The organism is Brachybacterium sp. GCM10030268 (assembly GCF_042666305.1).
GTDB lineage: Bacteria > Actinomycetota > Actinomycetes > Actinomycetales > Dermabacteraceae > Brachybacterium.
The window spans coordinates 1-112,397 of record NZ_JBHTCW010000011.1 but is presented as its reverse complement, the minus strand read 5'-3'; the positions used below and the strand labels follow the sequence as shown (position 1 = coordinate 112,397).

Annotated in this window: 98 protein-coding genes and 2 pseudogenes (1 of these 100 running past the window's edge); 55 read left to right on the top strand and 45 right to left on the bottom strand. The window is 71.1% G+C overall.

The window, feature by feature from the left end; genetic code table 11:
* Positions 1-1,873, bottom strand: the 5' portion of a protein-coding gene (locus tag ACFQRD_RS14265; RefSeq protein WP_377804613.1) for an ATP-binding cassette domain-containing protein. It extends 365 nt beyond the left edge of the window; only the first 1,873 of its 2,238 coding nucleotides appear in the window; it begins with the start codon at positions 1,871-1,873; the stop codon falls past the left edge of the window.
* A gap of 62 nt (positions 1,874-1,935) precedes the next feature.
* Here ACFQRD_RS14265 and ACFQRD_RS14260 point away from each other — a divergent pair, with 62 nt between their 5' ends.
* Together ACFQRD_RS14260 and ACFQRD_RS14255 are read left to right on the top strand one after the other, a co-directional pair.
* Positions 1,936-2,931 (top strand): helix-turn-helix transcriptional regulator, encoded by a 996-nt coding sequence (locus ACFQRD_RS14260; RefSeq protein WP_377804611.1) that lies wholly within the window; start codon positions 1,936-1,938, stop codon positions 2,929-2,931.
* A gap of 11 nt (positions 2,932-2,942) precedes the next feature.
* A pseudogene (locus tag ACFQRD_RS14255) lies at positions 2,943-4,489 on the top strand (BCCT family transporter).
* 69 nt (positions 4,490-4,558) lie between these two features.
* Here the strand turns inward: ACFQRD_RS14255 and ACFQRD_RS14250 are convergent.
* Together ACFQRD_RS14250 and ACFQRD_RS14245 are read right to left on the bottom strand one after the other, a co-directional pair.
* A complete protein-coding gene (locus tag ACFQRD_RS14250; protein ID WP_377804609.1) occupies positions 4,559-6,058 on the bottom strand; it encodes an MDR family MFS transporter in 1,500 nt (499 codons plus the stop codon).
* A gap of 114 nt (positions 6,059-6,172) precedes the next feature.
* Positions 6,173-6,805, bottom strand: coding sequence for a TetR/AcrR family transcriptional regulator (locus ACFQRD_RS14245; protein WP_377804607.1), 633 nt, complete (start codon positions 6,803-6,805; stop codon positions 6,173-6,175).
* A gap of 238 nt (positions 6,806-7,043) precedes the next feature.
* Between ACFQRD_RS14245 and ACFQRD_RS14240 the strand changes: the two genes are divergently transcribed.
* Together ACFQRD_RS14240 and ACFQRD_RS14235 are read left to right on the top strand one after the other, a co-directional pair.
* Positions 7,044-7,709, top strand: coding sequence for a hypothetical protein (locus ACFQRD_RS14240; RefSeq protein WP_377793258.1), 666 nt, complete (start codon positions 7,044-7,046; stop codon positions 7,707-7,709).
* A 26-nt stretch (positions 7,710-7,735) separates the two neighbouring features.
* The gene (locus tag ACFQRD_RS14235) at positions 7,736-8,440 is read left to right on the top strand and encodes a TetR/AcrR family transcriptional regulator (protein ID WP_377793259.1); all 705 of its coding nucleotides are present in this window, start codon (positions 7,736-7,738) and stop codon (positions 8,438-8,440) included.
* A 43-nt stretch (positions 8,441-8,483) separates the two neighbouring features.
* Here the strand turns inward: ACFQRD_RS14235 and ACFQRD_RS14230 are convergent, their stop codons facing one another.
* Positions 8,484-11,078: a lamin tail domain-containing protein gene (locus ACFQRD_RS14230; RefSeq protein WP_377793260.1), complete on the bottom strand. Its 2,595-nt coding sequence runs from the start codon at positions 11,076-11,078 to the stop codon at positions 8,484-8,486.
* A 224-nt stretch (positions 11,079-11,302) separates the two neighbouring features.
* Between ACFQRD_RS14230 and ACFQRD_RS14225 the strand changes: the two genes are divergently transcribed.
* Positions 11,303-12,217, top strand: a complete 915-nt coding sequence (locus ACFQRD_RS14225; protein WP_377019419.1) for an NADP-dependent oxidoreductase — start codon at positions 11,303-11,305, stop codon at positions 12,215-12,217.
* A 13-nt stretch (positions 12,218-12,230) separates the two neighbouring features.
* Here ACFQRD_RS14225 and ACFQRD_RS14220 read toward each other — a convergent pair whose 3' ends face one another.
* From ACFQRD_RS14220 to ACFQRD_RS14210, 3 genes are all read right to left on the bottom strand, one after another.
* Positions 12,231-13,337, bottom strand: a complete 1,107-nt coding sequence (locus ACFQRD_RS14220) for a serine hydrolase domain-containing protein (RefSeq protein ID WP_377804605.1) — start codon at positions 13,335-13,337, stop codon at positions 12,231-12,233.
* A gap of 20 nt (positions 13,338-13,357) precedes the next feature.
* On the bottom strand, positions 13,358-14,197 hold the full coding sequence (locus ACFQRD_RS14215; protein ID WP_377804603.1) for a VOC family protein: 840 nt from the start codon (positions 14,195-14,197) through the stop codon (positions 13,358-13,360).
* Between the two features lie 136 nt (positions 14,198-14,333).
* Entirely contained in the window at positions 14,334-15,080 is a 747-nt protein-coding gene (locus tag ACFQRD_RS14210; protein ID WP_377804601.1) for a helix-turn-helix transcriptional regulator, read from the bottom strand.
* Between the two features lie 293 nt (positions 15,081-15,373).
* Between ACFQRD_RS14210 and ACFQRD_RS14205 the strand changes: the two genes are divergently transcribed.
* Both ACFQRD_RS14205 and betC read left to right on the top strand, forming a co-directional pair.
* A complete protein-coding gene (locus tag ACFQRD_RS14205) occupies positions 15,374-17,353 on the top strand; it encodes a BCCT family transporter (protein WP_377804599.1) in 1,980 nt (659 codons plus the stop codon).
* Positions 17,350-18,924 carry a choline-sulfatase gene (gene betC, locus ACFQRD_RS14200; protein WP_377793265.1) on the top strand — a complete coding sequence of 525 codons (1,575 nt, stop codon included), beginning with the start codon at positions 17,350-17,352 and terminating at the stop codon, positions 18,922-18,924. Before ACFQRD_RS14205 ends, betC begins: the two co-directional genes overlap by 4 nt.
* A 184-nt stretch (positions 18,925-19,108) precedes the next feature.
* Here the strand turns inward: betC and ACFQRD_RS14195 are convergent, their stop codons facing one another.
* From ACFQRD_RS14195 to ACFQRD_RS14180, 4 genes are all read right to left on the bottom strand, one after another.
* Positions 19,109-20,701 carry a GMC family oxidoreductase gene (locus ACFQRD_RS14195; protein ID WP_377019411.1) on the bottom strand — a complete coding sequence of 531 codons (1,593 nt, stop codon included), beginning with the start codon at positions 20,699-20,701 and terminating at the stop codon, positions 19,109-19,111.
* Positions 20,702-20,905: 204 nt separating this feature from the next.
* A complete protein-coding gene (locus ACFQRD_RS14190) occupies positions 20,906-22,390 on the bottom strand; it encodes an aldehyde dehydrogenase family protein (protein WP_377019410.1) in 1,485 nt (494 codons plus the stop codon).
* 5 nt (positions 22,391-22,395) lie between these two features.
* Complete coding sequence (gene betT / locus ACFQRD_RS14185; RefSeq protein WP_377019409.1) at positions 22,396-24,633, bottom strand: choline BCCT transporter BetT; 2,238 nt, start codon at positions 24,631-24,633, stop codon at positions 22,396-22,398.
* A 443-nt stretch (positions 24,634-25,076) separates the two neighbouring features.
* The gene (locus ACFQRD_RS14180) at positions 25,077-25,919 is read right to left on the bottom strand and encodes an alpha/beta fold hydrolase (protein WP_377804596.1); all 843 of its coding nucleotides are present in this window, start codon (positions 25,917-25,919) and stop codon (positions 25,077-25,079) included.
* Between ACFQRD_RS14180 and ACFQRD_RS14175 the strand changes: the two genes are divergently transcribed.
* A complete protein-coding gene (locus ACFQRD_RS14175) occupies positions 25,905-27,677 on the top strand; it encodes a GNAT family N-acetyltransferase (RefSeq protein ID WP_377019407.1) in 1,773 nt (590 codons plus the stop codon). The genes ACFQRD_RS14180 and ACFQRD_RS14175 overlap by 15 nt on opposite strands.
* 92 nt (positions 27,678-27,769) lie before the next feature.
* Positions 27,770-28,396 carry a dihydrofolate reductase family protein gene (locus ACFQRD_RS14170; protein WP_377019406.1) on the top strand — a complete coding sequence of 209 codons (627 nt, stop codon included), beginning with the start codon at positions 27,770-27,772 and terminating at the stop codon, positions 28,394-28,396.
* 12 nt (positions 28,397-28,408) lie between these two features.
* Here the strand turns inward: ACFQRD_RS14170 and ACFQRD_RS14165 are convergent, their stop codons facing one another.
* Positions 28,409-29,254 (bottom strand): SDR family oxidoreductase, encoded by an 846-nt coding sequence (locus tag ACFQRD_RS14165; protein WP_377019405.1) that lies wholly within the window; start codon positions 29,252-29,254, stop codon positions 28,409-28,411.
* Between the two features lie 265 nt (positions 29,255-29,519).
* Here ACFQRD_RS14165 and ACFQRD_RS14160 point away from each other — a divergent pair, with 265 nt between their 5' ends.
* Complete coding sequence (locus ACFQRD_RS14160) at positions 29,520-29,786, top strand: DUF3072 domain-containing protein (RefSeq protein WP_377019404.1); 267 nt, start codon at positions 29,520-29,522, stop codon at positions 29,784-29,786.
* Between the two features lie 81 nt (positions 29,787-29,867).
* On the opposite strand, the gene ACFQRD_RS14155 is transcribed toward ACFQRD_RS14160, so the two are convergent.
* The gene (locus ACFQRD_RS14155; RefSeq protein WP_377019403.1) at positions 29,868-30,188 is read right to left on the bottom strand and encodes a putative quinol monooxygenase; all 321 of its coding nucleotides are present in this window, start codon (positions 30,186-30,188) and stop codon (positions 29,868-29,870) included.
* Positions 30,189-30,304: 116 nt separating this feature from the next.
* Between ACFQRD_RS14155 and ACFQRD_RS14150 the strand changes: the two genes are divergently transcribed.
* The 3 genes from ACFQRD_RS14150 (at position 30,305) to ACFQRD_RS14140 (ending at position 33,356) form a co-directional block, all read left to right on the top strand.
* Entirely contained in the window at positions 30,305-31,096 is a 792-nt protein-coding gene (locus ACFQRD_RS14150; RefSeq protein ID WP_377019401.1) for an IclR family transcriptional regulator, read from the top strand.
* 107 nt (positions 31,097-31,203) lie between these two features.
* The gene (locus ACFQRD_RS14145; protein ID WP_377019400.1) at positions 31,204-31,794 is read left to right on the top strand and encodes a hypothetical protein; all 591 of its coding nucleotides are present in this window, start codon (positions 31,204-31,206) and stop codon (positions 31,792-31,794) included.
* On the top strand, positions 31,791-33,356 hold the full coding sequence (locus ACFQRD_RS14140) for a GMC family oxidoreductase (protein ID WP_377019399.1): 1,566 nt from the start codon (positions 31,791-31,793) through the stop codon (positions 33,354-33,356). The genes ACFQRD_RS14145 and ACFQRD_RS14140 overlap by 4 nt, the downstream gene beginning before the upstream one ends.
* A gap of 16 nt (positions 33,357-33,372) precedes the next feature.
* Here the strand turns inward: ACFQRD_RS14140 and ACFQRD_RS14135 are convergent, their stop codons facing one another.
* Positions 33,373-33,717 carry a universal stress protein gene (locus ACFQRD_RS14135; protein WP_377019398.1) on the bottom strand — a complete coding sequence of 115 codons (345 nt, stop codon included), beginning with the start codon at positions 33,715-33,717 and terminating at the stop codon, positions 33,373-33,375.
* A gap of 117 nt (positions 33,718-33,834) precedes the next feature.
* Here ACFQRD_RS14135 and ACFQRD_RS14130 point away from each other — a divergent pair, with 117 nt between their 5' ends.
* From ACFQRD_RS14130 to ACFQRD_RS14120, 3 genes are read left to right on the top strand one after another with little or no spacing between them, the layout of a single operon-like run.
* A complete protein-coding gene (locus tag ACFQRD_RS14130; RefSeq protein WP_377019396.1) occupies positions 33,835-34,851 on the top strand; it encodes a tripartite tricarboxylate transporter substrate binding protein in 1,017 nt (338 codons plus the stop codon).
* Entirely contained in the window at positions 34,848-35,351 is a 504-nt protein-coding gene (locus ACFQRD_RS14125) for a tripartite tricarboxylate transporter TctB family protein (protein ID WP_377804594.1), read from the top strand. Before ACFQRD_RS14130 ends, ACFQRD_RS14125 begins: the two co-directional genes overlap by 4 nt.
* Complete coding sequence (locus tag ACFQRD_RS14120) at positions 35,351-36,856, top strand: tripartite tricarboxylate transporter permease (RefSeq protein WP_377019394.1); 1,506 nt, start codon at positions 35,351-35,353, stop codon at positions 36,854-36,856. The genes ACFQRD_RS14125 and ACFQRD_RS14120 overlap by 1 nt, the downstream gene beginning before the upstream one ends.
* A gap of 18 nt (positions 36,857-36,874) precedes the next feature.
* On the opposite strand, the gene ACFQRD_RS14115 is transcribed toward ACFQRD_RS14120, so the two are convergent.
* The gene (locus ACFQRD_RS14115) at positions 36,875-37,705 is read right to left on the bottom strand and encodes a SurA N-terminal domain-containing protein (protein WP_377019393.1); all 831 of its coding nucleotides are present in this window, start codon (positions 37,703-37,705) and stop codon (positions 36,875-36,877) included.
* A 194-nt stretch (positions 37,706-37,899) separates the two neighbouring features.
* Positions 37,900-38,670 carry a MerR family transcriptional regulator gene (locus tag ACFQRD_RS14110; protein ID WP_377019392.1) on the bottom strand — a complete coding sequence of 257 codons (771 nt, stop codon included), beginning with the start codon at positions 38,668-38,670 and terminating at the stop codon, positions 37,900-37,902.
* Positions 38,671-38,780: 110 nt separating this feature from the next.
* On the opposite strand from ACFQRD_RS14110, the gene ACFQRD_RS14105 reads away from it, so the two are divergent.
* Positions 38,781-39,146 carry a nuclear transport factor 2 family protein gene (locus ACFQRD_RS14105; RefSeq protein ID WP_377019391.1) on the top strand — a complete coding sequence of 122 codons (366 nt, stop codon included), beginning with the start codon at positions 38,781-38,783 and terminating at the stop codon, positions 39,144-39,146.
* A 1-nt stretch (position 39,147) separates the two neighbouring features.
* On the opposite strand, the gene ACFQRD_RS14100 is transcribed toward ACFQRD_RS14105, so the two are convergent.
* Both ACFQRD_RS14100 and ACFQRD_RS14095 read right to left on the bottom strand, forming a co-directional pair.
* A complete protein-coding gene (locus tag ACFQRD_RS14100; RefSeq protein WP_377019390.1) occupies positions 39,148-40,992 on the bottom strand; it encodes a DNA/RNA non-specific endonuclease in 1,845 nt (614 codons plus the stop codon).
* Between the two features lie 60 nt (positions 40,993-41,052).
* On the bottom strand, positions 41,053-41,640 hold the full coding sequence (locus ACFQRD_RS14095) for a TetR family transcriptional regulator (RefSeq protein ID WP_377019388.1): 588 nt from the start codon (positions 41,638-41,640) through the stop codon (positions 41,053-41,055).
* A gap of 98 nt (positions 41,641-41,738) precedes the next feature.
* On the opposite strand from ACFQRD_RS14095, the gene ACFQRD_RS14090 reads away from it, so the two are divergent.
* A complete protein-coding gene (locus ACFQRD_RS14090) occupies positions 41,739-42,782 on the top strand; it encodes an NAD(P)-dependent alcohol dehydrogenase (protein ID WP_377019387.1) in 1,044 nt (347 codons plus the stop codon).
* Between the two features lie 149 nt (positions 42,783-42,931).
* Here the strand turns inward: ACFQRD_RS14090 and ACFQRD_RS14085 are convergent, their stop codons facing one another.
* From ACFQRD_RS14085 to ACFQRD_RS14070, 4 genes are all read right to left on the bottom strand, one after another.
* Positions 42,932-43,927 carry a transglycosylase family protein gene (locus ACFQRD_RS14085; RefSeq protein ID WP_377019386.1) on the bottom strand — a complete coding sequence of 332 codons (996 nt, stop codon included), beginning with the start codon at positions 43,925-43,927 and terminating at the stop codon, positions 42,932-42,934.
* 590 nt (positions 43,928-44,517) lie between these two features.
* Entirely contained in the window at positions 44,518-45,888 is a 1,371-nt protein-coding gene (locus ACFQRD_RS14080; protein ID WP_377019385.1) for a TerC family protein, read from the bottom strand.
* Between the two features lie 195 nt (positions 45,889-46,083).
* Positions 46,084-48,078: a VWA domain-containing protein gene (locus tag ACFQRD_RS14075; protein WP_377019384.1), complete on the bottom strand. Its 1,995-nt coding sequence runs from the start codon at positions 48,076-48,078 to the stop codon at positions 46,084-46,086.
* A gap of 31 nt (positions 48,079-48,109) precedes the next feature.
* Positions 48,110-49,495: a sigma 54-interacting transcriptional regulator gene (locus ACFQRD_RS14070; RefSeq protein ID WP_377019382.1), complete on the bottom strand. Its 1,386-nt coding sequence runs from the start codon at positions 49,493-49,495 to the stop codon at positions 48,110-48,112.
* A gap of 57 nt (positions 49,496-49,552) precedes the next feature.
* On the opposite strand from ACFQRD_RS14070, the gene ACFQRD_RS14065 reads away from it, so the two are divergent.
* The 3 genes from ACFQRD_RS14065 to ACFQRD_RS14055 are packed head-to-tail and all read left to right on the top strand — an operon-like array spanning position 49,553 to position 51,624.
* Positions 49,553-50,200: a histidine phosphatase family protein gene (locus ACFQRD_RS14065; protein WP_377019381.1), complete on the top strand. Its 648-nt coding sequence runs from the start codon at positions 49,553-49,555 to the stop codon at positions 50,198-50,200.
* The gene (locus tag ACFQRD_RS14060; protein ID WP_377019380.1) at positions 50,197-50,979 is read left to right on the top strand and encodes an SCO1664 family protein; all 783 of its coding nucleotides are present in this window, start codon (positions 50,197-50,199) and stop codon (positions 50,977-50,979) included. Before ACFQRD_RS14065 ends, ACFQRD_RS14060 begins: the two co-directional genes overlap by 4 nt.
* A 30-nt stretch (positions 50,980-51,009) precedes the next feature.
* Positions 51,010-51,624: an endonuclease gene (locus ACFQRD_RS14055; RefSeq protein ID WP_377019379.1), complete on the top strand. Its 615-nt coding sequence runs from the start codon at positions 51,010-51,012 to the stop codon at positions 51,622-51,624.
* A 3-nt stretch (positions 51,625-51,627) separates the two neighbouring features.
* On the opposite strand, the gene ACFQRD_RS14050 is transcribed toward ACFQRD_RS14055, so the two are convergent.
* The 8 genes from ACFQRD_RS14050 to ACFQRD_RS14015 form a co-directional block, all read right to left on the bottom strand.
* On the bottom strand, positions 51,628-51,957 hold the full coding sequence (locus ACFQRD_RS14050) for a plasmid stabilization protein (protein WP_377019378.1): 330 nt from the start codon (positions 51,955-51,957) through the stop codon (positions 51,628-51,630).
* Between the two features lie 86 nt (positions 51,958-52,043).
* On the bottom strand, positions 52,044-53,216 hold the full coding sequence (locus tag ACFQRD_RS14045) for a Vms1/Ankzf1 family peptidyl-tRNA hydrolase (RefSeq protein WP_377019377.1): 1,173 nt from the start codon (positions 53,214-53,216) through the stop codon (positions 52,044-52,046).
* A gap of 128 nt (positions 53,217-53,344) precedes the next feature.
* A complete protein-coding gene (locus ACFQRD_RS14040) occupies positions 53,345-54,307 on the bottom strand; it encodes a RimK family alpha-L-glutamate ligase (protein WP_377019375.1) in 963 nt (320 codons plus the stop codon).
* Positions 54,308-54,342: 35 nt separating this feature from the next.
* Positions 54,343-55,173, bottom strand: coding sequence for an ABC transporter ATP-binding protein (locus ACFQRD_RS14035; RefSeq protein WP_377019374.1), 831 nt, complete (start codon positions 55,171-55,173; stop codon positions 54,343-54,345).
* A complete protein-coding gene (locus tag ACFQRD_RS14030) occupies positions 55,170-56,255 on the bottom strand; it encodes a FecCD family ABC transporter permease (protein WP_377019373.1) in 1,086 nt (361 codons plus the stop codon). The genes ACFQRD_RS14035 and ACFQRD_RS14030 overlap by 4 nt, the downstream gene beginning before the upstream one ends.
* Positions 56,252-57,307: a FecCD family ABC transporter permease gene (locus tag ACFQRD_RS14025; protein WP_377804591.1), complete on the bottom strand. Its 1,056-nt coding sequence runs from the start codon at positions 57,305-57,307 to the stop codon at positions 56,252-56,254. The genes ACFQRD_RS14030 and ACFQRD_RS14025 overlap by 4 nt, the downstream gene beginning before the upstream one ends.
* Entirely contained in the window at positions 57,304-58,326 is a 1,023-nt protein-coding gene (locus tag ACFQRD_RS14020) for an iron-siderophore ABC transporter substrate-binding protein (protein WP_377019371.1), read from the bottom strand. The genes ACFQRD_RS14025 and ACFQRD_RS14020 overlap by 4 nt, the downstream gene beginning before the upstream one ends.
* 126 nt (positions 58,327-58,452) lie before the next feature.
* A complete protein-coding gene (locus ACFQRD_RS14015; protein WP_377019370.1) occupies positions 58,453-59,109 on the bottom strand; it encodes a mismatch-specific DNA-glycosylase in 657 nt (218 codons plus the stop codon).
* Positions 59,110-59,144: 35 nt separating this feature from the next.
* On the opposite strand from ACFQRD_RS14015, the gene ACFQRD_RS14010 reads away from it, so the two are divergent.
* Both ACFQRD_RS14010 and ACFQRD_RS14005 read left to right on the top strand, forming a co-directional pair.
* Positions 59,145-59,660, top strand: a complete 516-nt coding sequence (locus ACFQRD_RS14010) for an O-acetyl-ADP-ribose deacetylase (protein ID WP_377019369.1) — start codon at positions 59,145-59,147, stop codon at positions 59,658-59,660.
* Positions 59,661-59,665: 5 nt separating this feature from the next.
* Positions 59,666-60,259 (top strand): thymidine kinase, encoded by a 594-nt coding sequence (locus ACFQRD_RS14005; protein ID WP_377804589.1) that lies wholly within the window; start codon positions 59,666-59,668, stop codon positions 60,257-60,259.
* On the opposite strand, the gene ACFQRD_RS14000 is transcribed toward ACFQRD_RS14005, so the two are convergent.
* On the bottom strand, positions 60,252-60,728 hold the full coding sequence (locus tag ACFQRD_RS14000; RefSeq protein WP_377019367.1) for a hypothetical protein: 477 nt from the start codon (positions 60,726-60,728) through the stop codon (positions 60,252-60,254). The two genes, ACFQRD_RS14005 and ACFQRD_RS14000, sit on opposite strands and share 8 nt — an antisense overlap.
* 97 nt (positions 60,729-60,825) lie before the next feature.
* On the opposite strand from ACFQRD_RS14000, the gene ACFQRD_RS13995 reads away from it, so the two are divergent.
* Positions 60,826-64,050 (top strand): GH92 family glycosyl hydrolase, encoded by a 3,225-nt coding sequence (locus ACFQRD_RS13995; RefSeq protein WP_377019366.1) that lies wholly within the window; start codon positions 60,826-60,828, stop codon positions 64,048-64,050.
* Here the strand turns inward: ACFQRD_RS13995 and ACFQRD_RS13990 are convergent.
* Complete coding sequence (locus ACFQRD_RS13990) at positions 63,998-64,804, bottom strand: TIGR02206 family membrane protein (RefSeq protein ID WP_377019365.1); 807 nt, start codon at positions 64,802-64,804, stop codon at positions 63,998-64,000. The two genes, ACFQRD_RS13995 and ACFQRD_RS13990, sit on opposite strands and share 53 nt — an antisense overlap.
* Before the next feature lie 247 nt (positions 64,805-65,051).
* Here ACFQRD_RS13990 and ACFQRD_RS13985 point away from each other — a divergent pair, with 247 nt between their 5' ends.
* Positions 65,052-65,564, top strand: coding sequence for a phosphoribosyltransferase (locus ACFQRD_RS13985; RefSeq protein ID WP_377019364.1), 513 nt, complete (start codon positions 65,052-65,054; stop codon positions 65,562-65,564).
* 82 nt (positions 65,565-65,646) lie between these two features.
* On the opposite strand, the gene ACFQRD_RS13980 is transcribed toward ACFQRD_RS13985, so the two are convergent.
* Positions 65,647-66,654: a DUF808 domain-containing protein gene (locus ACFQRD_RS13980; protein ID WP_377019362.1), complete on the bottom strand. Its 1,008-nt coding sequence runs from the start codon at positions 66,652-66,654 to the stop codon at positions 65,647-65,649.
* 140 nt (positions 66,655-66,794) lie between these two features.
* Between ACFQRD_RS13980 and ACFQRD_RS13975 the strand changes: the two genes are divergently transcribed.
* Positions 66,795-67,442, top strand: coding sequence for an SDR family oxidoreductase (locus ACFQRD_RS13975; RefSeq protein ID WP_377019361.1), 648 nt, complete (start codon positions 66,795-66,797; stop codon positions 67,440-67,442).
* Between the two features lie 149 nt (positions 67,443-67,591).
* Positions 67,592-68,740, top strand: a complete 1,149-nt coding sequence (locus ACFQRD_RS13970) for an MFS transporter (RefSeq protein WP_377019360.1) — start codon at positions 67,592-67,594, stop codon at positions 68,738-68,740.
* Here the strand turns inward: ACFQRD_RS13970 and ACFQRD_RS13965 are convergent.
* Positions 68,730-69,014 (bottom strand): acylphosphatase, encoded by a 285-nt coding sequence (locus ACFQRD_RS13965; protein ID WP_377019359.1) that lies wholly within the window; start codon positions 69,012-69,014, stop codon positions 68,730-68,732. The two genes, ACFQRD_RS13970 and ACFQRD_RS13965, sit on opposite strands and share 11 nt — an antisense overlap.
* A complete protein-coding gene (locus tag ACFQRD_RS13960) occupies positions 69,014-71,491 on the bottom strand; it encodes a phosphoketolase (RefSeq protein ID WP_377804586.1) in 2,478 nt (825 codons plus the stop codon). Before ACFQRD_RS13960 ends, ACFQRD_RS13965 begins: the two co-directional genes overlap by 1 nt.
* A 173-nt stretch (positions 71,492-71,664) precedes the next feature.
* On the opposite strand from ACFQRD_RS13960, the gene ACFQRD_RS13955 reads away from it, so the two are divergent.
* From ACFQRD_RS13955 to ACFQRD_RS13940, 4 genes are all read left to right on the top strand, one after another.
* Positions 71,665-72,552 (top strand): glycosyltransferase family 2 protein, encoded by an 888-nt coding sequence (locus ACFQRD_RS13955; RefSeq protein WP_377019357.1) that lies wholly within the window; start codon positions 71,665-71,667, stop codon positions 72,550-72,552.
* Positions 72,549-73,481: a glycosyltransferase family 2 protein gene (locus tag ACFQRD_RS13950; protein ID WP_377019356.1), complete on the top strand. Its 933-nt coding sequence runs from the start codon at positions 72,549-72,551 to the stop codon at positions 73,479-73,481. Before ACFQRD_RS13955 ends, ACFQRD_RS13950 begins: the two co-directional genes overlap by 4 nt.
* A 94-nt stretch (positions 73,482-73,575) precedes the next feature.
* Entirely contained in the window at positions 73,576-74,073 is a 498-nt protein-coding gene (gene tpx / locus ACFQRD_RS13945) for a thiol peroxidase (RefSeq protein ID WP_377019355.1), read from the top strand.
* Between the two features lie 136 nt (positions 74,074-74,209).
* Positions 74,210-75,010: a sulfite exporter TauE/SafE family protein gene (locus ACFQRD_RS13940; RefSeq protein ID WP_377019354.1), complete on the top strand. Its 801-nt coding sequence runs from the start codon at positions 74,210-74,212 to the stop codon at positions 75,008-75,010.
* Here ACFQRD_RS13940 and ACFQRD_RS13935 read toward each other — a convergent pair.
* The 4 genes from ACFQRD_RS13935 to zupT form a co-directional block, all read right to left on the bottom strand.
* Positions 75,000-75,791 carry an alpha/beta fold hydrolase gene (locus ACFQRD_RS13935; protein WP_377019353.1) on the bottom strand — a complete coding sequence of 264 codons (792 nt, stop codon included), beginning with the start codon at positions 75,789-75,791 and terminating at the stop codon, positions 75,000-75,002. The genes ACFQRD_RS13940 and ACFQRD_RS13935 overlap by 11 nt on opposite strands.
* A gap of 137 nt (positions 75,792-75,928) precedes the next feature.
* A complete protein-coding gene (locus ACFQRD_RS13930; protein ID WP_377804584.1) occupies positions 75,929-78,157 on the bottom strand; it encodes an NADP-dependent isocitrate dehydrogenase in 2,229 nt (742 codons plus the stop codon).
* 140 nt (positions 78,158-78,297) lie between these two features.
* Positions 78,298-79,491, bottom strand: a complete 1,194-nt coding sequence (locus ACFQRD_RS13925) for a hypothetical protein (protein WP_377804582.1) — start codon at positions 79,489-79,491, stop codon at positions 78,298-78,300.
* A gap of 61 nt (positions 79,492-79,552) precedes the next feature.
* Positions 79,553-80,392 carry a zinc transporter ZupT gene (gene zupT / locus ACFQRD_RS13920; RefSeq protein WP_377019350.1) on the bottom strand — a complete coding sequence of 280 codons (840 nt, stop codon included), beginning with the start codon at positions 80,390-80,392 and terminating at the stop codon, positions 79,553-79,555.
* A 102-nt stretch (positions 80,393-80,494) separates the two neighbouring features.
* On the opposite strand from zupT, the gene hisD reads away from it, so the two are divergent.
* The gene (hisD, locus tag ACFQRD_RS13915) at positions 80,495-81,832 is read left to right on the top strand and encodes a histidinol dehydrogenase (protein WP_377804580.1); all 1,338 of its coding nucleotides are present in this window, start codon (positions 80,495-80,497) and stop codon (positions 81,830-81,832) included.
* Positions 81,833-81,959: 127 nt separating this feature from the next.
* Here the strand turns inward: hisD and ACFQRD_RS13910 are convergent, their stop codons facing one another.
* The gene (locus tag ACFQRD_RS13910; RefSeq protein WP_377804578.1) at positions 81,960-82,436 is read right to left on the bottom strand and encodes a DUF3054 domain-containing protein; all 477 of its coding nucleotides are present in this window, start codon (positions 82,434-82,436) and stop codon (positions 81,960-81,962) included.
* Positions 82,437-82,565: 129 nt separating this feature from the next.
* Here ACFQRD_RS13910 and ACFQRD_RS13905 point away from each other — a divergent pair, with 129 nt between their 5' ends.
* The 7 genes from ACFQRD_RS13905 to ACFQRD_RS13875 all read left to right on the top strand — a co-directional run bounded on the left by ACFQRD_RS13905 (position 82,566) and on the right by ACFQRD_RS13875 (position 87,440).
* Positions 82,566-83,699 (top strand): histidinol-phosphate transaminase, encoded by a 1,134-nt coding sequence (locus tag ACFQRD_RS13905; protein ID WP_377804576.1) that lies wholly within the window; start codon positions 82,566-82,568, stop codon positions 83,697-83,699.
* A complete protein-coding gene (hisB, locus tag ACFQRD_RS13900) occupies positions 83,696-84,319 on the top strand; it encodes an imidazoleglycerol-phosphate dehydratase HisB (protein ID WP_377019346.1) in 624 nt (207 codons plus the stop codon). The genes ACFQRD_RS13905 and hisB overlap by 4 nt, the downstream gene beginning before the upstream one ends.
* On the top strand, positions 84,316-84,918 hold the full coding sequence (locus ACFQRD_RS13895) for a hypothetical protein (RefSeq protein WP_377019345.1): 603 nt from the start codon (positions 84,316-84,318) through the stop codon (positions 84,916-84,918). The genes hisB and ACFQRD_RS13895 overlap by 4 nt, the downstream gene beginning before the upstream one ends.
* Positions 84,915-85,637, top strand: a complete 723-nt coding sequence (gene hisH / locus ACFQRD_RS13890) for an imidazole glycerol phosphate synthase subunit HisH (RefSeq protein ID WP_377804574.1) — start codon at positions 84,915-84,917, stop codon at positions 85,635-85,637. Before ACFQRD_RS13895 ends, hisH begins: the two co-directional genes overlap by 4 nt.
* Positions 85,634-85,792 carry a hypothetical protein gene (locus ACFQRD_RS13885; RefSeq protein WP_377804572.1) on the top strand — a complete coding sequence of 53 codons (159 nt, stop codon included), beginning with the start codon at positions 85,634-85,636 and terminating at the stop codon, positions 85,790-85,792. The genes hisH and ACFQRD_RS13885 overlap by 4 nt, the downstream gene beginning before the upstream one ends.
* A gap of 83 nt (positions 85,793-85,875) precedes the next feature.
* The gene (gene priA / locus ACFQRD_RS13880; protein ID WP_377019342.1) at positions 85,876-86,610 is read left to right on the top strand and encodes a bifunctional 1-(5-phosphoribosyl)-5-((5-phosphoribosylamino)methylideneamino)imidazole-4-carboxamide isomerase/phosphoribosylanthranilate isomerase PriA; all 735 of its coding nucleotides are present in this window, start codon (positions 85,876-85,878) and stop codon (positions 86,608-86,610) included.
* Entirely contained in the window at positions 86,607-87,440 is an 834-nt protein-coding gene (locus ACFQRD_RS13875) for an SseB family protein (RefSeq protein WP_377804570.1), read from the top strand. The genes priA and ACFQRD_RS13875 overlap by 4 nt, the downstream gene beginning before the upstream one ends.
* Before the next feature lie 62 nt (positions 87,441-87,502).
* Here ACFQRD_RS13875 and ACFQRD_RS13870 read toward each other — a convergent pair whose 3' ends face one another.
* On the bottom strand, positions 87,503-87,820 hold the full coding sequence (locus ACFQRD_RS13870; RefSeq protein ID WP_377804621.1) for a DUF1844 domain-containing protein: 318 nt from the start codon (positions 87,818-87,820) through the stop codon (positions 87,503-87,505).
* 117 nt (positions 87,821-87,937) lie between these two features.
* Positions 87,938-88,954, bottom strand: a complete 1,017-nt coding sequence (locus ACFQRD_RS13865) for a hypothetical protein (RefSeq protein ID WP_377804568.1) — start codon at positions 88,952-88,954, stop codon at positions 87,938-87,940.
* Positions 88,955-89,259: 305 nt separating this feature from the next.
* Between ACFQRD_RS13865 and infC the strand changes: the two genes are divergently transcribed.
* From infC to ACFQRD_RS13840, 5 genes are read left to right on the top strand one after another with little or no spacing between them, the layout of a single operon-like run.
* Complete coding sequence (gene infC, locus ACFQRD_RS13860) at positions 89,260-89,886, top strand: translation initiation factor IF-3 (protein ID WP_377019479.1); 627 nt, start codon at positions 89,260-89,262, stop codon at positions 89,884-89,886.
* Positions 89,887-89,911: 25 nt separating this feature from the next.
* Positions 89,912-90,106 (top strand): 50S ribosomal protein L35, encoded by a 195-nt coding sequence (gene rpmI / locus ACFQRD_RS13855; protein WP_377019339.1) that lies wholly within the window; start codon positions 89,912-89,914, stop codon positions 90,104-90,106.
* Positions 90,107-90,164: 58 nt separating this feature from the next.
* A complete protein-coding gene (gene rplT / locus ACFQRD_RS13850) occupies positions 90,165-90,545 on the top strand; it encodes a 50S ribosomal protein L20 (RefSeq protein WP_377019337.1) in 381 nt (126 codons plus the stop codon).
* A 16-nt stretch (positions 90,546-90,561) separates the two neighbouring features.
* Complete coding sequence (locus ACFQRD_RS13845; protein ID WP_377804566.1) at positions 90,562-91,470, top strand: TrmH family RNA methyltransferase; 909 nt, start codon at positions 90,562-90,564, stop codon at positions 91,468-91,470.
* A complete protein-coding gene (locus ACFQRD_RS13840) occupies positions 91,467-93,575 on the top strand; it encodes a cytochrome c oxidase assembly protein (protein WP_377804564.1) in 2,109 nt (702 codons plus the stop codon). The genes ACFQRD_RS13845 and ACFQRD_RS13840 overlap by 4 nt, the downstream gene beginning before the upstream one ends.
* Before the next feature lie 19 nt (positions 93,576-93,594).
* Here the strand turns inward: ACFQRD_RS13840 and ACFQRD_RS13835 are convergent, their stop codons facing one another.
* From ACFQRD_RS13835 to ACFQRD_RS13825, 3 genes are all read right to left on the bottom strand, one after another.
* Positions 93,595-94,215, bottom strand: a complete 621-nt coding sequence (locus ACFQRD_RS13835; RefSeq protein ID WP_377804562.1) for an MBL fold metallo-hydrolase — start codon at positions 94,213-94,215, stop codon at positions 93,595-93,597.
* Complete coding sequence (locus tag ACFQRD_RS13830; RefSeq protein ID WP_377804560.1) at positions 94,212-95,312, bottom strand: S-(hydroxymethyl)mycothiol dehydrogenase; 1,101 nt, start codon at positions 95,310-95,312, stop codon at positions 94,212-94,214. The genes ACFQRD_RS13835 and ACFQRD_RS13830 overlap by 4 nt, the downstream gene beginning before the upstream one ends.
* Positions 95,313-95,421: 109 nt before the next feature.
* Positions 95,422-97,188: a WXG100 family type VII secretion target gene (locus tag ACFQRD_RS13825; protein ID WP_377804557.1), complete on the bottom strand. Its 1,767-nt coding sequence runs from the start codon at positions 97,186-97,188 to the stop codon at positions 95,422-95,424.
* Positions 97,189-97,458: 270 nt separating this feature from the next.
* Between ACFQRD_RS13825 and pheS the strand changes: the two genes are divergently transcribed.
* The 11 genes and pseudogenes from pheS to tyrS all read left to right on the top strand — a co-directional run bounded on the left by pheS (position 97,459) and on the right by tyrS (position 111,686).
* Entirely contained in the window at positions 97,459-98,565 is a 1,107-nt protein-coding gene (gene pheS / locus ACFQRD_RS13820; protein WP_377804555.1) for a phenylalanine--tRNA ligase subunit alpha, read from the top strand.
* Between the two features lies 1 nt (position 98,566).
* Positions 98,567-101,167: a phenylalanine--tRNA ligase subunit beta gene (pheT, locus tag ACFQRD_RS13815; RefSeq protein WP_377804553.1), complete on the top strand. Its 2,601-nt coding sequence runs from the start codon at positions 98,567-98,569 to the stop codon at positions 101,165-101,167.
* A gap of 185 nt (positions 101,168-101,352) precedes the next feature.
* Positions 101,353-102,483, top strand: coding sequence for an N-acetyl-gamma-glutamyl-phosphate reductase (gene argC / locus ACFQRD_RS13810; protein ID WP_377804551.1), 1,131 nt, complete (start codon positions 101,353-101,355; stop codon positions 102,481-102,483).
* Between the two features lie 75 nt (positions 102,484-102,558).
* Positions 102,559-103,728: a bifunctional glutamate N-acetyltransferase/amino-acid acetyltransferase ArgJ gene (gene argJ, locus ACFQRD_RS13805; RefSeq protein ID WP_377804549.1), complete on the top strand. Its 1,170-nt coding sequence runs from the start codon at positions 102,559-102,561 to the stop codon at positions 103,726-103,728.
* Positions 103,725-104,699 carry an acetylglutamate kinase gene (gene argB / locus ACFQRD_RS13800; RefSeq protein ID WP_377019327.1) on the top strand — a complete coding sequence of 325 codons (975 nt, stop codon included), beginning with the start codon at positions 103,725-103,727 and terminating at the stop codon, positions 104,697-104,699. The genes argJ and argB overlap by 4 nt, the downstream gene beginning before the upstream one ends.
* The gene (locus ACFQRD_RS13795) at positions 104,692-105,984 is read left to right on the top strand and encodes an acetylornithine transaminase (protein WP_377804547.1); all 1,293 of its coding nucleotides are present in this window, start codon (positions 104,692-104,694) and stop codon (positions 105,982-105,984) included. Before argB ends, ACFQRD_RS13795 begins: the two co-directional genes overlap by 8 nt.
* A gap of 1 nt (position 105,985) precedes the next feature.
* Positions 105,986-106,969, top strand: a complete 984-nt coding sequence (gene argF / locus ACFQRD_RS13790; RefSeq protein WP_377804545.1) for an ornithine carbamoyltransferase — start codon at positions 105,986-105,988, stop codon at positions 106,967-106,969.
* Positions 106,966-107,475, top strand: a pseudogene (locus tag ACFQRD_RS13785) (arginine repressor); the annotation flags it as partial. The gene argF and the pseudogene ACFQRD_RS13785, both read left to right, overlap by 4 nt.
* Positions 107,476-107,615: 140 nt before the next feature.
* The gene (locus ACFQRD_RS13780; RefSeq protein ID WP_377804543.1) at positions 107,616-108,854 is read left to right on the top strand and encodes an argininosuccinate synthase; all 1,239 of its coding nucleotides are present in this window, start codon (positions 107,616-107,618) and stop codon (positions 108,852-108,854) included.
* The gene (gene argH, locus ACFQRD_RS13775) at positions 108,851-110,311 is read left to right on the top strand and encodes an argininosuccinate lyase (protein ID WP_377804541.1); all 1,461 of its coding nucleotides are present in this window, start codon (positions 108,851-108,853) and stop codon (positions 110,309-110,311) included. The genes ACFQRD_RS13780 and argH overlap by 4 nt, the downstream gene beginning before the upstream one ends.
* 106 nt (positions 110,312-110,417) lie before the next feature.
* On the top strand, positions 110,418-111,686 hold the full coding sequence (gene tyrS, locus ACFQRD_RS13770) for a tyrosine--tRNA ligase (protein ID WP_377804539.1): 1,269 nt from the start codon (positions 110,418-110,420) through the stop codon (positions 111,684-111,686).
* The last annotated feature ends 711 nt before the right edge of the window (positions 111,687-112,397 follow it).

Here is a 112,397-nt window from a genome sequence, read left to right as displayed (position 1 = left end):
CCACGCGATCAAGATGCTGCAGCTTCGAACGGATGGAGCGGTCCTGGAGACGCTCGAGCGCCTCGGTGATGCTCAGATGCTCGATGTCGGAGATCGTGAGCCCGTCGAGAGTGTGCGAGAGCGCCTCAGCGGTGAATCTGGTGCCGTGGCATGCCGGGCACACGGTCTCCTGGCCGTCCATGAAGGCGAGGTCCGTGTACAGCACGCCGAGCCCGTCGCACTCGGGGCATCCGCCGGTGGAGTTCGCGCTGAACAGGCCTTCCGGGGCTCCGGTCTCACGCGCGAACAGCTTTCTGATCGCAGTCGCGATGCCGGTATAGGTGATCGGCGTGGAACGTCTGTTCGCGGCCACGGGGCGTTGGTCCACGACGATCGCCGGATGCTGGTCGACGAGTTCGGTCGCGAGGCTGGACTTGCCCGATCCTGCCACGCCGGTCAGAACCGTCATGACGCCGGTGGGGATCCGCTCGGTCACATCCTGGAGGTTGTTCCGCCGGGCGCTCTCGACGCGGACCCAGTCCCGAGGTACCCGCGGGGTCTGCACCGTGGGCCGCTGAGCGGCCAGGGCATGTCCTGTGGGGGTGTCGGCCTCGCGCAGCTGCTCGAAGCTGCCCTGGAACACGAGCCGCCCGCCCTGTTCGCCGGCACCGGGCCCGATCTCGACGATCTCGTCGGCCATCGCCATCAGTGCCGGATCGTGCTCGACCACCAGCACCGTGTTGCCCCGGTCGCGCAGCTGCTGCAGCAGTTCCGCCATGTCGGCGACGTCGCTCGGATGCAGGCCGACGGTGGGTTCGTCGACCACGTAGAGCATCTCGATCAGGCTCGAGCCCAGGTGCTTGACCGCCTTGATGCGCTGGGACTCCCCGCCGGAGAGCGTGGTGGTGGCGCGCGCGAGGTGCAGATAGCCCAATCCCACCGTGATCATTGCCTGGAGTCGTTCACGCAGCGCCTGCACGGCGGACCCGACCCCGGGCGCATCGATCCCGCGGAGCACGTCGCGCAGCTCGGGGATCTCCAGGCGGCTCATCTGCCCGATCGTGAGTCCCCGGACGGTGGCGATGCGCGCCGCCTCGTGCAGTCGTTCGCCCTCGCACTCGGGGCACGTCGCTGCGTGTGTGAACTCCTCGATCGTGCGGCGCTTGCGCTCGGAGGGCTCGTCGGAGGTGCGGAGGTAGATGCGCTCGAAGCGCTCGAGGACACCCTCGTAGTCCGACGGGGGCCTGGTCCCGAGCGCGGCGGCATGCTGCCCGCCGTACAGCAGGGCGTCGCGCTCGCGCTGCGTCCATTCCCTCAGCGGCGCCTCCGCGTCGAACGTGCCGATATCGGCATACTGCGCGTACCAGTAGCCGCCCTCGCCGAAACCGGGCAGCCGGATCGCCCCCTCGGAGAGGCTGCGATCCAGATCGAGGACGCGATCGACCGCCGGTGAGAGCACCTCGCCCAGCCCATCGCAGCGCGGGCACATGCCCGAGCGGTCGTTGAAGGAGAAGCAGTTGGACTCGCCGACGAATGGTGTGCTCAGTCGGGAGAACAGCAGCCGCAGATATGTCCAGGTGTCGGTGACGGTCCCGACCGTGGAACGAGCGTTGCCGCCCAGGCGTCGCTGGTCGATGACGATCACCGGCGACAGTCCGTCGATGGAGCCGACCTCCGGTCGGGTCCACTTCGGCAGGCGGTTGCGGGCGAACGGCGGCAACGTCTCGTTCAGTTCGGCGCCCGCTTCTGCGGCGATCGTGTCGAAGACCAGTGACGATTTCCCGGACCCGGAGATCCCGGCGAACACCACCAGCTGATGACGCCCGATGGTCAGATCGAGGTGGTCGAGATTGTTGGTGCGTGCATCCCGGATCCGGATCATGTGCTCGCGCATGAGGTCAACGGTAGAGCCAGATGCGGCCGGATCCTGGCCGCATTCCGTGCGAGGATCGCGGCGTGCCCGATGTGACCCGGCGGATGCTCGACCTGCTGACCCTGCTGCAGACCGGCAGGGAGTACTCCTGCGCCGGCCTGGCCGGCAGTCTGGGGGTCAGCGAGCGCACCGTCCGGCGCGACGTGGACCGGCTGCGCGGTTACGGGTACCCGGTGCGAACCCGCCCCGGTCCCGGTGGGCACTATCGCCTCGCGGCAGGGCGGGCGATGCCGCCTGTGATGCTGGAGGACGACGAGGCAGTAGCGATCCTGCTCGGTCTCGCGGCGTCCTCCGCGGGCAGTCCGGGCGAGCCGGGGAGCATCCGCGAGGCGGCCTCTCGTGCCTATGGCAAGCTCGAGCAGATCCTGCCCTCCCGGCTGACTCCGATGGTGACGTCGCTGCGCACGAGCCTGGAGGCCGATTCGTTGCCGACGGTCGATGCCGGGATAGCTGACATCTCTGCCCTCGCGACGGCTATCCGCGACCGCCGCGTGGTCGAGTTCGAGTATCGGCGGGCGGGTGACGCCGGAGCCTCGGAGCCGCCGAGTCGTCGGCGCGTCGAACCGCACCGGCAGGTCCACCATCTCCTGCGCTGGTATCTCGTGGCCTGGGACCAGGACAAGCAGGACTGGCGCATCTTCCGCCTCGATCGTCTCCGCGCGCTCCGTCAGCGCACGCAGACCTTCGAGCCGCGCTCCCTCCCGACCGGTACTGCGCTGGATCAGGTGCAGGCAGGGGCCAACCGTGACCGCACCAGGGTGGTGCTGACCGTCGAGGCGTCACCTGCCGAGGTCGCGGCAGCGCTGCCCTACGAGGCCCTGGAGCTGCATTCCGCTCAGCACGGATACACGCGCGTGGTGCTCCACAGCGAGAGCTGGCGATGGCTGCTGCTCCAGCTCAGCCACCTGGACCGCCCCGTCGTGGTCCATGAACCTCGGGATTGGGCCGAGCAGATCCGTCGCGTCGCCGGCACGCTGCTCCGGGACACGGGGCATCCCGGGTTCCGCGGCCCGGAATAGACTCCCCGAGGATGAGCGCATCGGACCCCGATACCACGGCTCGAGGACGCCTCGGGCCCGTCTTCTACGCCTCGCTGACCCTGTCGGTCGCCTTCGTGATCGTCGGGATGCTGCTGCCGGTCGCGCTCTCCGACTCTCTGGCAGCGATTCGCGGGGTCGTGGTCGGCACCTTCGGGCCCGTGTACCCGGTGACCGTGACGCTGCTGCTGACCTTCGTCGTCGTCCTCGCGTTCCTGCCCGTCGGGCGGGTGCGGCTGGGCGGGCCGGAGGCGGAGCCGGAGTTCGGCGCGGTGTCCTGGATCGCGATGCTCGTCAGCGCGGGGGTGGGGCTCAGCTTCCTGTTCTGGGGAGCGGCCGAGCCGCTCATCCACCTCGCCGAGCCGCCGCACGGCACCGCCGAGCCTGGCTCGAGGGAGGCCGCCCGCGCGGGGATGCGCTACGCGTTCCTGTTCTGGGGCCCGCACGCGTGGGGAATCTACGCGGCCGTCGCGATCGCCATCGGGTACGCGGGCTTCAACCGCGGCAGCGGCATGCTGGTCAGCTCCGCCTTGCGCCCGCTGCTGGGGCGGCTCGCCGACGGCTGGGCGGGGCACGTGATCGACACTCTCGCCGTGCTCGCGATCCTGTTCGGCGTCGCCACGTCCCTGGGGCTCGGCACCGGTGAACTCAACGCCGGCCTCGCCGACCGGTTCGGTGTGGCCGACTCCTACGGGGTGAAGATCCTGATCATCGCCGCACTGATGACGTTCGCGACCATCTCGTCCATGACAGGGCTCGGGCGTGGGATCCGATGGCTGAGCCTCGCCAACGCCGCCTGTGCGGCGTGCTCCTCGTGCTCGTGCTCCTCAGCGGTCCCACCGCCGCGATCCTGTCGACGCTGAGCACCGGCGTCGCGGACTATGCGCGCGGGTTCGGCGGGATGAGCCTGGCGACCGAGGGCGGGGCGGGCAGCTCGTGGACGGGGGAGTGGATCTACTTCTTCTGGGCGTGGTGGATCGGATGGGCGCCGTTCGTCGGCACGTTCATCGCGCGCATCTCGCGGGGTCGCACCATCCGCGGCATCGTCGTCGGCGTCGTGCTGGCCCCCAGCCTGATCAGCGTGGTGTGGTTCTCGGTCTTCGGAGGCACCTCCCTCGAGCGGGAGCTCAGCGGCGCCGTCTCGGTCTCCGGCATCGCCGGGCAGGCGAAGTCTGTGGCAACGTTCGCGGTGTTCGACACGCTGCCGCTGACGGGATTCGTTCTCGCGCTGCTGGTCCCGGTCCTGGCGCTGCTGTTCATCACCTCAGCGGACTCGGCCTCGTTCATGCTCGGCAGCACCACCACCGGGGGCGGGCTGAAGCCGCCGCGACCGGTGCGCCTGATGTGGTCGTTCGGGGCGGCCTTCGCCGCGGTGCTGCTGCTCAGCGGAGGGCAGGACGATCTGCGCAGCGCCGCGGTCATCGCCGCGGTGCCCTTCACGCTGATCCTGCTCGGCCTCGGGATCTCCCTGGTCATGATGCTGTGGCGTGACCGGAGGCGGCCCGACGGATCGCAGCCGGGGGCAGTGTCGCGCTCGTGAGCGCGGCGCCGTCGGGCCCTCCGCCCCGCGACGGGCCCGACGGATCAGCTGTGGTGCGCTCGGCCGCCTTCAGCTCGCAGCGGGCTCCGCCTCCGCGGGGGACGACGGGCCGGCCTCGGACCTGCGCGAGCGCGCATCCCGGAGGAAGAATGCGCCGACGATGCCGAGGGCGGCGACCACTCCGGCCACGATGAAGGCGACATTGACGCCGTGGACCGCGCCGGCCATGCCGTACTTCTCGGGATCGCGCGCCGCCGCGGACATCACGGTCACCAGCACTGCGGTGCCCACCGAGGCGGCGATCTGTCGCAGCGTGTTGTTCAGTGCTGTGCCGTGCGGGATGAGGTGCGGGGGGAGCTGGTTCAGTGCCGCCGTGGTGACCGGCATGATCACCATGGCCGTGCCCAGCATGCGCACGCTGTTGACGATCGCGATGTAGGCGAACGTGGTCTCCGGGGTCAGCGTGGCGAGCATGAACGTGGAGACCGCAACCAGCGAGAAGCCGGGGATGGCGAGCCACTTCGCCCCGAACCGGTCGAAGATGCGCCCGGTGACCGGGGACATCAGTCCCATCACGACGGCGCCGGGCAGGAGCACGAGGCCGGAGGAGACCGCTGAGTGCCCGGCCATGTTCTGCATGAACAGCGGGATCAGCAGCATGCCGCCGATCATCGCGATGAACACGATCATGCCCAGCGCGGTGCCGAGGGTGAAGATGCGGTAGCGCAGCACCCGGAACTCGAGGAGCGGCTCGTCCAGGCGCAGCTGGCGCCGGATGAACCACGCCAGGGCGAGGGCGCCGACGGCCAGCGGCACGATCGCCTCGGGGCTGGTCCAGCTGGTGTTGCCGGCGTTGCCGAGGCCGAACAGCAGTCCACCGAATCCGACCGTGGACAGGATGACCGAGAGCACGTCGAGGGTCGGGAAGGTGCGCTCGGTGACGTTCTTGAGGATGAAGTGGGCGACGATCATGTCGATGACGGCGATGGGCAGCATCATCAGGAACAGGGTCTGCCAGGGCAGATGATCGACGATCCAGCCGGACAGGCTCGGGCCGATCGCCGGGGCGAAGGCGATCACCAGGCCGAAGGTCCCCATCGCCGTGCCGCGCTTCTCGATCGGGAAGACGACGAACAGGATGTTCTGCATCAGCGGCATGATGATGCCGCCGCCGGCCGCCTGGATCACGCGACCCACCAGCAGGATGCCGAAGGCCGGCGCCACGGCGCACAGCAGGGTGCCCACGGTGAACAGGCCCATCGCGGCGAAGAACAGGGTGCGGGTCGTGTACTTCTGGACCAGGAACGCGGTGACCGGGATCATGATCCCGTTGACCAGCATGAACGTCGTGGTCACCCACTGTGCGGAGACCGCGGTGATGCCGAAGTCGCGCATGAACGCCGGTAGCGCGGTATTCAGCAGCGTCTGGTTCAGGATGACGACGAACGCGCCGGAGACCAGCACCGCCAGGACGGCGTTGCGGTTGACCGTGCTCGGCGTCGCGGATCCGGTGTCCGTGCCCGTCCCTGGCGGGGCCGGCCTGCTGCTCTTCTCTGTCTCAGTGGTCACGCGAAGGTCTCCTCCAGGTCTGGTGCGGTCGGTTCGTGCGCCGGCCGGGATGGTGCAGGGTGTGTCGTCGTCCGTCGTCCGTCGTCCGTCGTCCGTCGTCCGCGGGCTGGGTGCTCAATGGGCGGGGGAGGGCTGTGCTCCCAGCAGATCGCCCTGTTCGAGGAGCGCGAAGCCTTTGTCGATCTGGCGTTCCAGGCTCTGCTCCCCGTCGGTGCTCCAGCGGCGCATCGCCACCCGCAGCGTGCTGACGGCGATCGCCGCGAGCAGGTCCGGGCGGAGGTCGGGCCCGGGGTCGGTCCCGAGCCTCTCGGCGAGGGCCTCGGCAAGGGCTCGTTCGACCCAGGCGTAGTGCGTGAGCTGGCGGGCCATCAGGGGCGGGTGCTCCTGGACCAGCTTCTTGCGCGCCAGCGCCCGTCGGCGACCCATGTGGTTCGTCCCGAAGAAGTCGCACTGGGCGAGCACGACGCGCAGCGCCTGCAGCGGCGACTCCTCGGAGGGGCGCTCCAGCAGCATCCGCTGGATCTCCTCCACGGGCACCGCCGGTTCGGCGACCAGGGCATCCTCCTTGCGGGCGAAGTAGTTGAAGAACGTCCGCGGAGCCACCATGACGGTCGCGCTGATCGCTTCGACCGTCAGCGCCTCGATCCCGTACTCGAGCGCGAGATCCAGGGCGCTGTCCTTGAGCGCCTGACGGGTCTCGAGCTTCTTCTGCTCGCGCCGTCCCACGGCTTCCTGTGCTGCGTCCAAGTTCCTCATTGATTTTTACAGTACGTGCAAGTTTGCACGGCATGCAAGGTTCGTCGTGTGTGCGCCTCATCGCGTCGGGGTTCGGGACGGCGGCGGTGCGGCCGCGTGCGAGGGGTCGGCGGGCGCCGGGCCGTGCCCGCAGCTGAACGCCCCTCAGGCCGTGCTCGACCCTTGACTGGTGTACGGTGTACACCTACGCTCGAGGTGTACGCAGTACACCTCTGATCGGGAGCATGCCATGCGTATCGAACCTCTCGCCCTTCAGGCGGCCGCGGCGATCGCGGCCGTCGCCGCCGGCACTCTGTTCGCCGCGATCCAGTTCATCCATCCGCCCGATGAGCTGGCCAGCGTCACCACGCCGGCCTGGGCCCTCGTGGCCGCGCTGACCCTGGCCATGGCGATTCTCGGGCTCGCCGGTGTCAGCGGCGCCTATCTCCGTCAGGCCCGCCGGTCCGGCGTACCGGGCCTGGCCGGATTCCTGCTGCTGGCCGCCTTCTATCTCCTGACCGCGATGGTCATGTTCGTCGAGGCCCTCGTGCTTCCCGTCACCGCGGAGGAGGCTCCCGGCATCACCATCGACTTCATCGCACTCGCCGGAGGCGGGGAGGTCACCGGGGATCTCGGGGCACTCACGGCACTGGGGCCGCTCTCCGGTGTGCTGTTCATGGGCGGAGGCGTGCTCTTCGGCGTCGGCCTGTGGCGCTCCCGGGTCCAGCCGCGCTGGGTGGCCGTGCTCATCGGGCTCGGCGCGCTGGTTCCGCTGGCGACCTCGTTCCTGCCGCATGAGCTGCATCGATTCGCAGCACTCCCGTTCGCGCTCGCCCTGATCGGCCTCGGCCTCACCTGGCGGCCGCGCCGCGGTCGGACGGACTCGAGCCCGCGCTCGGAAGCCGCCGTAGTCTGACCCTCCGACCCGATTCGAGGAGGGACATGGCACCGGCCGACGGACGTACCCCCGTCACGCGAGGGCGCGCACTGCGCGAAGCGGTGGCACTGGCCGACGAGGACGGGCTCGCAGCGGTGACCATGCGCAAGCTGGCGGCACGTCTCGGCGTGGTCCCGATGGCGCTGTACAAGCACGTCGAGGGCAAGGAGGATCTCCGGGACGGGATGGTCGACGAGCTGGTGTCGAGCATCGCCCCGTCGGATCCGTCCCTGGCGTGGAATGCCCGGGTGCGGCACACGGTGCTCGCCGCGCGGGAGCTGGTCCTCGCCCATCCCTGGCTGCGGACGCTGATCGAGACCCGCACCCGGCGCACCCCCGCCGTGCTCGAGCACATGGAGCGCGTGACCGGAGCGTTCCTCGCCGGAGGGTTCTCCCCGGATCTCACCCACCATGCCATGCACGCCCTGGGGCACCGCATCTGGGGCTTCAGCCCCGAGGCCTTCGACGCTCCAGGCGTCCCGGACGCGGCGACCCCACCGCCGGACCCCGAGGCGCGAGCGCAGATGGTCGATCGGATGGCCCAGCAGTATCCGAGCATCGCAGCGGTGGCCCTGGCCACGGTCGGCGACGACCTCTCCCGGCTGGATGCGGGGTGCGACGAGCAGTTCGAGTTCGAATTCGCCCTCGACCTGCTGCTGGACGCCGTCGAGCGGCTCCGCGACGCCGGATGGTCCTCGCCGCGCCGCTGAGCCGCTCGCCGCAGTCTGCTCTCGCCGGCGACGCCCGGGCCGGTCAGCTCTGGCGGCTGCGGCGCAGCATCCAAAAGCCGGCGCCCAGGGCCGCGAGGGCCAGAGCCGCCACGCCGGCCGCTTCCGTGCCCGTACGGGCGAGCGTTCCCTCTGCCGAGGGGCCGGAGTCGACGGCGACGGCGTCGGAATCCGAGGAGCCCGGGACGGTCACGGTGACCGTGCCGTCACCGGCCGGGTCGCTCTCGCCGCCGGCGGGCTCGCTCTCGCTGCCGGCGGGCTCGCTCTCGCTGCTGGCGGACGGTGCCGGGTCCTGCCCCGCGTCTGCGCCGTCCCCGGTGCCGGTCCCCGCGTCGCCGGTGCCTGCGTCGGTGTCGTCGCCGGTTCCCGGATCCGTGGCTTCGTCGAGTTCCGTACCCGGTTCCGTGCCCGGGTTGGTGGCCTCGCCCGCAGAGCAATCCAGCCCGGTCAGCTCGGCTGCGCGCAGCGAGTGGCCGTCGGTGTCCGCGTCATCGGCGTAGTAGATCGCCAGGGCGCCGTCGGCGCAGGTCTCCAGCGGGGCGAGGGCCACGCCCTCGTTGGCGATGTTGTCCATCCCGGCGGGACGGGCGGTGCGCTCGGAGGCGGTGACCTCACCGGCCGTGAGGTCGTAGCTGACCGATTCGCCCTCGCAGGCCTCGTCGCAGAAGGCGCGCAGCGTCCCGGTCGATTCCTGCAGATCCAGCGCCATCACGCCGTCGAAGGGGGAGGCGAGCGTGGCGACGAGATCGGCGGACCCGTCGGGCATGAGCGCGAGGGCGTACACCTCGCCCGTCGCCTCGAGCGCCACGAAGGCGTAGGCCTCGGCGCCGGCGGGGACCTCGCCGCCGAGGTTGTCCAGGGCACTGGCCGGTGCGACCTCGATCGCCTCGAGGCCTGCGTTCGCCGCCGTCTCCGGCAGCAGTGCGGTGAGGTCCCATTCGGCCTCGGCGACCAGTTCGTCGGCCCCCTCGGCCGCGGCCGGGTCGTAGCGCAGCACGGCGTTGTGGCTGGTGCCGCCGGTGTCGTTGTCGCGCTCGATGGACTGGTAGAGCTTGCCGTCCTCGCCGTAGGAGATGCCCTCGCCGTCCGGCGTGCCGGTGCCGTCCGGGAAGCGCGTGGGGATGCCGCCCGCGGGCCAGCCCTCGGAAGGTGCGAACGTGCCGTCGGCGTTCTCGACGAGCCGGGAGATCTGGCCGGCGTCGTTGTTGGTCGCCCACAGCACCATCTCACCGTCGATCATCGCGGCGTCCAGCCCGGAGAGGTCCTCGCCCCATGCGGCCTCGTCATCCAGCACGGCGACCTCACCGCTGGTGGGCAGCTCCGCGGCAGGCTCGGGCTCGGCGCAGTCGTTCGTCTCGCCCGGGGTCGCGCTCGCCTGGGGGACGTACTCGTCCTCGCACAGGCCGTTGCTGGGGGAGACGTGCTCGCTCCAGGAGGTCTCGCCGAGCTGCGCACCGTCCGGAGCGAACAGGCGCGCCGCGTCCTCTCCTCCCAGCCCGAAGCCCAGTTCGTCGCCGGTGATCAGCAGCAGTCCGCCGGCCTCGAGCGTGGTCCCGGCCGGGATCTCGTAGGTGTGCTCGTCGTCGTCATCGCGGACGACGTATCCGCCGAGGTCTGCCGGCTCGTCACCGGTGTTGCGCAGCTCGACGAAGTCCTCGCCCTGGGAGCCGGTCTCGTTGATGACCACCGGGGCCGCGCAGTTGTTGGCGGCGCCCTTGGTGGGGAGCATGCTGAGCTCGAACGCCCCCGTGCCGTCGGCGCAGCGCTGCAGGGAGGGCTTGGCGTGCGTGTCGTCCGCCCAGTCGGCTGTATCGACCAGGGTGCCGGTAGGGGCGAACAGCCGGGCCATGTCGCCCTTGCCCAGTCCGAATCCCAGTTCGTCGCGGTCGACGACCACGTACTCGCCGGGTTCGATCACGGTGCCGTCGGTGAACACCGAGGGCTCCTTGGCGTCGTCGTCGTCCAGCAGGTACCAGCCGCTGAGATCCACCGGCTCGGAGCCGGTGTTGGTCAGCTCGACCCAGTCGTCGGGATCGCCGCCGTTGGAGACGACCTCGTTGATCACCACGGAATCCTCGCCGGGAACGGGCTCTGCGGGCTCGGTGGGCTCATCCTCGGGCATCGGGCCCGAGTTCTCGGCGCCCTGGGTGACCTCCTCGGCCACGACGAGCTCTCCGTCGATGACGATGTACGTGGTCTCGGCGTGAGAATCCCACGCCACGGAGTCCACCTCGGTCGTGCCGTCGGGCAGGTACAGACGCGCCTGGTCGGACTTCCCCAGCCCGAAGTCGAAGCCTCCGTCGCCGTCGGTCTCCTCGCTCTCGAGCACCAGATGCGCACCAGGGGCGATGGTGGTTCCCTCCGGAACGGTCCAGTCGCGGTCGTCCTTGTCATCGCGCAGGTGCCACCCGGAGAGATCGATGGGCTCGGAGCCGTTGTTGACCAGCTCGACCCAGTCGGGGCCGTCGCCGCTGGACTCGACCTCGCTGATGCGCACGTCGTCTGCCGGGGCGGCGAGCGCCGGGGCGAGGCCGATACCCAGAGCGGCGGGAACCGCAAACAGGGGAGCGGCGAGAGCGAGCGCGGAGAGGCGCAGGACAGGGCGGGGGCAGCGGCGCAAGGGCGCTCCTCGGATCGGGATGTACTGGACGACCTGGACATCCGATCACTGCCAGGTGAACGCGGGGCGTCCTGGGCGTGACCGACAGCGGACGGGCCGACGGGGCCGACGGGGCCGACGGGGCCGGCGGTCCGCGCCGACCGGGGCCGGGCGGCCGTCACGGACCGGGTGGTCGCCACGGGAATGTTCGCGGCGCGTCGCGTGTTGTCCCGGGTATGCGCGCTATGACTTACCCCGAGTACGGAGACCCCAGCACCCTGGAGCTCACCGAGCAGCCCACCCCGAAGGTCAGCCCGGGCACCGTGCTGATCCGGGTCCAGCGGGCCTCGGTCAACCCCGTGGACTGGAAGCTGATGGCCGGCGGGCTCGACCAGATGATGGATGTCTTCTTCCCGGTCATCCCCGGCTGGGACGTGGCCGGCGTGGTCGAAGCCGTCGGCCCGGACACCCCCGAATTCGCCCCCGGTGACCGCGTCGCCTCCTACGGGCGCAAGGACGCCGTCTACGGCGGCACCTACGCCGAGTACGTGACGCTGCCCGCCACCTCGGTGGCCGCGATCCCGGACGAGGTCGACGACGAGGCCGCCGCCGGGCTGCCGCTGGCGGGCCTGACCGCACTGCGCTCGCTGGAGACGCTGGAGCTGACCGCTGAGGACACCCTGCTGATCCATGCCGCCTCCGGCGGGGTCGGCTACTCCGCGGCGCAGCTGGCCCGGGAGATCGGCGCCACCGTGATCGGCACCGCCTCCGAGAAGAACCACGACAAGCTCCGCGCGATCGGCGTGACCCCGGTGACCTACGGGGACGGCCTCGTCGAGCGGGTCCGCGAGGTCGCGCCCGACGGCGTCACCGCTGTCGCCGACTTCGTGGGCGGAGTCCGCGAGGACACCCTCGCCGTGCTGGCCGATGGGGGACGCCATGTCTCGGTCGCCGATCCCTCGGTCGAGGAGAAGGGCGGCCACTGGGTGTGGGTGCGACCGGATGGGCAGCGTCTGCGCACGCTGCTGGAGAAGGTCGCCGCCGGCACCCTCAGCGTCGAGATCGACCGCACCTTCGCGCTCGCCGACGCGGCCGAGGCACTGGAGACCAGCAAGAACGGCTCGGCGAACGGCAAACTCATCATCGACGCCACCCGCTGAGGCTCGGCTGGCCCTACGGCCCGCCGAGCTCCTGCAGCTCGCCCAGCAGCGCGAAGATCTGCTCGTCCATCTCCACCTGGGTCATGAGGATGCAGATCGTGCCGTCGGGATCGGCGAAGAAGTCGGTGCCCATCCCGCCGGACCAGCCGAAGCGGCCCCGGTGCGGGCCGTCGGTCACCACCGAGACCCCATAGCCCCAGCCGTTGCCCTCCCAGAACCCGGGGAAGAAGCTCTCCGGGGTCTTCACCGAGTCGGGCACCTGGTCCCGCCGCAGCTCGCCCAGCAGCTCCGGGCCCAGCAGGTCGCCGTCCAGCAGCGCACGCAGGAACGCGTGGAAGTCAGCGAGGGTCGAGACCAGCTCGGAGTGGCTGACGTCGAACGGTGGCGGGTCGGCATAGAAACCGGCACCGGCGGGCTCGATCTGCTCGAGACCGTGCTCGGTGCGACGGTACGCAGGCAGCAGGCGGTGGGCCTGCTCGCGAGGGACGGCGAAACCCGTGTCGGGCATGCCCGCCGGATCGAGCACCGTCCGCCGCAGCACGTCCTGGGTTCTCTCCCCCGTGAGGCGACCGAGCAGGATCCCGAGCACCCCGAAGGAGACGTGGTAGCGCCAGCCGTCGCCGGGCTGGAACGCGACGGGCAGGGCGGCGAGAGCCTCGAGCCACTCCTGGGCACCGAGCTCGAGCGGCTCGTTGCCCGGCTCGACGCGGGAGGCGACCATGGCGCGCTTCAGCGGCGAGTCGGTGGTCATCATCCCGTAGCCGGACCGGTTTGTCAGCAGGTGACGCAGCGTGATCGGGCGGGAGGCGGGCACCGTGTCCTCGAGCTCCGCGTCAGGGCTGCTGAGCACGCGGGGCTCGGCCAGCTCCGGCATCCACTCGGCGACCGGGTCGTCCAGGCCGAGCACGCCGTCCTGGACGAGGCGCAGCGCCGCCACCGAGGTGACGATCTTCGTCATCGACTGGATGCGGAAGATGGCATCGGTGCGCAACGGTGACCCGCCCGGGGCATCGGTGCCGACGGCGACCGGCTCGTAGTCATGGCCGCACGTGGCGACAGCTCCGGGCATGGTGCCGGACTCGACGTGACGGGACAGCAGCTCGCTCAGGTCAGTGGCCAAGAGGCGACTCGGCAGAGTCATCAGCCCGCGGTCGCCGCGCCGACCTCGGGCTCACCCGCGGCGGCGCTCTCACCGACGGCCTCCGACATGGCGCAGATCTGGAACGTGGCGCCGTCGGGGTCGGCGACGGTGGCGATCCGGCCGAACGGGGAGTCGATCGGACCGTCCAGCACGGAGCCTCCCAGCTCCTGGACCTTCGCGGCCGCCGGGTCCGCGCTCTCGACGGCCAGGTAGGCGCGCCAGCCCGTGGCCTCCTTCGGCATGAAGGCCGTGCTGTCCCCGAGCCCCCAGGTGGCGCTGTCCATGGGGCCGGCGTTGAGGTACCGCATCATTCCGTCGTCCATGGATTCGCCCATCGGCTCCAGCTGGATGTCGAGCAGGGTCGAGTAGAACTCGCGGGCCGCGTCGAACTCGTGGGTCATCAGTTCGAACCACACCGGCGAGCCGGGCGCGCCCGTGAACTCGAAGCCCTCGAACTCGTTCGCCTGCCACAGGCCGACGCGCGCGCCGGTGGGGTCGGTGATCATCGCGCTGCGGCCGAGCGGGCCGATGTCCATGGCGGGGGAGAACACGCTCGCGCCGTGCTCGGTGGCCCGGGCGAGGCGGGCGTCGACGTCGTCGACGGCGAGGTAGACGTCCCAGCCGCTCTCGAGCGGTGTCCCGTCGGGCATCGGCATGCCCGCCACGTCCATGAGGCCGCCGACGGGCGCACCGTCGTTGCTGATCATGTGGTAGTGACCGAACTCCTCGCCGGTGTCCTCGAACATCCAGCCGAAGAGTTCGGAGTAGAAGGTGAGGGTCGCCTCGAGCTTCGTCGTGCCGAGATCGAGCCAGGTCGTGTCTCCGGTGGGGCGGGCCATGATTCCTCCAGGAGTGAGTCGCGGAGTGCGGCGGACAGTGCTGTGGCTCACAGTAGAGGCTCGCGAGGGTCTGGTCTTGTCCGATCCTGCGCACATCCGGCCCTGCGCACCTCTGATGCTGCCGGGCCGGGCGCTGTCACCGCCGGCACAGGCTCGGCAGTGCCGAGAGCAGGGGGATCCCGACCGCGTCCTCCTGGGCCCGGAATCGCAGGGTGACCTCGCCGGCGGCGGTGATCGGATGTGGATGGGCGGCGACGACGGGGGTCGACGGCGTCAGGTGGGCGCGTGGGTCGGCGTCAGGGGCCACCGCGAAGCCGAGCAGGAACGGGGCGCTGTCGCACAGCGGGAGGTCGATGAACTGCTCGCCGGAGGTCAGCGTGCCCGAGCGTGGCAGCCCGATGGGTGCAGGGTGCGCGTACCAGCCCACCCAGATCGAGGCATCTCCGCGGCGGCTCAGCTCCTCCGGCACGTCGAGGTGGATCCGTACGGTCCGCTCGTCGGGGGCAGTCAGCGAGAAAGGGCGCGGCGGGTGGTCGCTGATCCGCTCCGCCAGGCGGCGGAGCTCGGCCGGCGGTACCCCGACGGTCTGGCGGAAGCGCCGGCTGAAGCTGGAGAGGGAGTCGAATCCGACGGCGGCGGCCACGTCGATCACGGGGTGCTCTGCGCCGAGCAGCATCCGTTTGGCGGCGTCGATCCGCATCGCGATGAGGTATTGGCCGGGACCGATGCCCACGTGGGCACTGAAGCGCCGGGCGAAGTGGAAGGGGCTGTAGCCCGCCTCGTCGGCGAGATCTGCGACCTTCAGCGTCGCGGCCTCCCGCCGCGCGAGAGCGAGCACGGAGTCCCACGGCGCGGACGTCTGCCGTTCAGTGGTCTGGGTCACGCGTCGAGTCTAAATCGTTGTACACGGCAGTCGCAGGCGGGAAAAGCGCTTGCGGGGGACGTGGCCGGTGGGTCCTGTCCCTCGGCGCCGGCTCCCGCCCGGCCGGTCTCCGCACGGCGGGATGACGGTGGCAGTACGTGACTGCCCAGCGCATGGTTAGAGTGGCAGAGCCCTACTCCCCGTGGTCCGCGTGATGCTGGACCCGATCACCGGTGCCGGCTGGTCCGATCCGTCGGAGGTCGTGACCGCCCCGGTGCAGGGGAGTCCGCCATCCCGAACGGAGAAGCTCTGTGATGACCGAGGACGAATCTGCCACCGGCAGGAGAGGGCCCGCCGGGTCACGACGTACCGACCGGCGCGGCGGAGACCGGCTGCCCAGCCTGGACTATTCCCGTCCGAAGTATCCCCACGACATCCATCCAGCCCTGGTGCCCGGCATCGGCATCGATGACCAGCGCCGCATCTACCACGTCGACAAGATCGTCTTCGGGGTGGCCGGGATCCTCACCGTCGCCTTCGTGATCTGGGGCATCGTCGATCCGGCGAGCGTCGGCACCGTCGCCAACGCGGCGTACGCGTGGACGATGAGCCACCTGGGGTGGCTGTTCAACGCCGTCGCCACCGTGGTGCTGGTCGCCATGATCATCCTCAGCCTCTCGCGGTACGGGAAGATCCCGCTGGGCAAGGACGGGGAGAAGCCGGAGTTCTCCACCTTCTCCTGGGTGGCGATGCTGTTCGCCGCCGGCCTGGGCATCGGCGTGATGTTCTGGGGCCCGGCCGAGCCGCTGACCTACTTCCTCTCGCCGCCGCCGCTGACGAACGAGTCGGAGTCCGTCGAGGCCATGCACTACGCACTGGCCCAGACGTACTACCACTGGGGCTTCCACGCCTGGGCGATGTACGCGCTGGTCGGCGGAGCCGTCGCCTATGCGGCCTACCGTCGCGGGCGCTCCCTGCTGATGTCCTCGATCTTCCAGCATCTGTTCGGCAAGCGGCGCACCGAGGGCTGGGCCGGTCAGCTGGTGGACACCTTCGCGATCATCGCGACTCTGTTCGGCACCGCCGCGGCCCTCGGTATCGCGGCCCTGCAGATCGGTCAGGGTGTCGTCATCGTCTCCGGCGCCTCGGAGCTGACCAACACCGCCCTGCTCCTGGTCATCGCGGTGCTCGCCGTCGGGTTCGTGATCTCCGCCGTCTCCGGCGTCTCCCGCGGCATCCGCTACCTCTCCAACCTCAACATCGTGCTGACCATCGGCTTCACCGGTCTGGTGTTCCTGCTCGGTCCCACGCTGTTCCTGCTGAACCTGCTGCCCTCGGCCATCATGGAGTACGTGGGCTCGCTGTTCCACCTCATGGCCCGCTCGGCCTCCTGGGGCCAGGAGACGCTCGACTTCCAGTCGGCCTGGACCGTGTACTACTGGGCATGGTGGATCTCCTGGTCGCCCTTCGTCGGCATCTTCATCGCCCGCATCTCCCGGGGCCGCAGCATCCGCCAGTTCGTCCTCGGCGTCATCCTGATCCCGTCCTCGCTGCTGTTCGTCGCCTACGGGATCATGGGCGGGACCGCCATCTCGATGTACCGCGAGGGCGGCCTGGGCGTGATCGAAGAGGTCAACGCCCCCGAGGTGCTCTTCTCGATCGTGGACAACCTGCCCTTCGCCAGCGTGATGCCGCTGCTGATCATGGCGATCCTGGCGATCTTCTTCATCACCGCCGCCGATTCGGCCTCGGTGGTGATGGGCATCCTCACCACCCGAGGCAGCTCCAACCCGCCCAAGGTCCTGGTCGTCTTCTGGGGCCTGGTGATGGCCGGCATCGCCGTGGTCATGCTGCTGCTGGGCAACGAGTCCGCGCTCCAGGGGCTGCAGTCACTGGTGATCGTCACGGCCGTGCCCTTCGCGGTCGTCATGCTCCTGATCGTCGTGGCGTGGTTCCGTGAGCTGCGCACGGACCCGAACACCCTGCGTCAGAAGTACGCGGAGGCCGCCGTCAGCAACGCGGTCGTGGACGGCGTGGACAAGTACGACGACGACTTCAGCCTGCAGGTCGTCCGGGCCGAGCCCGGGGAGGGCGCCGGCGCCGGGGTCGACTCCACCCATGCGGATTACACCGAGTGGTACCAGCGCACCGACGAGCACGGCGAGCCCGTCGGCTTCGACTTCGAGACCGGAGAGTGGGCCGACGGCTGGACCCCCGAGACCGAGGAGGACGACACCGGCTCGGTGTCGCCCGAGGTCACTGCCACCCCGAGCACACGAAAGGACACGCCATGAGACCGAACATCGTCGTCATCCAGGCCGACCAGATGGCCGCGCAGGCGCTCGGCGCCTACGGGGACCAGGCGGCTCTGACCCCGAACATCGACGCCCTCGCCCAGGAGGCAGCGGTGTTCGACCGCGCCTACTGCAATACGCCGCTGTGCGCTCCCTCGCGGGCATCGATGATGACGGGCCGCATGCCCTCGGACATCGGGTGCTACGACAACGGGGACGACTTCGGCGCCTCCACGCCGACGTTCGCCCACCACCTGCGCGCCGCCGGCTACCACACCGCGCTGGTCGGCCGCATGCACTTCATCGGCCCCGACCAGCACCACGGGTTCGAGCAGCGACTGACCACCGACGTCTACCCGGCGGACCTGGACATGGTCCCGGACTGGCAGCGGGATCTCGGCGACCGGCTGCAGTGGTATCACGACGCCGACGCCGTCTTCACGGCGGGCGTCTCGAAGGCCACCGTCCAGCAGGACTTCGACGACGAGGTGGGCTTCCATACGCTGCGCCACCTCAACGACCGTGTGCGCGCGAACCAGGCCGCGGGGGAGGACATTCCCTTCCTCATGGTCACCAGCTTCATCCATCCCCACGACCCGTACGAGCCGCCCCAGGAGCACTGGGACCGGTTCGAGGACGTCGACATCCCCGATCCCGCGCACCCGCAGGTGCCCAGCGCGGACGAGGACCCGCACAGCCATCGTCTGCGGGCGATGAGCGGATTCGACCGGCGCGAGCCGACCCTCGACGAGGTCCGGCGCGCCCGGCGCTCCTACTACGCCGCCGTGAGCTACATCGATGACCACGTGGGCCGGATCCGCGAGCGCCTGGAGAGTCTCGGGCTGCTCGAGAACACGGTCATCATCGTCACCAGCGATCACGGCGACATGCTGGGCGAGAAGGGCCTGTGGTACAAGATGTCGCCGTACGAGGAGTCCTCGCGCGTGCCGATGATCGTCTACGGGCCCGAGCACCTGGTCCCGCGCGGCCGGTACGCGAACCCGGTCTCGCTGCTCGACCTGATGCCGACCCTGCTGGACCTGGCCGGTGCGCCCGGCGACCAGGACAGGGAGGGCCGTGACCCCGCGCGCCGGGGCATGTCACTGCTGGAATCCGCGCGTCGCGAGGCCGACGGGAAGGCCGGCCCCGAGGACCGCGACGTGGTGATCGAGTACCTCGCCGAGGGCACGCTGCGCCCGCAGCTGACCCTCGTGCGCGGTCAATACAAGTACGTGGTCTGCCCGGGCGATCCCGATCAGCTCTTCGACCTGGTCGGCGACCCGCACGAGCTGACCAACGTCGCCGAGCGGCCCGAGCGGCCCGAGCACACCGAGCTCGTCAGCCGGCTGCGCGGCGCGCTGGAGAACCAGTACGATCTCGCCGCTCTCGAGGAGGCCGTCCTGGCCAGCCAGGCACGGCGTCGCCTCGTGGCCGAGGCGCTGCAGACCGGCACCCCGCGCCCGTGGGACTTCGTCCCCGACCCCACGCAGCGCTACGTGCGCGGCGACTTCTGGGGTGCCCTGGAGTTCGGGCAGATCCGCGACGCGATCCCCATGGAGGAGACCTCCTGAGCCACTGACCGCAGCGCGCCCGACGGGCCAGCGCACGCCCGACGGACCGGAGGGCACCCGACGGACCAGCGCACGCCCGACGGACCAGCGAGATCCGCGACTTGTAGGGAATGAGCGAGCCATTCCCTACAAGTCGCGGATCTCGTTCGTTGCGCTGTTCTCCCGGGGAGAGAGGGAGCGGGGGTCAGGCGCCCTGTGCGCTCCGGATCAGGTCCGCGGCGCGCTCACCGATCAGCATCGTGGTGATGTTGGGGTTCACCGCGACCAGCTGAGGCATCACCGAGCCGTCGACCACGCGCAGCCCCGTGACGCCCTTGACCCGCAGCTGCGGATCCAGCGGTGAGGAGTCGTCGTCGGCCGAGCCCATCCGGCAGGAGCCGGCCGGGTGATAGACGGTGTTGTGGGTGCGGGAGACGTAGTCGGCGATCTCCTCGTCGCTCTGGACGTCCTCACCGGGGTAGAGCTCGCGGCCGCGGAAGGCGTCCATGCCGGGCTGGGAGACGATCTCCCGGGCCTTGCGGATACCGGCCACGGCGACGGCCATGTCGTGGCCGTCCTCGTCGGTGAAGTAGCGCGGGTCGACCTTGGGCTTGTCCCGGTAGTCGATCGAGCGCAGCCGCACCGTGCCGCGGGAGCGGGCATGGGTGATGTTCGGAGTCAGCGCGAAGGACTCCGGGGAGGTGGGGTAGCCCTGCCGGCGGGTGTGCATGTCGAAGGGCACCGAGCCGTAGTGCATCATCAGATCCGGCAGGTCCAGCCCCTCCTGGGTGGGCGTGAAGATCCCGATCTCCCACCACTGGGTCGTATCGCGCGTCATCTTCTGCGTGGACTCCCACGAGATCACGGCTTCCGGGTGGTCCTGGAGGTTCGAGCCGACGCCGGGGGAGTCCACGCGCACCTCGATGCCGAGCTCGCGCAGATGATCGGCCGGGCCGATGCCCGAGAGCATCAGCAGCTTCGGGGAGTCGATCGCGCCGGCGGAGAGGACCACCTCGCGGCGTGCGTGCATCACCGAGGAGCGGCCGAAGGCGTTGTCGACGTACTCGACCCCGGTGGCCCGCTGGTCGGCGTCGAAGAGCACCTGTGCCACGTGATGACCGGTGAGGATGTGCAGGTTCTCCCGCTCCATGACCGGGTGCAGGTAGGACACCGAGGACGACGACCGGTTGCCGTCGGCCCTGCGGTTGACCTGGAACCAGTTCGCCCCGTTGACCACGGTCTCGAAGTCGTTGAAGGTCGCCGTGGGGATGCCGGCCTGCTCGCACGCCTCCAGCAGTGCGGCCCCCAGCGGATCCTCCGGGGGAACGTCCATGAGGTGGACCGGACCGTCGGTGCCGTGCCCCTCGCCGCTGCGGGAGCTGTTGGTCTCCAATCGCTTGATCAGCGGCAGGATCGCCTCGGCGTTCCAGCCGTCGGCGCCCAGCTTCTCCCACAGGTCCATGTCCTCGGCCGGGGGGTAGAAGGCGATGCAGGAGTTGTGGGAGGAGCACCCGCCCAGGACCTTCGCGCGCGCATGGCGCATGAAGGAGTTGCCGTGCTCCTGCGGCTCGATCGGGTAGTCCCAGTCGAGCCCGGATTCGAGCAGCTCGGGCCAGCGCTGGAGGTCCAGCACCTCGGCGTGGTCGAGGTCGTTGTCACCGGCTTCGAGGAGTGCGACCTCGAGGCTGGGGTCCTCGCTGAGCCGCGAGGCGACCACAGCGCCGGCGGACCCGCCGCCGACCACGATGTAGTCATATTCGGTGACGGGGTTCTCGGAGGGAAGGTCCTGGTCGGACATCGTGTCTTCTTCCTGTCGTTCCGTGAGAATGAGGGTCGATCAGCTGAGCGCGCCGGGCTGGTCTCCTACCGCTGGCAAGCTCGCAGTACGTCGATCAGCTGAGCTTGCTGGGCTGGTCTCCTACCGCTCGCAAGCTCGCAGTACGTCGATCAGCTGAGCTTGCTGGGCTGGTCTCCTACCGCTCGCAAGCTCGCAGTACGTCGATCAGCCTTTGCGCGGGAACCAGCCGGAGACCGCGGGCTCGGTGTTCTCGTAGATGTGCTTGGCCTCGGTGTACTCCTCGAGTCCGCTCGGGCCGAGCTCGCGGCCGATGCCGGAGCGCTTGAAGCCGCCCCACTCCGCCTGCGGCAGGTAGGGGTGGAAGTCGTTGATCCAGATGGTGCCGTGGCGCAGACGCCGCGAGACCCGATTGGCGGTGCCGGAGTTCGATGTCCACACCGCGCCGGCCAGGCCGTACTCGGTGTGGTTGGCGATCTCGATCGCCTCCTCCTCCGTGGAGAAGGTCTCCACCGTGATCACGGGGCCGAAGCCCTCCTCGACCACGGCCGGGTTCTCGGCGGTGCACTGATCCAGGACGGTCGGGGCGTAGAAGAAGCCCTGCTCGTGCTCGGGGCCGCCCCAGTTCCCGCCGGTGCGCAGCCGGGCGCCGGCCTCGACGCCGCGATTGACGTAGTCGGTGACCTTGTCACGGTGCTCGGCGGAGACCAGCGGGCCGGTCTCCGCATCCTCGTCGAGCGGACCGCCCATGACGATGCCCTCGGCGCGGGCGACGAGGTCGTCGACGAACTGCTCGGCGATGGTGTCCTGGACGATCAGGCGCGTGCCCGCGGAGCAGACCAGGCCCGAGTCGAGGAACCCGGCGTTCAGCGCATTGTCCAGCGCCGCCTCGTAGTCGGCGTCGGCGAAGACCACGTTGGGGTTCTTGCCGCCGAGCTCGAGGGCGACCTTCTTGATGTCGCTCGCCGCGGACTCGGCGATCTTGCGGCCGGTGACCAGGCCGCCGGTGAAGGAGATCAGGTCGATCTCCGGATGGGAGGACAGGGGAGCGCCGACCACGCCACCGGCGCCGAGCACGAGGTTGGCGACCCCGGCGGGCAGCCCGAGCTTGTCCAGCACGTCCAGGATGAGGATCGTGGTGTGCGGAGTGAGCTCGGCCGGCTTGATGATGAAGGAGTTGCCCGCGGCCAGTGCCGGGGCGATCTTCCACGAGGCCTGCAGCAGGGGGAAGTTCCAGGGCGTGATCATCCCGCACACGCCGACGGGCTCGTGGACGACGCGGGAGATGACGCTGCCGTCACCGGCGTCGACGAGGCGCCCGGGGTTCTGATCGGCGATCTTGCCGAAGTAGCGGAAGCAGGCGGTGATGTCGTCCATGTCGCCTTCGGCCTCGACCAGTCGCTTGCCGGTGTCGAGCGCCTCGGCGCGGGCGAATTCGTCCTTGCGGGCCGCCAGCGCATCGGCGACCTGCAGCAGGAAGTCCCCGCGCTCGGAGGCCGGCTTGTCGGCCCAGACGCGGGACTCGAAGGCGGCCCGGGCCGCGAGGATGGCCCGCGCGACGTCCTCGGCGGTGGCCTCACTGACCACTCCGACCTCGCTCTGATCGGCCGGGCAGGTCACGGTGCGGGTCTCTCCGGACGAGGAGGGGACCCACTGGCCGTCGATGTACAGGGTGGCGATCTGGTCAGTCATGACGCTCATTCTCCTCCGTCGCGGGTGGTGCGGGGGGCCGGGCCCGTCCGGTCGGGCGCAGCGGTCGTCGGGGCGGGGTCGTCGAGCTGGTCGGTGTCGACCCATTCGTCCGGAGCGGTCACCGGGACCGCTCCGGTCACGGTGCCGATCTGCCGGCTCATGGTCAGATACATGATGTGGGCGTCGTAGGCGTCCAGGACATCGGCGATGACCTGATCCTTCGTGTACCCCATGATGTCGCGTCCCCGCGACCCCAGCGCCGAGAAGATCTCGATGCGGTAGTAGGTGTCCTTCACGGCGGCCAGGTTGGCCGCGAAGTTCGGGACGGAGTAGGCCACGGGGTAGGTCTGGTACTTGAAGTCCTCCCCCTCGGGGAAGGAGACGACCAGGTCGACGAAGGGGATGGAGCTGTCCGGGTGGGACCCGCGGTGGCAGGTGACCTCGCAGCCCAGTTCGCTCAGCTCCGCGGCGACCTCCTCCACGGCGGGCGTGGCGACCGTCTCGACGAAGTCCGTGGCCTGCTCGGCGGAGGCGTAGGACATGCGGTGGCGCAGCCGGTCCCGCCAGGTTCCGCGTTCGCCGCCCTCGCGCACCCGGCTGGTCAGCAGCGCGGGCAGTGCCGCCTGGCGCGACTCGAGGTTCATCCGCTCGGTCCTCAGCACCTTCCACAGGCTGAACATCACCAGGTACACCATGATCGACAGCGGCAGTCCCACCATCACGGTCGCAGCCTGCAGCGTGTACACGCCGTCGATGAACAGCATGACCACGGTCAGGGCGCCGGTGATCACGGCCCACACGATCCGCAGCCACGGCGGGCCGTCCGAGTCGGTGCTGGAGGCCTTCGAGGTCATGTTCGCCATCACCAGCGAGCCGGAGTCGGCCGAGGTGACATAGAAGAACAGGCCGGTCAGCAGAGCCAGGGACACGGTGAACAGCGACCCCGGGTACTGCTCCAGCAGGTTGAAGAAGCCGGATTCGGGCTGATTGACCGCGAGATCCAGGAACTCCTGGTCCCCGAAGAAGCCCAGCGCGGCGTTGCCGAAGATCGAGACCCACAGCAGGATGAACGAGAAGGGGATCAGCAGCACGCCGACGATGAACTCGCGCAGGGTGCGGCCGCGGGAGATGCGCGCCAGGAACAGGCTGACGAACGGCGCCCAGGCGATCCACCAGGCCCAGAAGAACAGCGTCCAGTCCGCCATCCACTGATCCGCGGGATAGCCCTCGGCCCCGTCGCTGTAGGCGAAGGTGGTCATCAGCATCGAGGGGAAGCGGGAGAAGAAGTCGCCGATGTTCTGGACCAGGGCGTTGAGCAGCTGGTGGGTCTCACCGGTGATCAGCACCCACAGCATCAGGGCGATCGCGAGGTAGACGTTCAGCTCCGCCAGGCGGCGGATGCCCTTGTCCACACCCGAGACGGTCGAGGCGATGGTGATGAACACGGCCAGCGCCATCAGAGCGATCTGCACCGCGATCGAATTGGGGATCCCGAACAGCGCGGAGAGCCCGAAGTTCAAGAACACCACGCCGATGCCGAGGGAGACCGAGATGCCGAAGATGGTGCCGATCGTCGAGGCGATCTCGGCCGCGTGCCCCACGGCGCCGTGGATGCGGCGGCCGAAGATCGGGGCGAGAGCGGAACGGATGCTCAGCGGCAGGTGATACCGGTAGGCGAACAGGCCGAAAGCCATGCCCATCAGGGCGTACATCGCCCAGCCCGGGATGCCGTAGTGGAAGATCGTCCAGATCGGGGCCATCCGCGCGGCCTCGGCGGAGCCGGCGGGGACGTCCGGCGGGGTCAGGTAGTTCGTCGCCGGACCAGAGATGCCGAAGAACATCAGGTCCACGCCGATCCCCGCGGCGAACAGCATCGCGGCCCACGTGAACATGTTGTACTTCGGCTGCGAATGGTCCGGACCCAGCCGGGTCTGGCCCACCTTGGAGGCTGCCACGATCACGACGAACACCACCACGAGGGCGGCCGTGAGCACGTAGTACCAGCCGAAGTTCGTCGCCACCCAGCCCATGGAGCCGAAGATGACCGTCTCGGCGGTGCCCGGCCAGATCGCGGCGAACAGCACGAACGCCACGATGAGCACCGAGGTGCCGATGAACACCGGCCAGTTCACGGGGGAGTGGGAGCCCGCCGTGCGGGTCGCGGGGCCGCCGTCCTCCCCACCGGGGTCCCTCCCGGGTCCGGGAGCTGACGTGGGCGGGTGGCTCTGGGCGGCCTGGGCCATCACGGTCCTTTCGATCGACGAGCGAGGGGTCCGACGGTGCATCGGCCGGCGCCGGGAATTCTTCGTTCCGGCGGGTTCGGCCGACGCACGACACTAAGGTGATCTCCGCTCCGCGGGCCACTATCGGTGCACAGTCCGTGATCCACCCATCAGATGACGATTTCTCGGGTGCGGAATGCCACGCCGGGGCAGGTGCAGATCAGTCTCGCGCGTGTTCCCGTCGCTGTCCAGGGTCCCATCGCAGGTGCGTACGGAGCCGACCGGGGTCGTGCCGCCGGCCGCAGGGCCGCGGACCGCCGGAATCGTGAATGCTCGCGAGGGGCCGGCGCGAGAATTCTCGACGTTCGCGAAGACCGCGCGGGGCACACGAATTCCGTGCCTTCGCGCAACTCTCCGGAATCGGCTCGGCGCCCAGCGGCGCCCGGGCGGCCGAGCGGCCCCGCTCAGTCGCGACCGACGTCCTCGCGCAGCACCTCGGGCCATGCCGCCACCTGCTCGGGTCGCTCGGCGATCCGGAGCCGGGCCCGCGGCAGCACCCGTGCGAGTGAGAGCGCAGTGGAGACGGGATGGCCTCCGTCCCCGGTCCACGCCAGGATCGACACCGGCAGCCGGAGGCCCGCGAGCTCCTGCCGGGAGGGCAGGTCACTGAGCGCAGCCCCTCGGTAGGCCGCCGGGAGCAGCCGTTCGGCGACGTCCGGGGTCGCCGGAGGATGGCTCGCCGCGGCCGGAGGCAGCGCGTGCAGGCTCGCGCCGGCACCGGCGAGGCGTTCGGCGCCATGGCGCTCGACGAATGCTGCCAGTCGTTCGTAGTCCCTCGCCTGCGCGGCGCGGGTCTCCCACGCCGTCGGCGGCAGCAGCAGAGTCAGTCCGTCGAACCGGTCCGGTTCCCGCACTGCCGCGTGCAGCAGGGTGCCGCATCCCATCGACGGTCCGACGCCGTGCACCGCCTCCCCGGGGAAGTAGGCCTCCACCAGCGCCAGCAGGTCCTCGGCCAGCAGGCTCCAGCGGTAGTCCTCCGGCAGTGGGCACCCGGTGGAGCGGCCGTGGCCGCGCGCGTCATAGCGCAGCAGGCGGGTCCCGGACTGGCCCCGACCGAGATCCAGATCGAGCAGTCGGTCCCGAGCACGGCTCGAGGTCAGCCCGTGCAGCTGGACCACCGGATGCCCGCCCTCGTCGCTGTACTCACAGGCGAGCTCGGCCCCTCGGACACGGAATGGTGACAACGGGACCTCCGGGTCGGTGGCGAGACGGGTGCCGGTTAGATTACCGCCATGCGGCTCACCCACGTCGCCCATCTGCGGCTCCCGTTCGGTGCTCTGCGCAGCTACGAGGTGGAGACGTCCGCCCCTGGCGCCGAGCTGCCGGTCTCCTTCGATCAGCGCCGCCACGTGGCCGCCGGCAACCGGCCGGGCTCGTGGATGGCCATCTCGCTGACCCTGCCCAGCCGGGTCGACCCCGATCAGCTCGGTGCCGCGTGGCTGGGCGTGATCGCCCGCCACGGCACGCTGCGCACTGTGTTCGACGAGACCGACGAGACCGAGCATGCAGGAGTGCGGCTCAGGAGCATCGAGGTCGGGCCCGGCCGCTGGGTCGATCATCCCGTCGGCCCCGGTCGTTCCATGCACGAAGTGCTCCGCGAGGTGCTCGATGAGCACTGCGTGTCCCTGGCGCGCCCCGCCCACCGGCTGTGCATGATCGACACCGCCCAGGGCCCCACGCTCGTGCTGGCCGCGGATCACGCCCACGTGGATATGTGGTCCATGCTCGTGCTCGCCCGCGACCTGCTCACCGCCCTGGCGGACGTCGGCGCCGGCCGCGAGCTCTTCCCCGGCTGGGTCCCGACCTTCGCCGAGCACACCCGGATCCTGCGCGGCCGCGACGCTCCCGAGGATGTCCAGCGCCGCTGGCGGGAGATCATCGCCGCGGGCGGGGACGTCATGCCTCGTTTCCCGCTGCCGCTGGGGGAGGCCGGGCCGCAGCCCGAGCGGGTGGAGGTCCGTGACGTCCTGGACGTGGACGATACCGCCGCCCTCTCCGCGCAGGCCCGCTCCGACGGGGTCTCCACCCTCGCGCTGGCGGTCTCCCTGATGACCGAGGTGACCCGCGAGCTGGCAGGGGTCCCGCTGCGCGCCGTGTTCCCGGTCCACAGCCGGTACGACACCACCTGGCACGACTCGGTGGGCTGGTTCATCACCAATTCCGTGCTGGAATCCGGGGACCCGGCGCCGGCCGCCGCCGCGGCCGCTGTCAAGGAGGCGATCCGCCTCGGATCGTGGCCGCTCGAGAAGGTCCTCGCTCCCTGGGGAGGCATGCCGGAGGCCCCGGGCATGTTCGCGATCTCCTGGCTGGACCTGCGGCGGCTGCCCGTGCGCATCGACGACGTCGGCCTGCAGGCCCAGTACGTCAGCGCCGCGACCCGCCCCGACGGGGTGATGCTCTGGTTCATCCTCGACGAGGCGGGAGTGCATCTGCGCTGCCGCTACCCGGACACCGGCGAGGCCCGTGCCGGGGTGGGCGCCTGGCTCGACGCGCTGGTCGCCCGGATGCAGCAGCGAGCACGATCCTCCGCCGGGGACGTGCTGCGGTGCGGGCAGAGGACCTATCGCCTCCAGCGGGCCGAGCGGGGAGACCTCCCGGCGATCCGGGACCTGCTGGCCGACGACGACATCGGCCGCACCCGCGAGGCCGGGGACCTCGAGGAGTACGAGGCCGCGTTCGACCAGATCGCCCACGATCGTGCGCACTATCTGGCTGTGGTGCGCGACGAGGGCGGGACCGTGGTGGGCACGATGCAGCTGACGATCCTGCCCGGTCTCTCGCGTCGCGGCGCCACCCGCTTGCAGATCGAGGCGGTGCGCGTGGCACTCTCCGAACGCTCCCGCGGCCTGGGCAGGGCGATGTTCGAGTGGGCCCATGCCCACGGGCGCACCCGCGGCGCATCCCTGGCCCAGCTCACCACGGACCTCGAGCGCACCGGCGCCCGCGAGTTCTATGCGCGGCTCGGCTACGAGGCGACCCACGCCGGTCTCAAGCGCGCCCTGTGACGGCGTGGGCCTGGTCGAGGTGACCTTCAGGCACTAGCGTGGACGCACCGCGCACGCGCCCCCAGCGCAGCGCTCGATGACGAGGACCGGTCATGGCCGACGCCCAGACTCCGCAGGCAGAACAGGAACTGATCGTCGATTTCATCCTCTCTCTGGACGGCTGCGCCGCCGCCGAGGGGTGGCCGGGGTGGTGGGGACTGGAGAGCCCCGAGTACCTCGAATGGCTCGCGCAGGAACCCGAGCGCCTCGTGCTGATGGGCGCGACCACCTACCGGCTGATGTCGCAGATGGCGGTCGAGGCCGCGCAGATCGACGTCTCCGCGGAGGAGAAGGCCAGCTTCGAGCAGATGACCGCCACGGACAAAGTGGTCTTCTCCGCCACCCTGGAGGAGCCGCTCTCCTGGCCGAGCACCACGCTGATCAGCACTGATGCCATCCAGGGGGTCAGGGACCTCAAACGCACCTCGAGCAAGCCGCTGACCACCATCGGCAGCATCCGTCTCGCGCATTCGCTGCTGCGGGCGGGCGTGGTGGACCGATTCCGCGTCATCCTGTTCCCGGTGATCACGGGCCGTACCGGCCTCGAGCGCATCTGGGAGCAGTTCGAGGACTTCCGTCTTGATCTGCGGGAGGCGCGCACCTTCGCCGGCGGACTGCAACTGCTCGACTACTCGCCGACGCACCTGCCCGAGCCGCCCGGGACGGCGTGGCAGCGCTGACTCCATCGGGTCTCAGCTGAACTGGATCCCGCCGTCGACCAGCATCGTCTGACCGGTGACGTAGTCCGAGTCCTCGCTCGCGAGGTAGGAGACCATGCGGGCCACATCGTCCGGGACCGAGACCCGTCCGAGGTGGATCGAGCGGGCGTTCTCGGCCAGGGCCTCACCCCGCTGCTGGCCGTTCTTGGCTGCCAGCTTCTCGTCGATGAGATCCCACATCGTGGTGCCGACGATGCCGGGACCGTAGGCGTTCACCGTGATCGCGTGCTCGGCCCACTCCATCGCAGCGGCCTGGGTCAGCCCGCGGACCGCCCACTTCGTGGCCGAGTAGGGCCCCAGCAGCGCGAAGGGGCGGAAGGCGACGATCGAGGCGGCGCCGATGATCTTGCCGCCATGACCCTGGGCGACCATCTGCCGGGCCGCCTGACGGTAGGAGTTGAACACTCCGGTGATGTTCACGTCCACGATCTTCTGGAAATCCGCGGCGTCGTAGTCGATCAGCTCCTGGACCTGGGCGATGCCGGCGTTGGCGACGAACACGTCCAGGTGGCCGCCGGCCTCGACGGCAGAGGCGACCAGGCGCTCGACCGAGGCCTCGTCCGTGACGTCCACGTCCGTGCCCGTGGCCGTCCCGCCCGCCGCGGTGATCGCCTCCACCGTGGAGTCGATGCCCTCCTGCATGGTCGGCAGATCCGCCACCACGACGTGCAGGCCGTCTCGCCCCAGGCGCCGGGCGATCCCTTCGCCGATGCCGCGGGCCGCTCCGGTGACGACGGCGACCCGCTGGCCCTCGGGGGCCCTGCGCCGCGCCGCCTCGATGGTCGACAGATCGTCGGTGCCGCTTTGCGTGGTGCTCATGGTTCTTCTCCTCATCGAGAGTTCCGGCGATGCCGAGCGGCGCCGCAGCGACAGCACAGCAACGCCTGGCCCCGACGGCAACGAAGGTTCTCGCCGCACGAGAACCTTCCGCGGCGCCACCCGGGTGACCGAGCACGACCATGAGCCGACCGAACGGACGAGGACGCGCCCGATCCGCGGCGGGGCGCAGTGCGCGCACTAAACTGTCACCACGATCAGGACCCCGCCGGCCCGATCCGGCGGCCGTCATTCCAGGAGGCTCCCGATGACCGATCCGACGCCTGATGATCCCTCCCGTGCGGCGGACGACCGCGGCCAGGAGACCCTCGGCGCGACAGGCGATGGCCAGAGCGACCCCGCGCTGCAGCGCGACCCCGAGGAGTGGGTCAGCGGGGACGACCCGATGACCGAGGCCCAGAAGTCCTACCTCGACACGCTCGCCAAGCAGGCGGGGGAGGAGCTCCCGGCGAACCTCACCAAGGCCGAGGCCTCCGAGCACATCGACCGGCTCCAGGGCGGGCGCCCGGGCTGAGCCCTCACGACGGGACGGGGCGCGGTGGTCATCCACCGCGCCCCGTCGTCGTCCTGCCCTGCTTCAGCCGGCTCAGTCGAGTCAGTCCACCGTGAGCTCGCCCATCGGGCCCCAGCCCTCGACCTCGACCTGCTGGGAGATGATCTGCGGGGTCGCGGAGAGGTACTGCGGGAACTCCTCCTGCATCTTCTGGAAATGCGGGGAGTTCACGTGCGGTTCGGCGCCGTCGTCGGTGAAGGCCTCGATCAGCACATAGGTGTTGGGGTCCTTCACGCTGCGAGACCACTCGAACCACTTGTTGCCCGGCTCGGCCAGCGTCGCCTCGGTGAACTCCCGCGAGAGCTCGGGCCACTGGTCGGCGAACTCGGGCTTCACAGGGAACTTGACGTTGATCAGGATCATGTCGGGTCCTTTCCGGATCGGTGATGCGAACAGCCTGCCCGGCGGGCGAGGCGTGCGATAGAGCGATTCTCGCAGGACAAGAAGAGCACAATGGGGGTCGATCGCAAGGAGGCAGGATGACCCTGATGAAGGACCGGGACGACGAGGCCCCGGCCGGACAGATCGCCAGGGCGCTCGCCGTGCTCGAGGCCGTCGCCCAGCACGGCAGCAGCTCGGCACGCACCATCGCCGACGCCACGTCGATCCCGCTGCCGACGGTGTACCGGATCGCCCAGGAGCTGATCCGTGAGGAGTACCTCGTCCACCTCAGGGATGAGAGGCGGTTCGCCCTGGGCTACCAGCTGCACCGCCTCGCCGTCGGCCTCCACGAGGATCTCGGCATTCCGCGCGCGGTGCGCGAGGAGGTCTGCGCGATGCACCGCGACCTGGGAATGGCCGCCTATCTCGCGATCCACCGGGGCACGGACTTCGTCGTCGTCTTCGTCGCGGACTCCCCGCAGCACCCGCGGCTGAGTCCCATGGGATTCGGCTTCCATGAGAGCCCGCACTCCACCGCCTTCGGGAAGGTGGGGCTCAGCGCCCTCACGCTCGAGGAGCGCGACGCCTACCTCGCCGATCGCGAGCTGCGCGCCCACACCAATCGCACGATCACCGACCCCGAGCTGCTGCGCCGGCACCTGGAGGAGATCTCCGCGCGGGGCATCGCCTGGGAGCACCAGGAGTTCCAGACGGGGACGGACTGCCTCGCCGCCTCGATCAAGGCCGACGACGGCATGCTCATCGGGTCCGTCGCGGTCTCGGCGCCCGTCGCGGCGTACGAGGGCCGCACCCGGCACGTCGAGGACCGGGTGCGTGCCTGCGCCTCGCGCGCCGGCCGGGCCTACCGCCTCGGCACCCACCACGGCTGATCCCCGTTCTCGTTCTCGCCCCGCGATAAGCGGAGTTGCCGCGGCTGGGGGCCGTTCCTAGGTTGTGCTCCACATCACTGACGACGACGCAGTGGGAAGGAGATGTCATGAGCGCATCGCGCAGCAGCGAGGCCGTCAACGACGTCGAAGGGACACAGGAAGCCGACCGCACACTGGTCGCCCTGATCAAAGCCGCGTTCCCGCACGAGCGGGTCCCCGACGCGGCCTACGAGCGCACCGCCGCGGTGGTGCGGAAGCAAGCGGAGGAGAGCACCTGGATGCGGGTCAAGCTCGCCCAGGGTCTGGACTCCCTGCAGGGACTTGCCGGCGGGATCTTCCACGAGCTCACGCCGCAGCAGGCACTGCCGCTGCTGGGGAGGATCCAGCACACCACCTACTTCGGGTTCGTGCGTCAGACCAGCGTGGTCACCCTCTACGAGGACGAGGAGGTATGGGAGGCGCTGGGCTACGAAGGGCCGTCCTTCGACCAGGGCGGCTACATCGACCGCGGATTCGACGACCTCGACTGGCTGCCTGATCCCCGGATCGAGGAGTACGACGGCGAGCCCCTCGAGGAGGTCGTCTCCGATCTGCCCACGGCCGCCAGCACCAGCAGCACCCGCGGTGCCGCGGTGCCCGCCGGGCAGAGTCGCGCCAGGGCGGGCCGAGTCGGCAACGGAAGGACGAAGCAGGCATGAGCACCATCGACCACGACACCGAGACCGTCGTCATCATCGGCTCCGGCGCCGGCGGCGGCACCCTGGCCTACGAGCTGACGAAGCAGGGCATCGAGTGCGTCGTCCTCGAAGCCGGCCCGTACCTGCGCAATGAGGACTACATGAACCTCGAGTGGGAGGCCTTCAACCAGATGGCGTGGACAGATCCGCGCACCACGTCGGGCTCCTGGCGCATCGCCCGGGACTTCCCCAACCTCCCGGCCTGGATCGTCAAGGCCGTCGGCGGCACCACCACCCATTGGTCCGGGGCGACCCCGCGTTTCAAGCCGCACGAGTTCCGGGCCCGCAGCACCTACGGTCGCATCGACGGGGCGAACCTGATGGATTGGCCGCTCTCGTACGACGACCTCGAGCCGTACTACACGCGCGCCGAGGACGCGATCGGCTCCACCCATCGCGGTGGCCGCCCGCCGCTGCCGGCGAACAACAACTACAAGGTCCTGGCCGCCGGCGCGGAGAAGCTCGGCTATCGCTACTACGCGACCGGGCCCTACGGCACCAACGCCGCCCCGTACGACGGCCGACCGGCCTCCATCCAGGACGGCTTCAACTTCCAGGGCGACAAGAACGGCTCCAAGTGGTCGACGATGGTCCGCGAGATCCCGCGCGCCCTGGAGACCGGGAAGCTGGATCTGCGACCCGACTCGCACGTCTGCCAGATCCTCCACGACCGCACCGGCCGCGTGAACGCCGTGATCTATCTCGACAAGGACGGCGACCTCCACCGGCAGGCGGCGAAGGTCGTGTGCGTGGCCGGGAACTCGATCGAGACGCCGCGGCTGCTGCACCTCAGCTCCTCCTCGATGTTCCCCGACGGGCTCGCTAACTCCTCCGGTCAGGTGGGGCGCAACTACATGCGCCACATGACCGGCAGCGTCTACGCCCAGTTCGACAAGCCGGTGCGTATGTACCGGGGCGAGACCATGGCCGGGAACATCTACGACGAATCCGTGCACAACCCCGCGCGCGGGTTCGCCGGCGGCTACTACATCCAGACCATCTCCCTGGGCCCCGCCTTCATGGCGAGCTTCGTCGAGCCCGGCGCCTGGGGACCGGACTTCACCAAGCTGCTTGACGGCTACGAGAACACCGCCGGATGCTGGCTGGTGGGCGAGGACATGCCCCAGGAGTCCAACGCGGTCACCCTCAATGCGACCGTGACCGACCAGCACGGACTGCCGGCCGCCCACGTCCACTTCGACGACCACGCCAACGACGTCGCGATGCGCAAGCACGCCTACGGGGCGGCGACCACGCTGTACAACGCGGTCGGCGCCGTGAGCACGCACCGCACCACGCCGTACCCCTCCACCCACAACCTCGGCACCTGCCGTATGAGCGAACGGCCGGAGGACGGTGTGGTGGACAAGTGGGGCCGCGCCCACGACGTGCCGAACCTGTTCGTCTCCGACGGCTCGCAGTTCACCACCGGGGCGGCCGCGAATCCGACCCTGACCATCGTCGCCCTGGCCATCCGGCAGGCGGAGTACCTGGCTGATGCGCTGTCGAAGGGGGAAGTCTGAGTCTGCGCCGACGGGGTCAGGGCTTGATGCAGATGACGGGCTTGTTCGCCTCGAGGATGATCTGCTGGGCGAAGGAGCCGAGGAAGAGCTTGGCGACCGCCGAGCGGTGACGCACGCCGATCACGACGGCGGAGATGTCCTCGCGCTCCGCCCGGTCGATGAGGTCGCCGGCCTCGGAGTGGCCGCGCTCGTCGGGCCGTTCGACCTGCTCGACGACTTCGCCGAGGTCCGGGGAGGGAGTGTGCTCGCCGTCCATGAGGAAGTAGACGAGGTCCTCCCCGCGGCGGCGGGCCTCGCTGATCCCGTAGCGGTAGGCGGCCCGGCCGGCGGGAGTGGCGGTTCCTGCCACGAGAACAGACATGGGCGCTCCTTCGGGGGTTCTTGCCAGGCACCCTAGCCGACGCGTGGTCGCGACGGCACCGGCGGTGGTGAGGGTGTTTAGACTGTCGGGCCACCTCATGACGAAGGAGTCGTGCCCATGCCCCATGCGGCAGACAGCCCGCCGCCGGCCGGATCCCCGACCCGCCGCCGCGCCCTCAGCATCGGGTTCGGGATCCTCGCGGTCCCTGTCATCGCAGCCGCCGGCTACGAGTCGATCCGCTCCGCCTCGGGCGGCAGCAACATCCGTTCCGCCCTGACCCTGGTCGCTCCCGCGGCAGCGGGCGGCGGCTGGGACGCCTTCCAGCGCGAGATGCAGCAGACCATGCGTGCCAACTCCCTGGTGGGCAATGTGCAGGTGGTGAACGTCCCCGGTGCGGGCGGCACCATCGCTCTGGGCAGCGTCAGCCAGATGGACCAGCCGAACACGCTGATGGTGGGCGGCACCGGCCAGATCGCGGCGCAGATCCAGTTCGACACCTCGTCCGTGATCACCGATGTCACCCCGATTGCCCGCGTCATCGAGGAGTACGACCTCATCGCCGTGCCCGCCGACTCCCCGCATCAGGATCTGGAGTCACTGGTGACGGCGTGGCGGGAGGATCCTCCGTCCCTGGCCTGGACCGGGGGCGGTTCCTTCGACCAGCTCGTGATGACGGACCTCGCGCTGGCCTCGGAGATCGCGCCGGCGGAGTCGACCTATATCCCCTCCGACGGCGGGGGCGAGGCCATCCAGGCCCTCCTGAACGGAACCGCTCAGGCCACCGCGGGCGGCTTCGCCGACATCTATCCCCAGGTCCAGGGTGGAAGGCTCCGAGCCCTCGGCGTCGTCGCCCCGGAGCGCCTCGAGGGCGTCGACATCCCGACCCTGCCCGAGCTCGGCTACGACGTGACCCTGACCAACTGGCGCGCGCTGTTCGCGCCGCCCGTGGTGACCGACGAGGAGGTCTCGGAGCTCGAGGCCCTGATCGACGAAGCCGTCGCCACCCCTGAATGGCAGGACGCCGTGGAGCGCAACTACTGGGTCGAGGTGCCGCTGAGCGGCGAAGAGCTCACGCAGTACGTCGCCGAGGAGACCGACCGCATCGCCGGGCTGTTCGAGGAGATCGGAGGATGAGCGAGATGGAGAGGACCAGGAGCTTCTGGCACGGCCGCTCGGCGCTGCTGATGCCGGCGATCATCGCGGCCTTCAGCCTGTACCTGCTGATCGGTTCGTTTCTGCTGGAGGCAGGGGAGGCCGAGTTCCCCGGTCCGCGGTTCGTGCCGGTCATCCTCGGCTCGGTCGGACTGCTGCTGGCCGTGCTGCTCGCCATCGGCGTGCTTCGCCACCCCGAACCGGCCGAGGAGACCTCCGGGCGGCGCTACCGCACCCACTCGGACTTCGTCGCCCTGGCCTGGGTGGCGGGCGGCTTCCTCGCCTTCGCGCTGCTGCTGCCCTGGCTGGGCTGGATCCTCGCCGGTGGCCTGCTGTTCTGGTGCGCGGCGCACGGCTTCGGCTCCCGCCGGCCTGTGTTCGACATCCTGGTGGCGCTGTTCCTCAGCTCGCTCGTCTACCTGATCTTCGCCACCGGCCTCGGCCTGGTGCTTCCCTCCGGCATTCTGGGAGGCGGTTTCTGATGGAGCAGCTCGATCTGCTGATGCAGGGCTTCGCCGGCGCCCTGACCCCGATGAACCTGCTGTGGGTCGTCGTCGGCTGCCTGCTCGGCACCGCCGTCGGCGTGCTGCCGGGAATGGGCTCCTCGATGGCGGTGGCGCTGCTGCTGCCGATGACCTTCGCCCTGGATCCCACCGCCGCGTTCATCCTGTTCGCCGGGGTCTACTTCGGCGGTCTCTTCGGGGACTCGACGATGGCGATCCTGCTGAACACCCCGGGGCAGGCCTCCGCGATCGCCTCGACCTTCGAGGGCCATCGGATGGCGAACGACGGACGCGCCCCGCAGGCCCTGGCCACAGCTGCCATCGGCGCGTTCATCGGCGGCATGGTGGCCTCGGTCCTGGTCGTCTTCCTCTCCCCGGCGCTGGTGGCGCTGTCGGCCAGCTTCGGGCCCGCGGAGTTCTTCGCCCTGGCCCTGTTCGCCTTCGTCGCCACCTCGTCGGTGGTCGCCGACAACGTGCTCAAGGGGCTGGCCGCTCTGGTCCTGGGCATCGGGATCACCCTGGTCGGGATCGACGGGGTCTCGGGGATGGAGCGGTTCACCGGGGGAGCGCCGCAGCTCTTCGACGGCATCTCGCTGGTCACCGTCACCGTCGGCATCCTCGCCCTCGGCGAGGTCTTCTCCGTGGCCTCCCGCGTCCGGCGCGACCGGGAGGACCTGCAGATCCGCGCCGCCGGCCGGCCGTTCCTCAGCCGCCACGAGCTCGCCGAGGCCGCGCCGGCCTGGGGCCGTGGCACCCTCATCGGTCTGCCGTTCGGCGTGGTCCCCGCCGGCGGCGCCGAGGTGCCCACCTTCCTGGCCTACGAGGCGGAGCGCAGGCTGGACCGCCGGCGTCGGGTGCCCATGTTCGGCAAGGGAGCGATCCGCGGCCTGGCCGCCCCCGAGGCGGCGGGCAACGCCACCACCGGCATGGCGATGGGTGCGCTGCTGGCACTGGGCCTGCCGGTCTCGGCCACCGCGGCGATCATGCTGGCGGCGTTCCGCCAGTACGGGCTCCAGCCCGGCCCGCTGCTGTTCGATCGCAGCCCCGAGCTGGTCTGGGCTCTGCTGGCCAGCTTCTTCCTGGCGATGGTGGTGCTGCTGATCATCAACCTGCCCTTCGCCCAGCTGTGGTCGAAGCTGCTGCTGATCCCCAAGCCCTACCTGTACGGCGGGATCACGCTGTTCTGCGGGCTCGGGATCTACGCGACCTCGGGTGCCGTCTTCGATCTGCTGCTGCTCCTGGCCGTGGGCGTGCTCGGCTTCGTGATGCGCCGCTACGACTACCCGCTGGCACCGCTGATGATCGGCATGGTGCTGGGGCCGCTGGCAGAGAGCTCACTGCGCGATGCGCTGCTCTCGTCCGTCGGCGACCCCAGGGTGCTGGTCTCCAGCCCCATCACCATCGGCATCTACGTCCTGCTGGCCGTGGTCATCGCCCTCTCGGTCCGCACCGCCGTGCGCAGGCGCACACGCCGGGACGTCTGACACGGGCGCTGCCGGCCCTCAGAGGTTGACGGTCACCTCGCCCTGTTCACGCAGGTCCTCGGTGATCTGCGGGAGCGCCTCCTGCCGCTGCTTCATGAGCATGTCCTCGGCGAGCTTGTCGCGTGCGTCCTCGAAGGGCGGGATCTCCTGCTGCTGGCCGCCGGACTGGGGCTGCTGACCGCCGGACTTCGACTGCTCGACGAGCTGGTCGTACTGCTTCTTGACCTCTTCCTCGCTCGGCTCCTCGATGCCCGCCTCCTGATCGACATAGCCGGTGAGCTGGAAGTTGTCGGAGGCGTCGGCTCGCAGATCCTCCTCGGAGATGCCCTGCTGCTCCGCGGCCTTGACGAGCTCGTCGACCGACCCTGCGCCTTGCTGCGCGGCGAACTGCTCGAGCTGGGCGTCGATGTCGTCCTCGGTCGGCGTGATACCGGCATCATCGGCGGCCTGCAGCACGAGACGGTTGTCGATCAGCTGAGCGGCGACCTGCTCCTTCAGCTTCGCCTGGTCGAGCGGTTCGCCGCCGCCCTGCTGCTGTTGCTGCATGGAGGCCTGCTGGAACTGGCTCTCGTAGGCCTGGACGAACTCGTCCTTGGTGATCTCCTCACCGTTGACCTCGGCGACGACGTCCGGGACGTCCGAGACGTCGGGCTGAGCCTGCTGGCCGCCTCCGTCGCTGGGAGCCGGCGGCTGGCCGCCCCCGTCGCTGACGGAGGGCTGCTGGCCGCCTCCGTCGCTGGCGCCCGACGGAGCGGCCTGATCTCCGCTGCAGCCCGCGAGGGCCACGACAGCCGCCAGCGAGGCGGCGGCGAGCGTATTGCGGATTGTCGAGGTGCTGGGGACCTTCACTGTGCCTCCTGAGGTTGACGGCCCGGGCGACGCTACAACCCGAAACCTGGCACCGTGTTGCAGGAATACTCAGATAACGGTCAGATAACGCCGCTGGTGAGGCGCAGGACCGATGCCCTCTACGGGCCTTCCCGGACGCGGCGTCGCCGGCGGCCCGAGAGAGCTCGGGCCGCCGGCGACGCCGTGCGCTGGGTCTACGCCAGCTCCTCCGCGGCGTGGACGGCCATCGCATCGCGCACGTAGGGCGCGAGCTCCCGGCCCTCGAGCGTGAAGGTCTTCGCGAATCGAGGATCGGCGACATACATCTCACCGAGCCCCATGAACGCCTCCGCGTCGGGAGCCTTCCCGCCCCAGCCGGCACTGATCCAGTCGTATAGCCGGCGGGTCAGGGCCCGCACCTCCTCGCTGTCCACGGCGACCCCGCGCCGGGCGGCGTCGTCGTAAGCGGCGATCAGGTCGGTCAGCTCCGCCTGGAACGCCTGCTTCCCGGCCTCGTCCAGAGACCTCCACCACGCCTCGGAATCGGCATAGGCCTGCGCACCCCAGCGCTCCTCGACCTCATCCTTGTACTGCGTATGGTCGAATCCCTCGAACATCTTCTCTGCCATGAGTCCTCCTCCTGTCTCGATCATCGAAAGGGTCGCTCGCACCGACGCGACGGCCTGTGCCAGGCGCTCCCGTTCACGCTCCAGCTGCCGCACGTGCTCACGCAGCGCGTCGGCCACGTCCACCTGCTTCTCGAGCACGCGGCCGATCTCCGCCAGGGAGAGGCCGAGCTCGCGCAGCACCAGGATCCGCTGCAGGCGCAGCAGCCCGTCGCGGTCGTAGAACCGCTGGCCGCCGTGCCCGGTGCGGGAGGGCGTCAAGAGCCCCACCTGCTGGTAATGGCGCAGGGTGCGGCTGGTCGTGCCGGAGCGGCGGACGACGTCCTGCATCGACCACTCCTGCTCTGTGTTGCCGGCCATGTCCGGTTCCTCCTCTCTCCACCGTGGTGCATGGACCACAGTGACGCTTGACGTCGCGTCAAGCGCAAGGGGTATTCCGAACCGGGCCCCGAACCGTAGGGTGGCGAGCCATGGAGATGACGATGCCCGGGGACTGCGGCAACTCACCGCGCATGGCGATCGTGGCCGACGTCGCCGCGGCCTGGGCCTCGGGCGATCATGACGCCATACGCGAGTGGCTCACGGACGATGCCCGCTGGGTCCGCGTCGGCGCCGACGGACCCGATGCCTCCCACGGCGGACCCGCGATCGTGCCGCCTCCCTTCGAGGCCGAGCGCGGCGAGATCCTCACCGTCGTCAACCACGGCCGAGGGGCCGCGTGCGACGGCTACCTGATCCGCGGTGAGGATCGCGCGGACTTCTGCCACGTCTTCCGCTTCGCCGGCGCCGCCAGGACGGCCCGCATCCGGGAGATCCGCACCTACCTGCAGACCTGAGTCACCACGGGATCTGCTCCGCGGACTCCAGCACCGTCGGCTCCAGCTTCTCCGCGCGGGCCCCGTGCGCCCCCGCAGCCGCCGGAGCGAAGGCCAGTCCGGTGCGCGAGGTCAGCTCCTGGAGATCCACCAGGTAGGTCGAGAAGGCGGAGAGGTCCAGGCGCTCCAGCCCACCGAGATCCTGCGCCAGCAGGAAGGCCTGCACGCGCAGCTCGTCGTCGACCATGTAGTAGGCGGCCTTGAAGAACTCCTGGGGCAGGCGCACGCCGCGGTACTCCCGGTCCCGCTCGCCGAAGACCGGGCCGCCGACGACGCTGACCCGCAGATCCTGCACCTCGACCTGGTCGAACAGGGAGTTCTCCACCTCGCCCCAGACACCGCCGCGGCCGGACTGGTTGAACCGCGCCATCTGCGGGGCGATGTTGGTGAAGCAGAAGGAGTCCTCGTTGGCGCGCCGGGCCTCGGCCCGCTCACCCCAGGTGAGATCGGCGCGGCGGGCGATGTGCCCCCGATCGAGGCCGTTGCCGCAGTACAGGTCCTCGCCGGCCTGGGCGTCCTCCGGGAGCCGGTCATCGAGGCGGAAGTCGATCCCGTCCCGGCTGATCCGTTGCAGGCGTGCACCGTCGATGTTCCAGGCGACGACCCGCGCGAACCGTCGGGAGGCCGACTGGACCAGCGAGAAATGCGTGTACGGCACCACGGGTGATCCGTCGACGCAGGCCGCATCCTCGCGATGCTCCGCCGCCAGCTCCGGGAACGGCACCGGCTCGGCGAGGAAGTCGGGATCGTAGCCGCGGGCGCTCGCCCGGGAGGCCGCCTCGGCCTGCGCGGTGGCGGGGGAGAGGGAGAATCCCAGTGCCGTGCGGACGGACGAGGCATAGCAGGCCAGGGCACGTTCCTGCCCGTCGGCCGAATCCGCGCCCGCGAAGTGCAGCCCGCCGAGGACCGACGAGGTGTGGCCGTTGCCGGCCTTCAGCATCCACGCCGCCCCGGAGTCCCCGCCGTCGCTGAGCGCCGTCTGCTGGCCGGTGCGCCGTGGATCCGGCTCGATCTCGAAGCCGCCGATGCTGTGCTCACCGGCGCCGTCGCCGTAGTCGAGGGCGACCATCGTGTGGATGCGCGCGACGACCCCGTGGCTGACGCCCGTGGTGCGGCCGGACTTCACCACGCGATCGCCGAGCTCGGGATCGCCGATCTCCTCCGGCACCACGTCGAGTTCCAGGATCGAGGGGTCGCTGCTGCGCTGGTCGAGCGAGGCAAGGGCTGCGTCGCCAGCCGCCCCGAGATGGGACCGCAGCAGGCGGCCGAAGACGTTGCGCGGATCACCGGAATTGTCGTCATGGGTTCCGGGTTGGAGCACCTCGTCCCCGATCGTCCCCTCGGGACCGTGCAGCACGTGCCAGTTCGAGAGGACCACCGGCGCTCCGGTCCTCCGGTCGTGGACGATGGCGCCCGCGGTGCCCGCCGAGACCGTCGGGTGCGAGATGCTGACACCGGGACGCAACGGGTCCATGCGTCCCTTGCGGTCCTCGTCGAAGGCCTCGGGCACCACCTGGTACGAGGGGACGTAGACCCGTTCGATCACGTCGGTCGGCACCTCGACGGACTCGATGTCGACGGCCTCGGGCAGAGCTCGGGTGGGGGCCATCTCCAATTCAGCCGGCGCCAGCTTCGCCCGCACGGTGAACTGGATGCATACCTCGCCGGTGCGCTCGCCCTCGACCTCCTTGGTGCCGATGCCGAGGGAGGTGACGTTGCCGTCCTCGAGATAGAGCCGGCCCCAGCGGCGGATCCAGGTCCGCATCTGCTCGATGGTCGCTCCAGGTCCCTGTGTGCTCGCGCTCATGGCTCCAGTGTGGGAGGCGGGGGTGACGCGCGGGCGACGGGGACGTGAAGGATCGGTCCGTCACGGGCGCATGACGGCTCCGCGAACGGCGTCGTACAGCAGTGCGCGCCGGGCAGCATGGACATCGTCGGGTTCGTCGGCCGTCGCGGCGTAGACGTTGCTGACCGGGGACCATGCCATCGACATGCCGATGACCAGCGCCATCACGTCGAACGGGTCCCCGTCGCGGACAGAGCCGTCGTTCTGCCCCTGGGCGATGTGGGCCAGTTTGCGGTCGTCGAGGCGCTCGGCATCCTCGACGAGGTGGCCATCGGGTCGGCGCTCCAGACGGGCCCAGGTGGCCAGACGGATCAGGTCCGGCCGGCGCAGATACTCGTCGTAGAGGCGGACCGCCCAGTTCGCGAGGTCCGAGTCCTCGAGCGGGACGGCGTCCATGATGTGCGTCAACGAGTCGCGGAAGATCGCGTCGAAGAGTGCGTCCTTGTTCCCGAAGTAGCCGTAGAGCTGTGCCTTGTTCGTGCGTGCGGTCTCGACGATGCGCTCGATGCGGGCACCGGCGATGCCGTACCGGGCGAACTCCTGGGTCGCGGCCTCCACGATGCGCTCGCGAGTGGCGGCGCCGCGCGGCGTCAGATGCTTCGTCGTCATAACGACAGCCTAGCAACAGACCAGTCGGTTTACTTTGTCACGCTGTGGACGTACGCTGCGGCAGACCGAACAGTCTGTTTGCAACTGAGGAGAGAAACATGAGAACCACCGACGGATGGGCCGCCGACGGGGCCGGCAGACTGCGACGCACGACCCTGGAACGGCGCGACCTGCGACCAGGAGATATCGCAGTCCGGGTCGACTACTGCGGGGTGTGCCACACAGACCTTCACGCCGTCCACGCCCATGGTCACGCCGAGGAGCAGCTGGTCCCGGGCCACGAGTTCACCGGAGTGGTCACGGCCGTCGGCCCGCAGGTGATGGATCGTGCCGTCGGCGAGGCGGTCGCGGTCGGCAACATCGTCGACGCCTGCCTCGAGTGCGACATGTGCACAGCAGGTCAGGAGAACTTCTGCCGAGAGTTCCCGACGCTCACCTACGGCGGCCGAGAGCGCGGGGACGGCGCGATGACCCTGGGCGCCTATTCGCGCGAGTACGTGCTCCGCGAGGACTTCGCGTACCCCCTGCCCGAGGGGCTGGACCCCGCGGCGGCTGCCCCACTGCTGTGCGCAGGGATCACCGTCTGGGAGCCGATGCGCGCCCTCGAGGTCGGCCCGGGGGTCCGTGTCGCAGTGGTCGGCCTGGGCGGGCTGGGTCACCTGGCAGTGCGCCTCGCCCGCGCACTGGGCGCCGACGTGAGCGTCATCAGCCGCACGGCAGCGAAGACGGAGGACGCCCGGCGCCTGGGCGCCGTCGACGTGGTGATCTCGTCGGATGAAGCCGCAATGGCGGAGGCGCGCTCGCGGTTCGACGTCCTCATCGACACCGTGGCTGTGGCGCACGAACTCTCGCCCTACCTCGCGCTGCTCGCCCTGGACGGAACACTCGTTCACGTCGGCTACCTCGGGCCTCTCACCGTGGAGACCACCGAGCTGCTCATCGGACGCAAGCGCATCACCTCGGCGGGCAGCGGTGGCCGGCGCGAGACGGCGGCGATGCTGAAGTTCTGCACCGAGCACGGAGTCGTCGCCGACATCGAGCTTCTGCCCTCAGTGCGGGTGAACGAGGCGTTGGAACGGCTCGAACAGGGTGACGTGCGCTATCGCTTCGTCCTGGACCTCTCGGACCTCGACGGGGAATGACGGGGATCCCGTTTGCTGGCTGTTCGTCCGCAACAGGGCCACCGGGCATGCCCGGACGAGGACGACGAACGGCCGGGCCGTCCCTGAAGACGACCCGGCCGGTCGGATACGCGGTGAACTCGCGTCAGCGGCGTCGTGCCGCAGAAGGATCAGTAGAGGTTGAGGAAGGTCTGCAGGACCTCCGCGGTGTCCTCATCGATCTCGTCGGAACCGTTCTGGGCGGCACCGATCTCGTGCTGCAGGCCGGCCACGGTGTCCTCACCGATCACGCCGTCCTGCTCGGTGTTGGCCCACGCCTGGAGCGCGAGGGTGGTCTCCTCGTCCATCTCACCGGTCTGCTCGACGCCCAGCCAATCCTGGAGCGCGGTGATGGTCTTGGGGCCGACCTTGCCGTCGACCTCGAGGGTGCCGGCGACGGAGAGGTCACCGGTCGCCTTGGAGCCCGGCTCGCCGGCGGACTTCTCCGGCTGCTCAGCCTGCTCCGGCTGCTCGGACTCCTGAGCCTGCTCGGACTGCTGCTCCTCGGACTCGGACTGCTCGGACTCCTCCTGCTTCTGCTGGGAATCCTCCTCGTCCTTGCGCTCGCTGCGGTCCTCGTCGCGGCTGCTGCTGTCGTCCTCGCGGGACTCCCGCTGCTCCTGCTCGCCGGACTGCTGCTCCTGGGAGTCCTGCTCCTGCTCCTGCGACTCCTGCTGCTGGGAGTCCTCCTGCTGGGAGCTCTCCTCCTCGCCGTCGTCGTCGGACGCAGCGGGAGCACCGCCGGTCTCGGCGCCGCCGCTGAGGTGCACGCCGCAGTTCGGCCATGCGCCGGCACCCTGGCCCGCGAGGACCTTCTCGCCGATGGCGATCTGCTCGCTCTTGGAGGCCTGATCGGCGCTGGGGGCGTACTGCGTGCCGCCGTAGCCTTCCCAGGTCTGCTGGCTGAACTGCAGGCCGCCGTAGTAGCCGTTACCGGTGTTGATGGACCAGTCGCCGCCGGACTCGCACTGCGCGACGTCGTCCCAGCCGCCCGCGGCGTTCGCTGCGCTGCCGCCGGCCAGCATGCCGGTGGCGACGACTGCGCCACCGGCGAGGGTGACGGCGGTACGGGTCAGGCCACGGCGCAGGGCCGGGGTCCTCATGGCATGCGTGTTGTGCTTCGGCATGAACACGTCCTTTCGGATGTCTCGCGTATCTCGAACGTCGGCCACGGTAGGGCCCGCACTCCCCCTGAAGGCAAGAGAGATGGGGGAGGGGTGACGGCTTTTTTACTCTTGCGTTTCAGGACTATGACATTCGGCGACGGCGATGCCGGTGCTGTGACCTGCATGAATGGAGATGCCCTCACGTGTTCGCGCACGTCATGTGATGTAGGCGCCCTTTGTTCCTCAGATCACGGGGCTATAACAACGATAGTGACGTGCGCCTCCAGGAGGCTTAGTGAAGGTGGTGTGTGCGGCCGGTTCCGATGGCGAACCGTCGCATTTCCGACGCACCGGACCGCGGCGGTGCGGCCAGCTCGCCGCCACGGAGTGGCAGGGCGCAGGCGGTCGGGCTCCGGGTCGGGTGGATCGCGCGGCGGGAACGGTCAGCGGGCGGTGTCGATCAAAGCCCCGACCGGCCCGGTGGAGCACGTCACGCGAAGGGGACGGGATCAGACCGGCGTCGCGGCACCTCATCACCCGGGGACGTCGACGGGCCCCGCCGCTATGCGACGGGGCCCCGGTCGACGTTCCTAGGAGATCAAGCGCGGAGGTCAGCGCTCCTCGGGGCCGTCGTTCTCCTCACGAGAGGCCGAGTCTCGGGACTGATCCGCCGGAGCGGAGCCTGCCCGAGGATCCTCGACGAGGATGTTCCCGTCGGCGTCCTTGCGGACCTTGCCGTCGGGCCCGATGGTCGACAGCCCTTCGGGGTGCTCGTCGCTGCGCGTGCCGCCCTGACGATCGCTCCAGCGCTTCTGGGCCATCGCGTGGGCATCGTCCAGCAGCTCGCTGAGGGACTTCTCCTCGTGCACCAGGTCCTGGTACTTCTCCGGCAGGTTCTTCAGCTTCTCCTCGTTCTCCATCAGGCGGCGGTACACGCGCTCCCGCTCCTGCTCGAAGGACGTGTACGTCATCGACACGTACGCTTCGGCGTCGCGGCGGGCGCTGGAGACGGTGTTCTGTGCGCGTCCGCGCCGCGAGACCAGCGACGCGATGACCGTGAGGGTCAGGACGGTGATGATCACCCCGAGGGAGAGCGAGGTCGTGACCTCGGGAACCGGGACCGGCTCGCCGTGATTGATGATGCCGAGCTCGTTCTCATGCAGCGCGTGGAGGATGAGCTTGACGCCGATGAAGCCCAGGATCGCCGCCAGGCCGTAGGAGAGGTAGACCAGGCGATCCAGCAGGCCGTCGAGCAGGAAGTACAGCTGCCGCAGGCCCAGCAGCGAGAACACGGTCGCGGTGAAGACGATGAAGGTGTTCTGAGTCAGCCCGAAGATCGCCGGGATCGAGTCGAGCGCGAACAGCACGTCGGTGCCGCCCACGGCCACCATGACCAGCAGCATCGGGGTCATCACGCGCTTGCCGTCCACCTGCGTGGTCAGGCGGTCGCCGTCGTAGACGTCGGTGGTCGGCAGCACGCGCTTGGCGAGGCGGACGACGAAGTTGTTGGCGTCGTCCTTGTCCTCGTCCTCCGGCTTGAGCATGTTGCCCGCGGTCAGCAGGAGGATCAGGCCGAAGAAGTAGAACGCCCAGGCGAAGTGCTCGATGATCGCGGCGCCGCCGGCGATCAGGCCGGTGCGGGCGATGATCGCGAAGGTGATGCCGAACAGCAGCACCTTCTGCTGGTCCTCGCGCGGCACGCGGAAGCTGCTCATGATCACGAGGAACACGAAGAGGTTGTCGACCGAGAGCGCCTTCTCGGTGATGTAGCCGGCGAAGTACTCGCCGCCTGCCTGTCCGCCGCCGAACAGCAGTACGAGCAGGCCGAAGACGACGGCGATCGCGATGTAGATCGACGACCAGACCGCGGCCTCGCGGAGCGTGGGGATGTGCGCCTTGCGCACGTGGAAGATGTAGTCGAAGGCCAACAGGCCCACGATCACGGCGATCGTGAGGGCCCAGATGAGTGGGGAGACAGTCATGGTCCTGCTTTCCGGGTCGCTGTATGGACCCGGGTCTCTCCACCCGCCGATTCCTGTCGGCGGGCCGTTGCGCCCGGAGAACCCTCGTCAGTTCTCGTGATGACGTGCGCAGCGTGGCGGATACTCCCCCGTTGCCGACACGGAGTCTACACAGGAGCCCTGAACGCCCGCGAGAACGGTGAGAGCAAGGGCACCTCAGAGCAGGTCGTCAGGCCCGGTGTCCCGGTGGGCGTGGAGGAACTCGTCGACCACGGCCGCCCCGAGATCCTCGGGGTCCGGGGCGACGACGGTGCCGCCGACGCGTCGGGCCATCGCCGCCAGGAACCTGGTGAGGCCAGGGTCGTCCCCGAGCCGGAAGAAGGTGGTCGAGGCCCCGGCCCGGCCGAGTCGGTCCAGCTCCGCCACGGTGGCGGTGATCGTCTCGGCCTCGGGCGGGTAGGAGAACCAGGACTCGCCGCCGGGAAGCAGCTGCGCGGTGGGCTCGCCGTCGGTCACCACCAGCAGCACGGGCTGCATGCCGGGGTGCTTGCGGAAGAACTGTCCGGCGAGCATCAGCCCGTGGTGGAGGTTGGTGCCCTGCTCGTGCACCGCCTCGAGCGCCAGCAGCTCGCCGATCTCGCGGGTGCGCGCGTAGCGGCCGAAGGAGACCAACTGCAGCGCATCGCCCCGGAATCGGGTGCTGATGAGGTGGTGCAGCGCCAGGGCGGTGCGCTTCATCGGCACCCAGCGGCCCTCCATCGCCATCGAGAACGAGGTGTCCACGAGCAGTGCGACGGCCGCCCGGCTGCGGGCCTCCGTCTCCCGCACCTCGATGTCCTCGACCTGCAGGTGCACCCCGGCACCGGGGTCGCCGCCCTCGCCGGCGGTGCGGGTGATCGCATTGGTCAGGGAGCGGCCGACGTCCCACGGCTCGGCATCGCCGAACTGCCACGGGCGCGTGGCCCCGGTCTGCTCGCCGGCCGCGCCGGCCTGGCGGGTCTCGCGAGCCCCGGTGCGGGAGGAGAGTCTGCTCGCGGTGTCGCGCAGCAGGGACGCGCCCAGCTTCCGCGTCGCGGCGGGGGAGAGCCGCAGAGTCCCGTCGGCGGAGCGACTGAGGTACCCGGAATCCCGCATGGCCTGTTCGAGCTCCTGCAGCGTGCGGGCCGAGACCGCGGCGTCCTGACCCAGGTGCCGGGTCAGGGCTTCGATGTCGAGATCCGACAGACTCGAGCCCGCATAGGACTGCGAGAGCTGTTCGGCGAGATTGTCGAGATCGGCGAGGTCCTGCATCACGCCCGCACCCTCGCCGAGACCGAGCCCCTCCTCCCCGTCGAAGGACTCCGAACCGGTCCAGTCCTCACCCGGGCGCAGCGCCTGCAGAGCCCCGTCCATGCGGGCCAGCTGCGCCATCAGCTCCGGTGACCCGAAGGCCTGGCCGGACAGCGCCATCAGTTCCTCGCGCTGCTCGGGCGTCATCGAGCGGAGCATCCGCGCGGCGGCGGCCGAGCGCTGGGCCAGCACGTCGATCAGCTCGTCGATGTCCTGGGGGTCCTCGGGGAAGGCATCCCCGTGCTTGGCCATGAACTCGTCGAAATCCTGGGAGGTGTCCTCGCCGCGAGCGTGCTTCTCCAACAGGTCGCCGAGGTCCCGGAGCATCTCGGTGATGGCCGCGCGGTCCTCGTCGGTCGCTCCTTCGAGGGCCTGCTTCATCCCGGCGAAGCGCTGGTCGAGCATCTCCCGGCCCAGCAGCTCCTGGATCTGCTGATAGGTCTCCCGGCCCTCGGTGGAGGCCCAGTCGTAGCCGGCGAGCTCGGTGACCGCGGCCGACGTGGAGGCCGGCAGGTTATCGATCGTCATCTCCCGCAGCGTGCGGTCGGTGGGATCCATCTCGGTGTCTCGGGCCAGCTGCCCGCGCTCGGCGAGGACCGCCTTGTCCAGCAGCTTCTTGACCTCCTGCAACGTGCCGTCGAGGCGGTGCCGGCTCAGCAGATCGCGCCGCCGCTGCTGGACGCGGCCGGCGAGCTCGTCGAGTCCCTCACGGCTGCGGCCGCCGCGGCGCAGGAACTCCCGCAGGGCGTTCTCGGGCGAATAGCCGTCCATGACCCCCTCGGAGACGGCATCGAGGGCCTCGGCGAGGTCGACGGGGGGCGCGAGCGGATCGGGGCCTCCGGTGAACCGCCCGTAGCGGGCGCGGCGCTGGGGTCGGGGCATCGCGTCATCCTCCTTCTCGGCCGAGGAGCACTCAGCCGTAGACCGTCTCCCCGGCCCCGCTCTCCTTGGAGAGGCGGCGGACCAGGAACAGGCCCTCCAGGGCCAGCTCGATCGCCCCGGCCCGCTCACCGGGACTGTGCGCGCCGAGCCGTTCGGCGATCTCGTCGTACACCTCCGGGGCGGACAGCTCGGGCAGGGACTCGAGGAATTCCGTGGCCGTCACCTTGTCGCCGGTGGTGACGGTCTGGGACCCGTCGAAGGCCTCCACCAGCGGGCCCAGGTCGAGGTTGCGGAAGTGCTCGCGGACGGTCTCGGCGGTGGCGGTGCGCAGCAGGTGCTCGAGGATCTCGAGTTCGCGCCCCTCCTCGCCGGATTCGAACTCGACCTTGCCGCCGAGAACGTCGATCGCCGTCTCCAGGTCGACGGGCCGGGCCACGGCCTCGTCATCGCGCACCGTCGCGCGGTGCAGGGCGGCCGCGGCGACGGTCTCCGCGGCGGCGATGGCGAAGCGGGCCGAGACCCCGGAGGCCTGGTTCACGGCCGCGGAGTCACGCAGGTTGCGGGTGAAGCGGGCGAGGATCTCCAGCAGCACGTCGGGCACCGCGGCGGCGAGCTCGGCCTCCTGGCGGGTCACGGCGATCTCGTCGGCGATCTCGAGCGGGTAGTGGGTGCGGATCTCGGCGCCGAATCGGTCCTTCAGCGGGGTGATGATCCGCCCGCGGTTGGTGTAGTCCTCCGGGTTCGCCGAGGCGGCGACCATCACGTCCAGCGGGAGCCGCAGCACGTAGCCGCGCACCTGCACGTCGCGCTCCTCCATGACGTTCAGCAGCGCGACCTGGATGCGTTCGGCCAGGTCGGGCAGCTCGTTCAGTGCCACGATGCCGCGATTGGCGCGGGGGACCAGCCCGTAGTGGATGGTCTCGGGGTCACCCAGCCGGCGGCCCTCCGCGACCCGCATCGGGTCGACGTCACCGATCATGTCGGCCACCGAGGTGTCGGGCGTGGAGAGCTTCTCGACGTACCGCTCGCTGCGGTGCAGCCAGACGATCGGCAGGGTCTCGCCCTCGGCCGAGAGGCGTTCACGGGCCGCGTCGGTGATCGGGTCGAAGGGGTCCTCGTGCAGCTCGGAGCCGCCGACGGCGGGGACCCATTCGTCGAGCAGGCCCGCGAGGGTGCGCAGCAGGCGGGTCTTGCCCTGCCCGCGCTCACCGAGCAGGACCACGTCGTGGCCGGCAATGATGGCACGCTCGAGCTGCGGGATGACGGTCTGCTCGAAGCCGTGCATGCCGGGCCAGGGGGAGCGGCCCTCGGCCAGGGCGGCCAGCAGGTTCTCGCGCATCTCCTCGCGCAGGGTGCGGTGGGTGTATCCGGCGGCGCGCAGCTCGCCGAGGGTGGTAATCTCAGGCTTCTGGCTCACACCCACACGGTAGACCTCTCTGTCCTTCGTGTGGGAGGCGTGCCTACTCTGTGATCGATGAGCGAGCACACGGGCACCCTGATCCTGCTGGTGCGTCACGGGACCACCTCGACCACCGGCACCCTGCTGCCCGGGCGGGCGAGCGGCCTGCACCTGGCCGACGCCGGTCGCGCCCAGGCCGAGCAGGTGGCCGAGCGGCTTCTCGAACGCCACGCGCATCGCCCGCTGAGCGCCCTGCTGACCTCGCCGTTGGAGCGGGCAGTGGAGACGGCGACGCCCACGGCCGAGCGCACCGGGCTCAGCCTGAGGCACGAGGAGCTGCTGCTGGAGTGCGACGTCGGGGAGTGGACCGGGCAGAAGCTCGCCGACCTCTCCCGGCTGCCCGAATGGCGCACCGTGCAGTCCGCGCCCTCGCAGTTCACCTTTCCCGGCGGGGAGAGCTTCGCCGACATGCAGAACCGGATGGTCTCGCTCGTCGAGCGCCTGCGCACTGAGCACCCCGGCGGCACGGTGGTGTGCTTCTCCCACGCCGATCCCATCCGCAGTCTGCTCGCGCACGCCCTCGCCGGTGGTCTGGATGCGATGCAGAGGCTCTCGGTCTCCCCGGCCTCCGTCTCGGCCATCGAGTATCCGAAGCACGGGGACCCGGTGGTGCTGCTGACCAACTCCGGAACTCGTTCCCTGGCCGATCTCACCGCGCAGTGAACGAGCTCCACGCCCTCGAGACGGAGCCGATCGAACTGCTCGGCGGGATCGTCGGCTCGAGCAACGAGACGTTCCTGGTGCGGCTGGGCGAAGCCTGCGCTGACGTGCACGCCGTGTACAAGCCCGAGCTGGGCGAGCGGCCCCTGCACGACTTCCCGCCCGGCCTGTATCGGCGGGAGCGGGCCGCCTACCTGCTCTCGCAGCATCTGGGCTGGGGCCTGGTGCCGCCGACGGTCATCCGCGAGGACGGACCCTTCGGGGTCGGCTCCTACCAGCTGTTCCGCCACCACGACCCGGACGAGCACTACTTCACGCTGTACACGCGCAGCACGGGGCACGTTCTGCCTGTCGTGCTCGAGGGATTCGGCGACCCCTTCGGGCTCGGTCTGCTCGAGGCCTCGGCCGACGGGGCAGGCGAGGACGTCCAGGAGCAGCTGCGGCGACTGGCCGTCTTCGACATCCTCGCCAACAACGCGGACCGCAAGGCGGGTCACGTGCTGCGGGGGACCGACGGGCGGGTGTGGGCGATCGACCACGGGCTGTGCTTCTCCGAGGATCTCAAGCTGCGCACCGTGATCTGGGACTTCGCCGGGGAGGCGTTGGAGGACGAGACTCTGGAGTCGTTGTGGGATGTCGTCGACGAGGTGCCCGCAGAGGTCGCGGACCTGCTCGAGCCCGCGGAGGTGCGAGCGCTGCAGGGACGCGCCCGCTGGCTCACCGCGGTCGGCGAGCTGCCCGGGGACCCGACGGGGATGCGATTCCCCTGGCCGCTGATCTGAACCTGGCCGCTGATCTGAGAGGAGCGAAGGATGGCACGGGAGCACGAGAAGACCGTCGCCGAGCTGCTGGAGACGTATGGGACCACCTATGCCCAGCAGGCGGGCATCACGCTGCGGGACAAGCCCTCGCCGCTGTACCGGCTGCTGGTGCTGTCCACGCTGCTGTCGACCCGGATCAGCGCCGACATCGCGGTGGACGCCGCGATCGAGCTCTCCCGCGCCGGGTATCGCACGCCGCAGCGGATGCGTGAGGCGAGCTGGCAGCAACGGGTCGACGCACTCGGTCGTGGGCACTACCGCCGGTATGACGAGTCCACCGCGACGCGGCTCGGGGACGGTGCCGAGCTGCTGCTCGAGGAGTACCGCGGTGACCTGCGCCGGCTCCGCGAGCAGGCCGAGGATCGTGAGGGCGTCCTGGATCTCCTGCAGGCCTTTCCGGGCATCGGGCCGACGGGCGCTGCGATCTTCGTCCGCGAGGTGCAGGGCATCTGGCCGGAGCTGGGCCCGTTCCTCGATGCCAAGGCACTGGACGGGGCCCGGCGCGCCGGGCTGCCCGAGGACGTTGCGGCACTGGACGCCCTCATCGACCCCGGCGACCGGCCCCGGCTGGCTGCGGCCCTGGTGCGGGTCGCGCTGGAGGGGTAGGAATCACTCGCGGTCCTCGACCGCGTCCTCCAGCTCGTCCTTGTCCATCTTCGAGCGGCCCTCGACGCCCTGGCGCTTGGCGTCCTCGTACAGCTGGTCCTTTGTGCGGCCCTGGGGGCCCTGGCCGGACCGCTCGCCGCCGCGCTCGGACGGGGACTTGTCCGCGGTGGAGGTCTTCGAGGCCTCGTCGGCCTCGCCTTCCTGGGCCCGCGTCTTGTTGACCGTGCGGGCGGCGATCTCCTCCGCCGTGTCCTCCGAGCGGCCCTGGTCCTTCACACTGTCCTTGACGTGCTCGTACTGCCGTTCGCGCTTCTCGCTCCATGCCTCGGGCATGATCGGCTCCTTCCCTCAGGGAAACTCGTCCATCTCCATACTGGAAGTCCTCGCCCCGAGCGTCGAGCGCCCGGACCAAGCGGTTCTCAGCTGCGCAGCTGCTCCTCCTCCTCGGCCCGCGGCGAGGGCTCCTCGCGCTCGGGCTCGACCGCGTCCTCGCGCTGGGTGTCTCCGCTCATGCTGCCGATCCGGTTCGACGGGGTGGCCTCGTCGCGCCAGCGCAGCAGGGCGCCGACGCCTTCCGGGATCCCGTCGAACTCCGCCTCCAGCGCGGAGACGGAGGCGTCGGTGAGGATGGCCCGGCGCAGCAGACTCTCGATGCCGGCCGGCTCGGTGCCGGAGACGAAGATGAGCTCCTCGACCTGACCGCGGTCCAGGGCCTGGCCCACCTCGCGCGCACCGCCGACGGAGGCGCCGTCGCGGGCCTGGCTCTCGTGGAACCGCTCCGAGAGCGCGCGCTGGCGCTCGTCGATGAACTCCCGGGTGGTGCGGGCGACGACCTCGCGGAACGAGTCGCGCTCCAGCGCCACGCCGCGGGTGCCGCCGGAGACCTCCTGCAGCCGCTCCCGGACCTCACGGCCCACGGCGTCCTTGCACAGGCTCATCGCGCGCACGTCGCCGCTGAGCAGCACCATGTCGGGGTCGTGCTCGCGCACGATCCGGTCGACCTTCTCGGCGACCGCGTCGGCATTGCGCTCCCAGGAGTCCTCGACCCGGGCCTCGTAGTTGTTGGCGCGCCACCCGTGCTGGGTCCCGCCGCCGAGGTTGGCCTTGTGCAGCTCGTCGTGGCCGCCCTCGACCGTGTCGTCCGCGCCCAGCCCGTTGGGCCCCTGTGCGATCGACGGGTTCTCCGGGGCGCGCAGATGCAGATCAGCGCCCGCTCGATCCACGACGATCAGCAGCTGGCTGACCGCGAACGGCGTCAGTTGCAGCAGCGGCAGCAGCTGAGGCGACTCGCCCCGGTGCACCGACTCCTGCAGCGGCGGCACGGGCAGGACGCGGTCGATGAGGATCTCGTCGTCGGTGGCGATGATCGTGCGGCCGTGGCGGCCGCCGATCGGGGACGGGCTGAGCACCGTCTCCTCGATCTGTGTCAGCAGGTCGTCCGGGGCGCCGTCGGCCGCGAGCGAGGAGCGCATCTGCGACCAGCGCGTCTCGAGCTCGGCGGCGGAGTGCGGATCCGTCCTGGTGGTGTCGAGGTGGACCGAGGTGAAGGGACCGGACCGTTCGAGTGCCGGCTTGAGCCAGGGCAGTTTCACTGTGACCTCCTGCGTGCTCGACGTGCGGGGACCGAGCTCCCAGCTCGGCCTCGTTGCACCGCGTGGGTCGTCCCACCCTTCCACGCGGTGGGGGCCGCCGCAAGCGGCATCCCGAGGCGGTGGCCGAGTCAGTGCTCGCCGCCGGTCTCCTGACGCAGCAGACCGCCGAGCCAGCGCGCGATGTGCCGGGCCGCCGGCACCTCGAGACCGTTCTCGACCTCCGGGTTGTAGTTGGTGTTGGTGTTGATGTCGTAGGTGACGGTGCGGCCGTCGACCGTCCGCATGTACTCGACGCCGGCGATCTCGATACCGTGCCGCGCCAGCAGGTCCCGGTAGCCGCGGATCAGGGGATCCTCGGCGGTGACCTCGGGGCGGATGCGGAACATCGGCTCCGGCTCGACGCCCGGTTCCGGCACGGCGCACGCCTCGGCGGGGCACAGCTCGAAGCCGCCGCCGGAGGTGTCCACCCGGACCGCGTAGACGAACTCGCCGCCGACGAACTCGGCGCGGGTGATGGCCGGCTCGGCGGCGACCAGGAGCTCCTGCAGCAGGGTGATCCCGTCGGCCGCCTCCTCGAACTCCTCGCCCTCGACGTACGCGGCGAAGGAGGCGTGGTCCTCGAATCGGCGCACGCCCAGGCCCTTGCCGCCCTGGTTGTGCTTGGTGATGAAGGGGGCCTCGATGCTCCCGGCCGCCTCCAGGAGGCCCTCGCGGCCGTGGACGGCCACGGTGCGCGGCACGTCGAAGCCCGCGCTGCGCAGCACGGAGTGCTGGATGACCTTGCTGACCTCGAGGTCGGCGACGTCGCGGCCGCCCACCACGCGCCGGCCCCGGGAGGCGGCCCAGCTGGTGATCGAGCGGGCCGCGTCCTTCGCCAGAGGCGCGCCGCGGGTGTGGGAGGAGGCGCTCAGCCGCGACCAGAACACCCCGCGCGGCGGCTCGGAGTCCAGGTCCAGGGTGCCCTGCCCCAGCGGCCACTCCACCAGCGGCACGCCTTCTGCCTCGAAGGCGCGGCGGAAGGGCGGCATCCACTCGGGGTTGTCGTGCAGCACGTGCACGGCCGGTTCACCGGTGGCGGCGGAGGTGCTCATCATCTTCTCCTCGTCGGCGATGTCTGGGCGCTTCGTCAATGCGCATCGGCGGCCGGATATTCCAGCGCTCGACCGTGATGGCGGCCGATCGGCACCATCAGCGGCAGCCCGGAGACCGGATCGGTGATGACCCGGTTGGTCAGGCCGAAGACCTCCTGCACGCGGTCCTCCGTGAGCACCTCGGCGGGGCGGCCGCACGCGCGCACGGCGCCGGAGGCGAGCATCACCAGCTGGTCGCAGTAGCGCGCGGCGAGATTCAGGTCGTGCAGCACCATGACGATGGTGATCCCGCGGGCCCGGTTCAGATCCGTCAGCAGGTCCAGCACCTCGACCTGGTGGCTGACGTCCAGGAACGTGGTGGGCTCGTCCAGCAGCAGCAGATCGGTCTCCTGCGCCAGCGCCATCGCGATCCACACCCGCTGGCGCTGCCCGCCGGAGAGCTCGTCGACCGGCCGGTCGGCGAGGTCCGCGGTGCGGGTCGCGTCCAGGGCGGCGGCGACCGCGTCGTCGTCGGCGCGGCTCCAGCGGGAGAAGACCCCCTGGTGCGGGTGCCGCCCGCGGCCGACGAGATCGGCGACCGTGATCCCCTCGGGCGTGATCGGGGCTTGGGGAAGCAGTCCCAGGAGGCGGGCCAGGTGCTTGGCGGGCATGCGGTGGACCTGCTGGCCGTCCAGCAGCACCCGGCCCGCCCGCGGCGTCAGCAGGCGGGACATCGAGCGCAGCAGCGTCGACTTGCCCGAGGCGTTCGCGCCCACGATCGCGGTGACCTTCCCGGGCAGCACCGAGAGGTCCAGTCCCTCGATGACGGTGCGCTCGCCGTAGCCGAGGGTCAGCTCCTGGACGCGCAGGGTGTGGTCACTGGTCACAGGGTGCTCCCTCGACGGTTCACGCGGATGATGAGAAAGATCAGGTACGGGGCCCCGAGCACGCCGGTGACCACGCCGACCGGGTAGCGGGTACCGGTGGCGTACTGGCCCAGCAGATCCGCGACGAGCACCAGCAGTGCGCCCACCAGAGCGGCGGGGACGAGCGGGGAGGAGCCTGGACCGACCAGTCGGGCGGCGATCGGACCGGACAGGAACGCGACGAAGGCGATCGGCCCGCAGGCGGCGGTGGCGAAGGAGATGAGCCCCACGGCGGCGACCACGACGATCAGCCGGGTGCGGCCCACGCGTACGCCGAGGGCCTGGGCGGCGTCGTCCCCGAGCTGGGTGGCGCGCAGATCGCCGGTGCGGGAGAGGAGCACCGGGGCCAGCACCGCGAGCGCGACCAGGACCGGCACCGTCTGCTGCCAGGAGGTGTTGTTCAGGCTGCCGGTGAGCCAGCGCAGCGCCTCCTGCAGGTCCCACTGGCCGGCACCGGTGAGCACCCAGTCGGTCAGGCTCTGGAGCATCGCCGCGACTCCGATGCCCACCAGGATCAGCCGCATCCCGGCCATGCCGCCCCGCGCGGCCAGCAGGTAGATCAGTACGGCGACGCCGAGGCCCGCGAGGATGGCCAGCAGCGAGACCGCGGGGCCGGACAGGCCGAGGACCACGATCCCGAAGGCCGCCGCGGCGCTGGCGCCCGAGGAGATGCCGATGATGTCGGGGCTCGCCAGCGGGTTGCGCAGCATGGTCTGGAAGGTGACACCGCCGAGACCGAAGCACGCCCCGGCCAGGACCGCGAGCACGGCGCGGGGCAGCCGCAGCCTGCCCACGGTGAAGCTCGCCCCGGGCACCTCCTGGCCGGCGATGACGGCCAGCACCTCGGCGGGGGTGTAGAACGTCCGGCCCACCATCAGCGAGAGGCAGAAGACCAGCAGGATCGCCGTGGCGAGGACGATGACGGTCACGGCGGCGCGGGTGCGGCGCCGGCGCCGGGCCGCGGTGACCCGTGCCAGGGTGCCGGTCGTGGGCGCAGCGGTGCTGCTCGGAGCGTGCGTTCGCGTGCTCAGCGTGGCGCTCATAGGGAGGCCAGCCTCTGGCGTCGGACGATGGCGATGAAGACCGGCGCTCCCAGCAGAGCGGTGACGATGCCGACGTCCAGCTCGGCGGGGCGTGCGACGATGCGACCGAGGACGTCGGCCGCCGTCAGCAGGGCCGCCCCGGCCACCGCGCTGAAGGGCAGCAGCCAGCGGTGGTCCACGCCGATCAGGAGCCGGCACGCGTGAGGGACCACCAGGCCGACGAAGCCGATGGGGCCGGTCACCGCGGTCGCCGCTCCGCACAGCACGACGGCGCCGAGCGCGGCCACCGCCCGGGTCACAGCGACGCGCTCGCCGAGTCCGGCCGCCAGCTCGTCCCCGAGCGCCAGGGTGTTCAGCCCCCGTGCGGACAGGAGGCTGAGCACGAGACCGCCGAGGAGGAACGGGGCGACCTGCTGCAGGGAGGCGTAGGTGCCGCCGCCCACCCCGCCGATCTGCCAGGAGCGCACGCTGTCGCCGATGTCGGCGCGGGGCAGCACGACAGCGCTGATGAAGGAGGTCAGCGCCGCGCCGGTGGCCGCCCCGGCGAGGGCGAGCTTCAGGGGGGTGGCTCCGCCCCGGCCGAGCGAGCCGAGCGTGTGGACGAGCACCGCGGTGGCGCCGGCGCCGACGATCGCCACCCAGATGTAGCTCGAGGCGGCGGTGAGGCCGAAGTGGGCGATGCCGATCACCACGGCCAGCGACGCACCGGTGTTGATCCCCAGGATGCCGGGGTCGGCGAGCGGGTTGCGGGTCACGCCCTGCATCACGGCACCGGAGACGCCGAGCGCGGCGCCCGCGGCGATGGCGAGCAGCGTGCGGGGGATGCGCGTGGCGACCGCGGCCGGCCCGAATCCATCGGTCGATCCGCCGAGAGCCGCGAGGATGTCGGCCGCACCGACCTCGCGCGAGCCGATGGTGACCGAGAGCGCCATCAGTGCCGTCAGCACCGCGAGCGTGACCAGCAGCCAGAGGGTGCGCGTGCGCGCCGACCGCCGCAGCGTGGCGGCGGTGCCTGCTGTGGCCGGGGCCGAGCTCGGGGCGGTCGCGGTCACGAGACGGCGCGGTCCAGCTCGGCCAGGTAGTCCTCGAGGATGTAGGAGATCGCCAGCGGGGTGGGGTTCGCCGCGGTGCCCAGCGGGCTGTCGCTGGGCAGGTTCACCACGGCACCGTTGCGGACGGCGGGGATCTGGGAGAGCAGCGGGTCGGCCTCGAGGGCCTCGATCAGGGTCTCGTCGCCGTAGGTCACGATGATGTCGACGTCGTGGAACACGTCGGCCTGCTCGGCGCTGATCGTCGCGGAGAACTCCGTGGCGTCCTGGGAGGCGGCGACCACGCTGGGGGCGATCGCCATCCCGAGATCCTCGAAGAACATCGTGCGGGTGTCGTGGGCCGTGTAGAAGCTGACCTCGGAGAGGTCGGTGGTGTCCACGTGGGTCAGGAACATGGCGTTCTTGCCGGCGATCGCGGGGTGCCCGGCGGCGGCGTCCTCGATCTCGGTCTCCAGCTCGGCGATCAGCGCCTCGCCCTCGGAGGCCATCCCCATCGCGGTGGAATTGACGGTGATCATCTCGCGCCAGGGCGTGCCCCAGGCGATCTCCGGGAACGGCACGGTCGGGGCGATCGCGGTGAGGGTGTCGTAGTCCTCCTGGGTCAGGCCCGAATAGGCCGCGAGGATCACGTCGGGCGCGGTGTCGGCGACGCCCTCGAAGTCGATGCCGTCGGACTCGTCGAACAGCTCCGGGGTCTCGGCCCCCAGCTCCTCGAGCTTCTCGGCGACCCAGGGGAGGACCCCGTCCCCGTCGTCGTCACCGAAGTTGGCCGCGGCCATCCCCGCGGGCACCACGCCGAGGGCCAGCGGCACCTCGTGGTTGGCCCACGCCACGGTGGTGATGACCTCGGGGGCCGCCGGGATGGCCGTGGTCCCGAAGGCGTGCTCGATCGTGATCTCGCCACCTCCACCGGCGTCGGAGGAGCCGCCCTCCTCGGCCTGGCCGGAGGAGGAGCAGCCGGCGAGGGCGGCGGCCAGGACGGCGGCGGAACCGGCGAATGCGCGGCGGGACAGACGGGTCATGAGAGGCCTTTCGTCAGTGGCCGCGCGCGGAGGCGGGCGCCGGTCGGGCATGACACGGCCCGGAGAAGAACAGCTAAGGCTTGCCTCATCAAAATACGCAACAGCAGTGTTGCGTGCAACTGGGTGTCACTGGTCGTGCGGATCCTCGAGCGGGACTCCCGCGCGGCGGGCGACGTCCCGCCAGGTCGCCGCCAGCGATTCCACGGTCGCGTGAGCGTTCAGGCCGCTGGGCTGGGGCACCACCCACAGCGCCACCTCCGCCGGCCACCCGGCCAGACCTGCGGTCTCCTGCGGGCCCAGCTGCGCCCGCGGCACCGTGAACGCGGCGCGGAAGGCCGTGATCCCGGCGATGGCCACCAGGGCCGGCCGCAGCTCGGCGGCACGGCGGCCGAGCACCTCACCGGCCTCGCGCAGCTCTGCCCGGCCGAGCTCGTCGGCGCGCGCGGTGGCCCGGCCGATCAGGTTCGTGATGCCGATGCCGCGCTCGCGCAGTGCCTGCTCGTCCTCGGCCCTCAGCCCGCGGGAGGCGTCGATCAGGTGCGGGGTGAGACCCGCGCGGTGCAGGGAGGGCCAGAAGCGGTTGCCCGGCCGGGCGAAAGGAGCGTTGACCGCGGCGGTCCACAGCCCCGGGTTGATGCCGACGATCAGCAGCCGCAGCTGCTCGCCGCGCGATGGGTCCGGGAGGACATCGTCCATGGCATCGCCCTCGAGGGCGGCGAAGCGGGCGAGATCCTCGCGGGTGGGCCTGCGGCCGGCCAGGGGAGAGGGGAGGCGCGTGCTCATCCGGGCACTGTACGTCGGCTCGGTATCCTGAGCCGATGGAGCTGCGGATCGCCCCCGGAGACATCACCACGACCGCCGCGGACGCCATCGTCAACGCGGCGAACTCCTCCCTGCTCGGTGGCGGAGGCGTCGACGGCGCCATCCACCGCCGCGGCGGGCCCGAGATCCTCGCCGAGTGCCGACGGCTGCGGGAGGACGAGCTGCCCGACGGCCTGCCCGCCGGTCGGGCGGTCGCCACCACAGCCGGTGACCTGCCGGCCCGCTGGGTGATCCACACGGTCGGCCCGGTGCACGCGACGAACGAGGACCGCTCGGAGACCCTGGCCTCCTGCTACCGCGAATCACTGCGCGTCGCGGCCGCGATCGGCGCTCGCAGCGTCGCCTTCCCCACCATCTCCGCCGGCGTCTACGGCTGGCCGCTCCCGGACGCGGCCCGGATCGCCGTCGAGACGGTCCGTTTGATGGACGACGAGGTCGGCGCCGATATCGCCGAGGTGCTGTTCGTGCCCTACGGCGAGGCGGCCGAGGCGGCGTTCCGCGGCGTACTGTGACCTCCATGCGCCGCCCCGAAGCAGCTCGGCTGACCGTGATCGCCGGCCCCATGTTCGCCGGCAAGACCGAGGAGCTGCTGCGACGCGTCCACCGCTCGCGGCTCGCCGGCCTGCGCGTCGACGTCATCGGCCACCGCCTGGACGACCGTGCCGGGCCCGGTCGGCTGAGCACCCACATCGGGCGCTCCACACCGGCCAGGATGCTCGGCGAGGCCCGCGACGTGCTGGAGGTCCTCGACGGGGAGCGTCCGGACAAGCTCGCGATCGACGAGGCGCAGTTCTTCGGCCCCTCGATCGTGCCGGTGATCGAGCAGCTGCTGGAGGCCGGCATCGACGTGGAGGTCGCCGGGCTCTGCGTCACCTACGACGGGGAGCCGTTCGACCCGGTCCCCGCCCTGATGGCCGTCGCCGAGGAGGCCGTGAAGCTGACCGCGGTGTGCGCGGTCTGCGGGGCCGACGCAGCCTTGCACTTGCGCCTGGCCGGGGAGGCGGGCGATGCACTGCGGCCGACGGCCGAGCAGGTCGGGGGCAGCGAGTCCTACCAGGCACGCTGCCGCAGCCACCGGCTCCAGCGGCCGGACGGGGCCCGGATCAGGTGATGGGGTCGTCCCCGGGCTCGACCAGGCGGATCCCGTCCAGATCCCACTGGCCGTCGGTGCGGCGCACGAAGTACTGCAGCTGGACCTCGGTGTCCCGGCCGTCGACGGTGTACGTCTCGGTCACGTCGAAGATCGCGTAGCCCTGGCGGTTGGTGCGCTCGGTGACCTCGTAGTCGATCCCGGACATGCCGCCGACGGTCTCCTCGAAGACCTCGCACGAGGTCAGCCCCGTCGACTCGCGGTACTCCTGCGTCGTCGAGTCCTCGAACAGCTCGCAGTCGCCGGACTGGAGCGAGGAGTAGAAGTCCTCGAGCGTCGACTGGGGATTCCCGCGGGTGAGGACCTGCCAGGCGATGATCACCGCGAACAGGCCCACGATCACGAGGCCGACCGCAGCGATGCCCGCGGCCAGAAGCCAATGGCACAGCGGGCGCCTGCGCGCGGTGCGCGGAAACTGTGCGTCGACCATCTCTTCCCCCCGAGGACCGGCAGCCGTGTCGCGACGCAGTATTCCGCACCGCGAGGCGATGTGCGATGCGCGAGCCGGTATCGATAGCCTTACGGTCATGATCGTCACCGCAGACCCGGGCCCCGTCGGATCTCCCACCAGCAAGGACGGCGCCGGCCTCGTCGCCGCCTCTGCCCTGCGGTACACCGTCGAGCCGGGGGAGCGGGCCGAGTCCCTGCTGCCGCCCCTCGACGGGGTCGACGAGCCCGTCGGGCGCATCGTGCAGGCCGATGACGTGCTGCGCGTGTTCGTGCACCCGCAGCTGGACGCAGCGCTCACCTGGGGCGCGACCTACGTCGCGGTCGACCTGATCTTCACCGACGGCGCCCGGCTCTCCGAGCTGGAGCCGCGCGACCAGTACGGCACCGAGGCCACCGCCCGGGGGATGGGCGAGGGAAAGATCCTGTACGCGGACCAGTGGAATGACGTGCAGGTCGCCCTGGGGGCCGCGGCCGGGCGCACGATCGCGGAGGTCGTGCTGGTCGCCGACGCCCCGGCCGATCCCGAGGCCGACCTCGTGGACGCCGCCGAGGGCGACCTCGAGGGCGCCGGTCCCGCGGAGCCCGAGCGGCTGACGGGGTGGATCGACGGCCCCTACATCGGTCCGAGGCCCGCGGACCCGCCGGCCGGTGACCCCGTGGCCTGGGTCGACACCCGGCGCGGCACGCACGCCTCCGGGGACTTCTCCCGGGGCAACAACGTCCCGGCCACCGCCATGCCCAATGGGTTCGCGATGTTCACGCCCCTCACCGACGCCCGGACCCGGCGCTGGCTGTACGAGTACCACCGCCGCAACGGCGCTGACAACCGCCCGCGCCTGCAGGGCCTGGCGGTCTCGCACCAGCCGAGCCCCTGGATGGGCGACCGCAACCAGTTCGTCCTCATGCCGCTGGCCGGTGAGGAGCCCGACGCCGATCCGGAGGCCCGTGCCCTGGGCTTCGATCATGCCGCCGAGACGGCGCGCCCGGACCTGTACGAGGTGGCTCTCGACGGCGGCACCTCGCTGCGTCTGGCGCCGAGCGACCACGGCGCGGTCTGCGAGATCGACTTCCCGGCCGAGCCCTCCCCGCGGCACCTGCTGCTCGAGGGGACCGACGAGCACGCCCGGATCGACGCCGCCGGTGCGGTCTTCGACGGGAGGCTGCGCGCGTGGGTGGACCCGGTGGCCGGCGAGGGGGCGACCCGTATGTTCGTCCTCGCCGAGGTCGAGCCCGCGCCGGTGGCCGTCGGCCCCTCGCGCGGCGGTTCGCCCGGCGCCAGCGTGCTGACCTTCGAACCCGGCACGCAGCAGGTCACCGTGCGTCTGGTCACCAGCTTCATCGGGCTCGAGCAGGGCCGGCGCACCTTCGCCCACGAGGTCGAGGGGCGCAGCATCGCCCAGGTGCGCGCGGAGGCCCACGCCGCCTGGACCGAGCGCCTGCGCGTGATCGAACCGGCCGGAGCCACCCCGCCCCAGCTGCGGACCCTGTACGGCAACCTGTACCGCCTGAACCTCTACCCCAGCTCGCACTGGGAGAACGCCGGCAGCCCGGAGCGGCCCGAACCGGTGCACGCCAGCCCCGTGCTCGCGGTCAAGGGCGAGGCCACCGACACCCGCACCAACGCCCAGGTGCTGCCCGGCAGGATGTACGTCAACCACGGCTTCTGGGACACGTACCGCACGGCCTGGCCCGCCTACGCGCTGCTGTACCCGGATCTCGCCGCAGAGCTCGCCGACGGCTTCGTCCAGCAGTACCGCGAGGGCGGGTGGATCGCGCGCTGGTCCTCGCCCGGCTACGCCGACTGCATGACCGGCACCAGCAGCGACATCGCCATCGCCGACCTCGCCGTCAAGGGCATCACGCTGCCGGACCCGCTCGCCGCCTACGAGGCCGGCCTGCGCAACGCCACCGTCGCCCCCACGCAGCCCGAGGTGGGCCGCAAGGGCAACGAGCGGGCCGTGTTCACCGGCTACGTCGACACCGACACCCCCGAATCCGTCTCCTGGGCACTGGAGGCCCACATCAACGATGCCGGGCTCGCCGCGCAGGCCGAGCTGCTCGCCGAGGAGACGGAGGCCGACGACGCCCGCCTCGCCGCCCGGCTGCGCGAGGAGGCGGAGTACCTGCGAGCCCGAGCCCGGAACTATCTGCTGCTGTTCGACCCCGGCGTCGGGTTCTTCCAGGGCCGACGGGCCGACGGCGGCTTCGCCCGGAGCCCCGAGGAGTTCGACCCGCGGGTATGGGGCGGGGACTTCACCGAGACCGACGGCTGGAACTTCGCCTTCCACGTCCCCCATGACGGCGAGGGCCTGGCCGCGCTGTACGGAGGCCGCGCCGGGCTGCGCGCCAAGCTGGAGGAGTTCTTCCACACCCCCGAGCGTGCCGACCTCAAGGGCACCTACGGGCACGTCATCCACGAGATGCTCGAGGCCCGCGCGGTACGGATGGGCCAGTTCGGCGTCTCGAACCAGCCCAGCCACCACATCCCCTTCCTCTTCCACCACGCGGGCGAGCCGCACCGCGCCTCTCAGGTGGTGCGCGAGGTCCAGCGCCGCCTGTTCGTCGGTGAGGAGATCGGCCAGGGCTATCCCGGCGACGAGGACAACGGCGAGATGAGCGCCTGGTGGCTGCTGACGGCGCTGGGTCTGTACCCGCTGCAGCTGGGCACGGGCCGCTACCACCTGGTGGCACCGCTGTTCGAGCGGGCGACGGTGCGGCCGCTGGGTGGTGAGCCGTTCACGATCACCGCCGAGGGGCAGGCTCCGGCCCACGACGTCATCACGGGTCTCAGCGTGGACGGCCGCGAGCACCGGGACTCCTGGATCGAGCACGGGGACCTGCGCGGAACGCTCCGCTTCCGCCTCGGCGCCGAGCCGACGGGCTGGGGCGAGGTGCCGCCCTCACCGACTCCGGCGGGGCACCGGCCGCAGCCGCTGCGGGACCTCTTCGCGGCCGATCCCGCGGATCCGGTGCGGGACGACGACTCCCGCACCGAGCGCTCCTGGGAGACGGCCGACGCGGTGATCGAGCTGCCCGAGCTGGGCGAGCCCCTCCAGGCGCGGTTCCTCACCTTGACCTCCTCGGCGCAGGAGGGCGGGGACCCGATCGCCTTCCGGGTCGAGGGCTCGGTCGACGGCGAGAACTGGACGGTGCTGGACGAGCGCTCGAGGGAGTCGTTCCGCTGGCGCCGCCAGACACGTCCGTTCCGGATCGCGACGCCGCGGGCGTGCACCCATCACCGCCTGGTGATCACCACCGCGCAGGGGCCTCTGCGCCTGGCCGAGCTGGAGCTGCTGGGCTGAGATCTCCTCGCCGTCGCCGCAGCAGCCCGCCACGTCCCGTGGCGGGAGTGCCGCGGCGCCGATCGATCGCGGTGAAGGGCCAGGTCATGAGCGCCCACACGAGAGCGATCGCGATCGCTTCGACCAGCAGGTACTGCGGCCAGGGGCCCATGACGTCCAGAATGCTCGCGCCGTCCGGGGCACGGTTGAGATAGCCGTAGTTGGCGCCCGTGAGTGCATTGCCGGTGAAGGCGATGAGCGCCCACGCCACCGTGGCGGCATACGTGAGCAGATATCCCGGCCACGTGGGGCGATATCCGAGCCCCCACACCAGCACCACCGGGGCCAGCACCCCGGTCGCGTGGGCGACCCAGTACTCCGAGAACTCCAGCGGGACCGAGACGAAGTAGTTCAGGTCCGGGGTCAGCACCGACTGCATGTTCAGCGTCAGTCCCCAGAAGTACATGATCACGATCGCCCAGCGGGCCTGCGTGATCAGCGCGAGTGGGATCAGGAATCGCAGGACGTCCGAGTAGTGCAGGGGCAGCGACTCGTCGATGTTCCAGGACCAGGGCATGAAGCCCCACGCCGTCCAGAACACCGAGTTCGCCAGCAGCACCCAGCCGGCAGCGCGCAGCACCCGGTCCGCCGTGGCGGGCTCGACGCGCCGCGCCCAGACCACGAGGGCGATCGCCGCCAGCACGATGATCAGGAGCACTCCGAGGTGCGTGGTCCCGTAGGCGGGCATGTACCCGATCCGGTCCGACTCCGGCATCGCTGATCCTCCCCGTCGGTGCGGTCCCGGCTCCGCCCGGCGCGGATCCGTCGAAGCGTCCCAGCAGAGCATACGAGGATGCCTGCCCGTCGGGGCCGCTATCGGCCCTCCTTCATCCGGGAGTCGGGAGGCCCCGCCCCGTGGCGGTGCGATGCGGTGCGGTGTGGTGCGGTGCCTACGGTACGGCGCCCCCGGCCGAGGGCCGATAGCATCGGGGGTCCCCGCGCCGAACACCCGAGGAGATGCGATGTCCCAGGCCTTTCACGCCGATTCGTCCGAGCTGGTGACCAAGGAGGTCCTCAGCTGGGAGCTGTTCGGCACCGCGTCGCGGGAGCTGGCACGAACGGTGGCCGATTCCGACTTCGCGCCGGAGATCATCATCGCCGTCGCCCGTGGCGGCCTGGTGCCGGCCGGCGCACTCGCCTACGCCCTGGGGCTGAAGCTCGCCGACGCGATCAACGTCGAGTTCTACACCGACGTGCACGAGACGCTGCCGGACCCGGTCCTGCTCGCGCCGATGCTCGACACCGAGTCGATCAGCGGCAAGCGGCTGCTGGTGGTCGATGACGTCGCCGACTCCGGGCGCACCCTCGCACTCGTGCTGGACCTGCTGCGCGAGCAGGGGGCCGACGCGCGCAGCGCCGTGCTGTACGCGAAGTCCGGTTCGGTGGTCGCTCCCGACTTCGTCTGGCACCGCACCGACGAGTGGATCGTCTTCCCCTGGTCGGCGGAGCCCCCGGTCACCGCTCAGGCAGGCTGACCGCGAGGTCGGCGCGGGAGCCGCGCCGCGAGGCCCCCGCGGGACCGTCCCTCGCGATCTCCCCGGCGGTGCTCCCAGCGGCTCAGTGCTCGGTCCGGGGCTTCTCGGTGGGGGCCGCCGCGTCGTCGCCGGGCTGGTCACCGGCGCCGTGTCCCTCGTCCCCGCCGTGGTGACCGAAGGGCAGGAAGTGCATGATCACCGCGAGGACGGCGCCGACGAGCAGACCGATCAGGAACGAGAAGAACGTGTTGATCAGCCAGCCCAGAACTCCACCGACGGCGGCGATCCCGGCGACGGCCTCCTCGAGGTGATGGACGAAGCCGTAGGGCTGAGCGAGTCCCAGATCGTGGGTGCCGACCAGCAGGATGTGGCCGCCGACCCACAGCATCGCCACCATGCCGACATAGCTGATGATGTCCATGACCACGGGCATGGCCCGGACCAGAGAGTTGCCGATGCGCTGCTTGGCCGCCGAGTTCTCCTCGGCGGCCATGGCCAGGCCCACGTCGTCCATCTTCACCAGGATCCCGACCGTTCCGTAGACCAGGACGGTGATACCGAGCGCGATCACCACGAGCACCGCGGCGCGGGTCCAGATGTCGGGTGCTTCGACGGAGTTCAGCGAGATCACCATGATCTCGGCCGAGAGGATGAGGTCGGTGCGGACGGCGCTGGAGACGATCTTCTTCTCCGCGTCGGCGCCCTTCGCGGCGGCCGGGGCCTTCTTCGGCGTGCCGCTGACCAGCTCCCAGATCTTCTCGGCGCCCTCGAAGCTCAGATACAGGCCGCCGAGCATGAGTATCGGGGTGAGCAGGAAGTCCGCGAACGTGCTGAGCAGCAGCAGGACCGGCAGGATGAAAACGAGCTTGTTGACCAGCGAACCCTTGGTGATCCGCCAGATGATCGGGAGCTCGCGCTTGGGCTTGATGCCCTGGACGTACTGCGGGGTCACGGCCGTGTCATCGATCACCACGCCGACGGCCTTGGATCCGGCCTTGGCGGAGGCGGCGGCGATGTCGTCCGTGCTGGCCGCGGCCAGCCTCGCCAGGGCGGCCACGTCATCGAGCAGTGCGGCGAGTCCACCGGCCATGCTGGTTCCTTCCCTGAGGGCGCGGCCGCCCCGGTGGCGACCCGGGTCAGGATACCGGGGATCGCTCCTTTGTCTGCCCGCAGCGGAATGAAGCTCGGGGTATCTCGACGCGGTCGTCGTCGCGGTGCCACAGTTGGTGCATGGATATCGCACTCATCGGAGGACATGGCAAGGTCGCGCTCCTGGCGGAGCCGCTGCTGTCGACGGCAGGACACACCGTCAACGCGGTGATCCGCGACCCGGATCAGAGCGCTGACGTCGAGGCGGCCGGTGCCCGGCCGGTCGTGGCCGACATCGAGACCCTCGACGCCTACGGCTGGGACGAGCTGCTGCGCGGCAACGACGCAGTGGTGTGGGCCGCCGGCGCCGGGGGCGGCAACCCTGAGCGCACGTGGGCCGTGGACCGCGGGGCCGCGATCGCCTCGATGGAGTCCGCCCGGCGCGTCGGTGCGACGCGCTACGTGATGATCAGCTACTTCGGGGCCGGGCCGGATCACGGCGTCTCCGAGGACGACCCGTTCTTCGCCTACGCCGAGTCCAAGGCCCAGGCCGATGCCCACCTCCAGGGCACCGAGCTGGACTGGACGATCCTCGCCCCGTCGGGTCTCACCCTCGACGAGCCCACCGGGCGGATCGAGGTGGGCGTCCCCGAGGGCGGTCACGTCTCGCGCGGGAACGTCGCCCGCACCATCGTGGCCGCTCTCGAGCGGCCCGGCACCATCGGGAAGTTCCTCGCCTTCAACGACGGCGACCAGGAGATCGGCGCCGCGCTCGACGCGGCGATCTGACCCCGCTCCGGTTCCCCGGCCCACGGCCCCGGCATCGCCCGATGCCGGGGCCGTCGTGCGTCCATGGGCCCCGGCATGCCCTGCCCTGCGCTGACCTGACCTGCACGAGTGCCGTACCGTGAGGGGGTTTGCTCGCAGAAGGAGGATGTGTGGACGTCGTACGGCGGTGGGCGGCGGTTCTCTCGCTCGCGATGGGGATCTTCGTCCTGATCACGATCGAGGAGCTGCCGATCGGGGTGCTCAGCGTGATGGCACCGGACCTCGGGGTCAGTGAGGGCGTCGGCGGCCTGGCCGTGACCGTCCCCGGCATCCTCGCCGGCGTCGTCGCCGTCGTGACCCCGGTGGTCGTCGGCACCCTGGACAGGCGGATCGTACTGGTGATCGCCCTGGTCTCGGTGGTGGTCTCCTGCGCTCTCAGCGTCATCGCCCCGAGCTTCACCATGCTCCTGCTCGCCCGGCTCTTCGCGGGCATCGCGATCGGCCTGTACTGGGCCGTGATGGCGGTCGTGGCCGTCGGCCAGGTGCCGCGAGAGCAGACCGCCCGGGCGCTGACCGTCGCGTTCGCGGGCTCCGGGAGCGCGCTGGTGATGGGCGTGCCGGTGGCCACGTGGATCGGCACCCATCTGGGCTGGCGGGAGGCCTTCGGCGTGGTCGGCGGCGTGGCCGCCCTGGTCGCCGTGGCGATCGCGGTGCTGGTGCGGCCGGTGCACTCCGCGGTCAAGGTCACCCCGGCGATGATGCTGGTCGCCGCGCGCACCCGTGGCGTCCGGTACGCCGTCGCGCTGACCGGGCTGGTGGTCATCGCCCAGTTCATCACCTACAGCTACGTCAGCCCCATCCTGCTGGAGCGGGCAGGGATCGCCGTCACCGACATCGGCCCGATGCTGCTGACCTTCGGCCTCGCCGGCCTGCTCGGGAACTTCGCCGTGGCGCCGGTGCTCAGGCGCAGTGCACCGCTGGGCGTGCTCGTCGTCTCGGCCGGGCTCGGCCTGTCGCTGCTGGCCGTGGTGGCGCTGATGCAGGGAACCGTCTCGGCATTGGCGATCATGCCGGTGTGGGGACTGTTCGCCGGCGCCGCCCCCGTCGCCATCCAGGCGTTCGTCGGCACCGAGGCGCAGGACGTCATGGAGGAGGGGACCGCCCTGAACAGCGCCGTGTTCAACACGGCGATCGCCCTCGGCGCCCTGATCGGCGGGCTGATCATCGACGCCGCCGGCCAGACCACCATGATCCTGACCTCGGCCGTGATGGTCGGGGCCGGGGTGGCAGTGGCGGTGCGGTACCTCGTCAGCCGATGATGCGCATCGTCTCCGCGCCGCGGGGAGCGTCCTCGCGCACCTCGACGTCGGAGACCCGAGCGGCGGGTGGGCCCTGACGCAGCCAGTCGACCATCGCCTCGACCGCGTCCCCGGCGCCCTCCACGTCGGCCTCCACCGTGCCGTCCAGCAGGTTGCGCACCGTGCCGCCGACCCCGAGACGCTCCGCCTCGGCGGCGGCCGACATCCGGAAGCCGACGCCCTGGACCCTGCCGCTGACCCGCACGATCCGGCGGACGTCGTCAGCGCCTGCCATCACGCGTTGTCCCCTCCCGTGTCGGAGGCCTGGGGCGGCGCCTCCTCGCCGGCCGCGTCGGCATTGTCGTCCCACTGCCAGCCCGCGATCTCGGGGACGTCCTCCCCGTGCTCGTACGCATACGCCCGGGCGCGCACGCGGAGGTCGGACATCTGTTGGCGCAGCCCGGCGTAGCGGGTGGTCAGGCCGGCCCGGTCGATCACGTCCATGACCAGGTGGTAGCGGTCGGCATCGTTGCGCATCAGCATGTCGAACGGCGTCGTGGTGGTGCCCTCCTCCTTGTAGCCGCGCACGTGGATGCGGCCGGTGCGGTCGTGACGGTAGGCCAGGCGATGGATGAGCCAGGGGTATCCGTGGTACGCGAAGATCACCGGCACGTCCTCGCCGAAGATGCCCTGGAAGTCGCGCTCGGAGAGCCCGTGGGGATGCTCGCTGTCGTCCTGCAGGCGCATCAGGTCCACCACGTTGACCACCCGCACCTTCAGCCCCGGCACCTGCTCCCGCAGGATCTTCGCGGCCGCGAGCGTCTCGATGGTGGGGATGTCCCCGGCGCAGGCGAGCACCACGTCGGGGTCCTCCCCGGTGACCTCCGTGCCGGCCCACTCCCAGATGCCCAGCCCGCGGGCGCAGTGGACGATCGCCTCGTCCATGCTCAGCCAGTTCGGGTTCGGCTGCTTGCCGGCGACGACCACGTTGACGTACTGGCGGGAGCGCAGGCAGTGGTCGTAGGTCGACAGCAGGGTGTTGGCATCCGGCGGCAGGTAGACCCGCACGATCTCGGCCTTCTTGTTGACCATGTGGTCGATGAAGCCCGGATCCTGATGGGAGAAGCCGTTGTGATCCTGCCGCCACACGTGCGAGCTGAGCAGGTAGTTCAGGGAGGCCAGCGGCCGCCGCCACTCCAGCTCATTGGTGACCTTCAGCCACTTGGCGTGCTGATTGACCATCGAGTCGACGATGTGGATGAAGGCCTCGTACGAGGAGAACATGCCGTGGCGGCCCGTGAGCAGATACCCCTCCAGCCAGCCCTGGCACTGGTGCTCGGAGAGCATTTCCATCACCCGGCCCGTCGGCGCCAGGTGCTCCTCGCGGTCGTGCGGCTCGAACTCGGCGTTCCACTGCTTGTCGGTGACGTCGTAGACCCCCTGGAGCCGGTTCGAGGCGGTCTCGTCGGGCCCGAAGATCCGGAAGCTGTGGGGGTTCTGGGCGATGACATCGGTCAGCCAGGTGCCCAGCACCCGGGTCGCCTCAGCGGTGGAGGCGCCGGGATAGGGGACCTCCACCGCGTAGTCGCGGAAATCGGGCAGCCGCAGGTCCTTCAGCACGGAGCCGCCGTTGGTGGCCGGGTTGGCGGACATCCGCAGTTCACCCTCCGGGGCCGCGGCGGCGATCTCGGCGCGCAGGGCGCCGGACTCGTCGAACAGCTCCTCGGGGCGGTACGAGCGCAACCAGGAATCCAGGTCGGCCAGGTGCTCCTCGGTGTCGCGGGCGTTGGGCAGGGGCACCTGGTGGGAGCGCCACGAGCCCTCGGTCACCTTGCCGTCGATGGTCTTCGGTCCGGTCCAGCCCTTCGGCGAGCGGAAGATGATCATCGGCCAGGCCGGTCGCGTCGTCTCCCGCCCGGCCTCGGCGTCCTCGCGGGCCTGCTGCTTGATCTGCGCGATCTGGTCCAGGGCCGTATCGAGCACCTCGGCGAAGCGGCGGTGCGCGGCCATTGGATCCTCGTCGTCGAAGCCGCCGCGGAACAGCAGCGGGGTGTGCCCGTAGCCCCGCATCAGGTCCTCGAGCTCCTCGTCGCCGATACGGGCCAGGACGGTGGGGTTGGCGATCTTGTACCCGTTCAGGTGCAGGATCGGCAGCACCACCCCGTCGGTCAGCGGATTGAGGAACTTGTTGGAGTGCCACGAGGTGGCCAGCGGACCGGTCTCCGCCTCTCCGTCCCCCACCACGGTGAAGGCGATCTCGTCGGGCCGGTCGAACATGGCGCCGTAGGCGTGGGAGAGGGCGTAGCCCAGCTCTCCGCCCTCATGGATCGATCCCGGGGTCTCCGGGGCCACGTGCGAGGGGATCCCGCCGGGGAAGGAGAACTGGGTGAACAGGCGAGCCAGTCCTCGCTCGTCCCGGCTGACGGCGGGGTAGACGTCGGAGTAGGTGCCCTCGAGGTAGCTCGCGGCGACCAGTCCCGGACCGCCGTGCCCGGGGCCGGTGATGTACATGGCCTTCAGGCCGCGCTGGGAGATCGCCCGATTGGCGTGGGCGTACAGGAACGTCAGGCCCGGAGTGGTGCCCCAGTGCCCGAGCAGACGCGGCTTGACGTGCTCGCGCTGCAACGGGCGGCGCAGCAGCGGGTTGTCCTTGAGGTAGATCTGCCCGACCGAGAGGTAGTTCGCTGCCCGCCACCACCCGTGGAGCCGCTCGAGCTCCTCGTCGGTGGGGGTCTCGGCGGGGGAGTTCGGCCAGCTGGCAACGGTGGTCATGGCGCCTTCCTGCAGCTCGGGCAACAGAGATCCCGGAGGGGATACGTTCACGGTACGACCCGGACCGGGCCGGCGGAAGGGACCTCCGGCCCGCTCGTGCGATGGACCGGCCTCGCTACTGTGGGCCGACAGCGACGGAGCCGAGGAAGCCGAGGAATCGAGGGGAGTGCCGCATGAGCGTCGAGCGGGTCACGGTCGTGATCGCCACCCGCAATCGCGGCGACGAGCTCGTGGAGCACCTCGGCCACCACGAGGCGCCCGTGATCGTCCTGGACAACGCCTCCACGGACGGCACCGTCGCGGCGGTGCGCGGCGCCCATCCCCACGTGCGCCTCGTGACGCTGCCCGAGAACATCGGCGCGCAGGCGCGCACCATCGGAGCCGAACTGGCCACCACCGATTACGTCGCCTTCGCCGACGATGACTCCTGGTGGGCGCCCGGGGCGCTGGCACGAGCCGTCGACGTCTTCGATGGCCACCCGCGGCTCGGGCTGATCGCCGGCTCCATCGCCGTGGGGCCCGAGGAGCGCCCGGACGCGCTGAACGCCGTGCTCGCCGCCTCCCCGCTGGGCACTGCGGACGACGCGCCCGGCCCGCTGCTGCTCGGCTTCGTCGGCTGCGGGGCGATCGTGCGTCGGGACGCGTTCTTGGAGGCGGGCGGCTTCGACGACGTGATCCGCTTCCCCGGGGAGGAGGATCGGGTGGCGCTGGACCTGTTCGACGCCGGCTGGCAGCTGAGCTACGTGCCCGAGATCCGCGCCCACCACCACCCCTCGCCCCATCGCGAGTCCGCCCGGCGCCGTCAGACCGAGGCGATCCGCAGCCGGATCCTCACCGCCCTGCTGCGCCGTCCGTGGTCGGGAGTGCGGGCCGAGGTCGTCACGGCGCTGCGCTCGGGGACGCGCGGCCGACGGGGCCTGCTGGGTGCCCTGCGCCGCGCCCCGGCCGCCCTGCGGCGGCGTCGCCCGGTCTCGCCCTCGACCGAGGCCGCCCTCGCCCTGGTGCGCTCCGGACCCGCTGCGCGCCCGGCCCGCTCGGCGTCGGACGAGGAGCGGCGATGAGTCCCGACGAGCGGGTGGCGGTCGTGATGATCACCTACAACCGGCGCGACGAGGCACTGCTGGCGATCTCGCGATTGCGGGAGCTGCCCGAGCAGCCGCACGTGGTGGTCGTGGACAACGGCTCCGAGGACGGCACCGCCGAAGCCGTCCGGGAGCGGTTCCCCGAGGTGGACCTGGTGGCCAGTGCCGTGAACCTGGGAGCTGTCGGGCGCAACGTGGGCCTCGAGCGGGTCGGGACGCCGTTCGTCGCCTTCTGTGACGACGACACCTGGTGGGAGCCGGGCTCCCTGCGCCGGGCGGCCGACGCGCTCGCCGAGCATCCCCGCCTCGGGGTGGTCACCGGCAGGATCCTGGTCGAGCCGGGCGGACGCGAGGACCCGATCAACGCCGAACTGCTCCATTCGCCGGTCGAGGGCCCGCCGTGGATGCCCGGCCCGACCCTCGGCAGCTTCCTCGCCGGTGCCTCGATGGTCCGCCGCAGCGCCTTCCTCGCGGCCGGCGGCTTCAGCGAACGGCTGTGGCTCGGCGGGGAGGAGGAGCTGCTGGCGGCCGACCTGGCGACCGCCGGCTGGGAGCTGGTCCACCTGCCGGGCGTGATCGTCCATCACCAGGCCTCCACGCAGCGCGACCCCCGGCTGCGCCTCCGGCACGGGCTGCGCAACACCCTATGGTTCATCTGGCTGCGCCGGCCGCTCGGTGCGGCGCTGCGCCGGACCCGCGACGTGCTGGCCACGGCACCGCGCGATCGGCTGACCGCACTGGCGCTCTGGGACGCGCTGCGCGGAGCCGGCTGGGTGCTGCGGCAGCGGCGCCCCCTGCCGGCCAGGATCGAGCGCCGCTTCCGGGCGCTGGAGGAGGCTCAGCGCCGCAGCACCGCCCGGCGCTATGGCAGACCCAGCGGGCCCCGACAGCGCCGCGGCGACCGATAGTGCCGACGCGGCGCGCGACCCGCCGGCGGACGCGCGGCCCCGCCGGCGGTGGACCCGGTTTGTGCCCTCCGCCGCTGACCGTGAGGATGGGGGCATGGCTTCGATCACCTTCAAGAACACTCCCGTGACCACCGTCGGCGAGCTGCCCGCCCAGGGCTCCCCGCTCCCGGCCTTCGAGCTCGTCGGCCAGGACCTCGGGCCCGTCTCCAGTGCGGACCTCGCCGGCAAGCGCATCGTGCTGAACATCTTCCCCTCGCTCGACACGGGAACCTGCGCGACCTCCGTGCGAAAGTTCAACGAGCTCGCCGCCTCGCTCGAGAACACCGTGGTCGTGTGCGTGTCCAAGGACCTCCCCTTCGCCCAGGCCCGCTTCTGCGGCGCCGAGGGCATCGAGAACGTCGTCACCGGCTCCGCGTTCCGCTCCAGCTTCGGCGAGGACTACGGCGTGACCATGAGCGACGGCCCGCTGGCCGGCCTGCTCTCCCGCGCCGTCGTCGTCGCCGACGCCGACGGGAACGTCGTGCACACGCAGCAGGTGGCCGAGGTCGCCGAGGAGCCGGACTACGACGCCGCGGTCGCCTCCCTGAGCTGACCGTCCTGGCCCCGACCGTCCTGGCCCCGACCGTCCTGGCCCCGACCGTCCCGGCGCGAGCTCCCGCTCCTGACGCGACCCGCGAGCGGGGCCCGGGTGCCCGGACCACGCCCGCGCGGCAGTAGGCTCGGACGTCGTGGAACCCGTCTCGCTGATCGTCCTGCTGGTGATGGGCACCCTCGCCGGAGCGATCAACGCGGCGGTGGGCTCGGGGTCGCTCCTGACGCTGCCGGTGCTGCTCGCCCTCGGCATGCCACCGGGGACCGCCGTGCGCACCAACACGGTCGGCATCCTGTTCTCCACGATCGGCTCGACCCTCGGCTACCGCCGGGAGATCGCCGAGGAGAATGGCAATCTGGCGCCGCTGGTCCTGGTCACGGCGTTGTGCGCGGGCCTCGGCTCGATCCTCCTGCTGCTCTCGCCCGCCGAGGCGCTGGACGTGGTCGTGCCGGTGCTGATCGTCGTCGCCCTCGCTCTGGTGATCTTCCAGAAGCGGCTCACCGCCGCGATCCGCGCGCGGCAGGATCGGCGGGCCGCGCGCGCGGCGTCGGCTCCGCAGCGCAGCCCGTACCGGTCACCCGGTCTCGTCGGCGCGATGGGCGCAGCCTCCGTCTACGGCGGGTACTTCACCGCTGCCCAGGGCATCCTCTACCTGGGGATCCTCGGTGCCCTGACGGGGCGCACGATGGGGTCGGTCAACAGCATCAAGAATCTGATGAGCCTGGTGGTCAACGTCGCGGCCGCGGCCGTCTACGTGCTCGCGCACTTCCTGATCGGCTCCGAGATCGTGTGGCCGGCGACCGCGGCGATCGCCGTCGGCGCCCTGCTGGGCGGCTACTTCGGTGCGCACCTGGCCAAGAAGCTGCCCGACTGGCTGCTGCGCGGGATCATCGTGGTCGTCGCGCTGGTCGCGATCGTCCGCCAGGTCACCGGCTGAGGAACGGCAGGACGCGTGCGAGCACCTCGTCGGGCGGGGACAGGGTCCCGCCGTGGTCCCGGCCGGGCAGGGGGACGAAGGCGGCGCCCGGCATCGTCTCCGCCGCGTGCCGGGACTCCTCGAACCGGGGATGGTCCTCGGTCCCGGTCATCCACAGCGTCGGGACGTCACAGGCGGCCAGCGCCGTCTCGGAGACGCCGGGGGTGGCGTCCGTGGCGGTCATCAGGGCCGCCATCGGCAGCGGGTCCGCGGCCAGGAACGCCTCGCGGGTGGCGCGGGCCCGGCGCGAGCTGACGTCCGGCCCCAGTCGCTGGCCGGCGCAGAACGCCTCCATCCCGCCCTCGCGCACCGCGTCGATGACGCCCGGGAAGAACACGGAGTCCACGGCCCCGCGCTGCGCTGCGGCGGAGCCGCCCAGGCACACCAGATGGGTGACCCGCTCGGGATGCTCGAGCGTCGCGGCGAGGGCCACGCGCGCCCCCAGCGAATAGCCCATCAGGCCGGCCCGGTCCACGTCCTCCGCCTCCAGCACGGCCAGCAGGTCCGCGACGAACCGATCCTGGGCGTAGCTCGAGCTCTCGTGCGGCTTCTCGGAGCCTCCGTGACCGCGCAGGTCCACCCGGATCACGGTGTGCTCGGCCGCCAGCGGCGCGAGGTAGCCCAGCCCGCGCCAGATCGCCCGCGACAGCACCGACCCGTGCAGGAGCACCAGGGCCGGCCCGGAGCCGGAGACGTCGTAGCGCAGCCGGACCCCGTCGGCAGGGGAGTGGACGAGGGGCACGGGATCCTTCCGGCGGTGGGCGGTGGGCGGTGGGCGGTGGGCGGTGAGGGTGTGCGGGGTCGAGCGGCGGGACGAGTCCGGCCCGGTCCGCACTGCGGGCCGGGCCGGACTCCAGGACGCTCAGGGCAGAGGAGGCCTCACAGGGCCGCCGAGATCTCATCGAGGATCCGGTTGAACGTCGGCGAGGGGCGCATCACCGATGCGGACTTCTCCAGATCCGGGCGGTAGTAGCCGCCGATGTCCGCCGGGGAGCCCTGCACCGCGATCAGCTCCTCGGTGATGGTGTCCTCGGCATCGACGAGCTCCGTGGCGATGGGCTCGAAGGCGGCCTTCAGCTCGGTGTCCTCGCTCTGCTGGGCCAGTTCCTGCGCCCAGTACAGGGCGAGGTAGAAGTGGCTGCCGCGGTTGTCGATGGTGCCGAGCTTGCGCTGCGGGGACTTGCCCTCGTGCAGCAGCGTCTCGGTGGCCCGATCCAGCGCGTCGGCCAGCACCCGCGCCCGGTCGTTGCCGGCGGTGCGGGCCAGGTGCCGCAGCGACTCGGCCAGGGCCAGGAACTCGCCGAGCGAGTCCCACCGCAGGTAGTTCTCCTCGACCAGCTGCTGGACGTGCTTGGGGGCGGAACCTCCGGCGCCCGTCTCGAACAGACCGCCGCCGTTCATCAGCGGCACCACCGAGAGCATCTTGGCGCTGGTGCCCAGCTCCAGGATCGGGAACAGGTCGGTGAGGTAGTCACGCAGCACGTTGCCGGTCACCGAGATGGTGTCCTCGCCGCGGCGCACGCGCGCCAGGGTGTGCCTGGTCGCCTCGATCGGAGCCATGATCCGGATGTCCAGGCCCTCGGTGTCCTCCTCGGCCAGGTACGCCTCGACCTTGCCGATGAGGTTGCGGTCGTGCGCCCGCGTCTCGTCGAGCCAGAACACGGCGGGCATCCCGGACTCGCTCGAGCGGCGCACGGCGAGCTGGACCCAGTCACGGATGGGGGCGTCCTTGGTCTGGCAGGCGCGGAAGATGTCGCCCGCGGCGACCCCGTGGCTCATGAGCACGGCGCCGGAGGAGTCGCGCACCTCGACCTGCCCATCGGCGGCGATCTCGAAGGTCTTGTCGTGCGAGCCGTACTCCTCGGCCTTCTGCGCCATCAGACCGACGTTGGGCACGGTGCCCATCGTGGTGGGATCGAAGGCGCCGTGGGCCTGGCAGTCCTCGATGGTGGCCTGGTAGACGCCCGCGTAGGACGAATCGGGGATCACCGCGAGGGTGTCCTGCTCCTGGTCGTCCTTGTTCCACATGTGGCCCGAGGTGCGGATCATCGCGGGCATCGACGCGTCGACGATGACGTCGGAGGGGACGTGGAGGTTGCTGATGCCCTTGTGGGAGTTGACCATCGCCAGATCCGGGCCGTCGGCCAGGTCCTGCTCGATGGCGGCCTTGATCCCGGCCCGCACCGACTCCTCGAGGTCCTCCGCACCGGCGAGGATGCCCCCGAGGCCGTTGTTCGGGGAGAGCCCCGCGGCCTCGAGCTGGTCGCCGAACTGGGTGAACAGCGTCGGGAAGAAGGCGCGCACGGCGTGGCCGAACAGGATCGGATCGGAGACCTTCATCATGGTCGCCTTCAGGTGCAGGGAGAACAGCACACCCTGCTCCTTGGCGGCGGCGATCTGCTCGCGCAGGAACGCATCGAGCGCCTCGGCGCTCATCACGGAGGAGTCGACGACCTCACCGGCCAGCACCGGCACGGAGGGCTTCAGCACGGTCTCGGTGCCGTCGGCGCCGACGTGCACGATCGAGAGGGTGTCCTCGCCCTCGAGCACGACGGACTGCTCACGGGAGCGGAAGTCGTCCTGGCCCATGGTCGCCACGGCGGTCTTGGAGTCCTCGCTCCACTGGCCCATCCGGTGCGGGTGGGCCTTGGCGAAGTTCTTGACCGCGGCGGGAGCGCGCCGGTCGGAGTTGCCCTCGCGCAGCACGGGGTTCACGGCCGAGCCCTTGACCGAGTCGTACCGGGCGCGGATGTCCTTCTCCTCATCCGTGGAGGGGGACTCGGGATAGTCCGGCAGGGCGACGCCCTGATCCTGCAGCTCCTTCACGGCGGCCTTCAGCTGGGGGACCGAGGCGGAGATGTTGGGCAGCTTGATGATGTTCGCCTCGGGCGTCTTGGCCAGCTCGCCCAGCTCGGCCAGGGAGTCGGGGACCCGCTGGTCCTCGGGCAGCAGATCCGAGAAGGCGGCGATGATGCGGCCGGCCAGGGAGATGTCACGCGTGGTGACGTCGATCCCGGCGGTGTCCGAGAAGGCGTCGAGGATGGGCAGGAACGATGCGGTGGCCAGCATCGGTGCCTCGTCGGTGTGGGTGTAGATGATGCGCGCCATGTGTCGCGGGGCTCCCTCGGGTCGGTGCGTCATGTGTCTTGACGTCAAGACTAATCGACGGCGGAACGGGGCCGGCGGCGTCGATCCGGTCGCCTCCACGGTACGGGACGCGCCCGCCGGCACGCTCCTGGGGAGGACGGTCAGGACCCTGCGTCCGCCTCGGCCACCTCGACCGTCCACGGGTCGGAGAGGACGACGTGGGTGGCGCCCTCCTCATCCACCGTGACCGCGAAGGCGTGCGCGTCGTACGGGCCGGCCTGCAGGGCGGAGCGGGTGCAGGTCATGCGCGTGGTCCAGGCCGTCTCGGACGTGGTCACGTCCTCCTCGCCGATCCATTGCAGGCCGATGTCGCCGGCGTTGCGTGCGCCGGCGACGACCGTGCCGGACTCGGGGGCGGTGAGCACCACTCCCTGGAGCAGGGCGCGGGTGCCGAGGTCCTCGGACCTGACCGTGACCTCGGCGTCGATCCCCGCGCCGAGCTGATCCTCGGGGACGGCAGCAGGGACGCTGGTCTCCTGGTCGCTCACGGTGACGCTGAGCCCGTCCCCGTCGCCGACGGGCTCCAGCGGGGAACGGCAGCCCAGAGAGGAGAGATCGGCGGGGATCTCGCCCTCGGGAGCGGTGGCCGCCCCGGGGACCGGCTGCGGCGAGCCGTCGACGACGTCGAACAGGACGTCATCGGACGTGCTCCAGCCGGCGTCGTCCTCGCCGCGGTCGGGCCCGTCGATCCCGCCGCCCGAGAGGGCGAGCAGATACTGCCCGTCCGGCAGCGGGGCGTCGTCGCAGGTGCCCAGTGTCAGCCGGGCCGTCACGGCCGACGGTGCCGCGCCCTCGCCCGGGATCTCGACGCGCTCGCGCGCCACGATCGGCGGAGTCGGGGCTCCGTCGGTCCCCATCTCGTCGTACCCCTCGCCCGGCGCACCCCGGTTCGCCGGGTCGGCGGGGACGACGACGGCCTCGGGGACGAACCCGCCATAGCTGTAGCCGTCCTGGAGCTGGAACGGGCCGCTGACCACGATGTCGTTGCCGTCGGTCCGTACCGACTCCGCGGAGAGCACTCCGGGGCCGGCGGCGTGCTCGGGTGCGTCGGCGTCCCCGCCCGGGTCGCACAGCCAGGAAGGGTCCACCGCGGTGGTCTCGGCCTCGGCCACCGCGGTGGGATCCATCGGCTCCGCGGAGGGGGCGGGCTCGGTGGGCCGGTCTCCCGGCAGGGCGTCGCAGGCACCGAGCGCGAGCACCACAGCGGCGGCCGCCATCAGTCGCGCCGCACGGGTCCCGACCCGGTGCGCACTATGCCCGGTCCTCTCGTGCCGGATCCCCACGTTCTCGTCCATCTCGCCCCTTCTCCGTCCTCCGGCTCGCTCCCCGGATTCCCCGCGCCTGCCCGCGTGCCGCTCACAGCACCAGCAGCGTCACCGCCATGATCGCCATACCCGCGATCAGCGAGTAGATCACCGTGTGGTGCTCGCCGGTCTCCTCGGCCGCGGGGAGCAATTCATCCAGCGAGACGAAGACCATCACCCCGGCCACGCCGGCGAGTATCGCTCCCATCGCGCCGCCGGTCAGCAGCGGGGCCAGCAGCAGGAACCCGATGACCGCGCCCGCGGGTTCCGCCAGGCCCGTCATCGTCGCCAACCAGAATGCCGTCCTGCGGGACCCGGTCGCACGGCGCACGGGCACCGCGACCGCGAGACCCTCGGGGATATTGTGCAGCGCGATCGCGGCGACCACGGGGATGGCGACCTCCGGGGCCTGCAGGGCGGCGACGAAGGTCGCGAAGCCCTCGGGCACGTTGTGCAGGGCCAGCGCGGCGGCGGTCACCACGCCGGTGCGCATCAGCCGTGCCTTCAGCGCCCGGTCGGCGACCTGCTCCTCGGGCTCGCGCACCTCGGCCCGCCCGGCGGTGCCGGCCATGCGGCCGGAGAACTCGTGCGGATTGACGGGCTGCGGCACCAGCCGGTCCAGCACGGCGATCAGGCCGATGCCGACGAAGAAGGAGAGCACGGCCACGCTGGTGCCGCGCCCCGTGACCTCTCCGCCGGCCGGCTCGCCGGAGAGGATCCGGGCTCCCTCGGGCATGAGCTCCACGAAGGACACGTACAGCATCACGCCCGCGGACAGCCCCAGCCCGCCGGCCAGCATCTTCGGGCTCGTCCCGCGCCCCATCACCCCGAGCGCCGCCCCGATGCTGGTGGCCGCGCCCGCGACGAGAGTGAGCAGGAGGGCGACGAGCACGACTCGACCTTAACCGCCCGCGGCGCCCGTGCCGTGGCGCCGAGCCGCCAGCCCGGTGGGACCGGCGCGCCGTCGTCCCGCCGCTCTTCGTAGACTGCTCCCATGCCTGATCCCGCCCCCTTCCTCGCCGTGACCGATCTCCGCGGGCGCACGCTCAGCGCCTCGGAGCTGACGGCGGCCCTGCCGCGCGCCGAGCTGGACGTCGAGTCCGCGGCCCGGGCCGTCCGCCCCGTGGTCGAGGACGTCGCCGTGCGGGGTGCCGATGCCGTCCTGGACGCATCCGAGCGGTTCGACGGGGTGCGTCCTGAGCATCTCCGCGTGCCGCAGGCCGAGCTGGACAGAGCTCTCGATGAGCTCGATCCGCAGATCCGGGACGCGCTGGAGCAGTCCGCGGCCCGGGTGCGGGCCGTCGACGGTGCGCAGCAGCGCCCCGAGGAGACCGTGCAGGTCGTGCCCGGTGGCACCGTCTCCCAGCGGTGGGTGCCGGTGCGGCGCGTGGGCCTGTACGTGCCCGGTGGTCGTGCCGTGCTGCCCAGTTCCGTGGTGATGAACGTCGTCCCCGCCCAGGTCGCGGGTGTCGGCGAGATCGTGCTGGCCTCGCCGCCGCAGAAGGAGTTCGGGGGCCTGCCGCACCCGACGATCCTCGCGGCCTGCGCTCTGCTCGGCGTCACCGAGGTGATCGCCGCCGGCGGCGCCCAGGCGGTCGCACTGCTGGCCCACGGCGCCGAGGACGTCGATGGCGAGGGGCCGCTCGAGCCGGTCGACCTGGTCACCGGCCCCGGCAACGTGTACGTCGTCGCTGCCAAGCGCCTGGTGCGGGGCACGGTGGGGATCGACGCCGAGGCCGGTCCCACCGAGATCGCGATCCTCGCGGACCGAGCCGCCGAGCCCGCCTACCTCGCCGCCGATCTCATCTCCCAGGCGGAGCACGATCCGGCGGCCGCGAGCATCCTGGTCACCGACGCGCCCGAGCTCGTGGGCGAGGTCGAGGCGGAGCTCGCCAGGCAGGTGCCGCTCGTGCTCCACCGCGAGCGCATCGAGCAGGCACTGCGAGGGCCCCAGAGCGGGGCCGTCCTGGTCGAGGACATCGGTCGCGGGCTCGAGGTCGTCGACGCCTATGGCGCGGAGCACCTGGAGATCCACACCGCCGACGCCGCAGAGGTCGCCGCGCGCGTCACCAACGCCGGCGCGGTCTTCGTCGGCCCGCACAGCCCGGTCAGCCTCGGCGACTACGCCGCGGGCTCGAACCATGTTCTGCCCACCGGCGGCAGCTCTCGCTACAGCGGCGGCCTCGGCGTGCAGACGTTCCTGCGCGGGATCCACGTCGTGGACTACGACCGCGATGCCCTCGCCACGGCCCGCCCGGCGGCGACCACGCTCGCCGCCGCCGAAGGGCTGCCCGCGCACGGCACGGCGATCGACATCCGCTTCGAGCGCTGAGCCGGGCGGCGGCCCCGCCCGGCAGGTGATCGCCATGCGGTGGACGTCAGCGCCGAGTCATCCCCTCCTGAGGGCGTGAGAGCGCGCCTGCGTCCCGATTCCTGCGCTGCCGCGGTCCCGGACGGGCTCAGGGCGAAGAGTGCCGGCTTCCGTCGTCCTCGGTGTCGACGGCGGCGGGGGAGGCCTCCTCGGGGTCGGCGTTCGCCGACGCCGCGGCGCTCCCGGTGCCGGCCGCGACGACCTCGACCCGTTCGCCGCGGGTGAGGAAGAGAGCCACGGCTCGCCAGCCGAGCATGCCGATCGCGGTGACCACGCCGGTGACGATGACGAAGGATGTCTCCGTGCCACCGCCGAAGAGGGTGCGGATCGCCATGGCCGTCGCGAGCATGATCGCCCACACGAACAGCCCGTGCGGCCACAGCCGGAACGGTGCACGCCAGGCACGGATCGCCAGGTGGCCCAGCAGCACGCCGACGGCGAACGGCCACCCCACCAGGAAGAGGTTCTGCGAGGTCAGCGGCGTGCCGTGCTGCACGAAACCGATCGCGACGAAGAGGATCACGACCAGCAGGTCACCGACCAGAGCACCCAGGGAGCGGAACATGCCCCCAGGGTAAGGGCGGCTCCCGCAGGGTCCTGACCGAGGAGAGGGCACGCGTGAGGCGGGCCACGGCGGCCCCCGCAGCCCGGACGGCAGGCTCGTCCCCGCCGCCGGCGTTCTACCATGGAGACCATGCCTGCGAACTCCGCTCCGACCACCGCCACCGTCGCGCTGCCCGTGCCGCGCGACGGGATCGTGGGCGCCGCTCCCTACGGCGCCCCGCAGCTCCCGGTCGAGCACGCGCTCAACGTCAACGAGAACCCGTACGGGCCCTCGCCGGAGCTGGCCGAGCACATCGGCCGCGCCGCTGCAGAGGCCGCGCGGGGCCTGAACAGGTACCCGGACCGCGAGGCGCTCGCCCTGCGCGGCGAGCTCGGCGAGTACCTCGCCGCCGAATCCGGCATCCCGGCACCGGCTCCCGAGGCGGTGTGGGCCGCCAACGGGTCCAACGAGGTCATGCACCAGCTGCTGCTGGCCTACGGCGGCCCCGGCCGCACCGCGCTCGGGTTCACCCCGCACTACTCGATGTACCCGGAGTACGCGCGCGACACCTACACCGGGTGGGTCACCGTCGAGCGCGGGCCGGCTCCGGAGTTCGCCCTGACCCCGCAGGCCGTGCGCGAGGCCATCGCCGTGCACCAGCCCAGCATCGTGGTGCTGACCAGCCCGAACAACCCCACCGGCACCGCGCTGACGCTCGACGTCGTCGAGGCGGCGGCCGCGGCGCTGGCCCCCGCGCGAGGTCTGCTCGTGGTCGACGAGGCCTACGGCGAGTTCCGCCGCGACGGGGTGGCCAGTGCCCTCACCGTGCTCGAGGATCACCCGAACCTGGTCGTCACCCGCACCATGTCCAAAGCGTTCGCCCTGGCCGGAGCACGCCTGGGATACTTCGTCGCCGACCCGGCGATCGTGGACGCCGTGCGGGTGGTGCGCCTGCCCTACCACCTCTCCGCCGTCACGCAGGCGGTGGCCCGCGCCGCCCTCGCCCACCGTGAGGAGCTGCTGGGCAAGGTCGCGCTGCTGCGCACCGAGCGCGACGCCCTGGCCGAGCACCTGATCGCCCGGGGCCACAGCGTGGCTCCGTCGGACGCGAACTTCCTCCTCATGCGCACCTTCGCCGACCGCGACGACGTGTTCGAGGCGCTGCTGCGGCGCGGCGTGCTCGTGCGCGCCGTCGGCCCCGCCGGCTGGCTGCGCGTCTCGGTCGGCACGCCCGAGAACAACGCCGCATTCCGCACCGCCCTCGAGGAGGCCGACCCCCGATGACCGACACCGCCGCACCCCGCTCGCCCCGTACCGCGAGCATCTCGCGCACCACCCGCGAGTCCTCCGTCGAGGTCACGCTCGATGTCGACGGAACCGGTCAGGTCGACGTCTCGACCACCGTCCCCTTCTTCGATCACATGCTGACCGCACTGGGCACCCACGCCCGCTTCGACCTCACCGTCCGGGCGAGCGGGGATACCGACATCGACGCCCATCACACCGTCGAGGACACCGCGATCGTGCTCGGTCGCGCGCTGCGCGAAGCCCTCGGCGACAAGCAGGGCATCTCCCGTTTCGGAGACGCCCTGGTCCCGCTGGACGAGGCGCTCGCACAGGCCGTGGTCGACCTCTCCGGCCGCCCGTACTGCGTCCACAGCGGTGAGAGCGAGGCCCAGGCCCACCACCTGATCGGCGGGCACTTCACCGGCTCGCTGACCCGGCACGTCTTCGAGTCCATCGCCCATCACGCCGCGATCTGCCTGCACATCCGTGTGCTCGACGGCCGCGACCCCCACCACATCGTCGAGGCTCAGTTCAAGGCGCTCGCCCGCGCGCTGCGCACCGCCTGCGCCCGCGACGAGCGCGTCCTCGACGTGCCCTCCACGAAGGGAGCCCTGTGAGCACTCCTGACCGCCCCGACCCCACCGAGGACCCGGGCGGCTCCGGCGACATCGACGCCGAGTTCGCCCGCCTGACCGAAGGCCTCTCCCTCGACGAGGAGGCGCCCCTGACCGTCGACGACGTGCTGTCCGACGGTGAGGACGACCAGGAGCCGACCCTGGCCGTCGTCGCCACGTCCGTGGCGTCGGCGAAGGCCCTGGCCGGTGCGATCCGGCTGGGCCGAGAGGCACGCACCGACGGGATCGACATCCCCGCAGCCACCCGCACCCTGGACACCCGCACGGGGGCCATCGCCGTGGGCGCCCTGCCCGAGAACACCGCCCACGACCTCGCGGCGATCGCCTCGACGGCATTGCAGCGCAACGGCATCGTGCTGTTCTGGCGCCGCGGCGACCGCATGACCGCCACTCGCTACCGCAACGGCGAGCGCGGCGAGGACGTCTCCCCGGCGATCGTGCTCGGCGCGGTCGACGACATCGTCGAGCAGCTCCTGCTGGGCGCGACGGGCCTGGACGAGCTGGACGAGGGGATCGACCCCGCGACGATCACCCGCACCGAGGCCCTGAAGTGGATCGCCTCCGGGAAGAAGCGCTCATGAGCGCGATCGGAGCCGAGTCCGCGGGGAGCGGTGCGGCGCAGCAGGACGCACCCCACGTGGTCGTCCTCGATCACGGCTCGGGCAACGTGCGCTCCGTGGTGCGCGCCCTCGAGGCGGCCGGTGCCCAGGTCGAGTTGACCGCCGAGCGGGACCGGGCCCTCGCGGCCGACGGACTCGTCGTCCCCGGCGTCGGCGCCTTCGAGGCGACCGTCGAGCAGATCCTCGGCGTCGGCGGCGACCGCATCATCGAGCAGCGTCTGGCCGGGGGCCGCCCCGTGCTCGGCATCTGCGTCGGTCTCCAGGTCATGTTCGACGCCGGCACCGAGCACGGCCGGCGCAGCACCGGCCTGGGCCAGTGGCCCGGCGAGGTGACCCGTCTGGAGGCGCCGGTGGTGCCCCACATGGGCTGGAACACCGTTAAGGCGGCAGAGGGGACGCAGCTGTTCGACGGCATCGGCGACGAGCGCTTCTACTTCGTCCACTCCTACGCGGCCCGGAGCTGGGTGATGGAGCAGACCGGCTCCCTCCCCGCACCGAAGGTGACCTGGGCCGAGCACCATGGCGACCGGTTCATCGCCGCGGTCGAGAACGGCGCCCTGGCGGCCACCCAGTTCCACCCCGAGAAGTCCGGCGAGGCAGGGGCCAGGCTGCTGGCGAACTGGCTGCGGACCCTGCCGCGCTGGGCGGCGGCGGGCAGCGGCGATGAGCACGCGCGATGATCGGCGCGTTCCTCATGCTGTTCGCCGGCGGCATGCTGCTCGGCGGCGCCTGGTCCTTCTACCGGGCCAGGAAACCGTGGTGGGCGACCGTGGGATTCGCCCTGGCCGGTCTGGTCTGCTTCGCGGTCTCGATCTGGAGGATCCAGACCGGCTGAGTCGGCTCCATCCCCTCTCCCACAGCTCGACCCCCACCCCGCGGCACCGACCCCGGGACCACCCCGCCCCTCAGGAGGCCACTATGACCGCTCCCGTGCTCGAGCTGCTCCCTGCCGTCGACGTGCAGGGCGGCCAGGCCGTCCGCCTCGTCCAGGGTGAGGCAGGCACCGAGACCGCCTACGGCGCACCCCAGGACGCCGCGCTCTCCTTCCAGGCAGGTGGGGCGAGCTGGCTGCACCTCGTCGACCTCGATGCCGCCTTCGGACGCGGCAGCAACGCGTCCCTGCTGGCCGAGGTCGTGGCCACCGTCGATCTGAACGTCGAACTCTCCGGCGGGATCCGCGACGACGAGACCCTGGCCGCTGCGCTCGCCACCGGCTGCCGGCGGGTCAACCTCGGCACCGCCGCCCTGGAGAACCCGGAATGGACCGCCGAGGTGCTCGCCGAGCACGGGGACCGCATCGCCGTCGGCCTCGACGTGCGCGGCACCACGCTGGCGGCGCGGGGCTGGACGCGCGAGGGCGGCGACCTCTGGGAGACGCTCGAGCATCTCGACGAGGCAGGCTGCCAGCGCTATGTGGTCACCGACGTCGCCAAGGACGGCACCCTGCGCGGCCCCAACGTCGACCTGCTGCGCCAGGTGTGCTCGCGCACCGACGCGGCCGTGGTCGCCTCCGGTGGGGTCTCCTCCCTGGAGGACCTGCGGGTGCTGCGCGAGCTGGTTCCCGAGGGCATCGAGGGCGCCATCGTCGGCAAGGCCCTGTACGCCGGGGCATTCACCATGGGCGAGGCACTGGACGTCGCGGGGCGTGCATGAGCAGTGCCGCCTCCGGGACCGGTGAGCAGGACTCGCGCGGGGACCGGGCACGGCGCGTGCTGCCGTCCCATTTCCGCGAGAAGTCCGCACTGACCGACACCGCCGGGGTGCCGTGGGCCGGGCGCGACCATGCGGCCAGCCCCTTCCCGGGCGATGACGGCACGACTCCGCCGGAGCTCGCCCGGGCGCTGGCCGCCCATCGCGCGGGATCGGACCCGCATCGTCAGGCCCTGGTCGCCGCTCTCGCCGCCGCCCGCGTGCTGGTGCCGATCATGGCGGTCGCCGCCGGCACGGAGACCACCGCGCACGGCGTCCACGGCGACAACGGGGCGGATATGGCGATGGTCTCCCTCACCGCCCCCGACGGTGCCCGCGTGCTGCCGGTGTTCACCTCGGTCGCGGCGCTGTCCGCCTGGCGCACCGATGCCCGCCCGGTGCCCGTGATCGCTCCTCAGGCCGCCCAGGCGGCAGTGCAGGAGGGCTGCACCTCCCTGCTGCTGGATGCTGCGGCCCCGGCCGACGAGGGCGGCCCGATCCTGCTGCCGCGCTCGGTGCTGTGGGCCCTGGCCCAGGGCCGCACCTGGATCCCCCCGCACGCCGACCCGGAGGTCACCGCGGCCCTGACCCGCATCGCCGGAGCGACCGAGCACGTCAGGGCGCTGGACGCCCACGCGGGGGAGCGCAGCGAGGTCGACCTCCGGCTGCGGCTGCGACCCGGCCTGACCGAGACCCAGGTGCGCGCGGTCGTCGACGAGATCTCCGCTCGCCTGGGCGCCGAGGAGCTCGTCGCCGAGCGCATCAGCTCATTGCGGCTCGTCCTCGGCTCCTGAGCTGCCGAGCTCCGCCTTCCCCGGTCCCTCCGGGCCCGGCCCGCCCGGTCCGGGCCGCGAGGTCAGGAGACGCGGCCCGTGTACTTCTCCCCGGGAGCTTCACCGGGAGCGTCGGGGAACGGCAGCGCCTCGGCGAAGGCCAGCTGCAGCGACCGCAGCCCGTCGCGCAGCGACCGGGCGTGCTCGTTGCCGATCTCGGGCGCTGCCGCGGTGACCAGACCGGCCAGCGCGGTGATCAGCTTCCGGGCCTCGGAGAGGTCCTGGTACTGCCCGGTCTCCTCGTCCTCGGCGAGTCCGACCTTCACCGCAGCGGCGCTCATCAGATGCACGCAGGCGGAGGTGATGATCTCCACCGCCGCCACCTCGGAGATGTCGCGCAGCGCCTCCGCGGAGAGGTCCTCGTCGAGTGGCGCGGGCGCGAGGGCGGCGTTGTGGTTCTGGGTCTCGTTCTGGTTCTCGTTCACGATGTCCTTCGGGGGTCGGGAGATGCGATGCCCTCATCCTCCCAGGGGGAGGGTCCCGGTTCCGGCATCGGTGTTCATGGACAGGTCGAATTGCACACCGGCCGGTTCGGCACCGACGGGCACGTCGTAGACGGCGTGCATCGTGGCCCTCTGCTCGGGACCGACGAGCCCGAGAGCATCCGTATCGGCCACGTACTCCCGGGAGGCCTCCTCGTCCACGGGGACGACCGTCCCGTCGGCGGTCTGCAGGGCGGCATTGTCGACGAGGTACAGGGCCTGGCTCGACGCATTCACGATCTCGAACGTGACGATGACGAACTCGCCATCGGGTTCCACGGTCTCGGCCCTGTCCCCGACCTGGCGCACTCCGACCTCGGTCCCCAGCTCCCGCACGGTGACGTCGCCGATCGCGACCTCACCGGTCGCCGATGCCCCGCCGGGCGCCGGGTCGGCCGGATCGGCATCCGAGGCGGCGGGGGCCGCCGGCGTCTCGGGAGCCAGCGCGCGGTAGGCGAGGATGCTGCCGCCCACGGCCACCACCAGGACGAGCACTGCCACGACGGCGAGCGAGGCGATCAGCGGGCCGCGCCGCGGGCCACCGGGCGCCGCGTCGCCCGGAGCCGGCGACGGCGCCGGACGGCGATTGGGCCGGGCGGGACGCGGGGGAGGCGTCGGGAAACCCTCCGGGACCGGGCGCAGCACGGCCCGGGGAGCAGTTCCCTCGCGCAGGGCCGTCACCGGCTGCATCCCGGTGGCAGGCTGCACGCCGGTGTCCTCGCCGGCGGACCCGGCCTCGGGGGCACCGGACTCCTCGGGGGCGCCGGACTCGTCGGCGGCGCCGGACCGCTCGGGAGCGCCGGACTCGTCGGACTCGGCAGTGACCGGGCCCGCCTCCGTCTCGGAGGATGACGACGGATCCGACGGATCCGACGGAGCAGAGTCGGCCGGTGCGCTGTATCCGTACTCCTGCGCCGCGGAGCCGGGACCCTGCTGCGGGGGCGACCCACCGACCTCGGTGGGCTCCTCGGGGGTCTCGCGGTCGATCTCCACCACAACTCCTCGCTGGTCGCAGGTCGCGGACGCGACGGACATCACCTGGACTGCCCGGATGGCCCTGCTAGAATAGACGACTGGAACAGGTCGAAAACCCTCGTCAGTCGTTCCTCAAGTGGAGTCCCTTCCCACCTCGTGGCACTCAGCCCCGGGCCTGTCGGTCCTGGGCGAACAGTCACCAGGTCAGTATCGCAGTCGGGCAGCAATGTCCGGTCGGCGCCGCGGCGCCGCGCACCTTGGGGCCTCCGCATGAAGCGGGGGCCTTTCGTCGTGTTCGAGTCGAACCAAGGTGAGGAGCCAACATCAGCGAACAGCGCATCAATGGTCAGATCAGGGTCCCCAAGGTCCTCCTGGTCGGGCCCGCCGGCGAGCAGGTCGGTGAGGTCCGCGTCGAGGACGCCCTGCGTCTCGCCGCAGAAGCCGATCTCGACCTCGTCGAGGTCGCCCCCGGCGCGAACCCGCCGGTCGCCCGTCTCATGGACTACGGCAAGTACAAGTACGAAGCCAACCTGAAGGCGCGCGAGTCGCGGAAGAATCAGGCCAATACGGTCCAGAAGGAAATCCGTATGGGTCTGAAGATCGACACCCATGACTACGAGACCAAGCGCCGCAACGTTGAGAAGTTCCTGGCCGGCGGTGACAAGGTCAAGGTCATCATCCGTTTCCGTGGTCGTGAGCAGTCCCGCCCCGAGATGGGCGTGCGACTGCTCAGCCGGATGGCCGAGGACGTCTCCGAGTACGGTTTCGTCGAGTCGCACCCGCGGCAGGACGGCCGCAACATGGTGATGGTCTTCGGGCCTCACAAGAAGAAGGCCCAGGCCATGGCCGAGGCCCGCAAGCGCAAGACCGATGCCGAGAAGGCCGCTGCCCGCGGTGGGGACGACTCGTCCTCGGCCGGGGCGGACGCCGAGTCCGGCTCCGAGTCCTGAGAACGTACGAAGGAGAACAGGCACCATGCCCAAGAACAAGACCCATTCGGGGACCAAGAAGCGCGTCCGCACGACCGGCTCCGGCAAGCTCATGCGCGAGAAGGCCAACGCCCGCCACCTGCTGGAGCACAAGTCCTCCACGCGCAAGCGCCGCCTGGGCACCGACACCAACGTCGCCAAGTCCGACGTCAAGCGCATCAAGAAGCTGCTGGGCCGCTGATCGCCCGCGCGGAAGCCCGCCTCCCGCCCCCTGAACATCACGATCGAAGGAGTATCACGTGGCACGCGTGAAGCGGGCGGTCAACGCCCAGAAGAAGCGTCGGGAGATCCTCGAGCAGGCCAGCGGCTACCGCGGTCAGCGCTCCCGTCTGTACCGCAAGGCCAAGGAGCAGGTGCTCCACTCGGCCACCTACAACTACCGCGACCGCAAGGCGCGCAAGGGCGACTTCCGTCGCCTGTGGATCCAGCGCATCAACGCGGCGGCCCGCGCCAACGGCCTGACCTACAACCGCTTCGTCCAGGGCCTCGGCCTCGCGGGCGTCGAGGTCGACCGCCGCATGCTCGCCGAGCTCGCGGTCAACGATGCCCCGGCATTCGCCGCCCTGGTCGAGGTCGCCAAGAACGCCCTGCCCAAGGACGTCAACGCGCCGGCAGCCTGACATCGCTCCCTCTGCGATGACCGAGCGCCCGGATCAGTCCCCGATCACCTCGCCCCGCTCCGAGCGGGTGCGGAAGGTGGCGGCACTGACCGGGCGCTCTGCACGTCGCAAGCAGGGCCGCTTCCGCATCGAAGGACCGCAGGCGATCCGCTCCCTGCTCGTCCACCGCCCGGACCTCGCTCTCGAGCTCTTCGTGACCCCGCGGGCACTGACCGCTCATCCGGAGCTCGCCGACCTCGCGCAGGACGCCGGCGTGGCGGCGCGCGAGGTCCCGGGCGAGGTCATCCGTGCCATGGTCCGCGACCCCGGCCCCGGCCACGACGGCGAGCTCGACACGGAGGCGGCCACCGGCTCCCGCGCCGGGGCGCTGATGAGTCCTCAGGGCGTCGTCGCGATCGGTCGACTGCCCGCCGAGGAGTCGTCGGCCGCGCCTGCCGCGATCCAGGCCCTTCCCGGCACCGCGCCGGTCACCGTCGTCGTGCTCCATGAGGTGCGCGACCCCGGCAACGTCGGCACCCTGATTCGCACGGCCGACGCCGCCGGCGCCGACCTCGTGGTCCTGACCCGCACCAGCGCCGACCCCTTCTCCCCGAAGGCGGTGCGAGCCGCCGCAGGCAGCCTCTTCCACCTCCCCGTGGTCGCCGGAGCGGACATCGACGAGACGCTCGGGAGCCTGGCCCCCGCTGGCATCACGGCGGCGGCCACCAGCGGCCGCGCCGAACAGGACCTGTTCGCTGCGGACCTGCCCGCGCGCGTGGCCTGGATCCTGGGCAACGAGGCCCACGGACTGGACGAGAGCACGCTCGCCGCCGCACCGTTGGCCGTGCGCATCCCGCTCGCCGGCCACGCCGAATCCCTGAACGTCCACACCGCGGCGACCGTCTGCCTGTTCGAGACCCTCCGCCGCAGGCAGGCAGGGGTATGACGCGCCGATCCGTGAAGCTCGGTGCCCTCGCCGTCCCGGCCCTGCTGGCCCTGACCATCGCCTCCGCACTGGCCGGCCTGTTCGCCACCGGCGCCGCCGCACCGGCCACCCTGGTCCCGGCCTCACCGCTGGTCACCTGGGGGATCCCGGTGGTGCGGGCCCTTCACCACCTCGGGCTGCTGCTCGCCGTCGGCGCCGGGGGAACCGCCGTGCTCCTGCTCCCGGGGCCGTCCCGGCGGGAGGTCACCACGCTCGACCCGGTCCGGCGCCGCACAGTCCGGATCGGCGCCGCCGGAGCCGCGCTGTGGGCCGTGGCCTCCGCAGCTCTGGTCCCGCTCGGGGGGCTCGAGGCCGCCGGGGCCGATTCGGGGCTCGACGTCTGGGATATCGCACTGGCCAGCGATCTCGGCAGGCTGCAGCTGACCGTCGCCGTCGCCGCTGCGCTGTCCGCGCTCGCCTATGCGCTGGCGCGCTCCACGGTCCTGGCGTGCTGGGCGCTGGCCTTCTCCGGGATCGGAGTCGGCGCGCTGGGTCTCGCCGGCCACGCCGGAGCCAGCCTGGACCACGTCAACGCCGTCAACGCCATGGCCCTGCACCTGATCTCGGTCTCGGTGTGGGCCGGAGGTCTGCTGGTGATCGGCCTGATCGCCCCCTGGCTCGAGGACGACCGGCTGGCCACGACGGTGCGGCGGTTCTCGCCCTGGGCGCTGACCGCGATCATCGCTCTGGCGATCAGCGGCCTGGTCAGCGCCACGATCCGCATGTCCGGCTGGGGGCAGCTGGTGACCACCGGGTACGGCCGCATCGTGCTGCTGAAGGCCACCGGTCTCGTGGTCCTCGCCGGCATCGGCGCGCTGCAGCGTCGCCGGCTGGGGGAGCGGCTGCGCTTCCGGCACCTGGTCGTCACCGAGGGTGTGGTGATGGCCGGCGTGATCGGGGCCTCGATCGCTCTGGGACGCTCCGCGCCACCGGTGCCGCAGGAGATTCCGGCGGTGGGTGACCTGCGGGTCCTCTCGCTCGTGGGGTACCTGCCGCCCGAGCAGGAGTTCAGCCCCACCTCGATGTTCACACTGTTCGAGCCGGACTGGATCGCGCTGCTCCTGGCCGTGGTCATGGCCGGGGTCTACGTGGCCGGCGTGGCGCGGCTGCGGCGTCGGGGCGACGCCTGGCCGTGGCACCGCACCGTCGTGTTCGTGCTGGGCTGCCTGGCCTTCGCCTGGGTCATGAACGGCGGCGCCTCCGCGTGGGGGAAGATGCGCTTCGACGCCCACATGGTCCAGCACATGGCGATGATGATGATCGTGCCACCGCTGTGGGTCCTCGGAGCCCCGGTCACGCTGCTCTCACGCGCCGTCCCCCCGCGCACCGACGGGTCGCGCGGCATCCGCGAATGGTTCCTGGCCGCACTGCACTCCGGCTTCGCGCGGCTGGTCTCCTCGCCGCCTCTGGCCGGAGCCCTGTTCGCGGGGTCGCTGGTGGTCTTCTACTTCACGCCGCTGTTCGAGCTGGCGATGTACACCCACCTCGGCCACGTGCTGATGACCGTGCACTTCCTGGCCTCGGGCTACCTGTTCGCGTGGGTCCTGATCGGCATCGACCCGGCGCCGAGGCCGATCAACCCCATCCTGAAGCTGATCACCCTGCTGGTCACCTTGGCCTTCCACGCCTTCTTCGGCGTCGCCCTGGTCTCGGCGACCTGGCTCATCGCGGAGCACTGGTACACCGACCTCGGCATGTACTCCCTCCAGCGCCTGGAGCTGATCCAGGTCCGCGGAGGCACCATCATGTGGGCCATCTCGGAACTGCCCACCGTGGGCTACGCGATCCTCGTCGCCGTGCTGTGGATGAAGTCCGAGGACCGGCGGGCACGGCAGTTCGACCGCAAGGCCGACCGCGACGGCGGCGCGGAGCTGGCCGCCTACAACGCCTACCTCGCCAGGCTGCGGGGAGAGCCGACGGGGCCGGCGGAGGCTGCGGCATCCAGTCAGGAGCCCGCGAGGCACGAGGCCCCGGCCGCCCGCGACGACGCCGCCCGCGACGACGACGCCGTCGCCGACGACGCCGTCGCCGAGGATGACGTCCCGGGCGGCCCGGCGCAGCGGTAGCCCGACCGCCGGCCCCGGCTCACAGCCACTCGCCGCGGGCAGCCTCCTTCTCGGCACCGATGGTCGTGTCCGGGCCGTGCCCGGTGTGGACCACCGTCTCGTCGGGCAGAGCGAACAGACGCTCCCGGATCGACTCCTCGATCGTCTCCCGCGAGGAGAAGGAACGACCCGTCGCCCCGGGGCCGCCCTGGAACAGGGTGTCACCGCTGAAGAGAGCTCCCAGCGCCTCGGCGTAGTAGCAGGTCGCCCCGGGGGAGTGGCCAGGGGTGTGCAGAGCTTCGAGATCCACGCCGGCGATGGTGAACATGTCCCCGTCGCTGACGTCGTCGTCCCAGGGCAGGTCGCCGTGGGTCAGCTGCCACACCTCCCGATCGGCGGGATTCAGCAGGACCGGCGCCTCGAGCTCCTCGGACAGCTCCGGCGCCATCCGCGCGTGGTCGTCGTGGGAGTGCGTGAGGAGGATGCCGACGCATTCGCGGTCCCCGACGAGTTCGAGGACCGTCTTGACGTCGTGCGGGGCGTCGACGACGACGCACTGCTGGTCGTCGCCGAGGACCCACACGTTGTTCTCGACGTCGAAGGTCTCCCCGTCCAGGCTGAACGTGCCGGAGGTGACGGCGTGAGCAAGTCGCGCGTTCATCGGCCGATCACCGCCACGGTGCGCAGGGTGTTTCCCTCGTGCAGGGCGTCCAGTGCCTCGTCGACGCCGGCCAGATCGGTGCGGCCGGTCACGAAGCGGTCCAGCGGCAGCCGCCCCTGCAGGAACAGGTCCGTGAGGTAGGGGAAGTCCCGCTCGGGCAGGCAGTCGCCGTACCAGGACGACTTCAGCGAGCCGCCGCGGCCGAACACGTCCAGCAGCGGCAGGGTGAGCGTCGCGTCCGGATGCGGAACGCCGACGAGGACGACGCGGCCGGCCAGGTCGCGCGAGTAGAAGGCCGTCTCGTACGTCTGCGGGATGCCGACCGCGTCGATGACGACGTCGGCCCCGAAGCCGTCGGTGAGCTCCTGGACCTTCTCGGCCACCTGCTGCGGCGAGAGGCCCCCGGTGTTCACCGTGTGGGTCGCCCCGAGCTCCTCGGCCGCGGGGAGCTTCTTCTCGTCCACGTCCAGGCCGATGATGGTCGTGGCCCCGGCGAGCTTCGCCCCGGCGATCGCGGCGCATCCCACGCCGCCCAGCCCGATCACGGCCACGGATTCGCCGCGCTGGATGGCACCGGTGTTCACGGCAGCGCCGATCCCGGCCATCACGCCGCAGCCGAGCAGGCCTGCGACCTCGGCCGGGGCCTCCTCGGAGACCTTCGTGCACTGGCCCTCGTGCACCAGCGTCTGCTCGGCGAACGCGCCGATGCCGAGCGCGGGCTCGAGCTCGGTGCCATCGGTCAGCGTCATGGATTGCGAAGCATTGTGGGTGTCGAAGCAGTACTGCAGGGCGCCCTTCGTGCAGGCGCGGCACTGCCCGCACACGGCGCGCCAGTTCAGGACGACGAAATCGCCGACGGCGACGTGGGTGACGGAATCGCCGATCTCCACGACCCTGCCGGCGGCCTCGTGCCCCAGCAGGAAGGGGAACTGGTCGTTGATCCCGCCGTCGCGGTAGGCGAGATCGGTGTGGCAGACGCCGCAGGCCTCGATGTCCACGACGACGTCATGCGGTCCGGGGTCCGGGATGACGATGTCGACCAGCTCGGCCGGCTGTTTCTCGGTGCGGGCGATGACGCCCTTGACGGTCCGGGGCATGAGCTGCTCCTGACTTCCGGTGACGGGGATGTTCCTGCCCCCAGCCTAAGCGGTCGGTGCTGGTCGCACCGCCGATCCGGCGGACGGGCGAGGCCGCGCGCCCGCCGGGTCAGCCGACGACCATCCCCGGGCCCTCGATCTCCGGGTGGACGCGCTCGGCGCTGTGCCAGTTGCCGGCCTCGACGGGGCGGTAGTTGTAGTCGCGCACCATCTCCTCGACGGTCTGGCGCGGACCGTGATGGCTGTCCGAGGCGACGACACCGGTGAGGTAGTCCGTCTCGTTCTGGTACTGCTCCGGGTTGCCGTGCCACGCGGCGCGGTTGTCCGCCATGACCGACAGCTCCTCCTTGGACATCGAGATCGAGAGGTCGTCGCCGCGCTGGAACTGGCCGTACGTCTGGCCGAGCAGATCCGTCATGGCCGGCGTGCGCTCGACGTCGCCGAGCGTCATGGTGTACGAGGTCTGCTTGCCGGTCCCACCCTCGACCATCACGGAGTTGTTCTCGGCCTCCCCGTGCGGAAGGATCTGCTGGGCGAACTCCTGCGACCCGTCGGGGTAGTCGCGCACGATGAGCTCGTCCGAGAATCCCTCGTGCTTGCGGCCGAGCGTCAGCACGTCCTCGTGACCGATCTCGAAGCCGCTCTCGATCACGGTGGACGTGTGCGTCTGCCGGTAGCGGTCCTCGACCCCGGCGCCCGACGCATCCTCGGGCATCCCCTGGTTCATCGCCCGCATGTACGCCTCGGTGCCCGCGGCGTCGTCGCTGAACTCCGAGTACTCCAGGACCTTCGTCTTCTCGATGGTCTCCTGGCCCATGGAGAGCTTCAGGTCACCGTGGCCGAGATCCACGGTGGAGCCGTGGGCGGTCATCTCGGTGGGGCCCTCGAGCATCGAGAGGTTGCCGGTGTCCTCGTCCCGGGAGATCTTCAGCGACTGGGAGTTGCCCTCCTTGACCGATCCGCCGAGACCGAGCTCGAAGCCGCGGTACTCGCCGCTGACCGACAGCGAGCTCTTCTCCTCCACGCCCGTGCCGGTGGTCACGGAGGCGCCGGGCGGGATCGACGAGGGGTCGAAGGGATTGATCTTCATCGCCTCGGCGGCGTCCGTGCCCTTGGGGACCTCGACGCTGTAGACCTGCTCGACCTTGCTGCTGGTGCTTCCCTCGGCCCCGATGACCTTGCCGTCGAACTCGCCCGAGCCGCTGAATTCCGCCAGGCCGGTGAAGGTGTACTTGAGCTTGCCGTCGGCGGTCTCGGTGACCTCCATCGTGTCGCCCACCCGCACCGATGTCGTCACCGTACCGTTCGGCGTCTGGACCTCGGTCTCCACCGTCGTCGTCCCGTCGAGCTTGACCGTCTGGGACCCGTCATCGCCCAGCGTGATCTTCGAGCCGTCGGGCAGCGTGATCGTGGTCTTCGACCCCTCGCCGCGCTTCTGGTCGAAGTCGTCCTCGGCGATCCGGGCACCCATGAGCGTCGAGCTGTCGCCGCCGTGGCCCAGCAGATCGCTCCACCACGTCCCGGTGCCCAGCTGATCGCCGCCCTGACCGAGCAGAGCGGCCAGGGTCCGGCCGATGCTCGAGCCCAGCAGCGCGGTCAGGCCCTCGGGCGCGGAGGCCCGGTCCTGCTGGTCCGCCTCCTCGGTCAGGGTCGTGGACGCCTCGCTCAGGCGGTTCCCGGCCGAGCTCATCAGCCCGGTAGTGCGATGCCAGTCCGTGCGGAACGTCTCCGCGTCGCGGCCCTCCCACGAGCACGAGGCGACCAGCGGTGTCAGGGTCGCGAGGAGATCGTCGAGCCGGCGGGCGCCACGGGCAGTGGCCAGGGCGTGGGCTCGCAGCGCTTCGGTGTCGGCGCCATGGGTGATCGCGTCGGCCATCGTTCTCCTCGTCGTCCGCCCGGTCCCTCGTCCGGGCATCGTCGGATCGGTCGCTATCGGTCGCTATCGGTCGCTATCGGTCGCTCCGGGAGGTCGGTCCCGACGCTACGGGAACCGGGCGGCCGCTTCCATGGGGAGAACTCCCCGTCCTGCCCTCCCCGCCGACGACGGCCGGACGGGCGGGGAAGGGCTCGGCCCGTCGTCCGTAGAATGGCCCGGGCCGCCGCCATGGCGCCGCCCCGATCAGCCCGCCGGACGAAAGCGAATCCTGTGTCCGATTCATCCCCCGCGCCCGAGCCGCCCGTCATCGACGAGGCGAGCATCGGCGCCGCCGTGGACGCCGCCCTGGCCGCGATCGCCGCGGCCGCGACCACCGACGAGCTCAAGCAGGTGCGCATCGAGCATGTCGGCGACAACAGTGTCCTGACCAGTGCGAACCGCTCCCTCAAGGACGTGCCCAAGGATCAGCGCGCTGCGGCCGGCAAGCTGGTCGGTCAGGGCAAGGGCCGGGTGCAGAAGGAACTCGCCGCCCGGCAGCAGGAGCTGGCCGCCGCCGAGGAGGAGGCGGCGCTCGCCGCCGAGACGGTCGACGTCACCCTGCCCTCCGACCGTCGCCCGCGCGGCGCCGCGCACCCCCTGACCACGCTGACCGATCGCATCAACGACTTCTTCATCGGGATCGGCTGGGAGATCGCCGAGGGCCCCGAGATCGACGCGGAGTGGCTGAACTTCGACGCCCTGAACGCGGACCCGGAGCACCCCTCGCGCTCGCTGCAGGACACGCTGTACGTCGCGCCCGAGGGGTCCGGGATGCTGCTGCGCACCCAGACCTCCCCGGTCCAGATCCGCGCGATGCTCGAGCGCGGCGCCCCCCTGTACGTCGCGTGCCCCGGCACCGTGTACCGCGCCGACGAGATGGACGCGACGCACTCGCCGATGTTCCATCAGGTCGAAGGCCTCGCAGTCGACAAGGACCTCACCATGGCCAACCTGGTGGGCACGCTGGACGCCTTCGCGGCGCACCTGTTCGGTGGCCGGCCCATCACGCGGCTGCGTCCCAACCACTTCCCCTTCACCGAGCCCAGTGCGGAGATGGACTTCCGCTGCTTCCGGTGCGAGGCCCGCCTCGGGCTGGACCATGACGCGGACCCTGCCTGCCGCGTGTGCGGCGGCACGGGGTGGATCGAGATGGGCGGCTGCGGCATGGTCCATCCGAACGTGCTGCGTGCGGCCGGGGTGGACCCGGAGGAGTACCAGGGCTTCGCCTTCGGCCTGGGGATCGAGCGCATTCTGATGCTCCGCAACGGAGTGGCCGACATGCGCGACATGGTGGAGGGCGATGTCCGCTTCTCCCAGCACTACGGGACGGAGATCTGAGATGCCTCGCATTCCCCTGACCTGGCTCGCCGAGCACGTCACCCTGCCCGAGGACGCCTCGGCGCTGCAGGTGGCCACCGACCTCTCCCGCGTCGGCCTCGAGGAGGAGGCGATCCACGGCGCCCAGGTGACCGGCCCGCTGGTCGTCGGCCGTGTGCTCGAGCTCGTCGGCGAGCCGCAGAAGAACGGCAAGACCATCAACTGGGTGCGGGTGGACGTCGGGCCCGAGCACAATGAGGCCGCCGACGACCCGAAGGATCCGCAGCCCGGCGAGGAACGGCCCAGCCGCGGCATCGTCTGCGGCGCCCACAACTTCGTCGCGGGTGACCTCGTCATCGTCTCGCTGCCCGGCACCGTGCTGCCCGGGGACTTCGCCATCGCCGCCCGGCGCACCTACGGCCACACCTCCGACGGCATGATCTGCTCCGGCGAGGAGCTGGGTCTCGGCCCGGACCCCGCGGGGGAGGACGGCATCATCGTCCTGGGCCGCGGCCACGCCGAGGGGCTGAGCGCCGAGCCCGGGGACGACGCGATCTCCCTGCTGGGCCTGGCCGACGAGGTCGTCGAGATCAACGTGACCCCGGACCGCGGCTACTGCTTCTCGATGCGGGGCGTGGCCCGCGAGTACTCCCACGCCACCGGCGCCGCGTTCACCGACCCGGCCGCCACCGTCGAGGTGCCCGAGCCCGCCGGGGAGGGGCCCGCGGTGCAGCTGCGCGACGACGCCCCGATCCGCGGCGGCCAGGGCTGCTCCCGGTTCGTCGCGCTCGAGGTCAGCGGCGTGGATCCCACGGCGCAGACCCCGCGCTGGATGGCGCGCCGGCTCACCCAGGCGGGCATGCGCCCGATCTCCCTGATCGTGGACGTCACCAACTACGTGATGCTCGACCTCGGCCAGCCGCTGCACGCCTACGACGCCGAGAAGGTCGTCGCCCCGATCGTGGTCCGCCGCGCTCGGGCCGGGGAGCAGCTCACCACTCTCGATGACGTCACGCGGACGCTCGATGGCGAGGACCTCCTGATCACCGACAGCGAAGGCGGCGAGGGCGAGCGCGTGCTCGGGATCGCCGGGGTGATGGGCGGTGCCGACACCGAGGTCGGTGAGGGCACGAGCAGCATCGTGCTCGAGGCGGCGACGTTCCAGCCGGTCACGGTGGCGCGCTCCGCGCGCCGGCACCGCCTGCCCTCGGAAGCCTCCAAACGCTTCGAGCGCGGTGTGGATCCGCACCTGCCTGTGGTGGCCGCACGCCGCGCCGCCGAACTCATCACCCGCTTCGGCGGCGGACGGATCAGCGACCGCCTCACGGATGTGGGCGGCGTCGGCGAACCGGTCCAGATCAGCCTGCCCGTGGATCATCCCGAGCGCGTCGTCGGGATCCCGTACACCCCGCAGCAGGTGCGCGGCACGCTGGAGATGATCGGCTGCACCGTCGAGGACGGCGCCCAGGGCGCCTTCGGTGTGAGGCCGCCCAGCTGGCGCGGCGATCTCACCCTCAAGGAGGATCTGGTCGAGGAGGTGGCGCGGCTCGTCGGCTACGAGAAGATCCCCTCCGTCCTGCCGACGGCGCCCGGAGGTCGCGGGCTCACCGTCGCCCAGCGCGCCCGTCGCAGCGCCAACCGGGCGCTGGTCGAGGCCGGTCTCACCGAGGTCGCCTCCTCGCCGTTCGTCGGCGAAGACGTCTTCGACCAGCTGCGCTACGGGGCCGACGACGAGCGCCGCGGCGCCGTGCGGCTGCTGAACCCGCTGGCCGAGGACGAGCCGCTGATGCGTTCCGAGCTGCTGCAGACCCTGCTGCCGGTGGCTCGCCGCAATCTCGGCCGCGGCGAGGACTCCGTGGCGATCTTCCAGCTCGGCAGCGTCTCCCGCTCCCGCGGGGAGGGGGTCCGCTCCCCGGTTCCGGCACCTGCGCAGCGACCCACCGACGCGGAGCTCGAGGAGACCCTCGGTGCCCTGCCCGCCCAGACCCGTGCGCTGGCCGCCGTCGTCGGCGGCGCCTCCGGGCCCGGCTCGTGGCAGGGGGATCCCGCGCCGTGGGGATGGGGCGATGCCTTCGACCTGGCCCGCCGGGTCGCCGCCGCCGTCGGCGGCGAGCTCGAGGTGCGCCAGGTCGAGCGTGCGCCCTTCCACCCCGGACGGGCGGGGCAGCTGCGTGTGACCACGGCCGACGGGGAGTCCGCGGTGGTCGGCTACGCGGGTGAGCTGCACCCGGCGGTGGTCACGGAGTTCGGGCTCCCGGCCCGCACCAGCGCCTTCGAGCTGGATCTGGAGGCCGTGATCGCCTCCGCCCCGGCCGTCGTGCGGGCGGCCCCGGTCCCGACGTTCCCCCCGGCCAAGGAGGACTTCGCCTTCGTGGTCGACGAGAACGTCCCCGCCAGCGCCGTCGAGGCCGCGATCGTGGTCGGCATGGGCGACCTCGCCGAACGGGTCCGCCTCTTCGACGTCTTCACCGGTGAGCAGATCGGCCACGGCAAGAAGTCCCTCGCCTTCGCGGTCCGGCTGCGATCGGCGGAAGGCACCCTGACCGCCGAGCAGATCGGGCAGGCGCGTGAGCGCTGCATCACCGCCGTGGAGAACGCGGTCGGGGGAGTGCTCAGGGCGTGAGCCCGCCGCTCTCGGAGGCCTGCTGGCACGAGGCCCCGAGCGAGCTCGCCGAGCCATGACAGGGAAGGCCCCGGTCCCGGAGATGATCCGGAGACCGGGGCCTTCCGGTGTGCGAGGGCCCGGACTGCTGCCCGCTCACCGGCGCCGACTGGCTGATCATGCATTCGTCTGTATATACTTCCGGCATGATGTCGGTCCCGGATCCCTCGGCCACCCCTGCCCTCGCCTCGGACGCCGCCCTGTCGCCGGATCGCGGCGGTCGGCCGCGTGTCGCCGTGGTCGGCGCCTCCGGGTACGCCGGCGGCGAGGCACTGCGCCTGCTCGCCTCCCACCCCGGGCTCGAGGTCGCCACCGTCACCGCGCACAGCAGCGCCGGGAAGCGGCTGAGCGAGGTCGCCCCGCACATCGACCTGGGCCGCGACCCTGTGCTCGAGGAGACGACGGCAGAGGTGCTGCATGGTCACGACGTCGTGGTCCTGGCGCTCCCGCACGGGCAGTCCGGCGAGCTCGCCGCCCAGCTGCGCGCGGAGGACCCGAATGTGCTGGTCGTCGATCTCGGTGCCGACCACCGGCTCGAGAGCGCCGAGGACTGGTCCGAGTACTACGGCAGCGCGCACTCGGGCACCTGGAGCTACGGCATGCCCGAGCTGCCGCTGGCCGACGGCACCCGGCAGCGCGACCAGCTGGCCGGCGCGCGCGAGATCGCGGTCCCGGGGTGCAACGCCACTGCCGTCACCTTCGCCGCGGTCCCGCTGCTGCGGGCCGGCCTGATCGAGTCGGGCGCCCTCAGCGCGGTGCTCCCCGTCGGGTACACCGGCGCCGGCCGCACCCCCAAGCAGCATCTGCTGTTCGGCGAGGCCTCCGGCTCGGCAGCCCCGTACGGGATCGGCGGCAGCCACCGGCACATCCCCGAGGTCCTCCAGAACCTCCGGCGAGCCACCGGGCAGTACGGCGCACGGCTGACCTTCACGCCTGTGCTGGTGCCGATGAGCCGCGGCATCCTCGCCGTGCTCACCGCGCCGCTGACCGGATCGGCGAGCTCCGCCGACCTGCTCGATGCCCTCCGCGCCGACTACGCCGATGAGCCCTTCGTCAGCGTGCTCGAGGAGGGCTCGGCACCGACCACCGGGCAGGTGACCGGGTCGAACGTGGTGCGGATCGGAGCGGCCGCGGACCGCCGCAGCGGCCAGGCCACCGTGATCGCGGCGATCGACAACCTCGTCAAGGGCACCGCCGGCGCCGCGATCCAGTCGCTGAACCTGGCGCTCGGCCTCCCGGAGACCACCGGACTCACCCGCACCGCTCTCGTCCCCTGACCCGCTCGCCCGCCACCGCGGAGCCGGATCCGCTGCTCCGTGCCCGTCGCTCCGTGTCCCTGTAGAGGAGATCCCGTGTCGATCACCCGCCCCCGCGGCTTCCGTGCGGCCGGCCTGGCAGCCGGCCTCAAGTCCACCGGCGCCGCGGACCTCGCCCTGGTGGTCAACGACGGCCCGCGCGATGCCGCCGCCGCCGTCTTCACCGCCAACCGGGTCCAGGCCGCCCCGGTGCTCTGGTCCCGTCAGGCAGTAGCCGACGGTCGCGCCCGCGCCGTGGTGCTGAACTCCGGCGGGGCCAATGCCTGCACCGGCCCGGAGGGCTTCGCCGACACCCACCGCACCGCGGAGCACCTGGCCGACCTCCTCGACGTCTCCGCGCAGGACGTGCTGGTGTGCTCGACGGGCCTGATCGGCGAGCGGCTGGCGATGCAGCCGCTGCTGGGCGGCCTGGACGCCGCGGCCGGGCAGCTCGAGCGGGGGGAGCAGAGCGACGCCGCCGCGGCGCGAGCGATCATGACCACCGACTCGGTGCCCAAGACCGCCGAGACGACCACACCCTCGGGAGCCGTGGTCGGAGGCATCGCCAAGGGAGCCGGCATGCTCGCGCCCCAGCTGGCGACCATGCTCGTCGTGCTCACCACCGATGCCGACGTGGATGCCGAGGTCGCCGACGCCGCGCTGCGGGATGCCACCCGCACCACGTTCGACCGGGTCGACTCCGACGCCTGCATGTCCACGAACGACACCGTCATCCTGCTCGCCTCCGGCGCCAGCGGCGTGCGCGTCTCCGTCGAGGAGCTCACCGAGGCGGTGCGCACGGTCAGCGCCGACCTGGCACGACAGCTGGTCGCCGACGCCGAGGGCGCCAGCCACGACGTCCACGTCATCGTCCGCTCCGCCGGCACCGAGGACGCCGCCCTCGCCGTGGCACGGGAGATCGCCCGCTCCAACCTGGTCAAGGCCGCGATCTTCGGCAACGACCCCAACTGGGGCCGGATCGTCGCCGCCGCCGGCTGCGTCCCCGAGCACATCGCACCCTTCGACGTCGCGGACCTCTCCGTCACGGTCAACGGGGTCCAGGTATGCCGAGCCGGCGGCGCCCATCGCGACCGCTCCGAGGTCGACATGACCAGCCGCGAGACCCTCATCGAGGTGGACCTCGGCGCCGGTGACGCGGCCGCGGACATCTGGACCAACGACCTCACCCACGACTACGTCGAAGAGAACAGCGCCTACTCCTCATGAACCGGACGAGCCAGCATCCAGGCGGCGAGCCCGAACTCGTCGGCAAGAACCCCCTCGACCAGCTCGACGCCGCCCGCACCGTGGCGCGCGAGAAGTCCGAGGTGCTCATCGAGGCGATGCCGTGGATGCAGCGCTTCCGCGGCAAGATCGTCGTGGTCAAGTACGGCGGCAACGCCATGATCGACGACGAGCTGCGCCGCGCCTTCGCCGCCGACATGGTCTTCATGCGCCTGGCCGGCATCCACGTCGTCGTCGTCCACGGCGGCGGGCCGCAGATCAACACGATGCTCGATCGCGTCGGCATCGACTCCACCTTCCGCGGCGGGCTGCGCGTGACCGACGCCGACACCATGGACGTCGTGCGGATGGTGCTGGTCGGCCAGGTGGGACGCCAGCTGGTCGGGCTCATCAACTATCACGGGCCCTTCGCCGTCGGCATGTCCGGAGAGGACGCCCGCCTGTTCACCGCCCAGCGCCGCAGCACCGTCGTCGACGGCGAGGACGTCGACCTGGGCCACGTCGGTGCCGTCAGCGGGGTCGACATCGAGGCGATCAGCGACCTGCTCGCCGGTGGCCGGATCCCCGTCATCTCCTCGATCGCCCCGGAGGTCGACGCCGACGGCACGCCCACCGGCGAGGTCCTCAACATCAACGCCGACCTCGCCGCCGCCGCGCTCGCCGAAGGCCTGGATGCCGAGAAGCTGGTGATGCTCACCGACGTCGAGGGGCTCTACCGTGACTGGCCCGACCGCGGCTCCCTGATCCCGGAGATCTCGGCCACCGAGCTGCGCGGCATGCTGGAAACCCTGACCGCGGGGATGATCCCCAAGGCGGAGGCGCTGCTGGGCGCGGTCGACGCCGGCGTGCGCACCGCCGCCATGATCGACGGGCGGATCGAGCACGCCGCACTGCTGGAGGTCTTCACCACCAAGGGTGTGGGCACGATGGTCAGGAGGGACGACTATGTCTGAGCATTCCGAGGCGACCACGCACTCCGCCGGAGCGGGCGAGCCCTCCGGCGACCTCGCCACCCGTTACCGCGAGGCGCTGCTGCCCGTCTTCGGCTCCCCGCAGCGGATCCTCGCCCGTGGCGAGGGCGTGCGGGTCTGGGATACCGAGGGCACGGAGTACCTCGACCTGCTGGCCGGGATCGCCGTCAACGCCCTCGGTCACGCCCACCCGGCGATCCTCGCGGCGCTGACCAAGCAGGCCCAGACCCTCGGTCACGTCTCGAACTTCTTCGCCAGCGCGCCGCAGATCGAGCTCGCCGAGAAGCTGCTGACCCTCGCCGCCGCCCCCGCCGGCTCCGGGGTCTTCTTCGCCAACTCCGGCACCGAGGCGAACGAGGCGGCCTTCAAGCTCGCCCGTCGCACCGGCAGACCCCGGATCCTGGCGCTGACCAGCTCCTTCCACGGCCGCACCATGGGCGCCCTGGCGCTCACCGCGAAAGAGTCCTACCGCGCTCCCTTCGAGCCGCTCCCCGGCGGCGTCGAGTTCGTCCCGGCCGGCGATGAGGACGCCCTCGCGGCAGCCCTCGCGCCGGGTGACGTGGCCGCCGTGTTCGCCGAGCCCATCCAGGGCGAGGCCGGCGTGCGTCCTCTGTCCGTGCCGTACCTGCAGGCGCTGCGCCGGCTCACCCGCGAGCACGGAACCCTGCTGATCCTCGACGAGGTCCAGACCGGGATGGGCCGCACCGGCCACTGGTTCGCCCACCAGGCGGTCGATGGGCTCCAGCCCGATGTGATGACGCTGGCCAAGGGCCTCGGCGGCGGCTTCCCGATCGGGGCCATGGTCACCTTCGGCCGGGAGGTCCACGATCTCCTCCAGCCCGGCCAGCACGGCACCACCTTCGGGGGCAACCCCCTGGCCTCCGCCGCCGGCCTCGCCGTCATCGGCACGCTCCTGGAGGACGGACTGCTCGAACACGTCCGCGAGACCGGAGAGCACGTCAGGGCCGAGGTCGCGGCGCTCCAGCACCCGCTGATCACCGAGGTTCGCGGCGCAGGACTGCTGCTCGGGATCGGGCTCGCCCGGCCGCTGGCCAAGGAGGTCGCCGCCGCCGCACTGGAGGCCGGGTTCATCGTCAACGCCCCGGACGAGTCCACCCTTCGCCTCGCCCCACCGCTGATCATCACCGCGGCAGATCTGGACACCTTCATCGCCGCCCTGCCCGGGCTGCTCGAGCAGGCGGCCCCCGGCGCCGCGACATCCGCCGCCGCGCCGTCCGGCGCCGCCCCCACGCAAGGAGAGCACTGACATGCCCCGCCATTTCCTGCGCGACGACGATCTCAGCCCCGCCGAGCAGAAGGACGTCCTCGCTCTCGCTCTCGATCTCGCCGGCGACCGCTTCGCCAAGCGCCCGCTCGAGGGGCCGCGCACCGTGGCGATCCTGTTCGACAAGTCCTCGACCCGCACTCGGATCTCCTTCGCCACCGGCGTGGCCGAGCTCGGGGGGAACCCGCTGGTGATCGAGGCCGGATCGAGCCAGCTCGGTCGCGGCGAGTCCATCGCCGACACCACCGAGGTCCTCACCCGGCAGGTCTCCGCCATCGTCTGGCGCACCTTCGGCCAGGAACGGCTCGAGGAGATGGCGGCCCACGCCACCGTGCCCGTCGTCAACGCGCTCACCGACCAGTTCCACCCGTGCCAGATCCTCGCCGACCTGCAGACCATCGCCCAGCACGCCGGGGGACTGGCCGACGGCGAGACCGCCCTGGCCGGTCGCTCCCTGGCCTACCTCGGGGACGGCGCGAACAATATGGCCCACTCCTACCTCCTGGGCGGGGTGACCGCCGGGATGGACGTCCGCATCGCCGCACCCGCCTCCCATCGACCCGATCCCGAGATCCTCGCCAGGGCCCGGGAGATCGCCGAGCGTGCCGGGGGCGCTGTCACCGTGACCGCGGACCCTCACGAGGCCGTGACCGGCGCGACCGCCGTCATCACCGACACCTGGGTGTCGATGGGCCAGGAGGGAGAGGACGGACGGGACGCCGCCACCTTCGCCCCCTTCCAGGTCACCGACGAGCTGATGGAGCTCTCCGGCGGCATCTTCCTGCACTGCCTGCCCGCCTACCGCGGCAAGGAGGTCACCGCCTCCGTGCTCGATGGGCCGGCCTCGGTGGTGTGGGACGAGGCGGAGAACCGCCTGCATGCCCAGAAGGCACTGCTGACCTGGCTGCTCGAGCATCCCGACGAGGCGAGCGCCGCGCACGCACGGCCCGTGGGGCAGCGACGATGAGCGATCCCCGTCGGGCCCTCGCGCAGACCAAGACCTCACGCCAGCAGCGCATCGTCCAGCTGCTGACCCACCAGGAGGTCTCCTCCCAGTCCCAGCTCGCCCAACTGCTGACGGCCGAGGGCATCGAGGTCACCCAGGCGACCCTCTCGCGCGACCTCGTCGAGCTGCAGGCCGAGAAGGTGCGCGGCTCGGCGGGGGCCCTTGTCTACCGTCTGCCGCCGGAGGGCGGATCCCCCCGGCCGACCAGCGCCTTCCCGGAGAACGAACTGCTCGAGGCGCGTCTGCCACGGCTCGCCGAGGGGCTGCTCGTCTCCGCGGAAGCCAGCGGCAACCTCGTGGTGGTGCGGACCCCGCCCGGCGGTGCGCAGTATCTCGCCTCGGCCATGGACAGATCGGTGATGCCCGACGTCCTCGGTACGATCGCCGGGGACGACACCGTGCTGCTGGTCGCCCGGGACCCGGCCGGCGGCGACCGTCTCGCCGCCCGGCTGCTCGATCTGGCTGACGGCCGGCGCGAGAGCGCCGACCCGGCCGGGAGCCCCGCCCCCGAGGACCCGCCTCGCCCCCCGCCCACGCACGACCCGGTCGCCGGCCCCGCCGCCGGCGACCGCCCCCAGAACCCGACAGAACTCGACCAGGAGCTCCCGTGACCGAACGCATCGTCCTCGCCTACTCCGGCGGCCTCGACACCTCCGTGGCCATCGGCTGGATCCACGACGCCACCGGCGCCGACGTCATCGCCTGCGCGGTGGATGTCGGCCAGGGCGGTGAGGATCTCGAGGTGATCCGCCAGCGCGCCCTGGACTGCGGCGCCGTCGAGGCCTACGTCGCCGACGCCCGCGACGAGTTCGCCGACGACTACTGCATGCCGGCGCTCAAGGCCAACGCGCTGTACATGGACGCCTACCCCGTGGTCTCCGCGATCTCCCGCCCTGTGATCACCAAGCACCTGGTCAAGGCCGCCAAGAAGTACGGCGCCTCGACGGTCGCCCATGGCTGCACCGGCAAGGGCAACGACCAGGTCCGCTTCGAGGTCTCGATCACCTCCCTCGCGCCCGAGCTGCAGTGCATCGCGCCGGTGCGCGACCTGGCGCTGACCCGCGACAAGGCGATCCAGTACGCCGAGCGCAAGGGCCTGCCGATCGCGACCACCAAGCACAACCCGTTCTCGATCGACCAGAACGTCTGGGGCCGCGCCATCGAGACCGGCTTCCTCGAGGACATCTGGAACGAGCCCAGCAAGGACGTCTTCAGCTACACCGACGACCCGGCCTTCCCGCCCGTGGCCGACGAGGTCGTCATCACGTTCGAGCGCGGCGTGCCGGTGGCGCTGGACGGCCGCCCCGTCACCCCGCTGCAGGCGATCGAGCAGCTCAACCGCCGTGCCGGCGCCCAGGGCATCGGCCGGATCGACATCGTCGAGGACCGCCTGGTGGGCATCAAGTCCCGCGAGGTCTACGAGGCGCCCGGCGCCATGGCGCTGATCGAGGCCCACCAGGAGCTCGAGCGCGTCACCCTCGAGCGCGAGCAGGCACGATTCAAGCGCACCGTCGGCGACCGCTGGACCGAGCTGGTCTACGACGGCCAGTGGTTCTCCCCGCTGAAGAAGTCTCTGGACTCGTTCATCGAGGACACCCAGCGCTACGTCAACGGCGATATCCGCATGGTCCTGCACGGAGGCCGCGCCACCGTCACCGGCCGCCGCTCGGAGAGCGGGCTGTACGACTTCAACCTCGCCACCTACGACGAGGGCGACGCCTTCGACCAGTCCAACGCCCGCGGCTTCATCGAGATCTACGGGCTGGCGGCCAAGCAGGCCGCGGCCCGCGACGTCGCCTTCGGCCACGGCGAGGACCTCTCGGCCCCCGGCGAGGGACAGGCATGAGCAGCGACGGGCACGGGCACCCAGGCGCGGCGGGCGATCCGACCGCCGCCCAGGAGCGTGCCTCGCTGTGGGGCGGCCGCTTCGGCTCCGGCCCCGCCGCGGCGCTGGCGGCGCTGTCGGTCTCCACGCACTTCGACTGGCGCCTGGCCGAGTACGACCTGCGCGGCTCGAAGGCCCACGCCAATGTGCTGCACGCCGCCGGACTCCTGAGCGACGACGAGCTCGGCCGGATGCAGGCCGCCCTGGACCGGCTCGCGGCCGACGTCGCCTCGGGGGAGTTCACCGCGGCACCGGAGGACGAGGACGTGCACACGGCCCTGGAGCGCGGGCTGCTGGAGCGGGCAGGGGACGAGCTGGGCGGGAAGCTCCGTGCCGGCCGTTCCCGCAATGACCAGATCGCGACGCTGATCCGTCTGTTCATCCGCGATCAGGGCCGGGCCGTCGGCGACCAGGTGCTCGACCTCGTCGACGTGCTGCTGGCCCGTGCGCTCGAGGTGCACGGGGCGCCGATGCCGGGGCGCACCCATCTCCAGCATGCCCAGCCGGTCCTGCTGAGCCACCACCTGCTCGCCCATGCGTGGCCGCTGATGCGTGACGTGGAGCGCCTGCGCGACCTCGACCGTCGCGCCGCACAGTCGCCGTACGGGTCCGGTGCGCTCGCCGGCTCCAGCCTCGGCCTCGATCCGCAGGCCGTGGCGAGCGAGCTCGGCTTCGAGGACTCGGTATGGAACTCGGTCGACGGCACCGCCTCGCGGGACCTCACCGCGGAGTTCTCCTTCGTGCTCGCGATGATCGGCATCGACCTCTCGCGCCTGGCGGAGGAGGTCATCCTGTGGAACACCAAGGAGTTCTCGTTCATCACCCTGGACGACTCCTTCTCCACCGGCTCCTCGATCATGCCGCAGAAGAAGAACCCGGACATCGCCGAGCTCGCCCGTGGCAAGGCAGGGCGGGTCGTCGGTGATCTCGTCGGCCTGCTGACCACCCTCAAGGCCCTGCCGCTCGCGTACAACCGCGACCTCCAGGAGGACAAGGAGCCCGTCTTCGACCAGGTCGACTCGCTGACCCTGGTGCTGCCGGCCTTCACGGGGATGATGGCCACCCTGGTCTTCCACACCGAGCGGATGGCCGACCTCGCCCCGCAGGGCTTCTCCCTGGCCACCGACATCGCCGACCATCTCGTGCGCCGCGGAGTGCCCTTCCGCAGCGCGCACGAGATCTCGGGAGAGTGCGTGAAGGTGGCAGAGTCCCAGGGCAAGGAGCTGTGGGATCTCACCGACGAGGAGCTCTCCTCGATCTCCCAGCACCTGGACGGCTCCGTGCGGTCCGTGCTCTCGGTCCAGGGCTCCATCGCCTCGCGCGATGCCAAGGGCGGGACCGCACCCGAGCGGGTGGCGGAGCAGGAGGACGCTCTGGCGCGCGCGATCACGGAGCTGAGGGCCTTCACGCGCGAATGAACCGCAGCGCACCCCGTCGCAGCGATCTGTGACAATGGCGCTGGATACCCGACACACCGCGCCCGACCGGCCGGCGCACCGTGCCCCTGCAGAGAGGAAACGATCGATGCATTCCGTCCTGGACGAGCTCGCCTGGCGAGGACTCGTCGTGCAGACCACCGGGCGCGAGGCGCTCGGCAACGCTCTGGCGGACGGACCGATCAGCCTGTATTGCGGTTTCGACCCGACCGCGGCCTCCCTGCACGTCGGCCACCTGACCCAGGTGCTCACCATGCGACGCCTGCAGCTGGCCGGGCACAAGCCCTACGCCCTGGTCGGGGGAGCCACCGGCCTGATCGGCGATCCCCGGATGTCCGGGGAGCGTGTCCTGAACGATTCCGAGCTCGTGGAGACCTGGGTCGAGACCCTGCGCGGCCAGATCTCCCGCTTCCTCGACCCGGAGGGGGAGTTCGCCGTGACCATGGTGAACAACCTCGACTGGATCGGGCAGATGAGCGCGCTCGACTTCCTGCGGGACATGGGCAAGCACTTCCGCATGGGCACGATGCTCGGCAAGGAGACCGTCTCGCGCCGGCTCCAGAGCGACGAGGGGATCAGCTACACCGAGTTCAGCTACCAGGTGCTGCAGGGCATCGACTACCTCGAGCTCTACCGCCGGCACGGGGTGAGCCTCCAGTACGGCGGGAACGACCAGTGGGGGAATCTGCTCTCCGGCGTCGAGCTGGTGCACAAGGTGGAGGGCGAGGAGGTCCACGCGCTGACCACCCCGCTGGTCACCAAGGCCGACGGCACCAAGTTCGGCAAGAGCGAGGGCGGTGCCGTGTGGCTGGACCCGGAGCTGACCAGCCCCTACGCGTTCCACCAGTTCTGGCTCAATGTGGCCGACGCCGATGTGCTCGACTACCTGCGGTACTTCACGTTCCGCTCGCAGGAGGAGATCGGCGAGCTGGAGCGCGCGACCGAGGAGGCCTCCCATCGCCGTGCCGCGCAGAGAGCACTCGCAGATGACCTGACCACGCTGGTCCACGGCGAGCAGGCGACCGCCCAGGCCACTGCCGCCGCCTCCGTGCTGTTCGGGCGCGGGGACGTCCGCGAGCTCGACGAATCGGCAGTCGTCTCCATCGCGCGGGAGGTGCCGGGGGCCGACCTGGCACCCACCACGTCGCTGGTCGACGCCTTCGTGGCGACGGGGATCGTGCAGTCCAAGGGCGCCGCCCGGCGCGCCGCGGACGAAGGCGGACTGTCGGTCAACGGTCAGAGGGTCTCCGTGGATGACCTCGGGGGCGAGATCGGGGACCGGTCCGCCCTGCCGGGCCGCTATCTCCTCCTGCGCCGGGGACGGAAGAACGCCGCCATGGCGCACCTCGCCGGCTGAGCACGACGACAGGCCGCGGGCACAGGACGCAGACCTCCACCACGCCCCGGGCACTCCGAACACGGAGTGCCCGGGGCGTTCTGCATGCCCGGACGGGCGCGCACGTGGCACCTCGAACGGGCCCTGGTCAAATCGTCCCGCGGTCTCGTGACCCCCCTCTCAGACTCAGGTCACATCAGAGTGAACGAGCGCTTTCCGAGGCCACCGAAATGCATGCTGACCTGCACAAACAGGCGCTGAGAAGGGTGAACGAGGGCTGAACGGGATGGTTTGACGGCCCCCCGCAGGACCCGTAATGTTTTCTCTTGTCAGCAGCGAGGACGCAGACGCGAAAGGCCGGAAGCCCCACGGGGCCGGCGGCACGGAGCGGACGCGGAGGAGCTGCTGACCCGGACTCCCGGAACGTCGGGGGAACGGCCGTGACCTGCTCGGGTGACGATCGCACAGCGATCAGAACGAGACGCGGGACACACGGAGCGGAGTTGGACCGGGCCGCGAAGATCTGCTAGAGTAGTGACTCGCGCCGGGACGACGAAGACAAAGAATCGTCGGACGGTTTTCCGCCTGGCGCATCCGAGCCTCCGAGTCGAGCCGCTGAGCGGCCAGATGACGATGTGCGCGTGTTGCTTGATATCTCAATAGCGTGTCTGTTTGTTGATGCCAATATTTGATTGGCAAATTTTAACGGATGATACAGCAGTTATATGCTGG

Coding starts and splice junctions, on each gene's coding strand:
- ACFQRD_RS14240 (WP_377793258.1), top strand. CDS start 7,044: ATGCGTATCGAACCTCTCGCCCTTCAGGCGGCCGCGGCGATCGCGGCC.
- ACFQRD_RS14235 (WP_377793259.1), top strand. CDS start 7,736: ATGGCACCGGCCGACGGACGTACCCCCGTCACGCGAGGGCGCGCACTG.
- ACFQRD_RS14225 (WP_377019419.1), top strand. CDS start 11,303: ATGACTTACCCCGAGTACGGAGACCCCAGCACCCTGGAGCTCACCGAG.
- ACFQRD_RS14215 (WP_377804603.1), bottom strand. CDS start 14,197: ATGGCCCGCCCCACCGGAGACACGACCTGGCTCGATCTCGGCACGACG.
- ACFQRD_RS14205 (WP_377804599.1), top strand. CDS start 15,374: ATGACCGAGGACGAATCTGCCACCGGCAGGAGAGGGCCCGCCGGGTCA.
- betC (WP_377793265.1), top strand. CDS start 17,350: ATGAGACCGAACATCGTCGTCATCCAGGCCGACCAGATGGCCGCGCAG.
- ACFQRD_RS14195 (WP_377019411.1), bottom strand. CDS start 20,701: ATGTCCGACCAGGACCTTCCCTCCGAGAACCCCGTCACCGAATATGAC.
- ACFQRD_RS14190 (WP_377019410.1), bottom strand. CDS start 22,390: ATGACTGACCAGATCGCCACCCTGTACATCGACGGCCAGTGGGTCCCC.
- betT (WP_377019409.1), bottom strand. CDS start 24,633: ATGGCCCAGGCCGCCCAGAGCCACCCGCCCACGTCAGCTCCCGGACCC.
- ACFQRD_RS14175 (WP_377019407.1), top strand. CDS start 25,905: ATGCGGCTCACCCACGTCGCCCATCTGCGGCTCCCGTTCGGTGCTCTG.
- ACFQRD_RS14170 (WP_377019406.1), top strand. CDS start 27,770: ATGGCCGACGCCCAGACTCCGCAGGCAGAACAGGAACTGATCGTCGAT.
- ACFQRD_RS14165 (WP_377019405.1), bottom strand. CDS start 29,254: ATGAGCACCACGCAAAGCGGCACCGACGATCTGTCGACCATCGAGGCG.
- ACFQRD_RS14160 (WP_377019404.1), top strand. CDS start 29,520: ATGACCGATCCGACGCCTGATGATCCCTCCCGTGCGGCGGACGACCGC.
- ACFQRD_RS14155 (WP_377019403.1), bottom strand. CDS start 30,188: ATGATCCTGATCAACGTCAAGTTCCCTGTGAAGCCCGAGTTCGCCGAC.
- ACFQRD_RS14150 (WP_377019401.1), top strand. CDS start 30,305: ATGACCCTGATGAAGGACCGGGACGACGAGGCCCCGGCCGGACAGATC.
- ACFQRD_RS14145 (WP_377019400.1), top strand. CDS start 31,204: ATGAGCGCATCGCGCAGCAGCGAGGCCGTCAACGACGTCGAAGGGACA.
- ACFQRD_RS14140 (WP_377019399.1), top strand. CDS start 31,791: ATGAGCACCATCGACCACGACACCGAGACCGTCGTCATCATCGGCTCC.
- ACFQRD_RS14135 (WP_377019398.1), bottom strand. CDS start 33,717: ATGTCTGTTCTCGTGGCAGGAACCGCCACTCCCGCCGGCCGGGCCGCC.
- ACFQRD_RS14130 (WP_377019396.1), top strand. CDS start 33,835: ATGCCCCATGCGGCAGACAGCCCGCCGCCGGCCGGATCCCCGACCCGC.
- ACFQRD_RS14125 (WP_377804594.1), top strand. CDS start 34,848: ATGAGCGAGATGGAGAGGACCAGGAGCTTCTGGCACGGCCGCTCGGCG.
- ACFQRD_RS14120 (WP_377019394.1), top strand. CDS start 35,351: ATGGAGCAGCTCGATCTGCTGATGCAGGGCTTCGCCGGCGCCCTGACC.
- ACFQRD_RS14110 (WP_377019392.1), bottom strand. CDS start 38,670: ATGGCCGGCAACACAGAGCAGGAGTGGTCGATGCAGGACGTCGTCCGC.
- ACFQRD_RS14105 (WP_377019391.1), top strand. CDS start 38,781: ATGGAGATGACGATGCCCGGGGACTGCGGCAACTCACCGCGCATGGCG.
- ACFQRD_RS14100 (WP_377019390.1), bottom strand. CDS start 40,992: ATGAGCGCGAGCACACAGGGACCTGGAGCGACCATCGAGCAGATGCGG.
- ACFQRD_RS14095 (WP_377019388.1), bottom strand. CDS start 41,640: ATGACGACGAAGCATCTGACGCCGCGCGGCGCCGCCACTCGCGAGCGC.
- ACFQRD_RS14090 (WP_377019387.1), top strand. CDS start 41,739: ATGAGAACCACCGACGGATGGGCCGCCGACGGGGCCGGCAGACTGCGA.
- ACFQRD_RS14085 (WP_377019386.1), bottom strand. CDS start 43,927: ATGCCGAAGCACAACACGCATGCCATGAGGACCCCGGCCCTGCGCCGT.
- ACFQRD_RS14080 (WP_377019385.1), bottom strand. CDS start 45,888: ATGACTGTCTCCCCACTCATCTGGGCCCTCACGATCGCCGTGATCGTG.
- ACFQRD_RS14075 (WP_377019384.1), bottom strand. CDS start 48,078: ATGCCCCGACCCCAGCGCCGCGCCCGCTACGGGCGGTTCACCGGAGGC.
- ACFQRD_RS14065 (WP_377019381.1), top strand. CDS start 49,553: ATGAGCGAGCACACGGGCACCCTGATCCTGCTGGTGCGTCACGGGACC.
- ACFQRD_RS14055 (WP_377019379.1), top strand. CDS start 51,010: ATGGCACGGGAGCACGAGAAGACCGTCGCCGAGCTGCTGGAGACGTAT.
- ACFQRD_RS14050 (WP_377019378.1), bottom strand. CDS start 51,957: ATGCCCGAGGCATGGAGCGAGAAGCGCGAACGGCAGTACGAGCACGTC.
- ACFQRD_RS14040 (WP_377019375.1), bottom strand. CDS start 54,307: ATGAGCACCTCCGCCGCCACCGGTGAACCGGCCGTGCACGTGCTGCAC.
- ACFQRD_RS14030 (WP_377019373.1), bottom strand. CDS start 56,255: ATGAGCGCCACGCTGAGCACGCGAACGCACGCTCCGAGCAGCACCGCT.
- ACFQRD_RS14020 (WP_377019371.1), bottom strand. CDS start 58,326: ATGACCCGTCTGTCCCGCCGCGCATTCGCCGGTTCCGCCGCCGTCCTG.
- ACFQRD_RS14015 (WP_377019370.1), bottom strand. CDS start 59,109: ATGAGCACGCGCCTCCCCTCTCCCCTGGCCGGCCGCAGGCCCACCCGC.
- ACFQRD_RS14010 (WP_377019369.1), top strand. CDS start 59,145: ATGGAGCTGCGGATCGCCCCCGGAGACATCACCACGACCGCCGCGGAC.
- ACFQRD_RS14005 (WP_377804589.1), top strand. CDS start 59,666: ATGCGCCGCCCCGAAGCAGCTCGGCTGACCGTGATCGCCGGCCCCATG.
- ACFQRD_RS14000 (WP_377019367.1), bottom strand. CDS start 60,728: ATGGTCGACGCACAGTTTCCGCGCACCGCGCGCAGGCGCCCGCTGTGC.
- ACFQRD_RS13995 (WP_377019366.1), top strand. CDS start 60,826: ATGATCGTCACCGCAGACCCGGGCCCCGTCGGATCTCCCACCAGCAAG.
- ACFQRD_RS13990 (WP_377019365.1), bottom strand. CDS start 64,804: ATGCCGGAGTCGGACCGGATCGGGTACATGCCCGCCTACGGGACCACG.
- ACFQRD_RS13985 (WP_377019364.1), top strand. CDS start 65,052: ATGTCCCAGGCCTTTCACGCCGATTCGTCCGAGCTGGTGACCAAGGAG.
- ACFQRD_RS13980 (WP_377019362.1), bottom strand. CDS start 66,654: ATGGCCGGTGGACTCGCCGCACTGCTCGATGACGTGGCCGCCCTGGCG.
- ACFQRD_RS13975 (WP_377019361.1), top strand. CDS start 66,795: ATGGATATCGCACTCATCGGAGGACATGGCAAGGTCGCGCTCCTGGCG.
- ACFQRD_RS13965 (WP_377019359.1), bottom strand. CDS start 69,014: ATGGCAGGCGCTGACGACGTCCGCCGGATCGTGCGGGTCAGCGGCAGG.
- ACFQRD_RS13960 (WP_377804586.1), bottom strand. CDS start 71,491: ATGACCACCGTTGCCAGCTGGCCGAACTCCCCCGCCGAGACCCCCACC.
- ACFQRD_RS13955 (WP_377019357.1), top strand. CDS start 71,665: ATGAGCGTCGAGCGGGTCACGGTCGTGATCGCCACCCGCAATCGCGGC.
- ACFQRD_RS13950 (WP_377019356.1), top strand. CDS start 72,549: ATGAGTCCCGACGAGCGGGTGGCGGTCGTGATGATCACCTACAACCGG.
- tpx (WP_377019355.1), top strand. CDS start 73,576: ATGGCTTCGATCACCTTCAAGAACACTCCCGTGACCACCGTCGGCGAG.
- ACFQRD_RS13930 (WP_377804584.1), bottom strand. CDS start 78,157: ATGGCGCGCATCATCTACACCCACACCGACGAGGCACCGATGCTGGCC.
- ACFQRD_RS13925 (WP_377804582.1), bottom strand. CDS start 79,491: ATGGACGAGAACGTGGGGATCCGGCACGAGAGGACCGGGCATAGTGCG.
- hisD (WP_377804580.1), top strand. CDS start 80,495: ATGCCTGATCCCGCCCCCTTCCTCGCCGTGACCGATCTCCGCGGGCGC.
- ACFQRD_RS13910 (WP_377804578.1), bottom strand. CDS start 82,436: ATGTTCCGCTCCCTGGGTGCTCTGGTCGGTGACCTGCTGGTCGTGATC.
- ACFQRD_RS13905 (WP_377804576.1), top strand. CDS start 82,566: ATGCCTGCGAACTCCGCTCCGACCACCGCCACCGTCGCGCTGCCCGTG.
- hisB (WP_377019346.1), top strand. CDS start 83,696: ATGACCGACACCGCCGCACCCCGCTCGCCCCGTACCGCGAGCATCTCG.
- hisH (WP_377804574.1), top strand. CDS start 84,915: ATGAGCGCGATCGGAGCCGAGTCCGCGGGGAGCGGTGCGGCGCAGCAG.
- ACFQRD_RS13885 (WP_377804572.1), top strand. CDS start 85,634: ATGATCGGCGCGTTCCTCATGCTGTTCGCCGGCGGCATGCTGCTCGGC.
- priA (WP_377019342.1), top strand. CDS start 85,876: ATGACCGCTCCCGTGCTCGAGCTGCTCCCTGCCGTCGACGTGCAGGGC.
- ACFQRD_RS13875 (WP_377804570.1), top strand. CDS start 86,607: ATGAGCAGTGCCGCCTCCGGGACCGGTGAGCAGGACTCGCGCGGGGAC.
- rpmI (WP_377019339.1), top strand. CDS start 89,912: ATGCCCAAGAACAAGACCCATTCGGGGACCAAGAAGCGCGTCCGCACG.
- ACFQRD_RS13845 (WP_377804566.1), top strand. CDS start 90,562: ATGACCGAGCGCCCGGATCAGTCCCCGATCACCTCGCCCCGCTCCGAG.
- ACFQRD_RS13840 (WP_377804564.1), top strand. CDS start 91,467: ATGACGCGCCGATCCGTGAAGCTCGGTGCCCTCGCCGTCCCGGCCCTG.
- ACFQRD_RS13835 (WP_377804562.1), bottom strand. CDS start 94,215: ATGAACGCGCGACTTGCTCACGCCGTCACCTCCGGCACGTTCAGCCTG.
- ACFQRD_RS13830 (WP_377804560.1), bottom strand. CDS start 95,312: ATGCCCCGGACCGTCAAGGGCGTCATCGCCCGCACCGAGAAACAGCCG.
- ACFQRD_RS13825 (WP_377804557.1), bottom strand. CDS start 97,188: ATGGCCGACGCGATCACCCATGGCGCCGACACCGAAGCGCTGCGAGCC.
- pheT (WP_377804553.1), top strand. CDS start 98,567: ATGCCTCGCATTCCCCTGACCTGGCTCGCCGAGCACGTCACCCTGCCC.
- argC (WP_377804551.1), top strand. CDS start 101,353: ATGATGTCGGTCCCGGATCCCTCGGCCACCCCTGCCCTCGCCTCGGAC.
- argB (WP_377019327.1), top strand. CDS start 103,725: ATGAACCGGACGAGCCAGCATCCAGGCGGCGAGCCCGAACTCGTCGGC.
- ACFQRD_RS13795 (WP_377804547.1), top strand. CDS start 104,692: ATGTCTGAGCATTCCGAGGCGACCACGCACTCCGCCGGAGCGGGCGAG.
- argF (WP_377804545.1), top strand. CDS start 105,986: ATGCCCCGCCATTTCCTGCGCGACGACGATCTCAGCCCCGCCGAGCAG.
- argH (WP_377804541.1), top strand. CDS start 108,851: ATGAGCAGCGACGGGCACGGGCACCCAGGCGCGGCGGGCGATCCGACC.
- tyrS (WP_377804539.1), top strand. CDS start 110,418: ATGCATTCCGTCCTGGACGAGCTCGCCTGGCGAGGACTCGTCGTGCAG.